Annotated in this window: 96 protein-coding genes and 3 pseudogenes (1 of these 99 cut by a window edge); 41 read left to right on the top strand and 58 right to left on the bottom strand. The window is 60.1% G+C overall.

What is annotated here, in order from left to right:
• Positions 1-1,393: the 5' portion of an arginine-ornithine antiporter gene (arcD, locus tag ABX75_RS11905; protein WP_034100127.1), read on the bottom strand. It extends 35 nt beyond the left edge of the window; 1,393 of the gene's 1,428 nt are visible here — the first part of the coding sequence; it begins with the start codon at positions 1,391-1,393; its stop codon lies off the left edge, out of view.
• 445 nt (positions 1,394-1,838) lie between these two features.
• Here arcD (ABX75_RS11905) and arcD (ABX75_RS11910) point away from each other — a divergent pair, with 445 nt between their 5' ends.
• The gene (arcD, locus tag ABX75_RS11910) at positions 1,839-3,266 is read left to right on the top strand and encodes an arginine-ornithine antiporter (protein ID WP_047881991.1); all 1,428 of its coding nucleotides are present in this window, start codon (positions 1,839-1,841) and stop codon (positions 3,264-3,266) included.
• 50 nt (positions 3,267-3,316) lie between these two features.
• On the opposite strand, the gene ABX75_RS11915 is transcribed toward arcD (ABX75_RS11910), so the two are convergent.
• The 7 genes from ABX75_RS11915 to ABX75_RS11945 all read right to left on the bottom strand — a co-directional run bounded on the left by ABX75_RS11915 (position 3,317) and on the right by ABX75_RS11945 (position 8,816).
• Positions 3,317-4,666 (bottom strand): CoA transferase, encoded by a 1,350-nt coding sequence (locus ABX75_RS11915; protein WP_034100124.1) that lies wholly within the window; start codon positions 4,664-4,666, stop codon positions 3,317-3,319.
• A gap of 38 nt (positions 4,667-4,704) precedes the next feature.
• The gene (locus ABX75_RS11920) at positions 4,705-6,051 is read right to left on the bottom strand and encodes a HAMP domain-containing sensor histidine kinase (RefSeq protein ID WP_040269293.1); all 1,347 of its coding nucleotides are present in this window, start codon (positions 6,049-6,051) and stop codon (positions 4,705-4,707) included.
• 67 nt (positions 6,052-6,118) lie between these two features.
• Positions 6,119-6,583 carry an LTXXQ domain protein gene (locus tag ABX75_RS11925; RefSeq protein WP_034100120.1) on the bottom strand — a complete coding sequence of 155 codons (465 nt, stop codon included), beginning with the start codon at positions 6,581-6,583 and terminating at the stop codon, positions 6,119-6,121.
• A gap of 135 nt (positions 6,584-6,718) precedes the next feature.
• Entirely contained in the window at positions 6,719-7,396 is a 678-nt protein-coding gene (locus ABX75_RS11930) for a response regulator transcription factor (protein ID WP_034100118.1), read from the bottom strand.
• 7 nt (positions 7,397-7,403) lie between these two features.
• Positions 7,404-7,811: a translation initiation factor 2 gene (locus ABX75_RS11935; protein WP_034100116.1), complete on the bottom strand. Its 408-nt coding sequence runs from the start codon at positions 7,809-7,811 to the stop codon at positions 7,404-7,406.
• Positions 7,812-7,918: 107 nt separating this feature from the next.
• Positions 7,919-8,218 (bottom strand): YciI family protein, encoded by a 300-nt coding sequence (locus tag ABX75_RS11940; RefSeq protein ID WP_034100114.1) that lies wholly within the window; start codon positions 8,216-8,218, stop codon positions 7,919-7,921.
• Position 8,219: 1 nt separating this feature from the next.
• Positions 8,220-8,816 carry a septation protein A gene (locus ABX75_RS11945; protein WP_047881992.1) on the bottom strand — a complete coding sequence of 199 codons (597 nt, stop codon included), beginning with the start codon at positions 8,814-8,816 and terminating at the stop codon, positions 8,220-8,222.
• Positions 8,817-8,903: 87 nt separating this feature from the next.
• Between ABX75_RS11945 and ABX75_RS11950 the strand changes: the two genes are divergently transcribed.
• From ABX75_RS11950 to rluB, 5 genes are all read left to right on the top strand, one after another.
• Positions 8,904-9,767, top strand: coding sequence for a PHP domain-containing protein (locus tag ABX75_RS11950; protein WP_034114972.1), 864 nt, complete (start codon positions 8,904-8,906; stop codon positions 9,765-9,767).
• A 13-nt stretch (positions 9,768-9,780) separates the two neighbouring features.
• On the top strand, positions 9,781-10,410 hold the full coding sequence (locus ABX75_RS11955; RefSeq protein ID WP_034100108.1) for an L-threonylcarbamoyladenylate synthase: 630 nt from the start codon (positions 9,781-9,783) through the stop codon (positions 10,408-10,410).
• Positions 10,411-10,530: 120 nt separating this feature from the next.
• Entirely contained in the window at positions 10,531-11,229 is a 699-nt protein-coding gene (locus ABX75_RS11960; protein WP_164365898.1) for a ScpA family protein, read from the top strand.
• 12 nt (positions 11,230-11,241) lie between these two features.
• Positions 11,242-12,156 (top strand): SMC-Scp complex subunit ScpB, encoded by a 915-nt coding sequence (gene scpB / locus ABX75_RS11965; RefSeq protein WP_034114971.1) that lies wholly within the window; start codon positions 11,242-11,244, stop codon positions 12,154-12,156.
• 231 nt (positions 12,157-12,387) lie between these two features.
• Positions 12,388-13,596, top strand: coding sequence for a 23S rRNA pseudouridine(2605) synthase RluB (gene rluB / locus ABX75_RS11970; RefSeq protein WP_034100103.1), 1,209 nt, complete (start codon positions 12,388-12,390; stop codon positions 13,594-13,596).
• 99 nt (positions 13,597-13,695) lie between these two features.
• Here rluB and ABX75_RS11975 read toward each other — a convergent pair whose 3' ends face one another.
• Together ABX75_RS11975 and ABX75_RS29385 are read right to left on the bottom strand one after the other, a co-directional pair.
• Positions 13,696-14,655, bottom strand: coding sequence for a hypothetical protein (locus tag ABX75_RS11975; RefSeq protein ID WP_034100101.1), 960 nt, complete (start codon positions 14,653-14,655; stop codon positions 13,696-13,698).
• Positions 14,656-14,728: 73 nt separating this feature from the next.
• Positions 14,729-14,866, bottom strand: a complete 138-nt coding sequence (locus ABX75_RS29385; RefSeq protein WP_034100099.1) for a hypothetical protein — start codon at positions 14,864-14,866, stop codon at positions 14,729-14,731.
• A gap of 634 nt (positions 14,867-15,500) precedes the next feature.
• Between ABX75_RS29385 and ABX75_RS11985 the strand changes: the two genes are divergently transcribed.
• Positions 15,501-16,922, top strand: coding sequence for an amino acid permease (locus ABX75_RS11985; protein WP_034100097.1), 1,422 nt, complete (start codon positions 15,501-15,503; stop codon positions 16,920-16,922).
• Positions 16,923-17,031: 109 nt separating this feature from the next.
• Positions 17,032-17,445: an alternative ribosome rescue aminoacyl-tRNA hydrolase ArfB gene (arfB, locus tag ABX75_RS11990; protein ID WP_034114970.1), complete on the top strand. Its 414-nt coding sequence runs from the start codon at positions 17,032-17,034 to the stop codon at positions 17,443-17,445.
• Here the strand turns inward: arfB and ABX75_RS11995 are convergent.
• The 4 genes from ABX75_RS11995 to ABX75_RS12005 form a co-directional block, all read right to left on the bottom strand.
• A complete protein-coding gene (locus tag ABX75_RS11995; RefSeq protein WP_034114969.1) occupies positions 17,442-18,638 on the bottom strand; it encodes an MFS transporter in 1,197 nt (398 codons plus the stop codon). The genes arfB and ABX75_RS11995 overlap by 4 nt on opposite strands.
• A 102-nt stretch (positions 18,639-18,740) precedes the next feature.
• Entirely contained in the window at positions 18,741-18,923 is a 183-nt protein-coding gene (locus ABX75_RS12000; RefSeq protein WP_034100091.1) for a hypothetical protein, read from the bottom strand.
• A gap of 72 nt (positions 18,924-18,995) precedes the next feature.
• Positions 18,996-19,124, bottom strand: a complete 129-nt coding sequence (locus ABX75_RS29660; protein WP_256203855.1) for a hypothetical protein — start codon at positions 19,122-19,124, stop codon at positions 18,996-18,998.
• A 116-nt stretch (positions 19,125-19,240) separates the two neighbouring features.
• Complete coding sequence (locus tag ABX75_RS12005; protein WP_034100605.1) at positions 19,241-19,552, bottom strand: DUF962 domain-containing protein; 312 nt, start codon at positions 19,550-19,552, stop codon at positions 19,241-19,243.
• 159 nt (positions 19,553-19,711) lie between these two features.
• Between ABX75_RS12005 and ABX75_RS12010 the strand changes: the two genes are divergently transcribed.
• On the top strand, positions 19,712-20,770 hold the full coding sequence (locus tag ABX75_RS12010) for an AraC family transcriptional regulator (RefSeq protein ID WP_034100089.1): 1,059 nt from the start codon (positions 19,712-19,714) through the stop codon (positions 20,768-20,770).
• On the opposite strand, the gene ABX75_RS12015 is transcribed toward ABX75_RS12010, so the two are convergent.
• The 7 genes from ABX75_RS12015 to ABX75_RS12045 all read right to left on the bottom strand — a co-directional run bounded on the left by ABX75_RS12015 (position 20,727) and on the right by ABX75_RS12045 (position 28,287).
• Positions 20,727-22,181: a TrkH family potassium uptake protein gene (locus ABX75_RS12015; protein ID WP_034100087.1), complete on the bottom strand. Its 1,455-nt coding sequence runs from the start codon at positions 22,179-22,181 to the stop codon at positions 20,727-20,729. The genes ABX75_RS12010 and ABX75_RS12015 overlap by 44 nt on opposite strands.
• A gap of 238 nt (positions 22,182-22,419) precedes the next feature.
• Positions 22,420-23,763 carry an imelysin family protein gene (locus ABX75_RS12020; protein WP_034100086.1) on the bottom strand — a complete coding sequence of 448 codons (1,344 nt, stop codon included), beginning with the start codon at positions 23,761-23,763 and terminating at the stop codon, positions 22,420-22,422.
• 127 nt (positions 23,764-23,890) lie between these two features.
• Positions 23,891-25,942, bottom strand: coding sequence for a bifunctional diguanylate cyclase/phosphodiesterase (locus tag ABX75_RS12025; RefSeq protein ID WP_034100084.1), 2,052 nt, complete (start codon positions 25,940-25,942; stop codon positions 23,891-23,893).
• Positions 25,943-26,177: 235 nt separating this feature from the next.
• The gene (locus ABX75_RS29390; RefSeq protein WP_158248577.1) at positions 26,178-26,354 is read right to left on the bottom strand and encodes a hypothetical protein; all 177 of its coding nucleotides are present in this window, start codon (positions 26,352-26,354) and stop codon (positions 26,178-26,180) included.
• A 151-nt stretch (positions 26,355-26,505) separates the two neighbouring features.
• Positions 26,506-27,102, bottom strand: coding sequence for a superoxide dismutase (locus tag ABX75_RS12035; RefSeq protein ID WP_003212997.1), 597 nt, complete (start codon positions 27,100-27,102; stop codon positions 26,506-26,508).
• Positions 27,103-27,280: 178 nt separating this feature from the next.
• The gene (locus ABX75_RS12040; protein WP_034100080.1) at positions 27,281-27,880 is read right to left on the bottom strand and encodes a LysE/ArgO family amino acid transporter; all 600 of its coding nucleotides are present in this window, start codon (positions 27,878-27,880) and stop codon (positions 27,281-27,283) included.
• Between the two features lie 5 nt (positions 27,881-27,885).
• Positions 27,886-28,287, bottom strand: coding sequence for an ACT domain-containing protein (locus ABX75_RS12045; protein ID WP_034114966.1), 402 nt, complete (start codon positions 28,285-28,287; stop codon positions 27,886-27,888).
• 98 nt (positions 28,288-28,385) lie between these two features.
• Here ABX75_RS12045 and ABX75_RS12050 point away from each other — a divergent pair, with 98 nt between their 5' ends.
• The 10 genes from ABX75_RS12050 to ABX75_RS12095 all read left to right on the top strand — a co-directional run bounded on the left by ABX75_RS12050 (position 28,386) and on the right by ABX75_RS12095 (position 39,430).
• The gene (locus tag ABX75_RS12050) at positions 28,386-29,279 is read left to right on the top strand and encodes a LysR family transcriptional regulator ArgP (protein ID WP_047881993.1); all 894 of its coding nucleotides are present in this window, start codon (positions 28,386-28,388) and stop codon (positions 29,277-29,279) included.
• Between the two features lie 52 nt (positions 29,280-29,331).
• A complete protein-coding gene (locus ABX75_RS12055; RefSeq protein ID WP_034139103.1) occupies positions 29,332-30,330 on the top strand; it encodes an NAD(P)-dependent oxidoreductase in 999 nt (332 codons plus the stop codon).
• A gap of 127 nt (positions 30,331-30,457) precedes the next feature.
• On the top strand, positions 30,458-31,285 hold the full coding sequence (locus ABX75_RS12060; RefSeq protein ID WP_034114963.1) for an ATPase: 828 nt from the start codon (positions 30,458-30,460) through the stop codon (positions 31,283-31,285).
• A 115-nt stretch (positions 31,286-31,400) separates the two neighbouring features.
• Positions 31,401-32,660 (top strand): AGE family epimerase/isomerase, encoded by a 1,260-nt coding sequence (locus ABX75_RS12065; protein WP_047881994.1) that lies wholly within the window; start codon positions 31,401-31,403, stop codon positions 32,658-32,660.
• A 104-nt stretch (positions 32,661-32,764) separates the two neighbouring features.
• Positions 32,765-34,051 (top strand): ABC transporter substrate-binding protein, encoded by a 1,287-nt coding sequence (locus ABX75_RS12070; protein ID WP_034100070.1) that lies wholly within the window; start codon positions 32,765-32,767, stop codon positions 34,049-34,051.
• A 93-nt stretch (positions 34,052-34,144) separates the two neighbouring features.
• Positions 34,145-35,053 (top strand): carbohydrate ABC transporter permease, encoded by a 909-nt coding sequence (locus ABX75_RS12075; RefSeq protein WP_034100069.1) that lies wholly within the window; start codon positions 34,145-34,147, stop codon positions 35,051-35,053.
• Complete coding sequence (locus tag ABX75_RS12080) at positions 35,046-35,891, top strand: carbohydrate ABC transporter permease (RefSeq protein ID WP_034100067.1); 846 nt, start codon at positions 35,046-35,048, stop codon at positions 35,889-35,891. The genes ABX75_RS12075 and ABX75_RS12080 overlap by 8 nt, the downstream gene beginning before the upstream one ends.
• A 2-nt stretch (positions 35,892-35,893) precedes the next feature.
• Positions 35,894-37,054: an ABC transporter ATP-binding protein gene (locus ABX75_RS12085; RefSeq protein WP_034100065.1), complete on the top strand. Its 1,161-nt coding sequence runs from the start codon at positions 35,894-35,896 to the stop codon at positions 37,052-37,054.
• An 86-nt stretch (positions 37,055-37,140) separates the two neighbouring features.
• Positions 37,141-38,487, top strand: coding sequence for a carbohydrate porin (locus tag ABX75_RS12090; RefSeq protein WP_040269278.1), 1,347 nt, complete (start codon positions 37,141-37,143; stop codon positions 38,485-38,487).
• A 97-nt stretch (positions 38,488-38,584) separates the two neighbouring features.
• Positions 38,585-39,430, top strand: coding sequence for a D-hexose-6-phosphate mutarotase (locus tag ABX75_RS12095; protein WP_034100061.1), 846 nt, complete (start codon positions 38,585-38,587; stop codon positions 39,428-39,430).
• Positions 39,431-39,544: 114 nt separating this feature from the next.
• On the opposite strand, the gene ABX75_RS12100 is transcribed toward ABX75_RS12095, so the two are convergent.
• Positions 39,545-40,405, bottom strand: a complete 861-nt coding sequence (locus tag ABX75_RS12100) for a MurR/RpiR family transcriptional regulator (RefSeq protein ID WP_169868275.1) — start codon at positions 40,403-40,405, stop codon at positions 39,545-39,547.
• A gap of 219 nt (positions 40,406-40,624) precedes the next feature.
• Between ABX75_RS12100 and zwf the strand changes: the two genes are divergently transcribed.
• The 3 genes from zwf to ABX75_RS12115 are packed head-to-tail and all read left to right on the top strand — an operon-like array spanning position 40,625 to position 43,474.
• Complete coding sequence (gene zwf, locus ABX75_RS12105; RefSeq protein ID WP_034100057.1) at positions 40,625-42,091, top strand: glucose-6-phosphate dehydrogenase; 1,467 nt, start codon at positions 40,625-40,627, stop codon at positions 42,089-42,091.
• The gene (gene pgl / locus ABX75_RS12110; protein WP_034100055.1) at positions 42,078-42,791 is read left to right on the top strand and encodes a 6-phosphogluconolactonase; all 714 of its coding nucleotides are present in this window, start codon (positions 42,078-42,080) and stop codon (positions 42,789-42,791) included. The genes zwf and pgl overlap by 14 nt, the downstream gene beginning before the upstream one ends.
• A gap of 17 nt (positions 42,792-42,808) precedes the next feature.
• Entirely contained in the window at positions 42,809-43,474 is a 666-nt protein-coding gene (locus ABX75_RS12115; RefSeq protein ID WP_026067364.1) for a bifunctional 4-hydroxy-2-oxoglutarate aldolase/2-dehydro-3-deoxy-phosphogluconate aldolase, read from the top strand.
• A 101-nt stretch (positions 43,475-43,575) separates the two neighbouring features.
• On the opposite strand, the gene ABX75_RS12120 is transcribed toward ABX75_RS12115, so the two are convergent.
• Both ABX75_RS12120 and ABX75_RS12125 read right to left on the bottom strand, forming a co-directional pair.
• On the bottom strand, positions 43,576-44,757 hold the full coding sequence (locus tag ABX75_RS12120; protein WP_034114959.1) for an aminotransferase class V-fold PLP-dependent enzyme: 1,182 nt from the start codon (positions 44,755-44,757) through the stop codon (positions 43,576-43,578).
• 10 nt (positions 44,758-44,767) lie between these two features.
• On the bottom strand, positions 44,768-45,004 hold the full coding sequence (locus ABX75_RS12125) for a DUF3820 family protein (protein WP_003213031.1): 237 nt from the start codon (positions 45,002-45,004) through the stop codon (positions 44,768-44,770).
• A 206-nt stretch (positions 45,005-45,210) separates the two neighbouring features.
• Here ABX75_RS12125 and ABX75_RS12130 point away from each other — a divergent pair, with 206 nt between their 5' ends.
• Positions 45,211-45,678 carry a PA2169 family four-helix-bundle protein gene (locus ABX75_RS12130; protein WP_003175720.1) on the top strand — a complete coding sequence of 156 codons (468 nt, stop codon included), beginning with the start codon at positions 45,211-45,213 and terminating at the stop codon, positions 45,676-45,678.
• A gap of 112 nt (positions 45,679-45,790) precedes the next feature.
• Here ABX75_RS12130 and ABX75_RS12135 read toward each other — a convergent pair whose 3' ends face one another.
• Positions 45,791-46,261 carry a MaoC family dehydratase gene (locus ABX75_RS12135; protein WP_003175719.1) on the bottom strand — a complete coding sequence of 157 codons (471 nt, stop codon included), beginning with the start codon at positions 46,259-46,261 and terminating at the stop codon, positions 45,791-45,793.
• Between the two features lie 57 nt (positions 46,262-46,318).
• On the bottom strand, positions 46,319-47,263 hold the full coding sequence (locus ABX75_RS12140; protein ID WP_034114958.1) for an alpha/beta hydrolase: 945 nt from the start codon (positions 47,261-47,263) through the stop codon (positions 46,319-46,321).
• 211 nt (positions 47,264-47,474) lie between these two features.
• On the opposite strand from ABX75_RS12140, the gene fadD2 reads away from it, so the two are divergent.
• Together fadD2 and fadD1 are read left to right on the top strand one after the other, a co-directional pair.
• Complete coding sequence (gene fadD2, locus ABX75_RS12145) at positions 47,475-49,163, top strand: long-chain-fatty-acid--CoA ligase FadD2 (RefSeq protein ID WP_034100047.1); 1,689 nt, start codon at positions 47,475-47,477, stop codon at positions 49,161-49,163.
• A 397-nt stretch (positions 49,164-49,560) separates the two neighbouring features.
• Positions 49,561-51,252 (top strand): long-chain-fatty-acid--CoA ligase FadD1, encoded by a 1,692-nt coding sequence (gene fadD1 / locus ABX75_RS12150; RefSeq protein WP_034100045.1) that lies wholly within the window; start codon positions 49,561-49,563, stop codon positions 51,250-51,252.
• 57 nt (positions 51,253-51,309) lie between these two features.
• On the opposite strand, the gene ABX75_RS12155 is transcribed toward fadD1, so the two are convergent.
• Positions 51,310-51,687 (bottom strand): hypothetical protein, encoded by a 378-nt coding sequence (locus tag ABX75_RS12155; protein ID WP_024077075.1) that lies wholly within the window; start codon positions 51,685-51,687, stop codon positions 51,310-51,312.
• Positions 51,688-51,887: 200 nt separating this feature from the next.
• Between ABX75_RS12155 and ABX75_RS12160 the strand changes: the two genes are divergently transcribed.
• From ABX75_RS12160 to def, 3 genes are all read left to right on the top strand, one after another.
• Positions 51,888-52,073 (top strand): CsbD family protein, encoded by a 186-nt coding sequence (locus tag ABX75_RS12160; protein WP_034100043.1) that lies wholly within the window; start codon positions 51,888-51,890, stop codon positions 52,071-52,073.
• A gap of 182 nt (positions 52,074-52,255) precedes the next feature.
• Positions 52,256-53,206, top strand: coding sequence for a YihY/virulence factor BrkB family protein (locus ABX75_RS12165; RefSeq protein WP_034100041.1), 951 nt, complete (start codon positions 52,256-52,258; stop codon positions 53,204-53,206).
• Between the two features lie 3 nt (positions 53,207-53,209).
• Entirely contained in the window at positions 53,210-53,749 is a 540-nt protein-coding gene (def, locus tag ABX75_RS12170) for a peptide deformylase (protein WP_034100039.1), read from the top strand.
• 205 nt (positions 53,750-53,954) lie between these two features.
• Here the strand turns inward: def and ABX75_RS12175 are convergent, their stop codons facing one another.
• From ABX75_RS12175 to ABX75_RS12200, 6 genes are all read right to left on the bottom strand, one after another.
• Entirely contained in the window at positions 53,955-54,392 is a 438-nt protein-coding gene (locus tag ABX75_RS12175; RefSeq protein ID WP_034100038.1) for a GNAT family N-acetyltransferase, read from the bottom strand.
• Positions 54,393-54,736: 344 nt separating this feature from the next.
• Positions 54,737-55,234 carry a hypothetical protein gene (locus tag ABX75_RS12180; RefSeq protein WP_047881995.1) on the bottom strand — a complete coding sequence of 166 codons (498 nt, stop codon included), beginning with the start codon at positions 55,232-55,234 and terminating at the stop codon, positions 54,737-54,739.
• Positions 55,235-55,365: 131 nt separating this feature from the next.
• Complete coding sequence (locus ABX75_RS12185) at positions 55,366-56,781, bottom strand: MFS transporter (protein ID WP_047881996.1); 1,416 nt, start codon at positions 56,779-56,781, stop codon at positions 55,366-55,368.
• A 140-nt stretch (positions 56,782-56,921) separates the two neighbouring features.
• A complete protein-coding gene (locus tag ABX75_RS12190) occupies positions 56,922-57,554 on the bottom strand; it encodes a glutathione S-transferase family protein (RefSeq protein WP_047881997.1) in 633 nt (210 codons plus the stop codon).
• Positions 57,555-57,682: 128 nt separating this feature from the next.
• On the bottom strand, positions 57,683-57,916 hold the full coding sequence (locus ABX75_RS12195; protein WP_034100032.1) for a DUF6124 family protein: 234 nt from the start codon (positions 57,914-57,916) through the stop codon (positions 57,683-57,685).
• A 314-nt stretch (positions 57,917-58,230) separates the two neighbouring features.
• Positions 58,231-59,262, bottom strand: coding sequence for a LacI family DNA-binding transcriptional regulator (locus ABX75_RS12200; RefSeq protein WP_169868277.1), 1,032 nt, complete (start codon positions 59,260-59,262; stop codon positions 58,231-58,233).
• A 213-nt stretch (positions 59,263-59,475) separates the two neighbouring features.
• On the opposite strand from ABX75_RS12200, the gene ABX75_RS12205 reads away from it, so the two are divergent.
• Both ABX75_RS12205 and ABX75_RS12210 read left to right on the top strand, forming a co-directional pair.
• Positions 59,476-60,009 (top strand): gluconokinase, encoded by a 534-nt coding sequence (locus tag ABX75_RS12205; RefSeq protein ID WP_034100028.1) that lies wholly within the window; start codon positions 59,476-59,478, stop codon positions 60,007-60,009.
• 83 nt (positions 60,010-60,092) lie between these two features.
• Positions 60,093-61,445, top strand: a complete 1,353-nt coding sequence (locus ABX75_RS12210) for a GntP family permease (protein WP_034100026.1) — start codon at positions 60,093-60,095, stop codon at positions 61,443-61,445.
• 157 nt (positions 61,446-61,602) lie between these two features.
• Here ABX75_RS12210 and alaC read toward each other — a convergent pair whose 3' ends face one another.
• On the bottom strand, positions 61,603-62,814 hold the full coding sequence (gene alaC, locus ABX75_RS12215; RefSeq protein ID WP_047881998.1) for an alanine transaminase: 1,212 nt from the start codon (positions 62,812-62,814) through the stop codon (positions 61,603-61,605).
• A gap of 196 nt (positions 62,815-63,010) precedes the next feature.
• On the opposite strand from alaC, the gene ABX75_RS12220 reads away from it, so the two are divergent.
• Positions 63,011-63,493 (top strand): GyrI-like domain-containing protein, encoded by a 483-nt coding sequence (locus ABX75_RS12220; protein WP_047881999.1) that lies wholly within the window; start codon positions 63,011-63,013, stop codon positions 63,491-63,493.
• Between the two features lie 74 nt (positions 63,494-63,567).
• Here ABX75_RS12220 and ABX75_RS12225 read toward each other — a convergent pair whose 3' ends face one another.
• Positions 63,568-64,053 carry a GNAT family N-acetyltransferase gene (locus ABX75_RS12225; RefSeq protein WP_040269256.1) on the bottom strand — a complete coding sequence of 162 codons (486 nt, stop codon included), beginning with the start codon at positions 64,051-64,053 and terminating at the stop codon, positions 63,568-63,570.
• Positions 64,054-64,198: 145 nt separating this feature from the next.
• Here ABX75_RS12225 and ABX75_RS12230 point away from each other — a divergent pair, with 145 nt between their 5' ends.
• Genes ABX75_RS12230 through ABX75_RS12240 form a run of 3 tightly spaced genes read left to right on the top strand, consistent with a single transcriptional unit; the run spans position 64,199 to position 66,231 of the window.
• Positions 64,199-64,618 carry a nuclear transport factor 2 family protein gene (locus tag ABX75_RS12230; RefSeq protein ID WP_047882000.1) on the top strand — a complete coding sequence of 140 codons (420 nt, stop codon included), beginning with the start codon at positions 64,199-64,201 and terminating at the stop codon, positions 64,616-64,618.
• Between the two features lie 42 nt (positions 64,619-64,660).
• Positions 64,661-65,005, top strand: a complete 345-nt coding sequence (locus ABX75_RS12235; protein WP_034100016.1) for a YciI family protein — start codon at positions 64,661-64,663, stop codon at positions 65,003-65,005.
• Entirely contained in the window at positions 65,002-66,231 is a 1,230-nt protein-coding gene (locus ABX75_RS12240; RefSeq protein WP_034114951.1) for an RNA polymerase sigma factor, read from the top strand. The genes ABX75_RS12235 and ABX75_RS12240 overlap by 4 nt, the downstream gene beginning before the upstream one ends.
• Positions 66,232-66,236: 5 nt before the next feature.
• Here ABX75_RS12240 and ABX75_RS12245 read toward each other — a convergent pair whose 3' ends face one another.
• Positions 66,237-67,091 carry a LysR family transcriptional regulator gene (locus tag ABX75_RS12245; RefSeq protein WP_034100013.1) on the bottom strand — a complete coding sequence of 285 codons (855 nt, stop codon included), beginning with the start codon at positions 67,089-67,091 and terminating at the stop codon, positions 66,237-66,239.
• A gap of 88 nt (positions 67,092-67,179) precedes the next feature.
• Between ABX75_RS12245 and ABX75_RS12250 the strand changes: the two genes are divergently transcribed.
• Positions 67,180-67,692 (top strand): multidrug/biocide efflux PACE transporter, encoded by a 513-nt coding sequence (locus tag ABX75_RS12250; protein WP_040269252.1) that lies wholly within the window; start codon positions 67,180-67,182, stop codon positions 67,690-67,692.
• On the opposite strand, the gene ABX75_RS12255 is transcribed toward ABX75_RS12250, so the two are convergent.
• Entirely contained in the window at positions 67,591-68,349 is a 759-nt protein-coding gene (locus ABX75_RS12255; protein ID WP_034100009.1) for an SDR family NAD(P)-dependent oxidoreductase, read from the bottom strand. The two genes, ABX75_RS12250 and ABX75_RS12255, sit on opposite strands and share 102 nt — an antisense overlap.
• Before the next feature lie 105 nt (positions 68,350-68,454).
• On the opposite strand from ABX75_RS12255, the gene ABX75_RS12260 reads away from it, so the two are divergent.
• The gene (locus ABX75_RS12260; protein WP_047882001.1) at positions 68,455-69,351 is read left to right on the top strand and encodes a LysR family transcriptional regulator; all 897 of its coding nucleotides are present in this window, start codon (positions 68,455-68,457) and stop codon (positions 69,349-69,351) included.
• A 304-nt stretch (positions 69,352-69,655) separates the two neighbouring features.
• Here the strand turns inward: ABX75_RS12260 and ABX75_RS12265 are convergent, their stop codons facing one another.
• The 4 genes from ABX75_RS12265 to ABX75_RS12280 all read right to left on the bottom strand — a co-directional run bounded on the left by ABX75_RS12265 (position 69,656) and on the right by ABX75_RS12280 (position 74,082).
• Positions 69,656-71,272 carry an inorganic phosphate transporter gene (locus ABX75_RS12265; RefSeq protein ID WP_047882002.1) on the bottom strand — a complete coding sequence of 539 codons (1,617 nt, stop codon included), beginning with the start codon at positions 71,270-71,272 and terminating at the stop codon, positions 69,656-69,658.
• Between the two features lie 129 nt (positions 71,273-71,401).
• The gene (locus ABX75_RS12270; protein WP_034100005.1) at positions 71,402-72,424 is read right to left on the bottom strand and encodes a transporter; all 1,023 of its coding nucleotides are present in this window, start codon (positions 72,422-72,424) and stop codon (positions 71,402-71,404) included.
• 145 nt (positions 72,425-72,569) lie between these two features.
• Positions 72,570-72,875: a PepSY domain-containing protein gene (locus tag ABX75_RS12275; RefSeq protein ID WP_034100004.1), complete on the bottom strand. Its 306-nt coding sequence runs from the start codon at positions 72,873-72,875 to the stop codon at positions 72,570-72,572.
• 79 nt (positions 72,876-72,954) lie between these two features.
• On the bottom strand, positions 72,955-74,082 hold the full coding sequence (locus tag ABX75_RS12280) for a glycerophosphodiester phosphodiesterase (protein WP_034114948.1): 1,128 nt from the start codon (positions 74,080-74,082) through the stop codon (positions 72,955-72,957).
• A 232-nt stretch (positions 74,083-74,314) separates the two neighbouring features.
• Between ABX75_RS12280 and ABX75_RS12285 the strand changes: the two genes are divergently transcribed.
• Positions 74,315-74,653: a DUF2025 family protein gene (locus ABX75_RS12285; protein WP_034100001.1), complete on the top strand. Its 339-nt coding sequence runs from the start codon at positions 74,315-74,317 to the stop codon at positions 74,651-74,653.
• Here ABX75_RS12285 and ABX75_RS12290 read toward each other — a convergent pair.
• Together ABX75_RS12290 and ABX75_RS12295 are read right to left on the bottom strand one after the other, a co-directional pair.
• Positions 74,650-74,964 (bottom strand): antibiotic biosynthesis monooxygenase, encoded by a 315-nt coding sequence (locus tag ABX75_RS12290; protein WP_034099998.1) that lies wholly within the window; start codon positions 74,962-74,964, stop codon positions 74,650-74,652. The two genes, ABX75_RS12285 and ABX75_RS12290, sit on opposite strands and share 4 nt — an antisense overlap.
• Positions 74,961-75,668: a CTP synthase gene (locus ABX75_RS12295; RefSeq protein WP_047882003.1), complete on the bottom strand. Its 708-nt coding sequence runs from the start codon at positions 75,666-75,668 to the stop codon at positions 74,961-74,963. Before ABX75_RS12295 ends, ABX75_RS12290 begins: the two co-directional genes overlap by 4 nt.
• A gap of 80 nt (positions 75,669-75,748) precedes the next feature.
• On the opposite strand from ABX75_RS12295, the gene ABX75_RS12300 reads away from it, so the two are divergent.
• Positions 75,749-76,633, top strand: a complete 885-nt coding sequence (locus ABX75_RS12300) for a LysR family transcriptional regulator (RefSeq protein WP_047882004.1) — start codon at positions 75,749-75,751, stop codon at positions 76,631-76,633.
• On the opposite strand, the gene ABX75_RS12305 is transcribed toward ABX75_RS12300, so the two are convergent.
• The 5 genes and pseudogenes from ABX75_RS12305 to ABX75_RS12320 form a co-directional block, all read right to left on the bottom strand.
• Complete coding sequence (locus ABX75_RS12305; protein ID WP_047882005.1) at positions 76,630-77,148, bottom strand: DUF1003 domain-containing protein; 519 nt, start codon at positions 77,146-77,148, stop codon at positions 76,630-76,632. The two genes, ABX75_RS12300 and ABX75_RS12305, sit on opposite strands and share 4 nt — an antisense overlap.
• A gap of 85 nt (positions 77,149-77,233) precedes the next feature.
• Positions 77,234-77,728 carry a methyl-accepting chemotaxis protein gene (locus ABX75_RS29985; protein ID WP_256593263.1) on the bottom strand — a complete coding sequence of 165 codons (495 nt, stop codon included), beginning with the start codon at positions 77,726-77,728 and terminating at the stop codon, positions 77,234-77,236.
• Positions 77,729-77,782: 54 nt separating this feature from the next.
• Positions 77,783-78,553 (bottom strand): annotated as a pseudogene (locus tag ABX75_RS29990) (PAS domain-containing protein); the annotation flags it as partial.
• Between the two features lie 264 nt (positions 78,554-78,817).
• A complete protein-coding gene (locus ABX75_RS12315) occupies positions 78,818-79,876 on the bottom strand; it encodes a diguanylate cyclase (RefSeq protein ID WP_034114944.1) in 1,059 nt (352 codons plus the stop codon).
• 192 nt (positions 79,877-80,068) lie between these two features.
• Positions 80,069-80,695 (bottom strand): TetR/AcrR family transcriptional regulator, encoded by a 627-nt coding sequence (locus tag ABX75_RS12320; RefSeq protein ID WP_034099988.1) that lies wholly within the window; start codon positions 80,693-80,695, stop codon positions 80,069-80,071.
• A 124-nt stretch (positions 80,696-80,819) separates the two neighbouring features.
• Between ABX75_RS12320 and ABX75_RS12325 the strand changes: the two genes are divergently transcribed.
• Positions 80,820-81,869, top strand: a complete 1,050-nt coding sequence (locus ABX75_RS12325) for an MBL fold metallo-hydrolase (protein WP_034099986.1) — start codon at positions 80,820-80,822, stop codon at positions 81,867-81,869.
• Between the two features lie 105 nt (positions 81,870-81,974).
• Positions 81,975-82,724: a hypothetical protein gene (locus ABX75_RS12330; protein WP_236238661.1), complete on the top strand. Its 750-nt coding sequence runs from the start codon at positions 81,975-81,977 to the stop codon at positions 82,722-82,724.
• Between the two features lie 29 nt (positions 82,725-82,753).
• Here the strand turns inward: ABX75_RS12330 and ABX75_RS12335 are convergent, their stop codons facing one another.
• The 7 genes from ABX75_RS12335 to argH form a co-directional block, all read right to left on the bottom strand.
• A complete protein-coding gene (locus ABX75_RS12335) occupies positions 82,754-83,134 on the bottom strand; it encodes a helix-turn-helix transcriptional regulator (RefSeq protein WP_047882006.1) in 381 nt (126 codons plus the stop codon).
• Positions 83,135-83,240: 106 nt separating this feature from the next.
• On the bottom strand, positions 83,241-84,188 hold the full coding sequence (locus tag ABX75_RS12340) for a hypothetical protein (RefSeq protein ID WP_034099982.1): 948 nt from the start codon (positions 84,186-84,188) through the stop codon (positions 83,241-83,243).
• A 54-nt stretch (positions 84,189-84,242) separates the two neighbouring features.
• Positions 84,243-85,412: an MFS transporter gene (locus ABX75_RS12345; RefSeq protein WP_047882007.1), complete on the bottom strand. Its 1,170-nt coding sequence runs from the start codon at positions 85,410-85,412 to the stop codon at positions 84,243-84,245.
• Positions 85,413-85,563: 151 nt separating this feature from the next.
• Positions 85,564-86,382: an ABC transporter substrate-binding protein gene (locus ABX75_RS12350; protein ID WP_034099978.1), complete on the bottom strand. Its 819-nt coding sequence runs from the start codon at positions 86,380-86,382 to the stop codon at positions 85,564-85,566.
• Positions 86,383-86,407: 25 nt separating this feature from the next.
• Entirely contained in the window at positions 86,408-87,172 is a 765-nt protein-coding gene (locus tag ABX75_RS12355) for an amino acid ABC transporter ATP-binding protein (RefSeq protein ID WP_034099976.1), read from the bottom strand.
• Between the two features lie 24 nt (positions 87,173-87,196).
• A complete protein-coding gene (locus ABX75_RS12360) occupies positions 87,197-88,075 on the bottom strand; it encodes an amino acid ABC transporter permease (protein WP_034114941.1) in 879 nt (292 codons plus the stop codon).
• A 119-nt stretch (positions 88,076-88,194) separates the two neighbouring features.
• Positions 88,195-89,625 carry an argininosuccinate lyase gene (gene argH / locus ABX75_RS12365; RefSeq protein ID WP_047882008.1) on the bottom strand — a complete coding sequence of 477 codons (1,431 nt, stop codon included), beginning with the start codon at positions 89,623-89,625 and terminating at the stop codon, positions 88,195-88,197.
• Between the two features lie 194 nt (positions 89,626-89,819).
• On the opposite strand from argH, the gene ABX75_RS12370 reads away from it, so the two are divergent.
• Positions 89,820-90,779, top strand: coding sequence for a LysR family transcriptional regulator (locus ABX75_RS12370; protein WP_034139060.1), 960 nt, complete (start codon positions 89,820-89,822; stop codon positions 90,777-90,779).
• A 116-nt stretch (positions 90,780-90,895) separates the two neighbouring features.
• Here the strand turns inward: ABX75_RS12370 and ABX75_RS12375 are convergent, their stop codons facing one another.
• The 3 genes and pseudogenes from ABX75_RS12375 to ABX75_RS29395 all read right to left on the bottom strand — a co-directional run.
• Positions 90,896-91,543 carry an HAD-IB family hydrolase gene (locus tag ABX75_RS12375; RefSeq protein ID WP_034099970.1) on the bottom strand — a complete coding sequence of 216 codons (648 nt, stop codon included), beginning with the start codon at positions 91,541-91,543 and terminating at the stop codon, positions 90,896-90,898.
• Positions 91,544-91,614: 71 nt separating this feature from the next.
• A pseudogene (locus ABX75_RS28385) lies at positions 91,615-91,746 on the bottom strand (HNH endonuclease); the annotation flags it as partial.
• Positions 91,747-91,823: 77 nt separating this feature from the next.
• Positions 91,824-91,949 (bottom strand): annotated as a pseudogene (locus ABX75_RS29395) (ribonucleotide-diphosphate reductase subunit beta); the annotation flags it as partial.

A 91,949-nucleotide genomic window follows, 5' to 3' on the forward strand; every position in this document is an offset into this window, starting at 1 on the left:
CCGCCACCAGGGCGCCAATGACTACCGCGGCGAAAATCAGCTTCTCGACGTTGGTGAAAATCGGTTTGCCCAGTTCATGCTTGGCCTTGGCGAACAGAATCGCGCCGGGTGCATAGAGCAGGGCGGACAGCAGCAGGTATTTGGTACCGCCGGCGTAGAGCAGCCAGATCGCGTAGATCAGCGCGATGGCACCGATAAACAGGTCTTTCTTGCGCTCGGCCAGGGCGTTTTCGTAAGTTTCGCCGCGCACCGCCAGCAGCAGGGCATAAGCGGCCGACCACAGGTAGGGCACCAGAATCATCGAGGTGGCGAGGTAGATCAGCGACAGGTAAGTACTGGCCGAGAACAAGGTGATGATCAAGAACAGTTGCACCATCGCGTTGGTCAGCCACAGGGCGTTGGCCGGTACGTGGTTGGCGTTTTCCTTGCGCAGGAACTCCGGCATGGTGTGGTCCTTGGCGGCGGCGAACATGATCTCCGCACACAACAGTACCCACGACAGCAATGCCCCCAGCAGCGAGATGATCAAGCCGACACTGATCAACACCGCGCCCCAGTGGCCCACCACGTGCTCCAGCACGGCAGCCATCGATGGGTTCTGCAACTTGGCCAGTTCCGGTTGGGTCATGATGCCCAGGGACAACACGTTGACCAGCATCAGGAACAGCAGCACGGTGATAAACCCGATCACTGTGGCCTTGCCCACATCGGTGCGTTTTTCCGCACGGGCCGAGAAGATGCTTGCGCCTTCGATGCCGATGAACACCCATACGGTGACCAGCATCATATTGCGCACTTGGTTCATCACGCTGCCCAGGTCCGGGTTTTTTACGCCCCAGATGTCAGCGGTGAAGATGTCCAGCTTGAACGCGAACAGGGCGATCAACACGAACAGCACCAGCGGCACCACCTTGGCGACGGTGGTCACCAGGTTGATGAACGCCGCTTCCTTGATGCCGCGCAGCACCAGAAAGTGCACGGCCCACAACAGCACCGAGGCGCCGATTACCGCAGCCGGGGTGTTGCCTTCGCCGAAGATCGGAAAGAAGTAACCGAGGGTGCTGAACAGCAGCACGAAGTAACCGACGTTGCCCAGCCACGCACTGATCCAGTAACCCCAGGCTGAGGAGAAACCCATGTAGTCGCCGAAACCGGCCTTGGCGTAGGCGTACACACCGCCGTCGAGGTCGGGCTTGCGGTTGGCCAGGGTCTGGAACACGAACGCGAGGGTCAGCATGCCGATGGCCGTAATGACCCAACCGATCAATACCGCACCGACATCGGCGCTGGCGGCCATGTTTTGCGGTAATGAGAAAATGCCGCCGCCGATCATCGAGCCGACGACAAGTGCAACCAAGGCGCCTAATCGAAGTTTTCCGGGAGATTCAGACATTGCATAACTCCAATGCAGGAGAAGAGAGACCACAGAATAAATCCGTGCGCTAATCAAACAGCTGACTCAGATCACTTCATTGGCACATTCCATTGTGAATTAATGACTTAAAGGCAAACCGATGAACCTTGGCTTGCCCCGCAAAAGCGCTTTCTAGAGCGCTTTGTACGTGTGGTTAATCATTTGTTGCGATATATGAACGTTTGAAGCTAGACCGGATTCCTGAATGTGCAAACTTTTTCAGAGCCGCCTGCGAACTAGCGAGCAATACTTGGTGTGCCCAGTCGTATTTAAATTCTAAATAAGCCTAAACTCTATTAACTGTCATGCCTTTGCGTTATGAGCATGGCGGTTAAATTACGCTCGGTAATAAGCGCTACACTCGAACGATTAAATAAGTTGAGTGCACAGTTGTTGGCTCAAGTGGTTTCAGTCAGGAGTACTCATGTCTCAAACAACCCAGAAACTTCGCCTCAGTGGCCTGATCGCTTTGGTGGTGGGGTCTATGATCGGTGGGGGGATTTTCTCGTTGCCCCAGAACATGGCCGCACGCGCCGAAGTCGGCGCCGTATTGATCGGTTGGGCGATCACTGCCGTAGGCATGCTGACTCTGGCTTTCGTATTCCAGACCCTGGCTAACCGTAAACCCGAGCTTGACTCCGGGGTGTATGCCTACGCCAAGGCCGGGTTTGGCGATTACATGGGTTTCTCATCAGCCTGGGGTTACTGGATCAGTGCCTGGCTGGGCAACGTCGGTTACTTCGTGCTGCTGTTCAGCACCCTCGGTTACTTTTTCCCGGTCTTTGGCCAGGGCAATACCCCGGTGGCCATCGGCTGTGCCTCGTTGTTGCTGTGGGCTGTGCATTTTCTGGTGCTGCGTGGGATCAAGGAGGCGGCGTTTATCAACCAGGTCACCACCGTCGCGAAAATCGTACCGCTGCTGATGTTTATCGTGATTGCCGCCCTGGCATTCAAGGCCGACGTGTTCACCCGGGATATCTGGGGCCTGGGCAACCCGCAGATCGGCGGGGTGGTGGAGCAGGTGCGCAACATGATGCTGGTCACCGTGTTTGTGTTTATCGGCATCGAAGGCGCCAGCGTGTATTCAGCGCGGGCCGAGAAGCGCTCAGACGTCGGCCGGGCCACGGTGATCGGCTTTCTCGGCGTGTTGGCGTTGCTGGTGCTGGTGAATGTGTTGTCCTTGGGGGTCATGAGCCGGCCGGAGTTGGCGGGGCTGCAAAACCCATCGCTGGCCGGCGTACTCGAGCGCATCGTCGGGCCGTGGGGGGCGCTGTTGATCAGCGTCGGGCTGGCGGTGTCGCTGCTCGGTGCGTTGCTGTCGTGGGCCTTGTTGTGCGCGGAAATTCTCTACGCCACCGCCCATGACAAGACCATGCCGGCCTTCCTGAAAAAGGAAAACGCCAACCAGGTGCCGGTCAACGCGCTGTGGCTGACCAATCTGATGATCCAGGCTTTTCTGGTGATCACGCTGTTTTCCCACAGCACCTACACCAAGCTGATCTACTTGGCGTCGTCGATGATTCTGGTGCCTTACCTGTGGTCGGCGGCGTATGCGGTGTTGTTGAGCGGGCGCGGCGAGACCTACGAAGGCGCCCACCGCCAGCGTCTCAAAGACTTGCTTATCGGCCTGGTCGCCCTCGGCTACGCGGTGTGGCTGCTGTACGCCGGCGGGTTGAAGTACTTGCTCTTATCGGCGCTGCTGTATGCGCCGGGTGTGATTCTGTTCGCCCTCGCCAAGCGCGAACAGGGCCTGCCGTTGTTCACCCATGTGGAAAAAGGCATTTTCAGCTGCGTGATTGCCGGCGCGGGGCTGGCGGCCTATGGGTTATACAGCGGGGTACTGTCGTTGTGACAGTGAGCAGCGTGGCGCAGCCCTATCGGCATCTCAACAAGGGCAGACGATCACCACTGTGGCCGATGTGAACCCAGTTCTCCGGCCGGCAGATCCCACTGCAACGGTGTGCCGTTGATGCTGACGGGGGGCAGCAGCCGATGCGCCGGGCCCCAGGCGGTTTGTTCAACCAGCAGCCCTTGATCGTCAGGCTCCTCGGGCCTCAGCGCCGGTTGCTGCGGCGCCTGCCCGGCGTCTACCAACAGTTTCGCCGTGCGCGCCAGGGACAAGCGCGCCGATCCACCCCGGCCGGACTTCAAGCGTTCGCTCAAGGCTTGTAGCGCGCTGGCGGCCATCAGGTAACCGGTGGCATGGTCCAGCGCCTGCAAGGGAAGCGGCACCGGTTTGTCGGCCTGCTGCCAGGCCATGCCCGCCTCGGCGATGCCGCTGCTCATTTGCACCAGGCTGTCGAACCCTCTGCGGTTGCGCCATGGGCCGCTCCAGCCGTAGGCATTGAGGCTGACGTCGATCAGACCGGGGGCGATGCGTTGCAAGCCTTCGGCGTTATAGCCCAAGTGTTCAAGGGCGTCGGCGCGATAACCGTGGAACAGGAGGTCGGCGTCCTTGAGCAAGGCTTCGAACCGCTGCCGGCCTTCGTGGGTTTTCAAATCCAGCCGAGCGCAACGCTTGCCCAGGGTCATTTCCGGCACCACACCCGGCTCGTCCCAGGTCGGCGAGTCGATGCGCAGCACATCCGCGCCCAGCCCGGCCAGAAAACGACTGGCCACGGGGCCAGCCAGCACGCGGGTCAGGTCCAGCACCCTGAGCCCGGCCAGTGGCCGTGCCACCGAGCCAGTCCAGGGTTTATTGATGGTGGTTGTGAAGGTCTGGCGCTGCACGAGGGCCTCGGCATTCACTGCCAGGCCTTGGGGATGTTGCTGCCAGGCCGGCCAAGCACGCATCTGCGCGGCACAACCGCCGGCCTCCACAACCGCCTGTTCCAGATCGGCGGCCTTCCACGCCGCGACTTTGTTGGCCATCTCTGTGCGATCACGGACTTTACCCAGCACCTGCTCGGCGGCGGCGCGGTGATGGGGGGCGTTGGTGTGCAGGCGAATCCAGCCGTCGGCGCTGGCGTAGTCGCCGGCTACCGGGTCCCACAGCGGCGGCACTTGCCAGCCCAGCGGGCGGATCGAGGAGGAGAACCACCAGGACGCCAAACGTCGGTCCACGCTGACGGCGGGCAAGCGTTCGGTCTGTTGCCGGATCAGCTCAGCCACGGCCTGGCCGGCGGCGCCGATGCTGGCGCAGGCCAGATCGGTCACGGCAAAGGCCGAGGGCAGGGCGCCGGCACCCGTCAGGGGCAGCGGTGTTTGCGGCAGATCGAGTGCGGCTTGGATGGGAGTCAGCAGATCAGTCATCAAAGGCCCTCCTTTTTGAGAAGAGCCACTATAGAAGATCAGCCGGCGGGAGTGACAACCCCGGGTTGCAACGGCAGGTCGAGGCTGGCGATGAAACCGCCACTTGGATGGTTGGCCAGGCTTAGGCTGCCGCCGTGGCGTTCCGCTGCGCGCCGGGCAATCGCCAGGCCCAGGCCGTGACCTTGGGCGGTCTGGCCCGGCGCGCGGTAGAACGGCTCGCCCAGTTGGCTCAAGTGTTCGGCATCGACGCCGGGGCCGTGGTCGCGCACGCTGATCACAATGCGTTCACCCTGACGCTGGGCTTGCAACTCGATGGGCTGGTCCGTTGGGTTGAAGCGCTGGGCATTGCGCAGCAGGTTATCCACCGCCCGTTCGATCATGGTCGGCCAGCCCTTGAGGTGCAGGTCGGTGTCGGCGCTCAGGTGCACCACTTGGTCCGGCGCGCTGAGCTGGGCGTCTTTTTGCAAGGTTTTGAGCAAGGGGTTGAGGTCCACCTCCTCAGCGCTGGCGTTGTCGGCGTCAACGCGGGCCAGTACCAAGATCTCGCTGATCAGCGCCTCCAGACGGTCGCATTCGCGGGTCAGGCGTGGCCAGAGTCGTTCCCGTTCATCGGGGCTGGCGCGTTCGGCCAGGGCTAGAGCGATGCGCAGACGCGCCAGAGGCGAGCGCAGTTCGTGGGACACGTCGCGCAGCAACTGGCGCTGGCTGCCGATCAAGCTTTGCAGGCGGGCGCCCATGCGGTTGAAGTCGGTAGCCAGTACGCCGAACTCGTCACGCCGATTGGCCAGGCGCGCCAGACTGTTCTGCTGGTAGGTGGCCTGGCCCAGGTCATGCACTGCGCCGCGCAGGCGGCTGAGCGGGCGGGTGATGGACAAGGTGACGAACAGGCTGAACAGCGTCAGCACCACCAGGGCGATAGCCAGCGCGCTCAAGGGCCAGGCCAGGCTGCTGCGGTGCCAGGCATCGAGTTCCGGGTGGGGGATACGATAGATCAGCAGGTAGGTGTCGCCGGTTTTTTCGCTGGTGTATTCGGCGGTCAGTCGGCGCCAGGGCAGGTGGCTGTCCTTGTTGTCGTTCTGGCGCGCTTCAAACGCGGCCGCACGGCGTGGGAAGGTGCCGCGCACCACAGGTTCACCGCTTTCATTCAGCACTTGGACGTCAATGTGGTACTGACGCTTGCGCTGTTGCAGCAAGTCTTGAGCCGCGTCCTCGCCCTGGGCTTCGTAGAGTTGGGTCCACTCTTGAGCCAGGTTACTCAGGCCGGGATGGCGACTCAGAATCCACGCATCTTGATTGAGCATATGCCCCAGCAGGATCGACAAGCCGGCAACCAGGGCGATGGCTAGCCAGAAACTTGCCAGGATTCGCCAGAACAATGAACGCACAGGACACCCTCAAACAGGAAAAGCCCAGTGGCGTTGGCCACTGGGCTGGGGGATTAACGCGGACGCATTATTGCGCTTTTTGCGGCTGTTGGGCTTTCCACGCCTGGAACTGCTGCCACTCGGCACGACGCTCGGCTTGCTTCTTGACGATCTCGTCGTACTTCTTCTGCTGGTCCGGCTTAAGTACTGCGCGGATATCCGCCTGGGTTTTCTGGCGGCCGGCGGCGATTTCATCCTGCATGGCTTTCTGCTCGGCAGGCGGCAGTTTGTCCAGGTACTTTTTGACCAGATCCTTGCGAGCGTGCCATTGGTCGCCCATCAGTTTGCCGATCTGCTCGCGCTGTTCTTTGCTCAGGTCCAGTTGGCTGAACGGGCCGCCTTTGCCGCGCGGACCGTGTTCGCCGTGACCTGGGCCACCCATCATATGGCCTTCAGGACCGCCCATTGGGCCTGGGGTCGGGCCTTCTGGCATGGCCATGGCGACGGTGGGCAGGGCTGCGGCGAACATCAAAGCGATAAGGGTCTTGCGCATGGTGATTCTCCTGTCTCTATTCCGGTGAGTCCGGATGTGAGTAGGTTACGCAGATCAAGGTCAGCGGCGGTCAGGTGTGAGTAAAGCTTCGGTAAAGAGGGTTTTGTCCGGCGCTGACAAAACCCGGCAGCCAGGTCAGAGGCTGTAGTAATAGCCACGACTACGCAGCGCCACGATCCGGGGCCGGCCATCGGGGTGGGGGCCGATCTTTTTGCGCAGGTTGCTGACGTGCATATCCAAGCTACGGTCGTATAGGGTCAGCTTGCGACCCAGGGCGATTTGCGCCAGTTCCTGTTTGTCCAGTGGCTCGCCGGGCTGACGCAGCAGGGCTTCGAGCAGGCGGCTTTCGGAGACAGTAAGGGCGAATTCCTGTTCATCGATGCTGACCACGCCGCGCACCGGGCTGAAACACAGGTCGCCCAGTTCGAGCTGGGTCGATACGGCCGTCGGGTGACTACGGCGCAGCACGGCGCGCAGGCGTGCGGTCAATTCCCGAGGATCGCAAGGTTTGGCCAGGTAATCGTCAGCGCCCAGCTCCAGGCCGAGGATGCGATCCAGCGGTTCGCCGCGCGCCGAGAGCATCAGCACGGGCAATTCCGGGTGGTCGGTGCGTAACTGCTTGAGTAACTCCAGGCCGCTGCCGTCGGGCAGCATCACGTCCAGCACCACGGCGGCGGGGGCACTGTCGGCCAGGGCCTTGCGCGCACTCAGGCCATCGTGACAGGCACGCACCTGGAAACCTTCCTGGCTTAACCAACTGGTCAGCAGCTCGCAGAGCTCCTGGTCATCATCTATCAGTAACAGCTCGCTCATGACTCACTCAATTTAGCCATTGTCGACGGCGACGGTGCCCCCCGCTGGCGAAGATCCCACACAACAGGGCAATCAAAGCAACGGCGCCACCGGTGACGAACCACTGCTGTTGCTCGGTCAGCCATCGGGTCAAGCCGCCGCCCTGTGCGTCTTTGAGTTGCTGGGCCAGGCGTTGGTTCTCTTGGCGAAGGCGACTCAATTGGGCGCTCTCGCGGGTCGCATCCGCGCTTTGCAGTTGCTTGCTCAGTTCTTCACGTTGCCGTTCGCTGTCTTTCAAGCGTTGCTGCAACTCGGTGATCTGGGCGCCGGCACTCAAGGACAGGGGCGTGGAGCTGCCGGTGTTCGAGGGTTCTTCAGCGTGGGCCGTAGCCCCGATCATTAACACTGCCAACAGACACAACTGACGTAAGCGCATCGGAACTCCTGATTCCACACGAATATTCAGAAGGTTGTCGGCAGGTTACCGGGAATAATGAGCCATTAGGAGTGTGCCGAACGCAATAGGTTCGGCACGCCTGCGGGTTAAGGCAGGACTTGCTTGAACGGTTTGATCACCACGTTGGCGTAGACGCCTGCTGCCACGTACGGATCGGCGTCGGCCCAGGCTTTGGCTTCAGCCAAAGATGGAAATTCGGCGACGATCAGGCTGCCGGTGAAACCAGCCTCGCCCGGGTCATCGCTCTCGACGGCAGGGTGCGGCCCGGCCAGCACGATGCGGCCTTCGGCCTGCAGCTGCTTGAGGCGTTCGACGTGCGCCGGGCGCACGGACATGCGCTTATCCAGGGAGTGGGCAACATCGGTGGCAATGATGGCGTAGAGCATGTCAGTCCTCGGTCTTCGGCGTGGTGGGGTCGGTGTCATGCAGGTGGCGCGACAGGTAGATACCTTGACCGATCAGGAACAACACGGTCATGCCCAGGCTACCGAACACTTTGAAGTCGACCCAGTAGTCTTGAAAGGTAAAGGCCACAAACAGGTTGGCGGCCCCGCAAAAGATAAAAAACGCGACCCACGCCACGTTCAAGCGGGTCCAGACCGGCTCCGGCAAAGTCAGCGCATGGCCCATGATCCGCTTGATCAACAGGCGATCACCGATGAAATGGCTACCGATGAACGCCAGGGCGAACAGCCAGTTCACCACCGGGGCTTTCCATTTAAGGAAGGTTTCGCTGTGGAAGGCCAGGGTCAGGCTGCCGAAGACCAGGCACGCGACCAGGGTCAGCCATTGGCTTTTTTCCAGTTTGCGCTGGGAGATGAAGAGGGCGCCATAGACCAGGATAGAGCTGATGATCAGCACTGCGGTGGCGCTGTAGATGCCTCCGACGGTCAGCTCATGGCCGGCGATATCGATGACCCTGGGGTCGAGTTTGTAAACGATGAAAAACAGCAACAGCGGGATGAAGTCGATGAATTGTTTCACAGTAAGAGCCAGAAGCTGGATGTGTCGGCATAATAACAAACATCCTTGGTAGCGAAAGCGCCAGCTGACTTGAGGTTACAACCCCCCGTGAATGTTGATTTGCACTGCCACAGCACAGCCTCCGACGGCGCCCTGGCGCCCGCGGCACTGGTTGCGCGAGCGTTTGAACACGGCGTGCGAGTCCTGGCGTTGACCGACCACGACACCCTAGAAGGCCTGGACGAAGCCCGCGCGGCGGCCCAGGCCCTGGGCATGCAGCTGGTCAACGGTGTGGAGTTGTCCTGCACCTGGGGCGGCGCCACTATTCATGTGCTTGGCTACGGTTTCGACCAAAATGCCGCGCCGCTGGTCCGGGCCATCGCCGATTTGCACGATGGGCGTTGGCTGCGGTCCGAAGAAATAAGCCGCAAGCTTGGCCTTAAAGGCATGCCCAACGCCCTCGACGGCGCGCGGGCCATCCAGCAGGAGCTGGGCGACAGCGGCAACGCGCCGGCCCGTCCGCATTTTGCCGACTGGATGGTGCGCCAAGGGTTCGTGCGGGACCGTGCCGAAGCCTTTCGCAAATGGCTGGGCGCCGGCAAGCTGGGTGACGTCAAGCAACACTGGCCGAGCCTGGAGGACACCGTCGAGACCCTGCGGGCCTCTGGGGCTTGGGTCAGCCTGGCGCATCCCTGGCATTACGATTTCACCCGCAGCAAACGTCGCAAGCTGATCGGCGACTATATTGGAGCGGGAGGCCACGCTATCGAAGTGGTCAACGGGCATCAACCCGCCGAGCAGGTTGGCAGTCTGGCGATTCTTGCCCGTGAATTTGGTCTGCTGGTCAGTGCCGGCAGTGACTTTCATGGCCCAGGCGGCTGGTCCGAGATCGGTGAGTATCGTCCGGTCCCGGAAGATTTGCCGCTCTTGTGGGGGCGATTCAAGCATGACCCCATTATTGCCACCGTCTGAACAGGTAGAGCACGTGAGTCAATTCTTCCAGATTCATCCGGAAAACCCCCAGCCACGCCTGATTAAACAGGCCGTGGAGATTATTCGCGCCGGCGGCGTGGTGATCTACCCCACCGATTCGTCCTACGCCATCGGTTGTCAGATCGGCGATAAAGGCGCGGTCGAACGGGTCAGACGTTTGCGTCAGTTGGACGACAAACACAACTTTGCGCTGATCTGCAGCGACCTGTCCCAATTGGGGCTGTTCGCCAAGGTCGATACCGGCACCTTCCGCCTGCTCAAGGCCCACACGCCGGGGCCTTACACCTTTATTCTCAACGCCACCCGCGAAGTGCCGCGCCTGCTGCTGCACCCCAAGAAGCGCACCATCGGCCTGCGCGTGCCGGAGCATCCGATTGCCCTGGCGCTGTTGGCCGAGCTGGGTGAGCCCCTGATGAGTGTGTCGCTGATCATGCCCGGCGAGACCGAGCCGCTGGAAGATCCGTACGAGATGCGTCAGCTCTTGGAAAAACAGGTGGACCTGATCATCGACGGCGGTTTCGGCGGCGCCAAGGCGTCCACCGTGATCAATCTGGCCGATGGCGAGCCGGAAGTGATCCGCGTCGGTTGCGGCGACCCCGCGCCCTTTATGGCCGAGGCCTGAATGTCCGCTGTGGAATCCGTCGATCCCCAGGCAGGCGCCCAGCAGGAACTGCCGTTCGCGATGGTGTACGGCCAGGCGGTCATGGAAATGCCGCTGGACCTGTACATCCCGCCGGATGCGCTGGAAGTGTTCCTGGAAGCATTCGAAGGCCCGCTGGACTTGCTGCTGTACCTGATCCGTAAACAGAACATCAATATCCTCGACATCCCCGTGGCGGAAATCACCCGCCAGTACATGGGCTATGTCGAGCTGATGCAGTCGGTGCGTCTGGAGCTGGCCGCCGAGTATCTGGTGATGGCGGCCATGCTCGCCGAGATCAAATCGCGCATGCTGTTGCCGCGCTCGGAGACGGTGGAGGCCGAAGAGGATGACCCGCGCGCCGAACTGATCCGACGCCTGCAGGAGTACGAGCGCTTCAAGGCCGCCGCCGAGGGCATCGACGGCTTGAGCCGCGTCGGTCGTGATGTGGTGGTGCCCAAGCTCGACGCCCCCGAGGCCCGCGCGCGCAAGTTGCTGCCGGACGTGAGCCTGGAAGAACTGCTTATGTCCATGGCCGAGGTGCTGCGCCGGGGCGATATGTTTGAAAGCCACCAGGTCAGCCGCGAAGCGCTGTCCACCCGCGAGCGCATGAGCGATGTGTTGGAGCGCCTCAAGGGCGGCGGGTTTGTGCCGTTTGTCGAGCTGTTTACCGCCGAAGAAGGGCGCCTGGGTGTGGTGGTGACGTTTATGGCGATCCTCGAACTGGTCAAGGAATCCTTAGTCGAGCTGGTCCAGAATGAGCCTTTTGCGGCTATCCACGTGCGGGCGCGAGCCGAATAAAGAGCTGACACCATGAATCTGACTGAACCTCGCGAACTGGCCCCCTTGCTGGAGGCTTTTCTTCTGGCCTCGGGCAAGCCGCAGTCCCTGGAGCGCCTGTTTGAGCTGTTTGAAGAGGCCGAGCGTCCCGAGCCGCCGGTGTTCAAGAAGGCCCTGGAGATCCTGCGTAAATCCTGCGACGGCCGTGCCTTTGAACTGCGCGAAGTAGCGTCGGGTTATCGCTTGCAGATCCGTGAGAAATTTTCCCCTTGGGTGGGGCGTTTGTGGGAAGAACGTCCGCAGCGCTATTCGCGGGCGATGCTGGAGACCATGGCATTGATTGCCTATCGCCAGCCGATCACCCGGGGCGAGATCGAGGATGTGCGTGGCGTGGCGGTCAACAGCCATATCGTCAAGACGCTGCTGGAGCGTGAGTGGATTCGCATCGTCGGCTACCGCGACGTGCCGGGCAAACCGGCGATGTTCGCCACCACCAAAGTGTTCCTCGACCACTTCAACCTGAAAAACCTCGATGACCTGCCGCCACTCGCCGAATTGCGCGAAATGGAGGCCGAACCGGTACTCGATTTCGACGACGCGCCGGTTCCGGCGGGGTTGCAGGAGCTGGCCGACGCCAGCGCCGAGCCGGAGGAGCCGAAGGACGAGACCAGTTTCCACACCCTGTTGCTGGAACTGGACGACATGGAGCAGGGCATCAAGACCGACTTCGATGACTTGCTGCGCGATGGTGAGGCCGAGCCCGAAGCCCCGGTCAGCGTGGAGGTCGAACCTGAACCTGAGGACGATATCCTCGGCGTTGCCGAAGCCCGCGAAAAACTCCTGGCCGCCGTCGCCGCCCTTGAACAACCGCCCTTGAGCGACGAAGAAGACGAAGCCCGGGCCCTGGCCGAAGCCATCGAGAACGAACGCCGCCAGTTCGAAGACTGACGCAGTCCAATGTAGGAGGGGGCTTGCCCCCTTCCACAAGGGTTCAGCGGTGCTTTGGGCATCACCGGTCGGCGGAAAAATCAATGACCTGGCGCTTATCGACTACTCTCTGATGCGCAACGCGCGCCATGCGCGTATGATTCGCGACCCTTTGCCGAGCTATTCGGCCAAAGCCCCGCTTTCAACACTCTTCAGGCCACGCCTGAATCGACCCACCGGGAGGTGCTTAAGATGAACGATAAAGACCAGAACGACAGCCAGGAAATCGGCCCAGCAGGCGAAAAGCTGCAAAAGGTGCTGGCGCGTATCGGCGTGGGCTCGCGCCGCGACGTCGAAGCCTGGATCACCCAGAAGCGCATCAAGGTCAATGGCGTGGAAGCCACCCTTGGCCAGCGCGTCGATCTGCATGATGCAATCACCATCGATGGCAAGGTCATCAAGCGCGAAGAGGCCGCCGAATCGGTGCGCCGCGTGATCATGTACAACAAGCCCGATGGCGAAATTTGCACCCGTGACGACCCGGAAGGCCGTCCGACCGTGTTCGACAAGATGCCTAAGCCGAAAGAAGGCCGCTGGATCAATATCGGTCGTCTCGACATCAACACCACCGGCCTGCTGATGTTCACCACCGACGGCGAGCTGGCCAACCGTCTGATGCACCCGTCCTACGAGATGGACCGCGAATACGCCGTGCGTGTACGTGGCGAAGTCGACGACGAGATGATCGAACGCCTCAAGGCCGGTGTGGTGCTGGAAGACGGCCCCGCCAAGTTCACCGACATCAAGCAGGCACCGGGTGGCGAAGGCTTCAACCACTGGTACCACTGCGTGGTGATGGAAGGCCGTAACCGCGAAGTGCGCCGTCTGTGGGAATCCCAGGGCCTGGTGGTCAGCCGCCTCAAGCGCGTGCGTTTCGGCCCGGTGTTCCTGAATTCCGACCTGCCGATGGGGCGCTGGCGCGAAATGAGCCAGTACGAAGTCGACATCCTCAGTGCCGAAGTGGGTCTGACCCCGGTGGCGATGCCGCAGATGAACGCCAAGAGCAAAGACAAGCTTGAGCGGATGCAGCGTAAATCGTCGCGCCCGGTAGCCCGTACCGAACGCGTTGCTCGCACCCTGCGCCCGGCCCTGAATGCACCGGCGACTGGCGGGCGTATCTCCCGCGAACCGCACATCGAAGGCGAGCGTCGCCCGACCGCGCCGTCGCGTCAGGAAGGCGAACGTGCGCCACGCGCTCCGCGACCTGCACCGACCGGTGGCCGCAGCAACCGGGGTGAAGCCGATCGCCCGGCCGACAGCGCCAGCACCAAGCGCCCAGCCAAGCCGGCGGCGAACAAACGCCCTGGCCCGAAACTGGTCGCGGACGAGCCATCGGGCAAGCGCCGTGGCGCTCCGGGCGGTTCCGGTCAGCGTCCAGGGTTTGGTCGCAAGAAGCCTTAAGAGCAGTGGTAAGTTTTTAGCTGCAAGCTGTAAGAAAAAGCGCTAGCCCTCACGGGTTGGCGCTTTTTTTTGTTTGTGGCTTGCGACTGGTAGCTGGCGCTAGAACGCAAACCTGCCATCGAACACGGGCTTGTCATCCAACGCCAACACCCCACTGGCAAAGATCAAGTCCAGGTGATGACTGCCTTTCTGCCCGCCCCCCAAGCCTAGATGCAAACCGCAATGGCGCTCCTCGAAGCCGGCATTGCGTGCGTATAAATCCTTGACCCCTTCATTGGTGCCGATGCCGAGTTCCTCCACACGGCGGTTGGACGGGTTGGCGTTGAGGTATTTGTTGAAGTCATCGGCCAGCCCCGGCACGTCGCTGGCCACGCTGCAGATGGTCGAATTCTCGATCCACAGCTCCAGCGGTGATTGCAGCACGCCGTATTTACGCGCGAAGGGGATGGTGCTGAGGAATGTGCCGACAAACCGCACCTGACCACTAATCGCTTCACTGTGGGTGGCGATCTCGCCGGGAGCCAGGTCGTGGTTGCCGACGCCGTTGATATTCGTCCACTTCTTGATGCTGCTCAGGGGCGCCTGAAGGCGTGAGCCGTGCTTGTCGGTGAAGCTCAGCACCGTGGCCTGGCCCATGCGTCGGATCAGCGTGGCGTTGAGGTCGGCGATGCGTTGTGGCTCGACGCTGAACGTATCGTAGAAATAGTCGCCGTAATCCTTGAACAGCAGGGACTTCTTCCAGTGTTCGGCCATCACCGCTTGCAGGGCGCGGATAAAGTCCGGGCCTTCGGCGCGTGGGTTGGGCAGCGTGGAGGAATCGTAGAGGAACAGGTACAGGTCGCAGGCTTCGATGGCCTGGGCCATGGCATCGCTGGCGGTCAGGTCCAGGCGCTGCACTTGGAAATTGAAGCGACCGGCGCTGCCTTGGGTAATGGCGCGGGCGATAGCGTCGTAGCGCTCGGTATGGCCCAGTAGCACGGTCGGGCAGCTCAGGCCGTTGAGGGCCGGATGATGAGCCAGGTAGTAGAGGAAATGTTCGACGGCGCGGGCCTTGTCCATGACGGATGTCCTTGTGTGTCTTGGGTAAGGGAGCGGGTGCCGTGCACAGCACCCGCTGGATGCCTGTCGTGGATTAGAAAGGCCACATCGCGGTGCCAAACGGCACAACAGCATCGGCTTGCATCATTTCTACGGCGGCCTCATGGGTCGGCGCTTCAAACCAATCGTCGAGTTGCAGTTCGGTTTCCAGGTCGTTTTCCAGTACTTGCATGGTGTATCTCCTAGAGGACGTTGTTTGAGAACGGCTTGCCAGCGGTCTCGCTGGGCAAGTGGGAAACCTAGGTGAGGGTGTTTCAGAATGCAAAATTTTTATTGACACGGTCTCATTTGGATTTTTTGTTCTGATTTTCCCCGCGAATTTTTTTCCGAGGAAATTCAAGAAACTGGGGATGGCCATCATGAAGGAAATTTCTGAGCGTCAATTTTCCCGTGAGTTACAGCTGTAACGAGGATTTTCCGCGCTGTAACGATTAATTTACGACTTGTTCGCGGCATTATTGAGTTATTCGGCGCTGTAAGGAATGCCTGACAGATCGTCGCACGCCCGCTGCAATGGCCGCCCCAGGCTGTCGAGCGGTGTACAATGCGCGCGTTTTACTGTGACCCCCTTTGCGTACCTGCGCAAAAGGCCAAAACCTGGGGTTAGCCACCCCGATCACTCCGCCCGGCCACGAGCCGGACGGGTTCGATTTCGTCACAGATAAAAACAAACAGGTGACGCATGACCCTTAGAAAGACGCTGTATTCCTGGTGCCTGCGCTGGGGTTTGAGCGGCGCTGCTTGAGCAGAGATTCAAGACAGCAACGTGCATTCAACATCATCAAACCTTGCGTGAGACCCTTTCCATGAGTGGACCCGATTCCTCTTCAGGCGAACTGAAACGTGGCCTGAAAAACCGTCATATCCAGTTGATCGCCCTCGGTGGCGCCATCGGCACCGGCCTGTTCCTGGGCTCGGCCGGCGTGCTCAAGTCCGCCGGCCCGTCGATGATCCTGGGTTATGCTATCTGCGGCTTCATTGCCTTCATGATCATGCGCCAGCTTGGCGAAATGATCGTCGAAGAGCCGGTTGCCGGTTCCTTCAGTCATTTTGCCCACAAGTACTGGGGCGGTTTCGCCGGCTTCCTGTCGGGCTGGAACTGCTGGATTCTGTACATTCTGGTTGGCATGTCGGAGCTGACGGCTGTTGGCAAGTACGTGCACTACTGGTGGCCGGAGATCCCGACCTGGGTCTCTGCGGCGGCCTTCTTCGTGCTGATCAATGTGATCAACCTGGCCAACGTCAAAGTGTTCGGCGAAGCCGAGTTCTGGTTTGCCATCATCAAAGTGGTGGCGATTGTCGGCATGATTGCCCTGGGCAGCTACTTGTTGGTCAGCGGCAGCGGCGGCCCGCAGGCGTCGGTGAGCAACCTGTGGGACCACGGCGGCTTCTTCCCCCACGGTGTCGGCGGCTTGGTGATGGCCATGGCGATCATCATGTTCTCGTTTGGCGGCCTGGAAATGCTCGGTTTTACAGCTGCCGAAGCCGATCAGCCGCGCACCGTGATCCCCAAGGCGATCAATCAGGTGATCTACCGCATCCTGATTTTCTACATCGGCGCCCTGGTGGTGCTGTTGTCGCTGACGCCCTGGGACAGCCTATTGACGACCCTCAACGCGTCCGGCGATGCCTACAGCGGCAGCCCGTTCGTGCAGGTGTTCTCGATGCTGGGCAGCAACACCGCGGCACACATCCTCAACTTCGTGGTGTTGACGGCGGCGCTGTCGGTGTACAACAGCGGCACGTACTGCAACAGCCGCATGCTGCTGGGCATGGCCGAACAGGGCGATGCCCCGCGGGCGCTGGCCAAGATCGACAAGCGCGGCGTGCCGGTACGTTCGATCCTCGCCTCGGCGGCGATCACCCTGGTGGCGGTGCTGATGAACTACCTGATTCCGCAGCACGCGTTGGAACTGTTGATGTCGTTGGTGGTGGCCACGCTGGTGATCAACTGGGCGATGATCAGCTTTTCCCACTTCAAATTCCGCCAACACATGAACCGCACCGGCCAGGTGCCGTTGTTCAAGGCGCTGTGGTACCCGTACGGTAATTACATCTGCCTGGCGTTCGTGGTGTTTATCCTGGTGGTCATGCTGATGATTCCGGGCATCCAGGTGTCGGTGTATGCGATCCCGGTGTGGGTGGCATTTATGGCCGTGTGTTATTGGATCAAGAACAAACGCAGTGCGCAGCAGCGTCTGGACTTGGTCGCGTCTGCGCTGAAGTAAGGATTTTCGGCAGTCGAGCAAACCCGGCCATGCGCCGGGTTTGTCGTTTTAGGGCATAGGCTGAGCGCATTCGCGTATCCTTGGCCGCCCCCAGAGGAACCTATTGCCCATGCTGGTGATTTCCAACAACGTCCACCTGCCCGATGCCGAAATCGAGTTGACTGCCATCCGCGCCCAGGGTGCTGGCGGGCAGAACGTCAATAAGGTGTCGAGCGCGGTGCACCTGCGATTCGATATCCCTGCGTCGTCGCTGCCGGAGTTCTACAAAGAGCGGCTGCTGGCGCTGCGTGACAGTCGCATCACCAGCGACGGTGTGCTGGTGCTCAAGGCTCAGTCGTATCGGACCCAAGAGCAGAATCGCGCCGATGCGCTGGCGCGGCTGGTGGAATTGATCCAGAGCGCCACCAAGGTGGAGAAGAAGCGTCGCCCGACCAAGCCGACCCTGGGTTCGAAGAAGCGTCGCCTGGAATCCAAGACCAAGCGCGGCAGCATCAAGGCCGGGCGCGGCAAGGTCGATTTCTAGGCGTCGCGTGCTTCGCGGGCTTTGGGCGCCTGACGGTACAAGTACAGGCTTAGCAGCAAGCCACCGAGGGCGGCGAGGGCGGCGAACAGAAAGATCGAGGCAAAGCCGAAGCCCGCCGCCACGGCGCCGGCCAGCGGGCCGGTGACGCCCAATGATAAGTCGATGAACAACGAATAAGCCCCCACCGCCGAACCACGGCTGGAGGCCGGCACCAGGTTGACCGCCTCCACCCCCAGCGCCGGAAACACCAGGGAAAACCCGAAGCCGCTCAACGCCGCACCCGCCAGGGCCAGGTTGGCGTCCGGGGCCAGCCACAGCAACAGTAGACCGAGGATCTCCACCGACAGGCAGGCGATTGCTACGCGAAAGCCGCCGATGCGGTTGATCAGGTTGCCAAACAACAGGCGCGCCCCGATAAAGCTGGCACCGAACAGGCTCAAGGCCCACACCGCGTTATCCCAGTGCTGGGTGGTGTAATACAAGGTGATGAACGTGGCGATAGTGCCAAAGCCGATAGAGCCCAGGGCCAGCGCGCAGCCGTGAGGCAGCACGCGCCCCAACACATTCATAAATGGCAGACGCACACCGCTCACAATCGGCGCCGCGACTTTGTTCCACGCCAGCAACAGCCCCACGGCGGCCAGCAGGATGATGCTCACCCCCATGCTCCACAGCCCCAGATGGCTGACCAGCAGCACCCCCAACGGCGCGCCGACGGCCAGCGCGCCATAGCTGGCGATACCGTTCCACGAGATGACTTTGGCGGTGTTGGCCGCGCCTACGCGGCCGATGCCCCAACCGATGGCGCCCGAACCCACCAGGCTCTCAGCGCTGCCCAGCACTAGGCGGCCGATCAGCAGGCTACCCAGGCTCAGCGCCGGCAGGCTGGAAAACCACGCCGCCAGTAGCATGAACACACCGCTCAGGCCGCAGCCCGTCAGGCCGATCAGCACGGCGCGCTTGCTGCCCAGGTTATCGATGATGCGCCCGGCGTACGGGCGGCTCAGCAATGTGGCCAGGTATTGCACGCTGATCACCAGCCCGGCGATCACCGCGCCAAACCCCAGTTCGCTGTGCACATAGCCTGGCAATACGGCCAGGGGAATGCCGATATTCAGGTAACCGATAAAGGTGAATAAGACGATGGAAACAACTTGCAGCGTGACCGCCATGGGGCGCTGGGTATCGGGCATGGGAAGGGTCCACATTCGCAGCAGGTAAAGATAGGCTGCTAATGATACCGGTGGTTTGGCCCGCGCAGGGCGGCAATCCACAAAAAGCTCAGTTCAAAAAGCTCACGCTTGGGCAGGGCTCAGCAATTGCGTGGTCACCAGAGCGGCCAGGGCGTTTTCCTGGGTGCCGAAACGCTTGAGCAGCATGGCTTGCTTATCGGCGCTCAGGCGATTCCACACCTCGACCATCTGCAAGGCCGCATCGAGGATGGCTGTGTCCGGGTTGTCGGGGAGGGTGTCGGTCATAGGAAAATCTCTTGGCTTCAGGCAGTGTGGAAAGCGCTCGATGGTGCGCTTTCCACACGGTCTGGTACGGCGTCAGTCGTGGCGTTCGCTGTCGACTGGTTTGGCTTCTTTGGCCTCAGGCTGCTTGTCGCTGGCCTGTTGCGGGGTTGGCTGCTCAGTTTCGTGCAGGCTTGGGAAGGGGAGATTAGGGATCTCGTGCATTGTCGTCGCTCCTCGCAAAGTCTGTTTTTTTCAATCGCAGGTGATTCCGCGCTTTCAAAAAGCTTTCGCAGGATACAGCACTGTAAATGACAAAAAGATTTTTATATCCACATGACCTAGAACGGCACCTTGCCCAGAATCATGTCGCGGTACATCACAAAATCCCCCAGCAGGCTGTAGAACGGGTGCTGAAACGTCGCCGGACGGTTCTTTTCGAAGAAGAAGTGGCCAACCCAGGCAAACCCGTAGCCGGCGATCGGCACCGCCAGCAGCAAGCCAAGTGAACCTCGGCCAATGGCATACGCCAGGATGGCGATCACCAGCGTGGTGCCGATAAAGTGCAGGCGGCGACAGGTGCTGTTTCCGTGTTCCTGCAAGTAGTACGGGTAGAACTCGGCGAAGCTGCTGAATCGCTTGGTATTTTCCACGGTGACCGGCCCTTTGATTGTTATGCCGCCCAACAGATGTTCGGCGGGGAGCTTATTTGAGTCTAGAGTGATCACTGGTAACAGCCAGTGACAATAGATGCCACTTTAGTATCCTTGCCTTCCTGGCTGGCGTTGAGCCTGCTTAATTAAGAAGACGCCATGAGCGAACGAACAACTTCTGCAAGCTGGGCGATGGGGATAGTCAAGGCATTGGAAATGGACGGCCTCGATTGCCAAGCCCTGTTCAAGCAACTGGGTTTGGACTACGCCGCCTTGAGCGATCCCGACGCGCGCTTCCCACAGGATTCCATGACCCGGCTGTGGCAGCGCGCGGTTGAGCTGTCAGGCAACCCGGCGATTGGATTGAACATGGGCAAAGTGGTGCGCCCGGCGTCGTTCCATGTGGCTGGCTATGCGCTGATGTCCAGCAACACCCTGGCCGAAGGCTTTATGCGGCTGGTGCGCTATCAGCGCATCATTGCCGAAAGTGCCGACTTGAGTTTCCGCCTGTTACCCGAAGGCTATGCGCTGATTCTGACGGTGCATGGCGACCATCTGCCTCCAACCCGACAAAGCGCCGAAGCCTCCCTGGCCTGTGCGCTAGCGCTATGCGGCTGGTTGACCGGGCGAACCCTGCATCCGCGCAAAGTCCTGTTACAAGGCGAACCACCGCTGGACCTGGCGCCCTACAAGCAGGCGTTCCATGCGCCGCTGGAATTCAATGCGCCCTATGACGCGTTGATCTTCGAGCGTGCCGATATGGACACACCGCTGCCCACGGCCAATGAAGCCATGGCGCTGCTGCATGATCGCTTTGCCGGCGAATACCTGGCGCGCTTCTCGGAAAGCCGTGTGACCCACAAGGCGCGTCAAGTGCTCTGCCGCTTGCTGCCGCAGGGTGAGCCCAAGCGCGAGGTCGTGGCCCGGACGCTGCACCTGTCCCAACGCACCTTGCAACGGCGTTTGCAGGAAGAGGGCACTAGTTTCCAAACTTTGCTCGACGACACACGGCGCGAATTGGCTGAGCAATACCTGGCGCAGCCGAGCATGACCCTGCTGGAAATTGCCTACCTGTTGGGGTTCGCCGACCCGAGTAATTTCTTTCGCGCGTTTCGCCGTTGGTTCGATGCCACGCCCGGTGAGTACCGGGCGCGGTTGCAGGACGCGTCGACGGTCAGTGACGCCAGAACGCCGGGATACACAGAACAAAGACTGTGATGATCTCCAGTCGGCCCAGCAGCATGCCCAGGGACAGAATCCACTTGGCCGCGTCCGGCAGGCTGGCGAAGTTGCCGGCCGGGCCAATGGTCTCTCCCAGGCCCGGGCCGACGCCGGACACGGTGCTGGCGGCGCCGGTCAGGGCGGTCATCCAGTCCAGGCCCAGCAGCGACAGGGCCAGGGCGATGGCGCAGATGGTGATGGCGAAGAAAAACGAAAAGGTCAGGATCGAGCGCACGATCTCTTCGTCGAGGCGGTGGCCGTTGTACTTCTGCTTGATCACCGCGCGTGGGTGAATCAATTGGTTCAAGTTGGCCTTGAGCAGGATATAGGCGACCTGAAAGCGAAAAATCTTGATCCCGCCCGCCGTGGAGCCCGAACAGCCGCCGATAAACCCCAGGTAGAAGAACAGCATCAGTGAGAAATTGCCCCACAAGCTGTAGTCCCCCAGCGCAAAACCGGTGGTGGTCACTACCGATGTGACGTTCAGCGCGACGTGGCGCAGCGCCTCCAGCCAGTGCAGATTGGTGGTCCACCAGTACCAGGTGCCGAGCACCAGCCAGGTCACCAGCAGCAAGCCAAGCAGACCTTGCACCTGCTGATCCTTGATCAATGCCCGACGGTTGCCGCGCAATGTGGCGACGTACAGGGTGAACGGCAGGCTGCCGAGGATCATCACCACCACCGCCACCCAGTGCACCGCCGGTTGCTCCCAGTGGGCCAGGGACTGATCGGAGGTGGAGAAACCACCGGTGGAAATCGCCGACATCGCATGGTTGATCGCGTCGAACAGGCCCATACCGGCCCACCAGAACGCCAGGCTGCCGAGGATGGTGATGCCCACATACGCGGCTACGATCAGCCGCGCCACCATGTGCGAGCGCGGCATGACCTTTTCCGAACGGTCCGAGGATTCGGTCTGGAACAGACGCATGCCACCAATGCGCAGCAGCGGCAGGATCGCTACCGCCATGCCGATAAACCCGATGCCCCCCAGCCAGTGCAGCAGCGAGCGCCACATCAGGATGCCCGGCGACATACTGTCCAGACCGCTCAGCACCGTGGACCCGGTGGCGGTGATGCCGGACATGCTTTCGAAAAACGAGTCGGTATAACTGATGTGCTGGGTCAGCAGAAACGGCAACGCGGCGAACACACACACCACCAGCCAACTGCTGACGGTGAGCAGGTACATGTCCCGCGGGCGCAGGTGCACCTGCTCGGGGCGACCGGGGATAACCAGCGCCAGGCCGGCGACAAACGTGATCAGGCTGGCCCATAAAAAGGAGGGCAGGTCGCTGGTGCGTTCGAAAATGACCAGAGTGGCCATGGGCACGACCATGGCGATCGCAAGGGTGATCAGGAAGATGCCGATGATGAATCCGATGATGCGCAGGGTCGGCAACGCCATGAAGTTCGCTCGAGATAGGGCAGAGGCGCCATTCTACCTGGGGTGCAGGGCATGTAAACCTGCGTAGCCGGGAACGCCGTGACTCAAATGTGGGAGCGGGCATGAACCCCGATGGCGGTGGGTCAGCCGATACCGCCCTCACTGAAACACTGCCATCGGGGTCAAGCGCCCTCTCACATGGTTTTGTGTGGCTATAAAAAAGGCGACCCGAAGGTCGCCTCTTTCAACTCGGCACTGATCAGAACTCGTGATCGGCGCTATCCGGGTTCAGGTCGCTGATGCCCAGCTTACCCGCTGCGGCTTCGATCGACCCGGTTTGCTTGACCAGGGCGGCGATGGCGTCGCGCACGATCTGGTTACCGGCGTCGTTACCGGCGGCGATCAATTGGTCATAGTGCTCGCCCTTGTTGGCGTGGTCGACCATGACCTGGATCTTCGCTTCGGTGGTCGCCAGGTCCGCTTTCAACGCGGTATCGGCAGCCGGGTCGGCCTTGGCCACCAGGGAGGACAGGCTGGCGCCGGTCATCTTGGTGCCGTCCACACGGGTGTACTCGCCCAGATAGACGTTACGGATGCCCTTGGCGTCATAGAAGTGCGAGTTGTGGGTGTTGTCGCTGAAGCAGTCCTGCTCGTCTTCCGGCGAGTTGGCTTCCAGGGACACTTTCATCCGCTCGCCAGCCAGTTCGCCCAGGGACAGGCTGCCCATGCCGAACAGCATTTTGCGCAGGCCGTCGGTAGCCGGTTCTGCTTCCAGCGTGGCGCGGTAGTTGTCTTCGACGTTGGGTTTCCAGTTGCCGACCATTTCTTCCAGATCGCTGACCAGCAATTGGGTGACCGCGCTCAGGTAGGCACGGCGACGCTCGTTGTGGCCGCCGGTAGCACCGGCGCCGGTCAGGTAGTCCGAGGCCGGGCGGTTGCCGGCGCCTGGGCCGGTGCCGTTGAGGTCCTGGCCCCACAGCAGGAATTCGATGGCGTGGTAGCCGGTGGCCACGTTGGCCTCGGAACCGCCCAGCTCATTTAGGCTGGCGAGTTTTTCCGGGGTGATGTCTTTCACATCGACCTTGTCTTCGCCAACCTGAACCTGGGTGTTGCCGATGATGTTGGCGGTGGCGCCGGGGTTACCCAAGGCGTGCTCGTAGGACTTGTCGACGTAGTCGATCAGGCCTTCGTCCAGGGGCCATGCGTTCACCTGGCCTTCCCAGTCGTCGATGATGGTGTTGCCGAAACGGAACACTTCGCTCTGCAAGTACGGTACGCGCGCGGCGATCCAGGCGGTGCGCGCGGCTTTCAAGGTTTCATCGTTGGGCTTGGCGAGGAACGCGTCGATGGCGGTTTGCAGGGTTTTTGCGGTGGATTCGGCATCGCTGTACACCGCGAACACCATGTCGGCGTAGTGCGCGACCACGGCCTTGGCGGCGGCTTCGTCGACTTTTCCGGCAGGGGCGGGCGCCGCTGGCGCGGCAGTGCTGGCCGCCGGGGTCGGCGCCTGGGGCGCGGCGGCTTTGTCTTTACCTTCGCCGCAGCCGGCGAGAGAAATGGCAATGGCCAGCAGACTGGCGGTGGCCAGGGGCATACGAATCATGGCGAACATCCTGCTTCGGTTGTTGAGAGGGCGCGCGGGAGCCGCGCAAAACTGCAACATAATGCGAAAGATTTGCATTTTGTGTAAAGGGTTATAAGCGGGAAATATTCAGTATCGTTTCGCCAGGTCAAAGAATGGCCGCGTTATTGCGCTCGACTTGCTTCAAAAAAACCGCCAACTCCCGCGCCGGCAGGGGTTTGCTGTAGTAGTAACCCTGACCCTCGTGGCAGCCCTCGGCGATGATATAAGCCTCCTGCTCTGCGGTTTCCACCCCCTCGGCGATCACCTGCATGCCCAGGCTCTTACCCAGTTGAATGATCGCCCGCACGATGGTGGCATCGTCATCATCGTCCAGCAGGTCCTGGACGAAGCTCTTGTCGATCTTGATCTTGTCCAGCGGCAGGCTTTTGAGATAACTCAAGGAGGAGTAACCGGTGCCGAAGTCATCGATAGCGATCAGGGCGCCAGAACGGCGCAGGCTCAGCAGGTGCTGGGCGGCAGTGCTGATGTCTTCCATCAGGCCGGTTTCGGTGACCTCCAGCTCAAGGCTGCGTGGCGGCAGGCGGTAGATTTGCATCAGATTGTTGACCACCCGTGGCAGCTCGGCGTGGTGCAGCTGCACCGTCGAGAGGTTGACCGCCATGCGCAGTTGGGTGAAGCCCTGGTCATGCCATTCGCGTAATTGCCGGCAGGCATGATCCAGCACCCATTCGCCAATGGGAATAATGGTGCCGTTCTGCTCGGCCAGGGGGATGAACAGGTCCGGCGGTACCAGCCCGTGCTCGGGGTGCTGCCAGCGCAGCAAGGCTTCGACGCCGACCACACGTTGTTCGCGATAGCTGACCTGCGGCTGATACACCAAGTGAAACTGCTCGCGGCTCAGGGCATCGCGCAGGTCTTTTTCCAGCTCGCGGCGCCGGCGCATTTCGCTGTCGACGCTGGCGATATAGAACTGGTAACGGTTGCGTGAACGGCTCTTGGCCAGGGTCATGGTCTGTTCGGCTTTTTGGAGCAACTTCTCCGTGCTGTCGCCATCTTCAGGGAACAGCGTGATACCGATGGTGGCGCGCAGACGGATTTGTTCGTGCTCGAAGGCAAATTCCGCTTCGAGGTCATCCAGGATACTTTGCGCCAGTTCGGCGGCCTCGTAGGGCTGGTCGATATCGGCCTGCACCAGGGCGAACTGATCGCCCCCCAGGCGGGCCAGGGCGCCGAGCCGGCCGCTGTGGGCGCGCAGGCGATCGGCCAGAGCCAGGAGCAATTTGTCGCCGGCCTGGTAAGTGAACTGCTCATTGACGCTTTTAAAATCGTCCAGCCCCACACACAGCACCGCGACACGGCGCTGACGACGGCCGGCGTCGATCAGGATTTTGTCCAACTGCTCCTGCAGTTTCTGGCGGTTCGGCAGGCCGGTGAGAAAGTCATACTGAGCCATGCGCAGCAGGCTGGATTCGGCTTCGTGGCGCAGGTGGGTGTTGCGTTCGATGGATTCGAGCAACTGATTGGCGGTATTGATCCACAACCCCAGTTCGTTGCGTTCGTGGCCCTTGAGCTGTGGGATTTTGTGTTCGCTGGGCCGGTCCGGGTTGACGGATGTCAGGTGCTCGATAATCCGCGACAGCGGTTTGGTCAGCAACCAGTGATAGACCAGATACAGCACCAGCCCCATGGCCAATGCGCGCAGCACCCCGGAAATGAAAATAATCACCGAATTGACGATAAATCCCTCACCGTAGGTGGCGGTGTCGAGGGTAATGCTCAGATCGCCGTAGTACTCGCTGTAAGGCCCCTTGCCCACCAAGGGCGTGGTGAAGGTGCGTTCCTGGCCAAGAATGAGGTCGGTCAGCCAGCGGCTTGGGGCGTGCTGCAACGCGCGGCTTTTTTCCGCCAACATGGTTTCGTTGGGATGGCCGATGGAGGCCATGCGCACCGCGTCGTCCTGAAACAGCCCCTCGATTACCTGCATGCCCATCTCGCGGTCCAGGCTATACACGGCCTGCGTAGAGGGATCGCGAAACATATCGAGGATACGCTGGGCATCGCTGGCCACGGCCTGGCGCGTCTTGTAGGCGTCATACACGATCTGCGCCACGCTCAGCGCCACGCCCACGACCAACGCCGACAGCAGCACAACCCGTAGCAACTTCACCGACAAGCTGTTCTTGAGTTCCAGCTTCAAAGGGGCATTCCTTGTCTCATGCGGGTGGCCTTCAATATGCCATGAGTATTGGCAATCTGGTGATGGCAGTCAAAGGGACATTAGGGGCTGAGATAAATTGAGGGTTTTGCTGGATGAAAGAGCAGCGGCGACAACTTATGTCGGGACTTTCAGAAGCGGGCAAAGGGGCAGCACATGCGCCGCAGACCGGGCGGGAGAAGGCGGAGGAGATCCGCCTTCCAGTTCGACGATTTTCTTAATAATTAATCTTGCTCTCTGGCTGGGGGGCTTCCCCGCCGATCTTGGCGCCCTGAGAGGCCATGTCTGCGAGTTTGTTCGCCAAGTCCATACCGCTATTTGCAAGGTCCAGGCCCTTGTCGAGCAGGCCCATTCCGATGGGAAGTGCGCCCAAGATCGCTGAAATAGGGTCCATCGTCATTCTCCACATTGATTGAGGAGGTTCATTCCTCCTGATGTCTATGTGGTTAATTATTACCGTTGGGTTCCTGTATTTCTGGCATGGCAATCATAGCGGCCAAGAAAAAGCCCGGCGATTGCCGGGCTCTTCATACTGCAAGCGATGCTCAGGCAGTAAACGTCTTGCCTTCGAACTGCTCGGCAACGAACTTCCAGTTGACCAGGTTCCAGAACGCTTCCACATACTTTGGACGTACGTTGCGGTAGTCGATGTAGTAAGCGTGTTCCCACACGTCGCAGGTCAGCAACGGAGTATCGCCGCTGGTCAGCGGGTTGCCGGCGCCGATGGTGCTGGCCAGAGCCAGGGAACCGTCAGCCTTTTTCACCAGCCAGCCCCAACCGGAACCGAAGGTGCCGACGGAGGTTTTGGTGAACTCTTCCTTGAACTTGTCGAACGAACCGAACGCCGCGTTGATGGCTTCAGCCAGTGCGCCGGTAGGTTGGCCGCCGGCGTTTGGCGCCAGGCAGTTCCAGTAGAAGGTGTGGTTCCAGACCTGAGCGGCGTTGTTGAAGATGCCGCCCGAAGAGGATTTGACGATCTCTTCCAGGGTCTTGCCTTCGAACTCGGTGCCAGGCACCAGGTTGTTCAGGTTCACGACATAGGTGTTGTGGTGCTTGTCGTGGTGGTACTCCAAGGTTTCCTTGGAGATGTGCGGCTGCAGGGCATCGTGTGCGTAGGGCAGCGGCGGCAATTCGAAAGCCATGATGATTCTCCTAATCAGGTCAGTTGCGGTGAGCGCAAGGCCGATCACGGGCGGCCAAACATGCGCCGGGGAGTTTGTACTCTTTGCGGCGCAGGGGCAGGATCATAGCACCGGGGGTGTGGCAAAACCACGCAACAACTGTGTGGGATAGAGGTTCCAGAGCGTTTTGGAATATTGCTCACGCGCTGATCAATTGATAGGCCACGCTGAACATCATGATCGCCACCAGCAGGTCCAGCAGGCGCCAGGTCGATGGACGCGCCAGCCACGGAGCCAACCAGGCCGCGCCGAGTGCTAGAGTGGCGAACCACAGGAACGACGCGCTGGCGGCGCCGGCGACATAGGCGCCAGGCTCGGTTTGCTGAGCGCCCAACGAGCCGATCAGCAACACGGTATCCAGATACACATGGGGATTGAGCAATGTCACCGCCAGTGCGCTCAGCAGCACCGCGCGCAATGAGCGGACCTTGAGACTGCCGCCTTGCTCCAGGCTCTGCTTGGAAAACGCCCGGCGCAGCGCCAAAGTGCCGTACCACAGCAAGAACGCGGCACCGCCCCAGCGTGCAATTGCCAGCAGCAGCGGGTTTTGCGCCAGCACTGTCGCCAGGCCAAACACCCCGGCGGCCACTAGAATTGCATCGCAGACCACGCACAGTGCCGCCACGGGCAAGTGATGTTCACGGCGCAGGCTCTGCGCCAATACAAAGGCGTTTTGCGAGCCGATCGCCATGATCAACCCCAGCGCGACCAACAGACCGTTCAGATAGCTTTGCCACATAAGGTTTACTCCGCGGTCGCCGCCAATTGGCGCAGTACAGCCATGGCGCGCTCGGCATCGGCGCGGCCGACAAACAGGTGATCGTGGTAATAGCCGGCAATCACGTTGCAACTGATGCTGGCCTTGCCCAGGGCGCTGGCGAAGGCGGCGGTCAGGCCTACGGCTTCCAGGGCCGAATGCACATTCAAGGTGATCCATGCGGCGACGTACTCGAACGCCAGCCCGGCCTGTTCTGCCTGCTGACGTTCGACGATGAGGGTCAGGCCCTCCTGCTCACGGAAACTGCCGATGACCTCGCAGGCTGGCGGGATACGGCCGTCGGGCAGGGTACAAAATACGTAGTCACCCTCATTGAGGTGTGGGCTCATGCTGCGCAGCAGCGTTGCCAGTGCGGTTTCGCCGGCCATAGGCGGGGTTCCTTATAAAGAGAAGCAATGCTGGCTATTCTCCCGGCGCAAGCTGTATAAGAAAAACCAATATTGCTGATCGCTCATTAGAGAAACTGATGTTCGACTATAAATTGCTCTCTGCCCTGGCGGCGGTGGTGGAACAGGCTGGCTTCGAACGCGGTGCGCAGGTGCTGGGGGTGTCGCAGTCGGCGATTTCCCAGCGCATCAAACTGCTGGAGGCGCGTATTGGCCAACCGGTGCTGGTGCGGGCTACGCCGCCGGCGCCCACGGAGATCGGCCGTCGCCTGCTTAACCATGTGCAACAGGTGCGTTTGCTGGAACGTGACCTGCAGAGTCAGGTGCCGGCGCTGGACGAAGAGGGCATGCCCGAGCGCCTGCGTATCGCCTTGAATGCCGACAGCTTGGCCACTTGGTGGGCTGAGGCGGTCAGTGGGTTTTGCGCCGAGCAGCACTTGCTGCTGGATCTGGTGGTGGAAGACCAGGCCGTCAGCCTCAAGCGCATGCGCGCCGGTGAGGTAGCGGCCTGCATCTGCGCCAGCGAGCGTCCGGTGGCCGGCGCGCGTAGCCTGTTGCTGGGCGCCATGCGTTATCGCGCACTGGCAAGCCCGGCCTTTATTGCGCGGCACTTTGCCGGCGGTGTGCGTGCCGATCAGTTGGCCCGCACCCCGGCGCTGGTGTTTGGCCCGGATGATTTCCTGCAACACCGTTACCTGGCGTCGCTCGGTGTGGATGGCGGTTTCGAACACCATTTATGCCCCTCGTCCGAAGGCTTTATTCGCCTGACGGAAGCTGGGCTGGGCTGGGGCCTCGTCCCCGAACTACAGGTGCGCGACCAGTTGCAAAAAGGCGTGTTGGTGGAGTTATTGCCAGATAAGCCGATCGATGTGCCGTTGTACTGGCATCATTGGCGCAGTGGCGGGCAATTGCTGAACTTGTTGACTGACCATTTGGTCCACGCGTGCGGCCAATGGTTGGTGCCGTTGGACTGACGGCGTGCGTCAAGGCAACCGCGATGAAAAATGAAAGAACACGGGGTAATACATGAAGATTCTGGTCACCGGCGCAAGCGGCTTCATCGGCGGGCGCTTTGCGCGTTTTGCCTTGGAGCAGGGCCTGGACGTGCGGGTCAACGGGCGACGCGCCGAAGGTGTAGAGCACCTGGTGCGGCGTGGCGCCGAGTTTATCCAAGGTGATCTGAATGACGCCGACCTGGTGCGCGACCTGTGCCGAGACGTGGAGGCCGTGGTGCACTGCGCCGGCGCCGTGGGGCTGTGGGGCAAGTATCAGGACTTCCATCAAGGCAATGTGCTGGTCACCGAAAACGTGGTCGAAGCCTGCCTCAAGGAGCGGGTCCGGCGTCTGGTGCATTTGTCCTCGCCGTCGATCTACTTTGACGGCCGCGACCACTTGGGCCTGACTGAAGAGCAAGTGCCCAAGCGCTTCAAGCATCCCTATGCCGCTACCAAATACCTGGCGGAACAAAAAGTGTTCGGCGCCCAGGAGTTCGGTCTTGAGGTGCTGGCGCTGCGCCCGCGCTTCGTGACGGGGGCCGGCGATATGAGCATCTTCCCGCGCTTGCTGAACATGCAGCGCAAGAACCGCCTGGCGATCGTCGGCGACGGCCTGAACAAGGTCGACTTCACCAGCGTGCACAACCTCAATGAAGCGCTGCTCAGCAGTTTGCTCGCCACCGGATCGGCACTGGGCAAGGCCTACAACATCAGTAATGGCGCGCCGGTGCCGGTGTGGGATGTGGTGAACTACGTGATGCGCCAAATGCAGTTGCCCCAGGTCACACGGTATCGTTCCTACGGTTTGTCCTACAGCGTGGCAGCGTTGAACGAGGCATTTTGTGCGATCTGGCCCGGTCGACCGGAGCCTGCCTTGTCGCGCCTGGGTATGCAGGTCATGAACAAAGATTTCACCCTCGACATCAGTCGGGCCAGGCATTATCTGGACTATGAGCCCAAGGTCAGCCTGTGGACCGCCCTCGACGAGTTCTGCGGCTGGTGGAAGGCTCAGGATCCGGGCACCCGGTAAGGTCACAAGCGGCAACATACCGGGAACCGAATGTGGGGTTCCCGGTCGATCAGTGCGGCGGGGCGGCGGTTTATACTGCCGCCGCTCGGCGTTCCAGCCAGCCATTTCAATGATTCAGGGTTGATCCATGCGTAACGATGCCAACGACGATTTCGACAACGTTCCCAGCCTGCGGGCCGACCTTGGGGACGACGATGATTTCGAACCCACCCCGGCCACCTCGGTGCGTTCGCGCACGACGCCGGTGGTCAAGGTCAAGAGCGCCAATACCGGGCCGTTGTGGGCCTTGATCGGCGCGCTGCTGATCGCCTTCGCCGGCCTGGCCTGGTGGAGCTTCCAGCAGATTTCCCTGATGGGCCAGCAATTGGTTGCCACCCAGGAGAGCTTTGCGCGCATCAGCGAAGAAGCGGCCGGGCGCTTGCAGGACATTTCCGGCAAGGTCGTGGCCAGTGAAGCCAATGTGAACAACGGCAGCGAAGCGTTGAAATTGCAGATCCAGCAGTTGGAAAAGCAATTGCTGGAGCAGGGCAAGCAGCAACTCGGCGTGGCCGGCCAGGCCACCGAGCTGGACAAGCGCCTGGCTCAGATGACGGCCAGCACCACCGACTTGTCCAACGCCAATGCCAAGTTGCAAGGCCAGGTGCAAGCCCTCACCGACGCCGTGGCGACGCTCAAGGCCGCCCAGGGCGATACCGCCAAGCGCGACGCCGAGATCAAGGACCTGGTCGCCGACGTTGCCGCGCTGAAAAAGCAGGGTAACCCAAGCGCCGCCATTGCCCGCCTTGAGCAGGACCTGGTGGTGCTCAAGAGTGCGCAGGAGACTCAGCCACTCAACAGTGATGCGCCCACCAACAAGGAATTCGATGTGTTCCGCATCCAGACCACGCGCAATATCACTACCCTGCAAAGCCAGGTGCAGAACCTGCAGCGCCAGATCGCCGCACCGACGCAATAATCGCTTGAGGAAATGTCACCGTCCGGTGACATTTCCTATCCCCTTCGTTACATGCCCCCGCAAGGCCCTTGTTTAGACTCCGGTCATCCCACAAAAAACAATAAGGGCCGCCCCCATGACCACCCAACCACTGCCCGCCAGCAGTTGGCTGAATGCACCTGCCCATCACGCTTGGCTCGCCGCCGAAGGCCAGCGCCTGCTGACATTCGCCAAAGCCTCGCGGCTGCCCGACGGCTTCGGCAACCTGGACGCCACCGGCCGATTGCCCGCCGACGCTCACGCCGAAACCATGAACACCGCCCGCATGACCCACAGCTTCGCCATGGCCCATGCCATGGGCTTGCCCGGTTACGCCGAGCTGGTGGCTCATGGCGTTGCGGCCCTCAGCGGCCCGTTGCGGGATCCTGAACACGGCGGCTGGTTCGCCACGCCTCGTGCATTGGATGGCAACCGAGGTAAAGCCGCCTACCTGCACGCATTCGTGGCGCTGGCCGCCAGTTCTGCGGTGGTGGTCGGTGCGCCCGGCGCGCAGCAGTTGCTCACCGATGCTATCCATATCATCGACCAGTTTTTCTGGAGCGAAGAGGAGGGCGTGATGCTCGAATCCTTTGCCCAGGACTGGAGCGGGCTGGAGGCCTATCGCGGCGCCAACAGCAATATGCACGCTACCGAAGCCTTCCTCGCCCTGGCCGATGTCACTGGCGATACGCGCTGGCTGGACCGCGCGCTGCGGATCGTCGAGCGATTGATTCACCAGCATGCCGCCGGCAGCCAATTCATGGTGATCGAACACTTCGACGCCCATTGGCAACCCCTGCTGGCCTACAACGAAGACAACCCCGCCGATGGTTTCCGCCCCTATGGCATCACCCCCGGCCATGGTTTCGAATGGGCGCGGCTGATGCTGCACCTTGAGGCCGCGCGCCTGCATGCCGGGTTGCCCACCCCCGCGTGGCTGCTGGGTGACGCCAAGGGCCTGTTCGCCAGTGCCAGCGAATACGCCTGGTCTGTGGACGGTGCGCCGGGAATTGTCTACACCCTGGACTGGAACCATCGCCCGGTGGTGCGCGAGCGCCTGCACTGGACCCACGCTGAAGCCAGCGCCGCCGCCCAGGCCCTGCTCAAGCGCACCGGCGAGCTGCACTACGAAACCTGGTACCGGCGGATCTGGGAATTCTGCGACAGCCACTTTATCGACCGCGTCCAGGGCAGTTGGCACCACGAGCTCAGCCCACATAACCAACCCAGCAGCAAGATTTGGGGCGGCAAGCCAGACCTGTACCATGCCTGGCAAGCGGTGGTGCTGCCTGCGCTGCCGCTGGCGCCCAGCATGACCAGCGCCTTGAACGCCGGGAGCTATGTCACCAAGTGGTGACGTTTGTGCATCCCTTTGTTACCTGCGCCCCAAAAATCCATGTTTAAACTCCGTGCAGCGCAAGCCTAAGACTTGCATGCATAACAACAAAAAAAGGTACTCAGATGAACGCGATTAATCGCCTCGCCGTTGCTATTTCCGTTGCCTCGTTGTTCCCCCTCAGTGCATTTGCCGCCGACTCCAAAGGTACGGTTGAAGTGGTGCATTGGTGGACCTCGGGTGGCGAAAAAGCGGCTGTGGATGTCCTGAAGGCCCAAGTTGAGAAAGACGGTTTCACCTGGAAAGACGGTGCCGTCGCCGGCGGTGGTGGCGCGACTGCCATGACCGTGCTCAAAAGCCGCGCCGTCGCTGGCAACCCACCGGGTGTAGCCCAGATCAAAGGCCCCGACATCCAGGAATGGGCGTCCACCGGCCTGCTCGACACCGACGTGCTCAAAGACGTCGCTAAAGAAGAAAAGTGGGATTCGCTGCTAGACAAAAAAGTCTCCGATACCGTGAAGTACGAAGGTGACTATGTTGCCGTACCGGTCAATATCCACCGTGTGAACTGGCTGTGGATCAACCCGCAAGTCTTCAAGAAAGCCGGCATCACCAAGAACCCGACCACCCTCGAAGAATTCTACGCAGCGGGCGACAAGCTCAAGGCCGCGGGTTTCATTCCGCTCGCCCACGGTGGCCAGCCTTGGCAGGACAGCACCGTGTTCGAAGCCGTAGTCCTGTCGGTGATGGGCGCCGATGGCTACAAGAAAGCCCTGGTCGACCTGGATAACGCCGCGCTGACCGGCCCGGAAATGGTCAAGGCCCTGACTGAGCTGAAGAAAGTCGCGACCTACATGGATGTCGACGGCAAGGGCCAGGACTGGAACCTGGAAGCCGGCAAAGTCATCAACGGCAAGGCCGGTATGCAGATCATGGGTGACTGGGCCAAATCCGAGTGGACCGCCGCCAAGAAAGTCGCCGGCAAGGATTACGAGTGCGTAGCCTTCCCAGGTACCGACAAAGCCTTCACCTACAACATCGACTCCCTGGCGGTGTTCAAGCAGAAAGACAAAGGCACTGCGGCCGGTCAGCAGGACATTGCCAAAGTCGTGCTGGGTGAAAACTTCCAGAAAGTCTTCAGCATCAACAAGGGTTCGATCCCTGTTCGAACTGACATGCTCAATGAAATGGACAAGCTCGGCTTCGATTCCTGCGCCCAGACCGCGGCCAAGGACTTCCTGGCTGATGCCAAGACCGGCGGCCTGCAACCAAGCATGGCCCACAACATGGCCACCACCTTGGCTGTGCAAGGCGCGTTCTTCGATGTCGTGACCAACTACATCAACGACCCGAAAGCCGACCCGGCCGACACCGCCAAGAAACTCGGCGCTGCGATCAAGTCTGCCAAGTAGGAACTAGCTACAAGCTACAAGCTGCAAGCGGGCGCGGTATGTCTTGACGCTTGCCGCTTGTAGCTGCCTTCAGTCTTATTATTGGATTTCCCCATGAGTTCTGTTGCTGTGTTCAGCAAGGCCTCGCCGTTCGATGCATTGCAGCGCTGGCTACCTAAACTGGTGCTGGCGCCCAGCATGTTCATCGTGTTGGTCGGCTTCTATGGCTACATCCTGTGGACGTTTGTGCTGTCGTTCACCACGTCCACGTTCCTGCCCAACTACAAATGGGCCGGCCTTGCCCAGTACCAGCGTCTGTTCGACAACGACCGCTGGTGGGTGGCGAGCAAGAACCTGGCCGTGTTCGGTGGGATGTTCATCGGTATTACCCTGGTGATCGGCGTGCTGCTGGCGGTATTCCTCGACCAGCGTATCCGTCGCGAAGGCTTTATCCGCACCATTTACCTGTACCCGATGGCGCTCTCGATGATCGTCACCGGTACGGCCTGGAAATGGCTGCTCAACCCGGGCATGGGCCTGGACAAACTCCTGCGTGACTGGGGCTGGGAAGGCTTCCGTCTGGATTGGCTGATCGACCCGGACCGCGTGGTCTACTGCCTGGTCATCGCCGCCGTGTGGCAAGCCTCCGGTTTCATCATGGCGATGTTCCTCGCCGGCCTGCGCGGCGTTGATCAGTCGATCATCCGTGCCGCCCAGATCGACGGTGCGAGCATGCCGCGTATTTATTGGAGCGTGGTGCTGCCGAGCCTGCGCCCAGTGTTCTTCAGTGCGGTGATGATCCTGGCGCACATTGCGATCAAGAGCTTCGACCTGGTGGCGGCCATGACCGCCGGCGGCCCCGGCTACTCGTCCGACCTGCCGGCGATGTTCATGTACTCGTTCACGTTCAGCCGTGGCCAGATGGGCATGGGCTCGGCCAGTGCAATCCTGATGCTCGGTGCGATCCTCGCGATCATCGTGCCGTACCTGTACTCCGAGCTGAGGACCAAGCGTCATGACTAGTCTCGCTGCCAAACCTTCCATCAGCCTGAGTCGCATCGCGATCTACGCGGTGCTGATCTTGGCGGTGCTGCTGTACCTGGTACCGCTGGTGGTGATGTTGCTGACCAGTTTCAAAACCCCCGAAGACATCAGCACCGGCAACCTGCTGAGCTGGCCCACCGTGGTCAGCGGTATCGGCTGGGTCAAGGCCTGGGCCACCGTGGATGGTTACTTCTGGAACTCGATCAAGATCACCGTGCCTGCGGTGCTGATTTCCACCGCCATCGGCGCGTTGAACGGTTACGTGCTGTCGATGTGGCGCTTCCGTGGTTCGCAGTTGTTCTTCGGCCTGTTGCTGTTCGGCTGCTTCCTGCCGTTCCAGACCGTGCTGCTGCCGGCGTCGTTCACCCTGGGCAAGATGGGCCTGGCCAGCACCACTACCGGTCTGGTGTTCGTGCATGTGGTCTATGGCCTGGCGTTCACCACACTGTTCTTCCGTAACTACTACGTCAGCATTCCGGATGCACTGGTGAAGGCAGCACGCCTAGACGGTGCGGGGTTCTTCACGATTTTCCGTAGGATCATTCTGCCGATGTCGACGCCGATCATCATGGTCTGCCTGATCTGGCAGTTCACTCAGATCTGGAACGACTTCCTGTTCGGTGTGGTGTTCTCCAGCGGCGACTCCCAGCCCATCACCGTGGCGCTGAACAACCTGGTCAACACCAGCACCGGGGCCAAGGAATATAACGTGGATATGGCGGCGGCGATGATCGCCGGGCTGCCGACCCTGCTGGTCTATGTGATCGCAGGCAAGTATTTCGTGCGCGGCCTCACGGCCGGCGCGGTCAAGGGGTAATCATGGCTACGCTCGAACTTCGCAATGTAAACAAGACCTATGGCCCCGGCCTGCCCGACACCTTGAAGAACATCGAACTGTCGATCAAGGAAGGCGAGTTTCTGATCCTGGTCGGCCCATCGGGTTGCGGTAAATCCACGCTGATGAACTGCATCGCGGGCCTGGAAACCATCACCGGTGGCGCGATCATGATCGGTGATCAGGACGTCAGCGGCATGAGCCCCAAGGATCGCGACATCGCCATGGTGTTCCAGTCCTACGCCCTGTACCCAACCATGAGCGTGCGCGAGAACATCGAGTTCGGCCTGAAAATCCGCAAGATGCCCCAGGCCGATATCGACGCCGAAGTGGCGCGCGTGGCCAAGCTGCTGCAGATCGAACATTTGCTCAACCGCAAGCCGGGCCAGCTTTCCGGCGGCCAGCAACAGCGCGTGGCCATGGGCCGTGCCCTGGCGCGTCGGCCGAAGATCTACTTGTTCGACGAACCGCTGTCCAACCTCGACGCCAAGCTGCGGGTTGAGATGCGCACCGAAATGAAGCTGATGCACCAGCGCCTCAAGACCACCACGGTCTACGTGACTCACGACCAGATCGAAGCGATGACCCTGGGCGACAAAGTGGCGGTGATGAAGGACGGCATCATCCAGCAATTCGGCACGCCGAAGGAAATTTACAACGACCCGGCTAACCTGTTTGTGGCAAGCTTTATCGGTTCACCACCGATGAACTTCGTTCCTATGCGTCTAAAACGCAAAGACGGGAAGTTGGTAGCGCTGCTCGACAGCGGTCAAGCCCGTTGCGAATTGCCACTGGGGATGAACGACGCCGGTCTGGAAGACCGCGATGTGATCCTGGGCCTGCGCCCGGAGCAAATCGTGCTGGCGGCAGGGGAGGGCAATGGCTCGTCGAGTATTCGCGCCGAAGTCCAGGTTACCGAGCCTACCGGCCCGGACACCCTGGTGTTCGTGCAGCTCAATGACACCAAAGTCTGCTGCCGCCTGGCACCGGATGTGGCACCGCAAGTGGGCGAGACCCTGACCCTGCAGTTCGACCCGGCCAAGGTGCTGCTGTTTGACGCCAACACTGGCGAGCGTTTGGGCACTGCCGCCGCGTTGCCTGCTCAGGTGCCTGCCGACAACGTGACCCAGTTCAAGGGCCGTTGATCGAGATAACTTGTTGTTTTGATTAAAAAAATGTAACCCGCGTTAGATAAAAACAGTTTAATAACAATAAAGACGAGGATGTAGGGATGAAAAAGCAACACAACAACACTCGGCTGATCTGCCAACTGTCAGCAGCAGCAGCCCTGGTATTGTCCGCCAATGCGATGGCGGCCGATGCATTCAGCGCCGATTCCAAGTGGATGACCGGCGACTGGGGTGGCGAGCGTACTAAGCTGATCGAGCAAGGTATCGACATCAAGGCCGACTACGTCGGGGAAATGGGCTACAACGCCCACGGTGGTTACAACAACGACAAGACCGGTCGCTACTCCGACCAGTTCGGTCTGGGTGTGGCGCTGGACCTGCAAAAACTGTGGGGCTGGGATAACACCCAGGCCAAGATCCAGTTGACCAATCGTAACGGCCAGAACATCTCCAACGACCGTATTGGCGACCCGCGTGCCGGCACGCTGAGTTCGTCCCAAGAAGTGTATGGCCGTGGCCATATGGTGCGTCTGACCCAGTTCTGGATCCAGCACCAGATGTTCGACAACAAGTTGGACGTGAAACTGGGCTACTTCGGTGAAGGCGAAGACTTCAACACCTTCCCATGCGACTTCCAGAACCTGTCGTTCTGCGGCTCCCAGGTCGGTAACTACGTCAACACCTGGTACAACTGGCCAGTCAGCCAGGCGGCTATCCGCGTCAAGTACAACATCACCCCTGAGCTGTATGCCCAGATCGGTGCCTACAACCAGAACCCGTCGCAGCTTGAACACGGCAACGGCTTCAAACTCAGCGGCAGTGGTACCAAAGGTACTGTGATCCCGGTGGAATTGGTCTGGTCGCCGAAAGTGAATAACCTGCCGGGCGAATACCGTGTGGGTTACTACAAGAGCGCCGCCGATGCTCCGGATGTGCGTAAAGACGTCAACGGTGGCGATGCGGTCCTCAGTGGTGCTGACTTCCGTACCCGCAGCAGCAAAAAAGGCTACTGGTTCGTTGCGCAGCAGCAACTCACCACCCATAACGGCGACGCGTCGCGCGGCCTGAACATCGCAGCCAACGCCACTTTCCACGACAAGGAAACCAACCTGGTCGACAACTATCAGTCGCTCATGCTGGTGTACAAAGGCCCATTCGATGCGCGTCCAAAAGACGACGTCGGTATTGGTGCCGCGCGCCTGCATGTCAACAATGACGTCAAGCGCAACTCGGAACTGCTCAATGCCGCTAACGGCGTCAGCGACTATGACAACCCGCTGTACACGCCGATTCGTGAGACCGAATACAACTTCGAACTCAACTACGGCTTCCACGTTACCAACTGGCTGACCGTACGTCCCAACCTGCAATACGTCGTGCAGCCTGGCGGCGTGGACAAAGTCGATAACGCGCTGGTAGCGGGTCTGAAAATTCAGTCTACGTTCTAACGCTGTTGCGATAAGCTCCTTCTCTCTGTGCGCATTTGCGGATAGCCATGGCTATCCGCTTTTTTTTGCGCAGCACTGTGATACAGGACCGTGGCACATGCATGAGCATCCGCTGCAACGCTTTTTCAAATCCCTGCGCGAACGTCCAGTGTTCGCCTGGGAACGCTTTCAGATGCGCGACGTGTTGGTGATCGATCATCCGCTGTGCCAGGCGGTATTCAGTCGCCAGGGCGCGCAACTGTTGCATTTTCAGCCGCGTGGTCAGAAGCCCTGGCTGTGGTGCGCGACCAAGTGGCCGCAGGTCGGTGCCATTCGTGGTGGCGTGCCGGTGTGCTGGCCATGGTATGGCCGTCACCCAAGCGAAAACGCCTGGCCGTCCCATGGCTGGGCGCGCCTGATCGACTGGAAACTGCTCGATAGCTCCAGCGATGACGAAGGCGTGAACCTGCACTGGCAATTGCAACTGTGCGACTGGCAGGTGGACCTGCACGCGCACTTGGGGGCTACCTTGGATTTGCGCCTGAGCACCGAGCATCAGGACGAACTGCCGTGCCAGTTAAGCCATGCGTTGCACGCTTACTGGCGTATTGGTCACGTTGATGAGGTAGCGCTGTCTGGGCTCGAAGGCGCGCAAGGTTACGATCAGCTCAACCGCCAGATGTGCCAGCAGGAGGGCGAGTTGCGCGTAGAGGGCGGATGCCAGCGGGTGTTCCAGCACGAAGGCGAACTGCACCTCAAGGATCACGCCTGGCAGCGCGAACTGTGCATCGACACGGGCGAGAGTGCCGACACTGTGGTGTGGCATCCGGGCAGCCGACCGCTGTTGGGCGTGAGTTTTAACGAGGCGTCGGGGTTTGTGTGTGTGGAGTCGGCGATGGCCGGGGCCAGTTTGGCGCCGGGGGAGCGGGCGCACCTGAGTTTGCAAGCTCGGGCTGGAGTTTAGCGTTGTTGCTTGTGGCCTCATCGGGGGCATGCCCGCTCCCACATTTGGAACGCATTGCCCTGTGGGAGCGGGCTTGCTCGCGATGGCGGCGGTACTGCTGGTAGAGATTCGAGCTTAGTTAAACTCATCCCCCACCGGATACCGGCTGTCGTTCAGACTCTCTTTGATCTTGCGCAAGTGCGGCTGGAAATCCACCCCGCGACGCAATGTCATGCCGGTGGCCAGCACATCCAGCACGGTCAGTTGGATGATCCGCGACGTCATCGGCATGTAGATATCCGTGTCTTCCGGGAGTGGAATATTCAGGCTCACCGTACTGGCCTTGGCCAACGGTGAGTTCTCGGCGGTCACGCCCAGCACCGAGGCGCCGTTACTGCGTGCGATACGCGCCACTTCCACCAGCTCGCGGGTACGCCCGGTGTAGGAAATGATCACGAACAGCTCACCGGTATGGGCCACCGAGGCGATCATGCGCTGCATCAGTACGTCGGCGTGGGCGGTGACCGCCAGGTTGAAACGGAAGAACTTATGCAGGGCGTCCATGGCCACCGGGGCCGAAGCACCGAGGCCGAAGAAGTGGATCTGCCGAGCCTGGATCAGCAGGTCCACGGCCTTGCTGATCAGGTTCGGGTCCAGGGCCTGGCAGGCGCTGTCCAAGGAGGCGATGGCACTGCCAAAGATCTTCTGCGTGTAGGCCTCCGGGTTATCATCGGCCTCCACGGCGCGGCTGACATAAGCCGCGCCACTGGCCAGGCTTTGCGCCAACTGCAATTTGAGTTCAGGGTAACCGCTCACGCCGAATGAACGGCAGAAACGGTTGACCGTCGGTTCACTGACCGAGGCGGCCTGGGCGAGGGCGGCGATCGAGAAGCGTGTGGCCTGCTGCGGGTTGAGCAGGATGACTTCAGCGACTTTGCGCTCTGCCTTGTTCAAGTCTTCGAGGCGGCTCTGGATCTGCTCCAGAAGATTTCGCACGCGGTCCATTCAGTCTTTCCTTCGGGCGACGATGCAAATTAAGGGCGGCAAGCAATCGACGAGCGGCCTTTTGCGGTGGCCTATCCTACTGAGGGTAGCTGAACACCACCACTCGCAATGCGTATTTCGGGAAAATGTTGTGGTTATTACTACATTTTTCCTTGAGTGATACCTTGAAAAAAGGTATTTGTAGCTTAACTTGATAAAAGAACAAACATCATGCCTTCGATAACCGTGGAACCCTGCACCTTTGCCCTGTTTGGCGCCTTGGGTGATCTGGCGCTACGCAAGTTATTTCCTGCCCTCTATCAGTTGGATGGTGCAGGTCTGTTGCACGAAGACACGCGCATCCTGGCCCTGGCCCGTGAAGCCGGCTCCGAGCAGCAGCACCTGGCCCATATCGAAAAAGAACTGCGTAAATACGTCGGCAAGGAACTGGACGACAGCATCGCCCAGCGTTTCCTGGCGCGTCTGACCTACGTCCATGTCGACTTTATGAAAGCCGACGACTACGTGGCCCTGGCTGAAAAAGCCGGCACCGAACAACGCCTGATTGCCTACTTCGCCACTCCGGCGGCGGTGTATGGCGCGATCTGCGAAAATTTGTCCAAGGTCGGCCTGGCGGACAACACCCGCGTGGTGCTGGAAAAACCCATCGGTTCGGACCTGGAGTCCTCGCGCAAGGTCAACGACGCCGTGGCGCAGTTTTTCCCGGAAAACCGCACCTACCGCATCGACCATTACCTGGGCAAAGAGACCGTTCAAAACCTGATTGCGCTGCGTTTTGCCAACAGCCTGTTCGAGACCCAGTGGAACCAGCACTACATTTCCCACGTAGAAATTACCGTGGCGGAGCAAGTGGGCATTGAAGGTCGTTGGGGTTATTTCGACAAAGCCGGCCAGCTGCGGGACATGATCCAGAATCACCTGTTGCAGCTGCTTTGCCTGATCGCCATGGACCCACCGGCCGACCTGTCCGCCGACAGCATCCGTGACGAGAAGGTCAAGGTGCTCAAGGCCCTGGCGCCGATCAGCCCGGACGGCCTTACCACCCAAGTGGTGCGTGGCCAGTACATCGCCGGCTACAGCGCCGGCAAGCCGGTGCCGGGATACCTGGAAGAAGAAAACTCCAACACCCAGAGCGACACCGAAACCTTCGTCGCCTTGCGTGCCGATATCCGTAACTGGCGTTGGGCCGGTGTGCCGTTCTACCTGCGTACCGGCAAGCGCATGCCGCAAAAGCTGTCGCAGATCGTTATCCACTTCAAGGAACCGTCCCACTATATCTTCGCCCCCGAGCAGCGCCTGCAGATCAGCAACAAACTGATCATCCGCCTGCAACCGGACGAAGGGATTTCCTTGCGGGTAATGACCAAGGAGCAGGGCCTGGACAAAGGCATGCAACTGCGCAGCGGCCCGCTGCAACTGAATTTTTCCGACACCTACCGCAGTACGCGCATTCCTGATGCCTACGAGCGTTTGCTGTTGGAAGTGATGCGCGGCAATCAGAACCTGTTTGTTCGCAAAGATGAAATCGAAGCCGCGTGGAAGTGGTGTGACCAGTTGATCGCCGGTTGGAAAAAATCCGGTGATGCGCCCAAGCCGTATGCGGCGGGCTCCTGGGGGCCGATGAGCTCCATTGCACTGATCACGCGGGATGGGAGGTCATGGTATGGCGATATCTGAATTGAAACTGCCGCAGGGCGTCAGCGCCCATGAGTACCGTACGCCTGCGTTGCTGGCGGACGGTTTGGCTAACGATGTGGCCGAACAATTGCGCACGGCCATCAGCGCCCGTGGCGAAGCGACGCTGGTGGTGTCTGGTGGGCGCAGCCCGGTGGCGTTTTTCCAGAACCTGGCCAAGCAGGGCCTGGACTGGTCCAAGGTCACCATCACCCTCGCCGATGAGCGCTGGGTGCCGGTAGAGCATGCCGACAGCAATGCCGGCCTATTGAAGAAATATCTGCTGCAGGGCCCGGCCGCCAAGGCGCGGTTCCTCAGTTTGTACAGCGCCACCGCGAACCTGGAAGAGGCTGCCGAGCAGGCCGATCGCCTGCTGGCCGAACTGCCCGCCATCGATGTGCTGGTGCTGGGCATGGGCGATGACGGCCACACCGCGTCGCTGTTTCCCAACAGCCCGAACCTGAACGAAGCCCTGCAGCCCGACGGTACCCGCCGTTGCTGGCCCATGCTGGCGCCGACCGTGCCGCACCAGCGCCTGACCATGAGTCGCGCGTTGCTGGCCACGGCCCGCTACACCGTGCTGTCGATATCCGGCAGTTCGAAATTGACCACTTTGAGCGCCGCGCTGGCCAGTGACGACGTCGCCGCCATGCCGATTCGCGCGTTTCTGCAACCTACTTTAGAGATTTACTGGTGCCCATGAGCCAAGGATCAGCCGCTATGAAAAGCCCTCAACCGACCGTGTCCATGGCGGATAAAGTTGCCTTGATCGACAGCCTCTGCGCCAAGGCGCGGATTCTGCCGGTGATCACCATCGCCCGCGAACAGGACATTCTGCCCCTGGCCGATGCCCTGGCGGCCGGCGGCCTGACGGCGCTGGAAGTGACCCTGCGTTCGGAGTTCGGTCTCAAGGCCATTCAGGTGCTGCGCGAGCAGCGTCCTGAACTGTGCACCGGCGCCGGCACCGTGTTGGATCGGCACATGCTGGAGGCCGCGGAAGTGGCCGGCTCGCAGTTTATCGTCACCCCCGGGATTACCCGCGACCTGCTGGAAGCCTCGGTGCACAGCCCGATCCCGCTGTTGCCGGGTATCAGCAATGCGTCCGGCATCATGGAAGGCTATGGCCTGGGCTACCGTCGTTTCAAATTGTTCCCCGCTGAAGTCAGCGGTGGCGTAGCGGCAATCAAGGCCCTGGGCGGCCCGTTCGGCGAAGTGAAATTCTGCCCGACCGGCGGCGTCGGCCCGGCCAATATCAAAAGCTACATGGCGTTGAAAAACGTGATGTGCGTGGGCGGCAGCTGGATGCTCGACCCAGAGTGGGTCAAGAACGGCGACTGGGCACGCATCCAGGAAGTTACCGCCCAGGCCCTGGCGCTGTTGGATTGATCTGATTTACCGAATCGTTGTTGCTGTGCTTAACGGCATTTTTGCGGTGCACTTGGTCGGTGTACCGCTTTTTTTTGCCTGCAATAAAACTGCGCCTGCTTTTATAGAGGGCTGCGGTGCAGTTCGGTGATGGCATTGGCCAGATGATGGATGTCCGCCACCGAGGTGACCAACCCGGGGGTGATCCGGATACACGTCCCGAACGAGGCCCCGACACGGGTCGTGGTGAAGACGTTGTAGTCCTTGAGCAAACGGTCCGCCATCGCCTGCTGGTCCCGACCGCTGAATTTGAAAGCACTAATCCCGCAATACAGCCTCGGGTCATCCGGCGTCAGCACCTCGATCCCCGGCAATGACCGTACCTGGCTCACCCATGTATCCCGCAGGTAATTGACCCGCGCACCTTTGGCAGCCGCGCCACCCAGTGCGCGATGCTCATCCAATACCAGTGGCAAGGTCATCAGCGCCGGAAAATTCGGCGTGCTGTAGGACGTCCGCGCGCGTACATCGGTGATGGGGTAGTGGAACTCGCCCATGTCCGGGTCGATATCGGCCAGGCGCTCGGGGGCGATATACAGGAAGCCCAGGGTCAACGGTGCGCCGATCCATTTGTGCAGGTTGAACCCGGCGAACTGGATGCCCAGATCGGCCAAGTTGAAGTCGATCTGGCCAAGGGCGTGGGCACCGTCGAGGATCACGTCAACACCGTGCGTCCGTGCCGCCTGAGCAATGGCGGCCACTGGCATTACCAGCCCGGTGCGATGGGTAACGTGGGTCATGGCCATCAGCTTGAGACGCGGGTATTGGGCGAAGGCATCACGATAGGTCTGTAGCAGGCTGTCGAAACTGGCCGGATGGGCGTGGGACAGTTCGATAACCTCCACACCGCGATGCGCCGCCAGCCAGCGCATCGCGCCCTTGACCGTGTCGTACTCCAGATCGCTGATCAGCACTTGGTCACCCGGTTGCAGGCGGTTGTAGTTGCGGATCAGCGACTGCAAGGCTTCGGTGGCGTTGCGGGTGAATGCCACCGACTCGGGTTCCACCTCTATCAAGGCGGCGAGCTGGCGCCGGATCTCGATGTTTTCGCCCTGTTCGAAACGCTGGCGCACATACACCGCATTGCTGCGGTTGATAAACGCCACATGCTCCAGGTACTGGGCCTGCACCGCGCGGCTCATGCGGCCGAAGTAACCGTTCTCAAGATTGATAGGGCCTGGCTCGCAGTCATAGCGTTGAGCGATGGCTTGCCAATGCGCTTCGTTTTGGGCGTTGCTGGGCATGGGTGGGCTCTTAATGGCGTGGGGCAGGCTTGCCGTGTTTGGCGCGCAGCGGTTCGAGCAGTTCTGACAGACCGTTGTGGTCAATTTCCTGCATCAGCGCCAGCAGACCACCCAATTCGCCGTGGGGGAAACCTTCGCGAGCGAACCAGTTCAGGTAGGGGCCTGGCAAGTCGGCAATGATCCGCCCTTTGTATTTGCCGAAAGGCATTTCGCGGGTGATCAACAGTTCGAGCTTTTCCGGGTTCATGAACGTCAGACGGTTACGAGAGGAGCTTGGAAAATACAGGCATTCTGCATGAAGGCCAAATGACAGATCATGCAAATAACGTACATACAGATGGTTCAATATTTCGTAAATTATTGAATTTAAACAATAAAGTTATTTTTTAAAACCTGGCACGGGCGCTGCAATCATTAAGACAACCTTTCTCAACCCACATAAGGAATTGGAAAATGACTGACATCAACAAAGAATCGATCTCCGTACTTAACGACCTGATCGAAACCAGCATCGACGGCCAAAAAGGCTTTAAAGAGTGCGCTGAAGATATTAAGCACCCAGAACTCAAGGCGCTGTTTGCTAAGCGTTCTGCCGATTGCGCCACCGCTGCCGCCGAGCTGAAAACCGCCGTGCGTGCCTTGGGTGGCGATCCGGAAGATTCCGGCAGCGTTGCCGGCGCACTGCACCGTGGCTGGGTCGACGTGAAGTCGATGGTTACCGGTAAAGATGAAGAGGCTGTGCTGAACGAAGCCGAGCGCGGTGAAGACCACGCACTGAAGGCTTATCGTGAAGCGATCGAGAAGATCAACAAGCACAACCTGCTGGGCATTCGTGACTTGGTTGAGCGTCAGTACCACGGCGTGCAACGCAATCACGACCAGGTTAAAGCCCTGCGTAACCAGGCTCGCGCTCAGTCGTAAGCTTACCGCCTAGTCAATGTGGGATGGGGCTTGCCCCCGATAGCGGTGAATCAGTCGATGTTTGAATGACTGACTCACCGCAATCGGGGCAAGCCCTCTCCCTCATTTGTATTCAGCCGATGCTGATCGGCGGCAGCTCGGTCAAGGTCACCACCTGCTGTTTACGCGGCGCAAGAATCTCTGCCTCGCCATCCACTACCAACTCGTCGCGCTGGTTGAACACGCGGGTGGCAATCCGCACGCGGAACTTGGGCAGTTTCTCCAGGATTTCCAGGCGCACCGTCAGGGTGTCGCCGATCTTCACCGGCTTCTGAAAGCTCATCTGCTGACCGATATAAATCGTGCCAGGCCCAGGCAGTTCACAGGCTACGGCTGCGCTGATCAAAGCGCCGCTGAACATGCCGTGGGCGATACGCTCCTTGAACATCGTGGCCTTGGCGTATTCGGCGTCCAGGTGCACCGGGTTGTGATCGCCGGACATTGCCGCGAACAGCTGGATGTCGCGCTCTTCGACAGTCTTGCTATAACTGGCGGTCTGGCCGACTTCAAGGGCTTCATACGGGGTGTTGGTTACCTGGGTCATCTAAGAGCGCATCCTGTGGCTAATCGGTAATTTAATTTGCTGATTTTAAAGGAAAATTTATTCGCAGCGGGCAGGCCGTTGCAAACTCAGGGCGTGATCCAGCCATGTCACCACATCCGCCGTGACTTGCGCACGATTGGTCTCATTGAACACTTCATGACGCGCCTGGGGGTAAATAGTCAGTTGCAGGTGCTGGCAGCCGGCCGCTTGCAGGGCTTGAGTCAGGTGGGTGAGACGCTTGCCCTCGCTCACCGGATCACATTCGCCGCCCATCACCAGAATCGGCAGGCCTGGATCGATCTGCGCGAGGTTGGACGCTTTGCTGATCTGCTGCAAGCCGCCTAGCAAATCCACCCACAGTTGGTTGGTGCAACGAAAACCGCAGAGAGGATCGTTGATGTACTTATCCACCTCATCCGGGTCGCGACTGAGCCAGTCGAAGGCCGTGCGGTTAGGTTTGAACGCTTTGTTGAAAGAGCCAAACGACAGGAAGTCGATCACGGCGCTGCGCCCCCGCAGGCCCTGGCGCAGGCGTTCGGCGCGAGCGATCAGGCGCGCGGCGCGGTACAGCGCCACCGGCTGGAAATTCGACCCACTGAGAATCGCCCCATGCAGGCTGGCACTGTGGTGCAGCAGATAAGCCTGGGCGATATAACTGCCCATGCTGTGCCCCAACAGTACGATCGGCAGCCCCGGATGCTGTTGGCCGATGTGTTGGTTGAGGCTGGCCAGGTCGCCTACCACTTTGTTCCAGCCATCGTGCTCGGCGAACAACCCCAGAGTGCCTTCATCGGCGGTCCGTCCATGGCCTCGCTGGTCCAGCGCGTACACACCGTAGCCCGCATCGCACAGGGCCTCGGCCAGGCGGGCGTAGCGCCCACTGTGCTCGGCCATGCCGTGGGACACCATTACCACAGCCTGGAGCGGCCCCTGTGGCAGCCATTGGTTGACGTATAGGCGGGTATGGTCGTTCGCAGTCAGCCAGAAGGTGCTGTGGTTCATGGCGGTTCCTTTGCTCGGTGTCGTTGCAGTGTATCGCTGATCTTCTGGCAAGCGGCTGATCAGTACAGGCCCTTGTAGGAAGATTCACGCAGTTGATGACACTCTTTCCTGTATTTGCCTGATTGGCCATAGCTGCTAACGTCCCCAAAGCTCCGCTTTCCATCGCAGCATAAAAGCGGCCGGACACACTCAGGTACAGAGGACAAGAATAATGCAACCTGATTTCTGGAATGACAAACGCGCGGCGGGCGTTCCCAATGACATCGACCTCACCACCTACAAGTCGGTGATCGAAGTCTTCGAGCGTTCCTGCAAAGCCTTTGCCGACCGTCCGGCATTCAGCAATATGGGGGTGACCCTGACCTACGCCGAGCTTGAGCGCCAGAGCGCGGCGTTCGCCGGTTACCTGCAGCATCACACCGACCTCAAGCCCGGCGAGCGCATCGCAGTGCAGATGCCCAACGTATTGCATTACCCCATCGCGGTGTTCGGGGCGCTGCGCGCCGGGTTGATCGTGGTCAACACCAACCCGTTGTACACCCCGCGGGAAATGCGCCACCAATTCAAGGATGCCGGCGTGCGGGCGCTGGTCTACCTCAACCTGTTCGGATCGCGGGTGCAGGAAGTGTGTGCCGACACCGAGATTGACTACCTGATCGAAGCCAAAATGGGCGATTTCTTGCCCGCCGCCAAAGGCTGGCTGGTCAACACCGTGGTCGACAAGGTCAAGAAGATGGTCCCGGCCTATCACCTGCCACGCGCGGTTTCGTTCAAGCGTGCCCTGCGCATGGGCGCGGGCCTGGGTGTGACCCGCCACCCGGTGACCCTGGATGACATCGCCGTGTTGCAATACACCGGCGGCACCACCGGCCTGGCCAAGGGCGCGATGCTGACCCACGGCAATCTGGTGGCCAATATGCAGCAGGCGCGGGCGTGCATGTCCCAGGTCAGCGATAACGGCCAGCCGCTGGTACGGGAAGGGCAGGAGGTGATGATCGCGCCGCTGCCGCTCTACCACATCTATGCCTTTACGGCGAACTGCATGTGCATGATGGTGACCGGCAACCACAACGTGCTAATCACCAACCCGCGCGACATCGGCGGGTTTATCAAAGAGCTGAAAAAGTGGCGGTTTTCCTGCCTGCTGGGGTTGAACACCCTGTTTGTCGCGCTGATGGACCACCCGGATTTCAAGACCCTGGATTTCTCGCACCTCAAGATCACCAATTCCGGCGGTACCGCGCTGGTCAAGGCCACCGCCGAGCGCTGGAAGGCCCTGACCGGCTGCACCATCGGCGAAGGCTACGGCCTGACCGAAACCTCGCCGGTGGCCAGCACCAACCCCTACGGTAGCCAATCGCGGCTGGGCACCGTGGGTATTCCAGTGCCGGGTACGGCCATGAAGGTGATCGATGACGAAGGCCGCGAATTGCCCCTCGGGGAGCGTGGCGAACTGTGCATCAAAGGCCCACAGGTGATGAAGGGCTACTGGCAGCAACCGGCGGCAACCGCCGACACCCTGGATGCCGAAGGGTGGTTGAAAACCGGTGATATTGCGGTGATCGACACCGATGGCTTTGTGAGCATTGTCGACCGCAAGAAAGACCTGATCATCGTCTCCGGCTTCAACGTGTACCCCAACGAAATCGAAGACGTGGTGATGGCCCACCCAGCAGTGGCCAGCTGCGCGGTGATCGGCGTGCCGGACGAGCGCACGGGGGAGGCGGTGAAGCTGTTCGTGGTGGCGCGGGCTCAGGGGGTCAGCCTTGAAGAGCTGAAGGCGTACTGCAAAAGCAACTTCACCGGCTACAAGGTGCCCAAGCACATCGTGTTGCGTGAGTCGTTGCCGATGACGCCGGTGGGCAAGATCCTGCGCAGGGAGCTGCGCGACATCGCCTGACCCTGAAGTGAAGTGCAATCAAAATGTGGGAGGGGGCTTGCCCCCCGATGGCAGCGCAACAGTCACCATTTGTATCGACTGTTTAATGCCATCGGGGGCAAGCCCCCTCCCACATTTGTCTGTGTTTAATCTGTAAGCCTTGTTCTAGAGCCTTTTTTTGCGGATATAGAATCTTTGCTCTAAAAATGACCATTGGATATTCATGAGTCATGTTTATGACTGTAGGGCCCTCTTTTGGCTCTAGTCGGCCCTCGGCAAAGCTGCTACTCTCGGCGCGCTTTGTGACCTCTCGGCCTGCTTGAACGCGCCAGACTCACCTTAAAACTTAAAAAACATACACCAATAATAATCGCATCAAATGCGATGATGAATTCGCGTCGCTGAGGAGTGGGCTTCCATGAACGAAGACTTTTGGAAGGATAAGTACCCCGCCGGGATTGCTGCAGACATCAATCCAGACGAGTATCCAAATATTCAGGCGGTACTTAAACAGTCCTGCCAGCGCTTCGCTAACAAACCGGCGTTCAGCAACCTGGGCAAGACAATCACCTACGGTGAGTTGTACGAATTGTCCGGCGCCTTCGCCGCCTACCTGCAACAGCATACCGACTTGAAGCCTGGCGATCGAATCGCCGTGCAACTACCCAACGTTCTGCAATACCCAGTCGCTGTGTTCGGTGCCATCCGCGCCGGCCTGATTGTGGTCAACACCAACCCGCTGTACACCGCGCGGGAAATGGAACACCAGTTCAACGATTCCGGCGCCAAGGCGCTGGTCTGCCTGGCCAACATGGCTCACTTGGCGGAAAAGGTCGTGCCCAAGACCGCCGTCAAGCATGTGATCGTCACCGAAGTCGCGGACCTGCTGCCGCCGCTCAAGCGCCTGCTGATCAACAGCGTCATCAAGTACGTGAAGAAAATGGTCCCGGCGTATCACTTGCCACAGGCGATCAAATTCAACGACGTGCTCGCCAAGGGACGCGGTCAACCGGTCAGCGACGCTAACCCGGTCAGTAGCGACGTGGCCGTGCTGCAATACACCGGCGGCACCACCGGCGTCGCCAAGGGCGCAATGCTGACCCACCGCAACCTCGTGGCCAACATGCTGCAGTGCAAGGCGCTGATGGGCTCCAACCTCAATGAAGGTTGCGAGATCCTGATCACACCGCTGCCGCTCTACCACATCTATGCGTTCACCTTTCATTGCATGGCGATGATGCTGATCGGCAACCACAACATCCTGATCAGCAACCCGCGCGACCTGCCGGCGATGGTCAAGGAACTGTCGAAGTGGAAGTTCAGCGGCTTCGTCGGCCTGAACACGCTGTTCGTAGCGTTGTGCAACAACGAAGCCTTCCGCAAGCTGGACTTCTCCGCGCTGAAAGTCACGCTCTCCGGCGGTATGGCCCTGCAACTGGCAGCGGCCGAGCGTTGGAAAGCCGTGACCGGTTGCGGTATCTGCGAAGGTTACGGCATGACCGAGACCAGCCCGGTGGCCACCGTGAACCCGATCCAGCATATCCAGATCGGCACCATCGGCATTCCGGTGCCTTCGACGGTGTGCAAGGTCATCGCCGACGATGGCACCGAGCTGCCGTTGGGTGAAACCGGCGAGCTGTGCGTCAAGGGCCCACAAGTGATGAAGGGCTACTGGCAGCGCCAGGATGCCACCGACGAGATGCTCGACAGCGACGGTTGGCTCAAGACCGGCGACATCGCGATCATCCAGCCCGATGGCTATATGCGCATCGTTGATCGCAAGAAAGACATGATCCTGGTCTCCGGCTTCAACGTGTACCCCAACGAGCTGGAAGACGTACTGGCGGGCCTGCCGGGCGTGTTGCAGTGTGCAGCCATCGGCGTGCCGGACGAGAAGTCCGGGGAACACATCAAGCTGTTTATTGTGGTCAAGCCGGGTGCGACCCTGACCAAGGAGCAGGTGATGGAGCACATGCGCGCCAACGTCACTGGCTACAAGGTGCCCAAGGCGGTGGAGTTCCGCGATGCCTTGCCGACGACCAACGTCGGCAAGATCCTGCGTCGCGAGTTGCGCGACGAAGAGCTGAAGAAGCTCGGTCTTAAAAAGTAACGCAATTCAAATGTGGGGGGGGCCAAGCCACCTCCCACATTTTTTCTGACCGCGCTCTTACAGGGCAAACTGCGCGAAGTTCACACCCGCACCCGCCGGACGCACATCTTTCAAGAACGAGTCCTTATCCGCGCTCAGCTCCAGAGTGATCTCCGGCTTGCGCTTGCCCGCATTACGCACCACCAGCCCTTCGAGTTTCTCGCGCAGAAACACCGTCGGCACCTTCAGATGCAACAACTGGTCGGTCTCGGCGTTGTGCATCAGCAGGTGAATCCACTCGTACTGGCCCACCGCAATCCGTGCCACCGGCAGATCGAACCACCAGATGTTGCGTTTGCGGTCCAGGTCGGTGAAATGGCAGTTGTTGACGCCGAGTACGGCTCCGCCCAGTTCCTGGTTTCTGCGAGCAATGGCCTGTGCTTTATTGAGTTTCATAACCTTCCTACGGGATCTGTTATTCAGCCTTATAACCTGAATGTGCCGCGCATTCTCATGGGTTGGCCGCAAAACATAAAGCCCAACCTGTGCGCACCGATCAAATGCACCCTGAAAATAATTGAAACTCTGCCGAATCCGCTCCGGTCAATCTTCATGTAACGACCAATAACCCTTGATTGTTCTTTCGGAGAAATACCATGGGCAGCACAGCGGATAAGGCAAAAGGCTTGGCCAACGAAGCGGTCGGCAACATTAAGCAAGGTGTCGGCAAAGCCACCGATAACGACAAAATGCGCGCCGAAGGCGTCGTCCAAGAGAAGAAGGGCGAAGCTCAGCAGGCGGTCGGCAAAACCAAAGATGCCGTTAAAAAAGCCACCAAGTAACGCTGGCTTTGGCGGGTGTGAACTCGCCGTCCTGCGGCCATCCACGGATGGCCGTTTTTGTGTCGCCTGCTGCAACTAAAGTTTGGAAATTGTTTCAAAGTCGCCAGATGGGCTACTTTGATGTAGAAAACGGCCCTTGAGTCGCCCATGACCTTATCCTCTTTGCGGCGAAAGGAGACGCTATGATTTTTCCAGTACTTGATGGTCTCAAGCTGCACAAAGTGCTGTTGCGCACCGTCAAGGAATTCGTCGACGACGAAATGCCCACCTATGCCTCGGCGCTGGCTTACCAGATGCTGTTCTCGCTGTTTCCGTTCCTACTGTTTTTGATTGCGCTGATTGGTTTTCTGCACCTGCCGGACTTCTTCAGTTGGCTACGCCTGCAATCGGAGCTGGTGCTGCCGCCCCAGGCGTTGGAGCAGGTCAATCCGGTGATCGACCAGTTGCAGCAATCCAAGGGTGGCCTGCTGTCGGTGGGTATCGTGATCGCGCTGTGGACGGCCTCGGCCGGCGTGCGCCTGATGATGAGCGCCATGAACGCCGCCTACGATGTGGTCGAAGGTCGGCCGATCTGGAAGCGTTTTCCGCTGTCGATCTTCTACACCGTAGGCATCGCCGGGATGTTACTCGCCGCCGCCGCGCTGATGGTGCTCGGCCCACAGGTGATGGAGTGGCTGGCCGGGCAGATCGGCATGCAGGAATTCGTGGTCACCCTGTGGACCATCGTGCGTTGGCCGCTGATCGTGATTCTGCTGATGTTCGCCGTGGCGCTGATGTACTACGTGATGCCCGATGTCGAACAGAAATTTCGCTTTATCACCCCCGGTTCCGTACTGGCGGTGGTGGTGTGGATCATTGCCTCGCTGGGGTTTGGCTACTACGTCAAGACCTTCGCCGATTACAACGCCATGTACGGCAGCATCGGTGCGATCATCGTGCTGCTCCTATACTTTTACATATCATCCGCCGTGCTGTTGCTGGGCGCGGAGATGAATGCGGTGATTGAACACATGTCAGCCGAAGGCAAGGAACCGGGGGCCAAGGATTTCGATGAGCCGCCGGTCCATGAGAAACAACATGTTTCCGGCCTTGGCCGTGACCATTCCATTAAGCCCACTACTGACGAAGCCTGATTAATGATCCGTGAAATCCTGAAAATGGGCGATGAACGCTTGCTACGCATCGCCCCTCCGGTTCCGCCGGAAATGTTCGACAGCCCCGAACTGTGGCAACTGATTGATGACATGTTCCAGACCATGGAGCATGTGGGCGGTGTAGGCCTTGCCGCGCCGCAGATCGGCGTGGATCTGCAATTGGTGATCTTCGGTTTTGAGAGCAGCGAGCGCTACCCGGACGCACCGGCCGTGCCCCAGACCATCCTGATCAACCCACTGATCACGCCACTCAGCCCGGTGCTGGAAGAGGGCTTCGAAGGTTGCCTGTCGGTGCCTGGCCTGCGCGGTGCGGTGAACCGCTACCAGCAGATCCGTTATGAAGGTTTCGATCCCAAGGGCGAGCCTATCGTGCGCTTTGCCGATGGCTTCCATGCGCGGGTGGTGCAACACGAATGCGACCATCTGATCGGCCGGTTATACCCATCGCGCATCACCGACTTCAGCAAGTTCGGCTTCATCGACGTGATGTTCCCGGAGTTGGATCCCGCCACGGCGGATTAACCAAAGAAATGCCGATCAGCATGTGGAAAAAGGGGCTTTCCCAATAGCCTTAGTTAGCTACACAAAATCCAAGCCTGCGCACCACACGGGATCGGCCATTAAGTGGTTGTGGTGAGCGGGCTTGCCCCGCGCCGGGCCGCGAAGCGGCCCTCTCTCCAGACACCGCGGTGTGCCAGACAAAAAGCATGGGCCCATTCCCTCTCGGTCACCTGCTATCCGAGGGCGGCCTCACTCCCGATTCCAAGCCCATCGCGATCATCGGTTTGTTGCGCTTGTAACGCACCAGCCGCTCGCCGAGGGACTGCGGCAATCGCGTGTCCTGGGTAAAGCCTATCCGCTGATACAACCGCTCCAAGTCAGGATGGCACAACAACCATACCGTGCCCTCGGCTGACGCCACTGCCTCAAGGATCAACCGCGTCGCCAAACCCTGGCTGCGATAATCCGGCGCCACAAACACGCCGGTCAGCCACTGCCCGCCCACCACGGGTGTCAGGCACAACCCGGCGACAATGTCGCCATCGCGCGCCACCCATAAACGCCCGCCCTTGAGCGCCTTCATCGATGAATCGTGGCGGCGGTAAAACTTGTTCAGCAGCGGCCATAGGGGCTCTGGCAGTGGATCAATGGGCAACTCGGGCATGGTATTCAAGCAGGCGTCGTGATGGGGGCCAAGATTATAAGCGCCTTCTGCCGGGCAATAGGTGGTATACGCAATGCTGCATCCCTTCACAGTGGAGTACGCAGCATGGCTAAAGGCATGGATTCAAAGAAAGCCGCGAAGAAAAAACCGGCAAAGACCGCCGATGAAAAACGCGCAGACAAGAAAGCCAAGAAATCCGAAACAGGTCTGTTCGGGCACTAATCAGCAAACGCCTGCTCGCTCAGGTGCGAGCAGGCTCGCGAAGCCATTCGACGACACGATCATGCTGGATGAACGCAGCGTTCTTGGAGGCTTCGCGAGCAAAAAACTCGCGGCCAGTGACGTCAGATGGCCGCCAGGGTTTCTTTCAACGTTCGCGCCTGAGGCTCAGCTGTCTTTGCCGCTACTTGTTGTTCCTGTTGCTGCTTCAAGCGTTCAGCCACTTGCTTGGAAATCGCGTCCTGCTTTTCCTGGGACATATTCTGCACATCCGCCTCGGTCAGCCCTTGTTCCTTGAGCAATTGCTCGCGGATGCGTTCGGCAGGGGATTTGCTCATATAGTCAGTGAATTCCGCGCGAGCCCCGGAAGCCGAGTTGGTTGCCGGTACTTCACTGGCGGTACTGGCTGTCTGTAATTGCACGCGGGTCTTGGCGAAAGCTTCATCGATACGGTCGGCGGCCTTGTCCAATTCCTTCTGCGCGGCCGGTACGGTCACGCTTTGCTGCGCCGCTTGCAGGGCGCCGCTGTACAGCGCGCTGGCGGCGGCGTTGGCGGGGTCCATGTCGGGTCGCTTGATCTGTTGAACGGTCGACACGGCTTGGGTGTTGTTGTTTACCAGCATGATCGGTCACCTGTGTAATGTTCGGTGCCACAGCTGGAGCAAATAACATGCCGAGTGCCAGACCCCCGGTTTTGCTGGGTCGGCGCGCCATCGGCGGCAACACTTATCCCGCCAACGGCCAATCGTTGCCGTCAATGGGCGATATGTTCCAGGGCCAGGTTGCGCGTGCGTGGTCCGAACCAACTGATGGTGATCATCACAATCAGCATGCTGCTGGCGATAAATGCCAGCACCCCCGGTGTGCCCAGGTGTTCGAGGATGAACCCGATCAGCAGGCTGCTGAACACCGTCGACAAGCGGCTGAACGAGTAACAGAACCCCACCGCCCGCGCACGGATATTGGTGGGGAACAGTTCGCTCTGGTACGAGTGATAACTGAAGCTCAGCCAGGCATTGCAGAAGGTGATCATCACGCCGCAGAACACCAGCCCTACCGCCGTGGTCTGTAGTGCGAACAGGCTGCCGAAGATCACTGCGCCCATGGCCGAGCCGACGATCTGCCACTTGTTTTCAAAGCGGTTGGCCACCTTCACGAACAGCAATGGCCCCAGCGGGTAGGCGAGGGTGATGATAAAGGCGTACAGCAGGCTGTGGGTCACACTCACGCCCTGACCCGACAAGAGCGCCGGCAACCAATTGCCAAAGCCGAAAAAGCCGATGGCCTGGAACACATGGAACACGATCAGCATCAACGCCCGGCGCCGATACGGCGGTTGCCAGATATCGGCAAAGCGCCCGCTGCCCTGCACGCTGACGGCCTCTGGCTCGGGCTCGTCCAGCGGTTTACCGTGATCCTTGCGGCAGCGCGCCTCCAGGCTGTCCATGATCTGTCCGGCCTCGTCGAAGCGGCCTTGTTGCGCGAGCCAGCGCGGTGACTCCGGCAAGCGCTTGCGCAGTTGCCAGATAAATAACGCAAACACCGCGCTGCTCAGCACCACCCAGCGCCAACCGGCGATGCCGAACGGCGCCTGGGGCACCAGCCACCACGACATCAACGCCACCGCCGGGACCGACAGAAACTGGATAAAAAATGCGAAGGCAAACGCCGAACTGCGCATGCGCTTGGGCACCAGTTCCGAAAGATAAGCGTCGATGGTCACCAGTTCGATGCCCAGGCCGATCCCCACCAGAAAACGCATGCCGACAATGCCCAGGGCGGATGTTTGGATACCCATCAACACCGTGGCCACCGTGTACCAGATCAGCGCAAAGGTGAAGATCGCACGACGCCCGAAGCGGTCGGCAATCGGGCTGAGCAGGCTGGCGCCAAGGAACAGGCCCAGAAAGGTCGCCGAGGCGAATGCGGCCTGGTCGGAGAAACCGAACACGCCTTCACTGCCGGTGTGAAAAATCCCATCGCTGATTAGGCCGGGGCTGATATAGGCGGTCTGGAACAGGTCATACAGCTCAAAAAAACCACCGATGGACAGCAGCGCCACCAAGCGCCAGACGGTAGCGACGGCGGGCAGGCGGTCGATGCGTGCGCTGATATGGGCGGCACGCAGCGGGTTGATGCCGTCTGTGGTTGAAGCGGCGAGTGTGGACATGGTGAGCGATTCCAGGTGCAGGACCTGGAATCTTAGCTGGCTAACGGAAATCGCTGCTTGTTAAATGGCAGGGCACGCCGGGCATATTTGGCGATTTATTGCGTTTACCGCTTATGGCTCAAGATTTTATGGCGCAACAATCAATTATGCCCGTCCAGGGCGAACGCCTTGAAGCCCGCATGCTGGCTGAGCCTTTCGTAATAGGCCGCCACCGCCGAAAAATGCGGATGCTCCATCGGCGTCATGCGCCAGCGGTGCACCGACAGGCCGATAAGGATGTCGGCCAGGGTGAACTCATCGCCGGCGACGTAGGCCTGCGTCGTGGCCAGCTGCTGTTCGAGGATGGCCATCTTGTCGTTCCAGCCCTGCACGCCGGCCTGGATACGTTGCGGGTCCTGATAGTCCGGGTTTTTGCGCACCAAGGCGTGGAACGCGTAGCCCCATGACGGGTTCAGCTCGGTGGCCTGCCAGTCCATCCACTGCTCCACCCGGGCCCGGGGCGCGGGCTCGGCGGGCAGCAGATCATGCCGTTGGTAAAGGCCGACCAGGTAACGGCAAATGGTGTTGGATTCCCACAACACGCCGTGGTCATCGATCAGCACCGGCACCTGGGCGTTGGGGTTCAGGGCCATGAACTCAGCGGATTGGGTGGGTGTGTAGCCGATGCCCCAGTCTTCACGCACGTAGTCGATGCCCAGTTCCTGGCAGGTCCAGAGCACTTTGCGCACGTTGATGGACGACGTGCGGCCCAAGATTTTCAGTGAGTGTCCCATGGTGCTTTCCTGGCGATGGAGAGAAGGACAATCTAGCAGGGGCGGCAGGTTACGGCGATATTTCCACGCGGCACGGTTGAAAAGGTGAGAGGAGCGAGCCCCTTCCCACCGGCTGAACGGTTAAGCGCTCAACAGCGCGGGGTATGCTGATCCATGGCTTTGCCGACCAGCAATACGCTCAGCTCACTCAATTGATAAATGGCCAAGGCGATATCGCGGTGTTTGCCGGTGAGGTCATCGGACAGGTTGAGCAGCAAGGTGCTGACGGAACAGACGGTTTCGTAACTGTTGATCAGCAGGGTTTCGGTGGGGGCATCGGGGGTGACGGTGAAAAGCGTATGCGCGGGATGTGGGCTTGGCATGTTGAAGAACCTGATATGGGCTGATACCTCATCGCTACTAAACGAGGGTGGCAGCTGTACGCAGGTTAGTAGACCGGTATCCCACACAACCCGGCGCACCCGAAGGCGCCCTGCGCACAGCCACCATCAAGCATCGATTGGCTCATGCATCTTGTGTTGGGAAGCGCGGGCTACTAAACCCGATCACCGAGAAATTCAGCGACCGGCAAACCTTAAAGACCGCCCTCCAGGCGCACAAGCCGGCGGATTCTGGCGTAAGCGTAGGCAACCGGGCAAGACGCTTAACGCAATGTCAGCCGCTTCCTACACCCGTCCTACGTACTCTCCCGCACCCGCAACTCAAACCCCATATCCACCACCGGCTTGGCGATCTTGTTGCCCGCCATGATCGTCAATAAATGCTCCGCCGCACGCCGGCCAATCGCTTCGCGCGGGGTGCTGATGCTGCTCAGGCGCGGCACCATGAAGGACGAGGAGGGCAAGTCGTTGAAGCCCAGCACTGCCACGCGTTCCGGCACTTTGATGTTATGGCGCAGGGCTTCGAGCAAGGCGCCCTGGGCCAGGTCGTCGTTGCCGAAGAAAATCGCGTCCACCTCCGGATGGCTGGCCAGCAACTGCAGGAACAATTCGCCGCCCAGGCCCACAGAGGAGGGGCGCGGAGTCAGCAGTTCCAAGGCGGGGTCGTACAGGCCGGCCTGTTGCAGCGCACGGCGAAAGCCTTCGCCGCGCAGCAGGGTGCGTTGGTCCAGCTGCGCGCCGATGTAGGCCAGGCGCTTGCGCCCACGGGCGATCAAGTGCGCCGCCGCCGTTTCGCCGGCGGCCAGTTGCGAGAAACCCACGCAGTTCACGCCGGCATTCGGGTCCAGGTCCATCATGTAGACGCAGGGCACGTTGCTGGCCTCGACCATCCGTCGGGCGCTTTCGGTGCGGTCGAAGCCGGTCAGCAGCAAGCCACGGGGCTGGTAAGCCATGTAATTGCGCAGCAGGTTTTCTTCTTCGTCGCGCGAGTAGTGGGAGTTGCCGATCAACACTTCGAAGCCTTTGGGCCGCAGCACCTGGTGGATGGCTTCGAGGGTTTCGATAAACAGCAGGTTGGACAGCGAGGGCACCAGCACCACCACCGAATGGCTCTGGGCCGAGGCCAGTGCGCGGGCAGCGGGGTTGACCACGTAGTTCAATTCAGCAGCGGCCTGTTGGACTTTCTCCACCAACTCCGTCGCTACGGTGCTGATGCCGCGCAAGGCGCGTGAGGCGGTAATGGGGCTGACGCCGGCCAGGCGGGCGACTTCGTTGAGGGTGGGGCGCCCTGTGGTGCGTAGTTTTTTATCGTTCTTAGAGGTCATCAGGCGGCTTGCCAAACAAAAATCGAGGCACTAAGGTAGCGCTGTCTCCAAAAGGCTGCAAATACTTGAACGTTGGGTTGCCTGATCCTGTTCAAACCGTTGGAGCGGATGCACGCGTCACTCCATAAAAAAAGACAAGACGGCGCGGGAAAAGCCTGTTTTTGCACTAGCCTTACAGCGTGCAAAGGTAGCGCTATCTGCGTCCTGAGGTGTTTCATGAGTCAACCTGTTACCGCCCTGGTCATCATGGGTGTTGCCGGCTGCGGCAAGACCAGTGTCAGCGAGGCCGTGTGCCGCCTCAACGGCGCCACCGCCATTGAAGGCGACAGCTTTCACCCTGCCGCGAACATCGAAAAGATGAGTGCCGGCCACCCCCTCAACGACGACGACCGCGCCGGCTGGCTCGATATCCTCTGCGATGAGCTGCGCCGCTCGCTCAAGGCCGGTCAACACCCGGTACTGACCTGCTCGGCCCTTAAGAAAAAATACCGGGACCACCTGCGCGAAGCCGCGCCGGGCCTGGGTTTCGTGTTTCTGGAGCTGACCCGTGAAGTGGCCGCCGACCGCGTGTCCCACCGCCCCGGCCATTTCATGCCCGCCAGCCTGATCGACAGCCAGTTCGCCACCCTCGAATCGCCCATAGGCGAGCCACTGACCCTGGCCCTCAACGCCAGCGACGACAGCGTCGAGCAACTGGCCGAGCAGACCGATGCCTGGTGGCGTCAGCACGGTTTTGAACCATCCAAATAATTTTTTGCCGGACAAGATAGCGCTATCCCCGGCAGTGAATTCAACACCCGCTTTAATAACAACAACAAACAGGAGAGACCCCCATGTTTGGCATGTCCCACGAGTCCTACCTACTGCTTGATGCAGTAGTCACTATTATCGGGTTGATCGTATTGATCACCCGGTTCAAGGTTCACCCCTTTATTGCGTTGATCATCGCGGCGGGCTTTCTTGGCCTGACCTCGGGCATGCCCGTGGACAAGATCATCAAGGCGTTCCAAGACGGTTTCGGCGGTGTGCTCGGCTTTGTCGGCATCATCCTCGCCTTGGGCACGATGCTCGGCAAAATGATGGCCGAGTCCGGCGGTGCCGATCAGATCGCCCAGACCTTGATCCGCGCCTTCGGCAAGGAAAAAGTCCAGTGGGCCATGATGTTCGCCGCGTTCCTGGTGGGCATTCCGTTGTTCTTCGAGATCGGCTTTGTACTGCTGATCCCGCTGGTGTTTATCGTCGCGCGCCGCACCGGTGTGTCGCTGATTAAAATCGGCATCCCGCTGCTCGCCGGCCTATCGGCGGTGCACGGCCTGGTGCCGCCGCACCCGGGCCCGCTGCTGGCCATCGGCGTGTTTGGCGCGGACATCGGCAAGACCATCCTGTACGGCCTGATCGTCGCACTGCCGACCGCCATCATCGCCGGCCCGATCTTCGGTACGTTTATCGCCAAGTACATCCCGGGCAACCCGTCCCAGGAACTGGTGGATCAACTGGCCCGCGAGCCGGAAAGCAAAGACCTGCCGAGCTTTGGCATCACGCTGGTTACCGTGCTGCTGCCGGTGTTCCTGATGCTGCTCAAAACTTTTGCCGACATCGCCTTCGCCGAAGGCCACGTCGTGCGTAACTGGATGGACATGATCGGTCACCCGATCACCGCGTTGCTGCTGGCACTGTTGCTGTCGTTGTATACCTTCGGTGCGCGTCAGGGCATCCACTCCAAGCAGATCCTCAAACTGCTCGACGCCAGCCTTGCGCCGACCGCCGCGATCATCCTGATCATCGGTGCCGGTGGTGGCTTCAAGCAGATGCTGGTGACCAGCGGCGTGGGCGATGTTATCGGGCATATGGCCGTCACCGCGCAGATCAACCCGATCCTGCTGGCGTGGCTGGTGGCGGCGGTGATTCGCGTGGCAACCGGTTCGGCCACCGTGGCCACCATTACTGGCGCCGGCATTGTGGTGCCGGTGGTGGGCATGATTCCGGGGGTTAACCGCGAGTTGCTGGTGCTGGCGACGGGGGCGGGTTCGTTGATCCTGTCTCACGTCAACGATGCGGGGTTCTGGCTGGTCAAGCAGTACTTCAACATGACCGTGGCCGAGACGTTCAAGACCTGGACCGCGATGGAAACCATCCTGTCCGTAGTGGCGTTGATCTTCATTATGTTGCTGTCGTTGGTGGTCTAACAGGCACACCACAAGGCAAGGGTGAAAACCCAATCAAATGTGGGAGGGGGCTTGCCCCCGATAGCGGTGGATCGGTCACTTGATGCAGTGACTGACACTCAGCTATCGGGAGCAAGCCCCCTCCCACATGTTTAACTCATTTCTGCAACAGAATGGCTCAGGCTTTCTGGATCAACCCATCCGCCCGGAACATCCCGCGAATCCCACGCACCGCTTGGCGAATGCGGTCCTGGTTCTCGATCAGCGCGAAGCGCACATGATCATCCCCATACTCGCCAAAGCCGATCCCCGGTGACACGCACACCTTGGCTTCCAGCAGCAGCTTCTTGGCAAATTCCAACGAGCCCATGGCGGCATACTGCTCGGGAATTTTGGCCCACACGTACATCGACGCCTTCGGATTCTCTACCATCCAGCCCAACTCATGCAGGCCCTTGACCAATACGTTGCGGCGCTGTCGGTATTGCTCGGCGATGTCTTTCACACACTGTTGGTCGCCTTCCAATGCCGCAATCGCCGCCACTTGCAGCGGGGTGAAGGTGCCGTAGTCGTGGTAACTCTTGATCCGCGCCAGGGCGTTGACCAGTTCCGGGTTGCCCACCATAAAGCCGATGCGCCAGCCGGCCATGTTGTAGCTCTTGGACAGGGTGAAAAACTCCACCGCAATGTCCTTGGCGCCCGGTACCTGCATGATCGACGGAGCTTTCCAGCCGTCATAGACGATATCGGCGTAGGCCAGGTCATGGATCACCAGCACGTCATACTGCTTGGCCAGGGCGATGACCCGCTCGAAAAAATCCAGCTCCACGCACTGCGCGGTGGGGTTGGACGGGAAACCGAGGATCATCATTTTCGGCTTGGGGATCGAACCGCGGATCGCCCGTTCCAGCTCGGCGAAGAAATCCACGCCAGGCACCAGCGGCACCGAGCGCACCTGGGCGCCGGCAATCACGGCACCGTAGATGTGAATCGGGTAGCTGGGGTTGGGCACCAGCACGGTGTCGCCTTGATCCAGGGTGGCCAGCATCAAGTGCGCCAGGCCTTCCTTGGAACCAATGGTGACGATGGCTTCGGACTCGGGGTCGATGTCCACTTCATAACGGTCTTTGTACCAGTGCGAAATCGCTCGACGCAGGCGCGGAATGCCTTTGGAGGTGGAGTAACCATGGGTGTCTTCACGCTGGGCCACTTGCACGAGTTTTTCAACGATGTGCGGCGGCGTGGCGCCGTCGGGGTTACCCATGCTCAAGTCGATGATGTCTTCGCCGCGCCGACGCGCAGCCATCTTCAGCTCGGCAGTGATATTGAACACGTAAGGGGGGAGTCGATCGATGCGCGCAAAGCGGCGCGGCGAACCTTGTTCGGCCATTGTTGCCTCGAGAGTACGTAAGCGCCCGGAACCGTCCGAGCGACGTTGGCCACTGCGGTGGCCTGCGGGGCAGACAATACGGTCGGTGATGGCAAGTTGTCCAGATCCGTAGGAAAATTTTCTGCATGGAGTACAGTCCGGGTATGCCCCTATACTCGATGCGGGTTTGTTCCCTCATAAGAAGGAGACTGTTCGTATGGATCAGCAGACAAAACAACCGTTGGAACCGCGCATGGAAGAAGGCAATGCCATGGTGATCGCAGGGGTGCAAGGGCGGTATTCCAAGGCGACCGTGGGCGATATTCCACGCTTGTGGGAGTTATTCGACAGCTGCATCAAAGAGATCAAGCGACGTACCGGCGGCGTGACCTATGGGGTGTGTCACAACCCTCACCACGATGAGTTCGATTACCTGGCCGGGGTGCAAGTGCCGAGCAAGGATGACGTGCCGAGCAACTTCAAGTACGTCGAAATTCCGGCCCGCCGCTACGCGGTGTTCCCGCATTACGGCGCGGTTCAGGCGCTGGCGCAAACCTACGAACGCATCATGTTCGAATGGCTGCCACATTCCGGGTTCAAAGTGGCCGGCGCGGATTTCGAGCGCTACAGCGCCGATTTCGATGTGAAAAAAGGTACGGGCACGGTGGAGGTCTGGGTGCCGGTCGAAAAGCGCGGCTGAGTTGAGCGCCCCTGTCGCGTAAACATGACACACGCGTCTGAACGGCATGTTTACGTGACATCCATTACTGCGGATTAAAGTGCAAGGCTCAATCTGCGCTCATAGCCAACCCGCCCCTTGTACGCCTCACCGCTGTCTACCCAGCCGAGCCCCAGATACAAGCCCATCGCCGCCACGTTGTCCGTGTCCACCGACAACTCCAACCCCTTGATCTGCGGCCATGCTTCAAGCGCCGCCGCCGGCAGTGCCAGCAGGCACGCCTTGCCGAACCCACGGCCCTGTTGCCGACGGTCCACCTGCAAGGCATGCAGAGTGGCGCTGTGTGCGTCGGCCCAGTGGGGCAGACAGGGAGGGCGTTTAAGCAACAGGAAGGCCACCGGGACGTCGTCGGCCAACAGCGCAAAGCCTTTCACGCCGGGGCTGGGTTTAGCCAACAGGCTATTGAGTGCGCAATACATATCGCCGCAAAACGGCAGTTGCTCAGGATGAACTTCGATGGCATTGAGCTGCTGTTGTTGCAGGTCAGTCAGTGCCCCATAGGCGACCAGGCGGGTATGCATCGAGGGTATCCGAAGGGCTGCAAGTAGGGCCGCAGTCTATCGGGTTTGATGGGGGCGAAATTATTTTTCAGCAGGCTGTCGATTTGCCTAATACGCGTTCGACTAAGGGTGACTTTCGGATTTTCCACCCCAAGGAGTTATCGCCATGAGCACCGCAGTCAACCGCCTGATCGAAGAATGGAAAAATGCCGTCCTAAGCCGCGATATCGACAAAATTGTCAGCTATTACGCCGACGATATCGTCTCATTCGACGCCGTTAATGCTCTGCAATTCAAGGGTAAAGCCGCCTACCGCGCCCATTGGGAAGAATGCATGAAGCACTGCCCAGGCCCGGGGATTTTCGAGTTTCATCAATTGCGCATCGTCGAGGCGGCCGACAGCGCGTTTGCCCACTGGCTGGCGCACTGCGGCGGGACCGGCCCGGACGGTGAGTTGAAGGCCTGCTGGATGCGCGTCACCGCCGGTTATCAGCGCATCGCGGGCCAGTGGAAAGTGGTGCATGAGCATTGGTCGGCCCCCTTCGATATGGAGAAAGGCACCGCACTGTTCGACCTGAAACCTTGAGCTGCGCGAACTATAGTCAGCATTCCGACAACGGAGATATCCATGAAATACCTCTGCCTGATCTACAGCGACGAAACGTTGCTGCATAGCTCACCCGACAGCCCAAAAGATCCGGAGTGCCTTGCCTACGCCCAGGCCATTCAGGCCAGTGGTCGCATGCTGGCCGCCGAGCCGCTGCAACCTGTGGCCAGCGCCACCACCGTGCGTAAGCGCAATGGCCACTTATCGATCACCGACGGGCCATTCGCCGAAACCAAGGAGCAGCTAGCCGGTTTCTACCTGATCGAAGCGCGGGATTTGAACGAAGCGCTGCAGGTGGCCGGTGGCATTCCGGCGGCACGGGTCGGTAGCGTCGAGGTGCGGCCCGTACGCGAGTTGGCGCTCTGAACAGCCACTCTATCGAGGCCCTCTATCGCAGCGAATCGCGACGCGTCCTGGCGACGTTGATTCGCCTGCTGGGGGATTTCGACCTTGCCGAAGAAGCCCTGCACGAGGCGTTTTCCGTCGCGCTCGAACGTTGGCCCCAGGACGGTCTGCCCGACAACCCACGGGCCTGGCTGATCTCCACCGGCCGTTTCAAAGCAATCGATCGCTTACGCCGCCAGGCGCGTTTTACGCCGTTATCGCAGGCGCAGGCCGACGCGCTGGAAGCGGCTGAGTGGAGTGTCGAAGACGTGGAAGACGACCGCCTGCGCCTGATCTTCACCTGCTGCCACCCGGCGCTGGCGCCGGATGCCCAGGCTGCGTTGACCTTGCGCGAGATCTGCGACCTCACCACCGAAGAAATCGCCCGAGCCTTCCTGAGCACACCCACCACCATCGCCCAGCGCATCGTGCGGGCCAAGGCCAAGATCCGCGAGGCGAACATTCCTTATCAGGTGCCATCCCTGGCGGAACTGCCGGAGCGCCTCGACAGCGTGCTGCGCGTGGTTTACCTGGTGTTCAACGAGGGCTATTCGGCGTCCATCGGCGCAAACCTCACCCGCGACGAATTGAGCGGCGAAGCCATTCGCCTCGGGCGGCTGTTACTGGCGTTGCTGCCGGAGCCGGAAGTAATGGGCTTACTGGCGTTGATGCTGCTGCACGAATCCCGCCGTGCGGCGCGCACCTCGGCGAGTGGCGAGCTGGTGTTGCTGGATGAGCAGGACCGCACGCTTTGGGACGCGTCGTTAATCACCGAAGGCTGCGCGCTGGTGCAGCGAGCGCTGAGCACCCGAGGGTTTGGCCCGTATTGCCTGCAAGCAGCGATCGCTGCCGTACATGCCGAAGCGCCTCACGCGGCTCAGACGGATTGGCCGCAGATCGTCGGGCTGTACGACGTGTTGCTGGGCCTGCTGCCGTCGCCGGTGATTGCGCTGAATCGGGCGGTGGCGGTGGCCATGCGCGACGGGCCGCTGGCGGGGTTGCAGCAGGTCGATGGGATCCTGGCGCGCGGGGAGTTGCAGGATTATCACTTGGCGCACGCGACCCGGGGCGAGTTCTGCCGGCAACTGGGAAGGTTGAAAGAAGCGCGGTCTGCGTATGAAAAAGCCCTGTCACTGACCCAACAGGCCCCCGAAAAGGCCTTCCTCGAACAACGCCTGGCTCAACTTGTCAGCGCTTCAATGCCCTAGAAATATCATTCGAGCATCTTGCCCAACAACCAACTCCCCGCCGGCCCTGGCGGATGGTGCCGCGACCACAACGCATCTACCGCCACTGAGCGCGGCCAGCCGCGTGCCTTAAGTTCCACCAATTGCCCGCCGCCAAACCGCTCCACCAACCAGCGCGGAATCGGTGCCCAGCCGAAACCCAACTGAGCCATTTCCAGCAGCATCAGGTAGCTGGGGGCCGACCAGACACGTCCGCTGGCGCGGGTTTCATTCGGATTGATGATGCTTGCCAGGCGCAGTTCGCGATGCTGTTGCAGGGCGTGCGCGGTGAGGGTGTCGAGGCTGGCCAACGGATGCTTGGGGGATACGAACAGGGCGATTTCCGTGCGTTCCTCCACGGGCGCGCAGGTCAGGTCCGGCGGGTACAGGTCCTGGTGTTCAATAAATGCGATCTGCGCACGGCCGCTCTGCACCAAGGCGATCAGGTCTTCGCATTCGGCGATCAGGCATTCCAGCTCAAGGTCGGGGTAGCGTCGTTCGAACGCGCTGAGGGCGGCCTCGAAACGGTCGGACTGGTAGGTGTCCGACATGGCGATACTCAGCTTCGGCTCCAGCCCCTGGGCCAACTGACTCGCCGTCAGGGCCAGCCGGCTATTGGCTTCCAACACCTGCTCGGCGCGTTGCAGCAACACATGGCCCGCCGGGGTCAGTGTGGGTTTGCGACTGCTGCGGTCGAACAGCTCCACATCCAGGTCGATCTCCAAGCTCGCCACCGCTGCGCTGACGGTGGACTGGCTCTTGCCGAGCTTGCGCGCCGCTGCCGAAAACGAGCCTTGGGTCGCCGCCTGGACAAATGCCTGCAGCACTTCATGTGAAGCCATGACTATCGCCTTGATCGATGGTTATTGGTTATGAAGTATCGATCCGCTGAGTAACCATGGCAACTCTCGTTACGCACGGAGCCGGGTTATGCACCCCACCAAATCGATGACTGAACGTGTTGGCCAAGCCTTGGGCTTTGAAGGGTTGGCCTTGTTGATCTGCACGCCGCTGCTGGTCTGGATCACTGGGCGACCGGCCTTGGAAATGGGCACGGTGACCTTGGGCCTCAGCCTGCTGGCGCTGAGCTGGAACATTGTGTTCAACAGCCTGTTCGACCGCCTCAAAGCGCGCCTGCAACTGTCGGGCGGCGCTTGGACGCGGGTGCTGCATGCGCTGCTGTTCGAAGGCGGGCTGATTATCGTCGCGGTGCCGTTGATTGCGGCGTGGCTGAATATCAGCCTGATGCAGGCGTTGATGCTGGACATAGGTGTACTGCTGTTTTTCCTGCCGTACACCTATGTGTATCACTGGGGCTATGACGTGCTGCGCGAGCGTTTCTTACAGAAACATGCCGCCCGACGCCTCGATCCGCTGACCGGTGATCCAATGACTACCGTCGGCAAGCAGGCTGGCAATGGCCCCGCCGATATCGTCCGGTAAGCCCGCGCGGCCCAGGGCGGTGTTGCTGGCGACCATTGCGTTGAGGTCAGCGTTATCGCGCACGGCACCGCCGCCGAAGTCGGTTTCAATGGCGCCAGGGGCGAGGATGTTGACGCTGATGCCACGGCTGCCCAACTCCTTGGCCTGGTAGCGGGTCAGCACTTCCATGGCGCCTTTCATGGCCGCGTAAGCCGCATAACCGGGCAGGCTGAAGCGCGCCAGGCCGCTGGACACGTTGAGGATGCGACCGCCGTCGCGGATCAATGGCAGTAGCTTCTGAGTCAGGAAAAACGGGCCCTTGAATTGGATCGCCAGCAGTTGGTCGAACTGTGCTTCGGTGGTTTCGGCGAAGCTGGCGTGGATGCCGATGCCGGCGTTATTGATCAGAAAATCAAAGCGATCCTGTGCGAAAACCTCTTTCAGCACGCCAGCCACATCGCCGACAAAATCACCGAACGTGGCACTCTGGCTCACATCCAGCTTCAGCATCGCCGCGCGCCCGCCCAATTGTTCGATCTGCGCCACCAGTGCCTGGGCTTCGTCGGCCTTGCTGTGGTAAGTGCCGATGATGTCGACGCCCTGGGCGGCCAGGTGCAATGCTGCGTTTTTACCCAGACCTCGGCTGGCGCCGGTGATCAATGCGATTTTACGGGTCATGGTGCAGTCCTCTGATGTGATCGTGGGAAGAAGTGTATTTGTCCGGTAATAACGTGATAAACAGCGCTATATCGGAAACACTGGCCGGATAAGGCGAACAATCCCATGAACAAACTTGAGCTGCTGCGCACCTTTGTGCGCGTCACCGAACTGTCGAGTTTCACCGGCGCCGGCGAGAGCCTGGGCCTGCCGCGTTCCACGGTGTCCGAGCATGTGCAGGCGCTGGAGGAGCTGCTCGGCGCGCGCTTGTTGCAACGCACCACGCGCAAGGTCCAAGCGACGCAGGACGGTCGCGTGCTCTACGAACGCAGCAAGGATTTACTGGCGCATATGGAGGAACTCGAAGGCTTGTTTCGCCAGGACGAAGCCCAACTGGCCGGGCGTATCCGCGTGGACATGCCCAACGCCCTGGCACGGGAAGTGATCCTGCCGCGGCTGCCCTCGTTCATGGACGCCCACCCGCTGATCGAGCTGGAAATCAGCGCCACCGACCGTCAGGTCGACCTGCTCGCCGAAGGGTTCGATTGCGTATTGCGCATCGGCGCGCAGCCGGATCAAACCGTGGTGGCCCGCGCGCTGTGCAGCCTGCCGATGATCAACTGCGCCAGCGCCACCTACCTGCAACGCTTCGGCGTGCCGCAGACCTTGGCCGATTTGGCCGACCATCACCTGGTGCATTACGTACGCCCGCTGGGGTCACGTTCGGCGGGTTTCGAGTACCTGCAAGGCAACAAGGTGCAACGGATTCCCATGGCGGGGCGGGGGACGGTCAACAGCACCGATGCGTACAAGTCGGCCTGCCTGGGTGGTTTCGGGATTATTCAGGTGCCGACCCTGGGCATGCTCGACGAATTGGCGCGCGGTGAATTGGTAGCGATCTTGCCGGACTACTCGCCACCGCCGTTGGAGGTGGCCCTGCTGTACGCCGGGCAACGGCATTTGCCGTTGCGTGTTCGGGTGTTTATGGACTGGTTGGCCGCCATGGTGCAGACCCACGTTTAATCCCGGCTCCACCCTGGTGGGAAGGGGGTTGCTGTGGTGAGCAAGCCTGTTTGGGTGAGGGGGGCTTTGTGGTGAGCGGGCTTGCCCCGCGCTGGGCTGCGAAGCGGCCCCATTCCAGACGATATGGTTTAGCTGAGACACCGAGGTGCCTGGATTTGGGGCTGCTTCGCAGCCCAGCGCGGGGCAAGCCCGCTCACCACAGCAAGCCCGCTCACCACAGCAAGCCCACCACCACAGAAAGCCCACTCATCACCACGAGCCTGTTTCCCACAGCAGTACCACCCACAGGTTTGCTCAAGGTACGTCAGAACAGGTTGGTAAACAGCCAGTACAGGCTGCCGGACAACACAATCGCCGCCGGCAATGTCAGTACCCAGGCCATCAGCAAATTGCGGATGGTCTTCATCTGCAAGCCGCCGCCATTGGCCACCATGGTGCCCGCCACGCCGGAGGACAACACATGGGTGGTCGACACCGGCAAGCCATACATGTCTGCCGCGCCGATGGTCAGCATTGCCACGGTTTCCGCCGCGGCGCCCTGGGCGTAGGTCATATGGGTCTTGCCGATCTTTTCACCCACCGTCACCACGATGCGCTTCCAGCCGACCATGGTGCCGAGGCCCAGGGCAATGGCCACGGCGATCTTCACCCACAGCGGAATGAAACGCGTGGAATTGTCGATCTGCTGTTTGAACAGTTGCAGCTTGTCTTGGGTGTCGGCATCGAAGTGACCGACTTTGCCCTTGTCCATCAAGCGGATGGTTTCGCTCGCCAAATACATGTCATTGCGTACGTTGCCGACCGCTTCGGCGGGGACTTTGGCCAGGGAGCCATAGCCTTTGACTTCATCGCCGATATGACCGGTCAGGGCGGCGAGGGCGGGCACCAGTTCCGGGGTGGCTTCCTTGGTGCGCACGTACACAGAGAGCACTCCACGCGGGTCGCCGGTCAGCGGCTGTGACGCGGATTTGACCAGTGCGGCCTGGGTCACTTCGGCCACCGCCGCAAACTGCAACGATTGCTCGGCGGGCATGGCGCGGTTCAGGGCATAGGCCATCGGCAGGGTGCCGACCAGAATCAGCATGATCAGGCCCATACCTTTCTGGCCATCGTTGGAGCCGTGGGCGAACGACACCCCGGTGCAGGTGGCGATCAGCATGCCGCGGATCCACCACGGCGGCGGAGTGTCGCCTTTGGGCGCCTTGTACAGTGCGCGGTTCTTCACGAAGGCGCGCAGGGCCAGCAACAGCAACGCGGCAAACACAAAGCCGATCAGCGGCGAGAGCAGCAAGGCGTAACCGATCTTGATCGCCTGGCTCCAGTCCACCCCGCTGGTGCCGTCACGCCCGTGCATCAAGGCGTTTGCCACGCCCACGCCGATGATCGAACCGATCAGGGTATGGGACGACGACGCCGGTAAGCCCAGCCACCAGGTGCCCAGGTTCCACAGGATCGCCGCGATCAGCAGGGCGAAGATCATGGCGAAACCGGCCTTGGAGCCCACCTGCAGGATCAGCTCCACCGGTAGCAGGGCGATGATGCCGAACGCCACCGCGCCGCTGGAAAGCAACACGCCGAGAAAGTTGAAAAAGCCTGACCACACCACCGCGAAATGCGGCGGCAGCGAATTGGTGTAGATCACCGTGGCCACGGCGTTGGCGGTGTCGTGGAAACCGTTGACGAATTCGAAACCCAGGGCAATCAGCAGTGCCACGCCCAGCAGGAGGAAAGGCGTCCAGGTGGTGAGCTGTGCGCCCATTTCATGCATGTCGTGCATCAGGCTATAGGCGGTGAACAGCAAGCCCATGGCGAGCACGGCGAAAAAGATGATCACGGTCAACAGGCTGGGTTTCTTGTCCAGCCGAGGTTTGGGGTCTGCCGTTGCGGTGGACAGCGAGGCAGTCAGGGAAGGGGTGGCCATGCCGGAGCATCCAGATTAAGGAGGATGTCGCCCATGATCATTGCAGAATGTTACAGAGATGCTGCGTCAAGTCATGGTTTAAGCAATTGAGGCCACCGTCGGTCTGTTCCTACGGCGGGATTACTCGTCTCAGTAGTCTTTACGCTTGCGGAATGCCCAGCGCCCGGCAATCAGGGTGAACGTCGCCACCAGCGCCACCAGGATCCAGAAGCCCTCCGGGTCTTGGGAAAGCGGCACGCCGCCCACGTTCATGCCGAAGAAGCCGGCGATGATATTGATCGGCAGCGCCAGCACCGTCACCACGGTGAGGGTGAACAACGTGCGGTTGCTCTGCTCGTTGAGGTTGGCGGCGATTTCTTCCTGTAGCAACTTGATGCGCTCACCCAGGGCCGTCAGGTCGTTGATGATCAGCGCGAACTCCTCGGTGGATTTACGCAGCTCTTTCACGTCTTCCTTCTGCAACCACTGTGGCGGGCGATTAAGCAGGCGCAGCAGCGAGCCCGGCTCCAGCGCCAGCAGGCGTTGCAGGCGCACCAGCACCCGGCGCATGGCGCCCAGTTCGGCGCGGTTGGTAGACAGGCGCGAGGAGAGCAACTGGTCTTCGATATGGTCGACGCTGATGCTGGTTTTGCGCACGATCTGCGTCAGCACCTCGCCTTGATCGCGCAGCAGATGCACCAGCAATTCCAGGGGCGAACGAAAGCGCTCGCCGCCTTTGACCGACGAACGCAACTTGTCCACCGAGTGCAGCGGTTGCAGGCGCGCACTGATCAACAGGCGGCTGCGCGCGCATACCCACAGCGTGGAAATATCCGACGACACCATGCTGCTGAAGTTGAACACCACGTCGTTGACCACGGCCAGCAACGCCGAGTCGACATGTTCGATCCGTGTGGAACGGGAGCCTTCGTGCAGCGCCTCAAAAAACTCCTCGGGCAATTGCAGATGCGCTTTCATCCAGCGCTCGCAGGCGGCGTGCGCCAGGTTCAGGTGCAGCCATAGGAACTCATCCGGATCGGCCGGTTGCTGCAACGCTTGCAAGGCCGTGGCTGAATCAATCTGTTCGCCTTTTTCACCTGGGCGAAAACGAAAACCGTAGAGCAAGCCAAACAGATCGGAATCCTGGTGGCTGTGGTCGATGCTGTGGTTCATGGGGGCTCGCAGAGAAAGCGCCTGTAGGACGTTTCACAGGTTCGCGTGGGCGAATCATTGCAAGGCTGTATGACGCGGACATTACGGTTTGAAGGCGCCCATAAAAAAGCGCCACCCGAAGGTAGCGCGTTTTTAAAGGGGTAGATCAATTGTCTTGCTTGTCTTCCAGCACCGCGCCGGTTTTGGCGTTGAGGGTCACGTCCCACTTTTTACCGGCGGTGTCGGTCATTTCGACCTCGTAGACCAGTACGCCGTTTTTGTGGTCCAGCTCGGTATCGGTGATGCTGGCGCCGGCATGTTTGGCCACGGCGGCGGCGTTGAGTTTTTCGAATGGCATCACTTCGCCGGACTTGAGCAGGCCTTCAATCTGGTCCGGGCGAACGTCCGCCTGGGCCAGGCCGGCGGTCAACGTCAGGGCAGTGGCAGCGAACAGGGCAGTCAGGGTTTTCATGGTGGGCTTCCTTCTCGGTTGAGCTGTTTAAGTGGCGCCAGATTAACCGGCGCAACTTAACTCATCCTTAAAGGCGCACTCAGTACTTATAGTCGTTGAGCAGATCCTGCACGCTCGACGACGGCCAGCGCTTGTAGAACTTCAGCAGTTCGGCGGCGCGGTTGGTGAAGATACCGTCGACGCCGGCCTTCATCACTTTGTCGAAGTCCACGGGCTCATCCACCGTGTAGACGTGGACCAGCAGGCCCTTATCGTGGGTCAGCTTGTTCATTTCCGGCTTGACCAGATCGGTGTAGCTCTGGTCGCCCAGGTTGGTCAGCTGAGCCGATGGGCCGGTGCCGATAGCGCCGAGGCTCTTGGCCTGATCCACCCACTTTTCAAATTCGGCGGCGTCCTTGGGTTCTTGCTTGGCGTAATACGCGGCCTTGGTTGGCTCGCCGGATTCGGCGAAGGTCTGCTTGGACTTCGGCTCGATACTGCCTTCGCCTACCCACAGCAGCAGGATCTTCGGCGTGTTCGGCATTTCCTTTTGCAGCTCTTTGAGGCTGGCGGTTTCGAAGGTTTGCAGCACTACGCGGCCCTTGCCCTGACCCACACCGGTGTTGCTCTTGCCCAGCTTGGAACCGGCGGAACTCAACCAGCCTTTATCCAGCAGCTTGTTTTTCAGGTCGGCTTCGATGCCAGGGAATTGCTGGGGCTCTTTGGTTTCGATGTACAGCCCGGGTTTGTGCTGCGGGTTGCCCTCGGCGATCTTGATGATGTCGTCCAGGCTGAGGATTTTCAGGCCGACGAACCCCGGCCGCGCGCGGTCCGGGTAGGCAGCGTTGAACCAACTGCCGGCATCGAGGGTTTGCAGTTCTTTCCAGGTGAATTCATTGGCCGGCGCGTCTTTGCGCTCGGGGAACTTGGTGGCCACATCGGTGGTGCGTTGCAGGTTGTTGTCGTGCAGGGCGAACAGTACGCCGTCCTTGCTGCGTTGCAGGTCCAGTTCCAGGTAATCGGCGCCCAGGTCGCGTGCGACTTTGTAAGCGGCGGCAGTGGATTCGGGAGCATCGTAGGACGCGCCACGGTGCGCGATCACGGCGGGGTATGGAATGCCTTCGTTGGTTGCCAATTCAGCCGGGCTGATCGGTTCGGCGGCCTGTGCGTGGCCCAGGCCGAGCATCAGGGCGAGCAGCAAGGCGCTCTTGGTGAACGTGGCAGGCATAGGCGAAGTCCTTTCTTGGAGGTAGCTTTGAGAAGGGCTCCTTTTTAACAATTGATTGCGAACGGCGCTATCACCAAACCGACATTAACGTGCGCTCGCGCCAATTTTCTGCGCATTTTTACCCTGCATTGCAGTACTCTTGCCCGCAGCTGCCCCGTCAGAGGACAGCAACTTCTGCCACGCGTGTAAACCATCTTTCCAGTCCCTGTGGGACTTTTCAGTGAGGTTTAGCATGCGCATCACTTCCGAGCTTATCTGCCAGGCCGCCGACCAACTCAACGGTTTCGTCGGCCTTAACCGCAAAACCGGCCAGTACATCGTGCGTTTCAGCGAAGACTCGTTCGGCATGGACGTGGCCGATGACGGCATTATCCCCTGCGCCGAATTTGTCTGGCTGCCGGCTCCGGGGCAAACCATGACCCTGTCCCGCGAGCGCATTCAGTTGCTGCTCGATCAGAACATCGACGATCGCATCAACATCACCGAACCGCTGCGGGTGTATATGCGCCGGGTGGAAATTCCGCAGATCAGCGCCATGCGCAGTCTGGTGCAGGCCCAGGCTCGCGCCTAAAAGGTGTAGTCCCGTTCTACCTTGCACACCCGCGTGTGAAACGCCGAGTACCAGGTGCTACGCCCTTGCTCACGCACCGCCCGGTGTTCGGCGTGATGTTTCCAGGCCAGGATCGCTGCTTCGCTGGCCCAATACGACACGGTGATCCCCAGGCCGTCCTCTCGCGCTGACTCCACCCCGAGAAACCCCGGTTGTTCACGAGCCAGTTCGAGCATGCGCATGGCGGCCTGGCTGTAGCCTTGATCGCCTTCGGTGCGCAGCGAGGTGAAAATCACCGCGTAGTAGGGCGCCGCCGGTGTGTCAGCGATCATGCCGACACCGCCTGGCAGGCCTTGAGCAGTGCTAGCGCCAGCGGCGGTGGGGTGCCTTTGAGCGCTGCACGTTCGGGCTGGAACAGGGTGGCGACAAAGAACGGATGATCCAGTAGCTCCACCGCGCGCAGGTCCCCGGCCGAATCGTGCCCGGTAGGGATCAGGTCGCCTTCGAATAGGGCCTGGGCGAAGTCCGGGTTCACGCCGTAGCGGCAGCGATAGCCTTCTTCGATCTCCAATTGGCCGTAGGCGTCGGCGATACGGGTGTAGGACGCTAACCGCACGGTATCGCTGGCCTCCACCAGCGAGCAACTTAACGGTGTGATCACCACGCGGGCGGCGTGGGGCGCCAGCTCGCCGTGTTCGGCATCGGCCCAGCCCAGTACATTGCGGGCATATTCGAGCACGGCATGTTGAAAGCCGCCGCAGGTGCCGAGGAAAGGACGCCGCTGTTCGCGGGCAAAGCGGATGGCATGCAAGGCGCCTTCGGTATCACGGTAGGGGCTGGCGGGCACGCACCAGAAACCGTCGAAGCGGTGCAACTGCGAACCGGCGGTGAGGGTGTCGGTGTCGAGCCACTGCGGATGGACCTGCACGCCGAGGCGGTCGGCAGCCTGTTGCAGCGCGACGGGAATCGCCTGGTGCGCAATCACATCGGGGTTGTAGTCGCCGATCAAGGCGAGGTGCAAGTGCTTGGCTTTCATCGTGGGCGTCCCATGGCTTGTGGTGTCCTGGCGTGCACTATAGATTGGCGCCCACGCAATCAATATTGGCGTTTGAACACATGCTCAATGCAGCGATGCACTATCAGCTCGACTATGCCGATCTCTCTCTGATCCTCGCGCTGGTGCGCGGCGGCAGCCTGGCGCGGGCGGCGGCGCTGCTGCGGGTGGATGTGTCCACGGTATTCCGCGCCGTGCGGCGACTGGAGGCGGCGCTGGGCCAGACGCTGTTTGAAAAGAGCCGCGCCGGCTACCTGCCCACCGGCCTGGCCAGCAACTTGGCGCAACAGGCCGAACGGGCGGAGCAAGCGTTGGAAGCGGCGCGAATCGGCGTGGAGCAGGGCGGTGAAGTGATCAGCGGCACGGTGCGCCTGACGTGCACCGACTCCGTGCTGCAAGGTTTGCTGCTACCGGCGCTGGCGCAGTTCATGCCGGACTACCCGGCGCTGAGCCTGGAACTGACTACCTCCAATGACTTCGCCAACCTCAGCCGCCGCGATGCCGACATTGCCCTGCGCCTGACGCGCACGCCGCCGGAGCATCTTGTCGGCCGTTGTCTGGGGCGTGTGTCCTACCAAGTCTGCGCCAGCACCGACTATGCAGCCCGCCACGCAGGCTGTGAGTTGGCGGAACTGGCCTGGGTCGCACCGGATGATTTTCTGCCCGATCACCCCACCGTCGTCTGGCGCCGCCAGCACTTGCCGGGTGTACGCCCCAGCTATCGTTGCAACAGCATGTTGTCGGTCACCGAACTGGTGCGGGCGGGGCTTGGGGTGGCGGCACTGCCGGACTTTCTGCTGGGTAGCGGCCTGCAAGCGCTTGGCCCGGTGCTGACCGGGCATGACACCGCTCTGTGGCTGCTCACGCGCCCCGATTGCAGGGCCTTGCGCTCAGTGGTGACGCTGTTCGATGAGTTGGGAAAACAGGTGCGCTTGCCGCAAGCCTAAGTCTTGCGCACAAAGTGCTCATGCATTTCGCACGTCAGGCTGTCGATGTGCTCCGAGAGCTGTTTGGTGATTTCCGTCAGCCGGGTGTTCTGCTCCAGCAATTCCAGTAGCTGCTTGGTGATTTGCTCGGCTTGGGCCTGGCGCTCGCTGTTGGCAATGGCCAAGGCTTCGCGGTGTTGGGCGTCGGCATCGGACTGGGCCTTGTCCCGTGCGGCCTGGCGCGTCTGGGCCAGCAGGATCAACGGTGCGGCATAAGCTGACTGCAGGCTGAAAGCCAGGTTGAGCAGGATAAATGGGTAGACGTCGAAGTGGGTGATACCACTTACGTTGAGGGCCACCCACAGGATCACGATCAGGGTTTGTGCACCGAGAAACGCGGGGGTGCCGAAGAACCGCGCAAACGCTTCGGCTTTGAGTGCGAAGGCGTCGTTACCGAACGTCGGCGCCAGGTGGGCGTGGCCTCGGTGGAAACGCAGGTGGTCGACAGGTTTTTTTTGAGGGGCATCTGGGGTCATGGCAGGCTCGGATCATCAACGGTGAGACAGTGGTTCACTATAGCTCTGGCCGACTGTCTACTGCATGAATGATCCGAGCCCCGGCTCAGTGAGCCCCCCGCACGTTGGCAAACGCACTCACTGCCTGCACCGCCTCGCTGGTGCCCTCACGGATCTGCACGATCACCGCGCCGGCGCGGTTGGCCAGGTCTACCCCCAGCGCCGCACGGTCACGGGTGCCGTCCATGCTGGTGATGGCCTGGCGGGTTTCGTTCTGGATCATCGCGATCATGCTGGATATCTCGGATGTCGAGCCACTGGTGCGCGCCGCCAATTGCCGAACTTCATCGGCGACCACAGCGAACCCGCGTCCTTGCTCACCGGCCCGGGCCGCCTCGATGGCGGCATTGAGCGCGAGCAAGTTGGTCTGGTCGGCGATCGCGCGAATGGTGTTGACGATGGCGGTGATCTGTTCGGAGCGCTCGCCCAATTTGGCGATCAAGTGCGAAGAACCGTCGATATCGACGGCAATGTCGCGCATCCCGCTGGCACTTTGCTGAATCACCTCGGCGCCTTTTTCGGCAATGTCCCGTGTGGTCATGGAGATGTGATAGGCCTGGGCCGCGCTGGCGGCATCGGCGGCGTGCTGCTGCACTCTGGCCGTTACGTCCGAGGCGAATTTGACGATTTTGCACAGGCGCCCGCCTGCGTCGTAGACCGGGTTGTAACTGGCTTCGAGCCATACGGTGTTGCCGTGTTTATCCACGCGTTCGAACTGCCCGCTGAACAGTTCGCCCTGGTTCAGGCGCCGCCAGAAATCGCTGTAAGCCTGGGTGCCGGCGGTGTTCGGGGCGCAGAAAATACGGTGATGCTGGCCCTGGATCTGCGCCAGGCTATAACCCATGCGTTGCAGGAAGTTTGTATTGGCTGTGATTACCGTGCCGTCCAGGTTGAACTCGATCACTGCCATGGCCCGACCGATGGCTTCGAGTTTGCCGTTGGATTCGCTTTCGCTTTGCAGGCGCGGGGTGACGTCCATGGCGTACTTGACCACTTTGATCAGGCGGCCGGTGTCATCGCATACTGGGTTGTAGCTGGCCTCCAGCCACACCGACTGGCCGTCGCCAGCCACCCGTTCGAACGTGCCGGACTGGAACTGGCCGCTGCGTAGGTTCGTCCACAACTGGGCGTATTCGGCGCTGCGGGCGAATGCGGTGGTGCAAAACATTCGATGGGGTTGGCCCAGCACTTGGTCGGCTCGGTAGCGCAAGGTTTTGAGAAAGTTGTCGTTGGCCCGCAGCACTTGGCCTTGCGGGTCGAACTCGATCACTGCCATGGAGCGTTCCATGGCGTTCAGCAGGCTGTTCTGTTGATTGAGGGTGTGTTGCAGGGTGTCGATCGTTTTCTTATGAGTGTTGAAAAACATGATGGTGTGCTCGAGCAAGCAAGCGTCTTAGGTTATCCGTGGTTATGCGCCTGCCCCCGTAAGGCATAGGCCCTACGGCTGACGTGCTCATTGCCAGCCTCCGTGTGCTGGCAGTGTGGGTGGAACAACCGGTTCAGAGTGATCAGCCCGATCAGAAGTTCGTTCCAAGGACAGGACCTTTGTTAGGCGGCCGACCAGTAATGGCATTATGGTATCTCTGCGGGAAAGCGCGGATATTTCGGACGAGATGTCATTGCGCCACTATCAGGCCGAGCGCGCTAGCCTGTCGGTGTTGGTGCAGACCCGGTTGCGGCCGGTGTGTTTGGCGGCATACAGGGCACGGTCTGCCGCATTCAGCCAACTGGCTGCATCGTCGTAGACCGGCTGGAAATCCGCCAGGCCGATGCTCAGGCTGACCTTAAGCTCCGGAAGGTGAGGGATGCGATAGTTGCAGAAGGTTTCCCGCAGGCGTTCCATGCGCTGCGCTGCCTTTTCCAGTGACATTTGCGGAAGGATCACACAGAACTCATCGCCTCCATATCGCCCGGCCAGGTCGTTATCCCGCAGGTTGCGCCGTAGCTCCAGGCTCAATTGCCGCAGCACCGTGTCGCCGACGATATGGCCGTGGGTGTCGTTGATTTGCTTGAAGTGATCGATATCGATCAGCGCGATGGTGGCGTGGCTTTTCTGATGCTGGCACTTGTGGAACTTGAGGTTCAGCAAGTCTTTCCAGGAACCGTGATTGAGCAGCTCCGTGAGGCTGTCGATACGGCTCAGGGCGCTGAGCGTGCGTTTGTGGTCCGACAGTTTTATCGCCAACTGATAGCAGACCATGCCGATAGCCATGGGGTAGAGCGTCAGCATCGGCAGGCAGGCATACACCTCTATCAGCCTGACATTGAGGTTCAGTTGCACGCCAAACAACACCCAGGCCAATCCTGCTCCGAACAATTGGGCCAGCAGCCCGCCTAGCAACAAACGCTGGCCGCCGGCGGCCACGTTGTTCATGGCTACCATCGACAGCAGGGTGACGCTGGTCAACGGCGTAAATTGCAGCGTTGCGGTCCAAAACCCGCTGAACAGGGCATCAAACAGCAGGTTGCGCCGTTCAGCGTTGTAGGGAAACTTGGCCCGGATAGCCAGTTGATACGCCACATGAGGCCAGACAAAACCATTGACCAGCAGCACCGCCCAGACCCACGCAGGCATCCCCAGCGGGTAGAGCGCGGCGGTGACGCTGAGGCAGCACATGGCCGCGCCGATGATTCTTGGCTTGTAGATACGCCTGGCAAACGAGATCCCTTTGCCTTGTCGGTTTTCCATAGATACCTGGGTTAGCTGATTTTTTTGTAGATATAAAGGCACGCATTCTGGGGAATTACCGTTGATCGGATAACTCCCGTGAATATTGTCAATTATTCAGGTAGGAATAATCAGTGTCCTTCCAGGCCATTTGCGCAAAAAGGATGGCAGATGCGTCAAAAGCGACCAGGAATGTCGCTGTTGCAACAGTCGTTATGGCTGTGTGCTGGGCTTGATTTCGTAGCCGGCCAGAAACAGGTCGATGGCGGACTCAATCACGCGGGCCTGGGTGGCCGCGTCGAGGGTGGGTTGGCCCAGCGTAATCTGCGGCCAGAATGCAAACGCCTTGAGCAGGCTCTGGATCTGGTGAGCGGCAAAGGCCGGGTCGTTGCCGGATAGCCGCCCGTCTTCTTGAGCCGCGCGGACCCATTGGGTAAAGCCTTCTTCCCGTTGGCTCAAACGCGTGACCATATTCTGCGCGCGTTCTGGCGAATGGATCGTGGCGGCAATGGCAACTCGGGCCAGGTCGAGAAAGTTGTTATCTGACATCATCTTCATCTTCGCCTCCAACAACCCGCGCAACTGTTCGCGCAACGGGCGGTCGCTGCTGTAGCAGACGTCTAACTGCGCGACCGTGCTGGCCCAGAGTTGATGAAGTATCTCGGCGAACAATTCTTCTTTGCTCGGGAAATGGTTGTAGACCGTGCGTTTAGAGACCCCGGCAGTGGCGGCGATCTTGTCCATGCTGGTGACCTCGAAACCGTTTTCGCGAAATTCGCTGATCGCCGCGCTCACGATGGCTTCGCGTTTGCGGTCGGTAAGACGTTGAGGGGCAGTCATGGTTGGCGGTCGGCTCTCAGGAGGGAAATTACACTCGGTAGTTTACTTGCTACGGGTTTTGTTGCAATCTTGAAACTACACTGTGCAGTGTAGTTTATGAGCGGACTGTAGGAGTCACTCTGTCATGGCCATGATTTCATCCCGTGTCGTCCCTTCAGCCAAACCCGCCGAGCAGGGTAAAGGCGCTTTCAGCAACGAAGCCCCCGTGCAGCATGGCGGTTTCGGCAAAACGTTGCGTATTTTCTGGAACATGCTGTTTAACAAACCCCGCACAACGCGGCCGGTAGGGGCTATACCCGTCGAACCGCTGACCCGCGACCAGTTATGGAATGCGCCGGACCACAGTGTGTTTCGCCTGGGACATTCCACCGTGCTGTTGAAAATGCGCGGCAAGTTCTGGGTGACCGACCCGGTCTTCGCCGAACGCGCTTCCCCATTCAGTTGGGCCGGCCCCCAGCGTTTCCACCAACCGCCGATTAGTCTGGATGAACTGCCTGACCTTGAAGCGGTGATTCTTTCCCACAACCACTACGACCATCTGGACCGCAATGCTGTCATCCAACTGGCCGACAAAACCCGGCATTTCCTCGCGCCGCTGGGCGTGGGCGACATCTTGGTCAAGTGGGGGGTAGATGCCAGCAAAGTGCGTCAATTGGACTGGTGGCAGGGCACCGAGGTGGATGGCATTCGTTTTGTCGCCACCCCCGCCCAACATTTTTCCGGGCGCGGCCTGTTCGATGCCAACCACACCCTGTGGTGTTCATGGGTCATGATCGACGGCTCACGGCGAATTTTTTTCAGCGGCGACACAGGCTACTTCGACGGCTTCAAACGTATCGGTGAACACTACGGCCCCTTCGATCTGACACTGATGGAAACCGGTGCGTACAACGTCGACTGGCCCCATGTTCACATGCAGCCCGAGCAAACCCTGCAGGCCCACATCGACCTTAAAGGCCGTTGGCTGCTGCCGATCCACAACGGCACCTTCGATCTGGCGTTCCATGCCTGGCACGAACCCTTTGATCGCATCATGGCATTAGCGTGGGAGCGAAATGTGTCGATTGCAACGCCACCAATGGGACGGGCATTCAGTTTGAATCAGCCAGAGCGTGGGCATGCCTGGTGGCTGGACGTGGAAACCCATGGTGCTCGGGAACATCTGGCGAGCTGACGAAAGCGCCGTCGAAAAAGGAGTTTTCAAGCTGTTTCAAGGCTGCGACAGGTGCCAGTCAAGGGTGCGATCATCCCCCGGAAAATCATCGCAGGGGGCCATCCGATGGAAAAGGATTACAGGAAACCGTGTTCAAAAACAGTCGTTTGCCCAGTGTCGTCACTGGGGCTGGTGCAGGGCGAATCGACAAAACCCGCCTGCGGTCCGCCTCAGGTCTCCACTGACGCTGGAGGCGCAAAAAAGGGTATTGCTTTCGATACAGCCCCCCAAGCTCGTATTCACCTGGAAAGTCATATTCCGATTCCCGGTTTCAGCGCGCCCAGCCTGCCTGCAAAACCCATGCGGGATCCGTCGCTGTCACTCATCGCGTTAAGCGGCGTGGACCCTACCGAGCCGGTGATGGTGGAAGTGCCATTGGTGCAAAACGACACCACCCGCACGGTTACCTCATTTTTGGCTGGCAAGCGTGTAGGGTTTGCCGACCGCTACCAGCAGGGCGATGCCCACGCCTCCATCGAGCACTCCGCATCCTTCATGCGCGCACTGGAGAGGCTGCGCCGGGGAGGGGCGTTGCTGTTTCCAGTGTCTGCGCAGCGGTTGGACGCCAGCCTGCAATTCGACCTGCATACCCGCAATGAAATCGATGATCTGATAAACCAATACCGTCTGGATGCCCTGGTGTCGGACAGCCGCAGCGGGGCATTCCATGCGGCTTGCTGGACTGGCTACCCCAAGGTGGGCGAACCCCTCGAAGATGGCGCCACGTTATGGTTTTACGGCGCGCGATGGTCCAGGGACTCTCTGGCGGCGCTGGCACAGGCCTATCGCAACGCCGCTCGGCTGACATCTTCATAACCGACGTAGGCACGGAATAGGCTGAGTGGCTAAGCTCCATTGGCGTGAGGCGTGGTCGAGTCCATGGCTGCTGCGGTGGTGCCCATCAGCCGTGCAATCATGCTCTGGGGGGCGGGTTCGGTGGGGCTGGCGGCCCACTTGCGAGCGGTCATACCCCATCCCGGTGCGAAGCCCGGGAAGAATACCAACCCTTCAGCCTCCAGCCGAAACGCCAACGCCAGGCGGGTTTCGTCATCGGCCTCGACGTGCTGCTCAAAGCGTTGCACGGCGTCGACCGTCACACCTGCCTGGCGTGCCAGCTCTTCCCGGCTCCAGCCCAACATGGCGCGGGCCTGCACGCAGTGCTTGGCGGTGAATTGGTGCAGCAGGATCTGTTGGTCTACGAAAGAACTGATTGCCAGAGAGGACATGGAATTTCTCCAGGGTTCGACGAGTGAAGGCAAACTATACTGTGTTTTTGTACAGTTGTTTTGACCGCTCATCAACTTGTGCCGTCTCTTGGCGTTGAGCCACCTGCTATTGCACCCCTGGCGCCTCGCGAATGATCAGATGGTCCAGGTTCTCGATATCCGCGCTGAATACCCCGAACGTCTGTTCCGGGTTTTTCTTGCTCGGCACCTGTTTCAACTCCGGGGTCACGCCGTAAAAGAAGCAATATAGCGTGCGTTCACTGTCGACAGCCGCTTTGATCTGCTCCAGGAATGCCTTGCGTTTGCGATAGTTCTCGATGAGTTTTTTGCTCAGATAGACATTCACCGAATAGGGTTTCTTGTCCAGCCATACCTTCTTTTCGAAGTCGATGCGAAAGCTGTTGGTGTAGTCCTTGATCTCTTTGATCTTGCCCCAGTAAATCAGGCCCTTGTTGTCTTGCAGGTATTCGATTTTCTTGAAAAACGTCCAGTAGGTCGCGGTGTGATCGCCGATCTTCAACGGCATGCTTTTCAGCTTGTCCTTGTTGTCGATGTTCGACACATAGCACTCCACCGGATGGGCGAACACGCTGGTTTTGTCCGGTGCGCTTTCGTGGGAGCTGGCGGGGGAGCCTACGCGTGTTGAAGGCGACTTCGTCGGATCTTGTGGGATCTTCTCTTCGTGACCGGGCAGTGCGGGGTTGCGTGGGTAAGTACGTCGCGTCAGTACAAATTCCGATGGGAAATTGTCCTCTCGCTCGTCGTCGCTTTCGCCGGCAGCGCCCTTGTGCGTGCTGGCGTAACGGCAGCCGTCGATATGCTGGGTGGCCGGGGTGTTCTTGAAGTGTGGCGTGCGCAGGTAATTGACGTTTTTCGCGTTGAAGGTGGTCAGCACGTTGCTCGCTTGGAACGCAGCGCGGCACACGTCGTTGGGGCACAGAAAGCTGTCCTTGTCAGAATCGAAGGCGACGGTTTCGTCGAAATTCAGCTCGCGCACATCATAGATCGATAGCTTTTCGTCGAGACTCAGGCAGTAGGCCGTGTCGAATTTCATGGGGCTCGGGTCCGTGAGAAAGTTCGCTATTAATAGCCGGATCCTAGGTAAATATCAGCAAGAACCTGCAACCCGCCGTCCACTCAGAAAACACAAGGTGCCGCCCAGCACGGTCAACGCACCCAGGGCGTAGAACATGCTGGTGGGCGCTGCGTTGATCAACAGATAGCCGCAGATCACCGGGCTCATCGCGCCGCCGAACGCCGCCAGGTTCTGTGCGCCGTAGTAACTGCCACGCAGCGCTTGCGGGGCGATGGTGTCGATAAACAGGAACTCCGATGGGTAGATGATCATCTCGCCCAAGGTGAACACGAACATTGCCACGCACCAGCTCAGCAGACCGTCCGCGAGGCTGAAGCCAACCAACCCGGCGATGAACAGCGTGGTGCCCAGCACGATCCAGTAGCGTAATTGCTCACGCTTGAGGAAGCGGCCGATCTGGTATTGCATGGCGATCACGGTAACGGCATTGCATGCCAGCACCGCTGACAGAATTTTCAGCGCCTGCTCCGGCTTGTAGGCCACCAGCAGAAACTGTGACAGATAAAGCGTATAGCGCCCGTGGACAATGGTGCTGAACAAGCTGCCGCTGGTGAACAGGATCAACGTGCGATCATTGCGCAAGGTACGCAGCGTGCTGAGAAAACTCAGTGGCTTGACGCTTTCGTCGCGTTGAGTGGGCGGGATGCCGATCATCAGGAACACACTGCCCAAGGCAATCGCGCTGGCGATCAAAAACGGCGCCAACGGCATATGCCCGGCGATCACTACGCCCACCATGGGGCCGGTGGCGTAGCCGACGTTGGTCAGGGTGTAACGCAGGGAAAACACCTTGGCCCGTTCCCCCACCGGCAGGTTTTCGCTGATGATTGCCTTGGAGCCGATCAAAAACAGTGCCGAGGCGGCTTCGGTGATCACCAGGGTCAAGGTGGTGAGGTAGAGGTTGCTGGCAAAGGTCAGCAACAGAAAACCGATGGAGCTGGAGAGCATCGCCAGGATCAACAGCTTGCGTTTTTCCAAACGATCGATGATGTAGCCGCCATACAAGCCCAGCAGCGTGGCGATAAACACCGCGACGCCCATCAACAGGCCGATGTCCTGCTGGTTGAGGCCCAGGCGGGTGCTCAATAGCAGCGCCAGCAACGGGCTGGTCATGGCGCGGCTTACCACGATGGTGACCGAGCAGATCATCAAGCGGCGGATTACCAGGGAGTAGGTGGCCACGGTGAAGGCGAGCTTCCTAAAGAGTACTTAACGACAACATAGATCAAAGGTGGGAGGGGGCTTGCCCCCGATAGCGGTGTATCAGACAAGCATCAGTTAACTGAACCACTGCTATCGGGGCAAGCCCCTCGCACATTTTCAGACCGTGTTGTTACTGGCCGGCATTGATGGTGATTTTCTCGACCGCCCCTTGCTCCAGGTCCCACTTCTTCAGAATCTTGCCGTAGGTGCCGTCATCGATCATGGCCTGCAACGTCTCACTGATCGCCGTGACCAGCTCGGTGTTGCTCTTCTCGATGCCCAGCCCGGTGAATTGTTTGGAAATCGCCAAGCCCACCGGCTTGTACTTGCCCTTGTCCAACGACATCAGATACGGAATGGTTTCGCTGCCCTGCATCGCTGCATCCAGGCGGTTCTGCTGCAACTGCGCTCGCGCGTCCGCCGAACCTTCGGTACCGATCACTACGATGCCTGGCTTACCCGCCGCTTCGCAGTGTTCCTTGCTCCATGCGGTAATTTCCGACGGCCAAGTGGTGCGGCGGCTGGTGCCGACTTTTTTACCGCACAAGTCAGTCAATTCCTTGATCTCTTCACGCTTGGCCAGGGTGTACAGCTGTGGGCCGCTGGTGAAGTAGTCGATAAAGGTTACCGATTTCTGCCGTTCGGCGGTGTCGGTCATGCCTGACAGCACGATGTCCACGCGCTTGGTGGTCAGGCCGCTGAGCATCTGCTCGAAGCCGGTTTCCTGCCATTTGATCTTTACACCCAGGCGCTCGGCCAACGCATTGCCCAGGTCAAAGTCAAAACCGGTGAGTTTGTTGGTGGCCGGGTCTTTGAAATCCATCGGCGGGTAGTTCGGCACGATGGCCGCGCTGATTTCGCCTTTGTCCTTGATGGCCGCCGGCAAGGCGAACACAGCAGTGGAGGCCATCAGGCCGGCGAGCAGGGTAGGGATAAACAGGTTTTTCATGGGGACGTTCTCGTTAGTTATTTAGTTAAGTGCGAACGGCAGAAATAAAGCTTTGGGTACGCGGGTTTTGTGGGCTTATTAGAATTTCTTCGGGGCTGCCGGCTTCCACAATCTGGCCGGCGTCCATAAACACCATGCGGTTGGACACTTCACGGGCGAAGCCCAACTCATGGGTGACCACGATCATGGTCATGCCGGTGGTGGCTAAATCGCGCATCACCGACAGCACTTCTCCTACCAGCTCCGGGTCGAGGGCCGACGTGGGTTCGTCAAACAGCATCAACTTGGGACGCATCGCCAGGGCGCGGGCAATCGCCACACGCTGCTGCTGACCGCCGGACAATTCCACCGGATAGGCATTGCGCTTGTCCGCCAGGCCGACGCGGGCCAGCAGCTCCATGGCATCTTCGATGGCCTCTTTGGGCGAGCGTTTGAGCACCTGGCACGGGCCTTCGATGATGTTCTGCAGCACGGTCATATGCGGGAACAAATTGAAGCGCTGGAACACCATGCCAGTGGCCAGGCGCTGGCGGGCGATCTGCACTTCGTTCATCTCGTGCAGCTTGTTGCCGACCACCCGGTAACCCACCAGCTCGCCGTCGACCCATAGGCCGCCCTTGTCGATTTTTTCCAGTTGATTGACGCAGCGCAGCAGGGTGCTTTTACCCGAGCCGGACGGGCCGATGATGCACATCACCTCGCCTTGCTCGACCTCGATATTGATGTCGCGCAGCGCGTGATACTGGTCGTAATACTTGTTCAGGTTGACGGCCTTGACGATGCTTCTCATGGGGCAAATCTCCTCAACCCAGACTTACGAACGCTTGCCGGCGCCGCGGGCAAAGCGACGCTCCAGGCGGCTTTGGCCAAATGAAAGAACGGTCACCACCGCCAGGTACCAGATGCCCGCGACGATCAGCAGCTCCATGACCCGCGCGTTGGCGTAGTAGATGTTTTGAGCGTTGTGCAGCAGCTCCGAGTACTGGATCACACTGGCCAGGCTGGTCATTTTCACCATGCTGATGAACTCGTTGCCTACGGGCGGAATAATCACGCGCATGGCCTGCGGCAGAATGATCCTACGCAGCGCTTGCAGACTCGGCATGCCGATGGATTTGGCCGCTTCGTACTGGCCGGTATCCACCGACAGCAAACCGGCGCGCACCACCTCCGCGGTGTAGGCACCCTGGTTGATGCTCAGGCCGAGCAGGGCGGCCACGAATGGCGTCATCAGGTCGACGGTGTCGATGCTGAACAGGCCGGGAATCGCGATCACCGGGAAGATCAACGCCAGGTTGAACCACAGCAGCAGTTGCAGAATCAGTGGCGTACCACGGAACAGCCAGGTGTAAGTGATGGCCACGTAGCGCAGGATCGGGTTGGCCGACATGCGCATGATCGCGGTGATCACGCCGATCACCACGCCCAGCGCCATGGCCAGAATCGACATGACGATGGTGTTCACCAGGCCCCACAGAATGGCCTCAGACGTGAGGAACTGACCGATGTAGGACCATTCGATCTGGCCATTGGCGAATGCGCGCAACAGCGCGGCCAGGACGATCACAATCAACGTGGCGAAGAACATGCGCCCGTAATAGCGCCGCGGCACATGTTCGTACTGGGTGATATCGAACTGGTTCTCGGACTGCTTGCGCTCGGCTTGCAAGCGCTCGGCAGGGGTTGGGTTCATGGTGATTCTCCAAAAAAGCGATTACCGCTGTACTCGGTGCAACTGTTGAAATGCGGTCAAAATGTGGGAACTGGCTTGGCTGCGAAAGCGTCAATGCAGGCACCACCTATTCCAGTGGCTCAAAGCCGAAACCCCAGGTAACTCTCAGCCCATTTCTGCTGCTCAGCCAACGCCACCTTCAACCGCCCAATCTGCTCGCGCACTCGCTCCGGCGCCGTCCCACCCCAGCCACTGCGCGCAGCAATCGCCGCTTCCAGGGTCAGGCAATCGCGCACTTCAGGGGGGGTCAACCGCGCATCCACCTCGGCCAGCATCGCCAGCGAGGCTTCCCACAATTCGATCTCATGCTTCTCACAGGCCTGCACCAAAGCGCCGGTAATCTCGTGGGCCTCCTTGAACGGCACGCCACGGGTGGCCAACCAATCGGCCACTTCGGTCGCCAAGGTAAAACCCATGGGGGCCTGGCGCCGCAGCTCTTCCACCTGCACCTTCATGGTCGCGACCATCCCGGCCATGGCCGGCAGCACCAGCAGCAGAGTGTCGACGCTGTCCAGCACGCTGTGCTTGTCTTCACTCAAATCGCGGTTGTAGGAGAGTGGCAACGACTTGAGCGTCGACATCAACCCGGTCAGGTTGCCGATCAAGCGCCCGGCCTTGCCCCGTGCCAATTCGGCAATGTCCGGGTTCTTTTTCTGCGGCATGATCGAGCTACCGGTGGCGTAGGCATCGTCCAGCACGACCCAGCGAAATTGGCGCGACGACCACAGGCAAAACTCTTCGGACAGCCGCGAAATATTCACCCCGAGCATGCCCGCCACAAACAAAAATTCCGCTACATGATCGCGGCTGGCCACGGCATCGATGGAGTTTTCGCAGGGTGCGCTGTAGCCCATTTCCTCAGCCGACTGCTGCGGTTGACGCGCAATCGCGGAACCTGCCATCGCCGCCGCGCCCAACGGCGACAATGCCGTGCGCGCATCCCAATCCACCAGGCGCTGTACGTCACGCAACATCGACTGGGCGTGAGCCAGCAAGTGGTGGGCGAACACAATCGGCTGGGCCTGCTGCAAGTGGGTAAAGCCCGGGCAGATACTCTCGATATGCTGTTCGGCTTGGGTCACCAATGCCTGCTGCAACCCCAGCACCTCGGTGGCGATGGTGCGCGCATGGTCCCGTAGGAAAAGGCGTAGATCATTGGCCGTCTGATCGTTGCGCGAACGCCCGGCGCGCAGCTTGCCGCCCAGGGCGCCGAGGCGCTCGGTCAGGACGCGTTCGATAAAGGTGTGGACGTCTTCGTCATCCAGGGTCGGATGCAGGCGGCCGGCGGCGAAGTCCTCGCCGATAGTGTCCAGTGCCTGCAGCGTGCGCTGGGTCTCCGATTCGTCCAGCAGCCCGGCGCGCTGCAACTCACGGGCATGGGCGCGGGAGCCAGCCAGGTCGTAGGGCGTCAGGCGGAAATAACGCTCAGGGCAACGGGACAGCGCCGCCAATGCCGCGGACGGGCCACTCTTGAAACGCGCGCCCCAGAGGCGGTCGGTAGGCTGAGACATAGGTGTTCCTCACGCTTGTTTTTAGAAGAGTCGGAGGCAGTAAAAGTAAGTTTTCAATCGGGTTGAACCGGCGTCTGACGCACCGTATTCAAGGTTGCCAAGGGCGGTTGTTTATGTTCATTATCGCCGCCTGGCTGTATTCAAGGATTGGGTCAAAGCCTGTTTGAATATGGCACTAGAGGTCAACGCGTATTATGGAAACCCCACTTTCCAATTCTGGAAACATAGCGCCGAAACCCGGCACTCGACCGCCTTTGCAACTGAGCGGCCTGGACTTCAAATTGCTCCGGGTATTTATGGCCGTGGTCGAGGCGGGAGGCTTCAGCGCCGCTCAAAACGAGCTGAACGTGGGCCTGGCGGCCATCAGCAAACAGATTTCCGACCTGGAAATCCGCATCGGCATGCGCCTGTGTACGCGGGGCCGCGAAGGCTTCGGGCTGACCGAAGAAGGCAAGTTGGTATATCAGGCCAGCATTGAGTTATTTGCCTCGGTGGACAGTTTCAGAGACAAGCTTAGTTCGGCGCAAAACGAGCTTATTGGTGACCTTAGTGTCGGAGTTATTGATAACACCGTCTCCGATGTTAATTCACCATTGATTAAAGCCCTGGGCGCCTTACATAGCCAGTCGCCAAAAATAAGATTGCGCCTACATGCCTCGCAATTGGATGAGGTTGAGCGCGGCGTAGTGGAAGGGCGTTTGATCGTCGGTATTGTTCCCGTATACCAGCGCCGCGAAGAATTCGACTACTTCCCGCTCTACGAAGAAAGGGCCCACGCCTACTGCGCCGTAGGACATCCGCTGTTCACTGCGAACGACATCACGCCTGAGGTGCTGCGCCAATATGAAGTGGTCAACCATCGGTATGCGATCCATCGCGATAAGAGCCATTTCGTCAACTACGACAGCCAATCGGCCTCAGCCTCCCAGGTCGAAGCCGTCGCCATCCTGATCCTTACCGGCCGCTTTATCGGTTTCCTGCCCGAACACTACGCCACACCGTTGGTAAGGGAAGGGCGCCTGCGCGCACTGTGTCCGGAGCAGGTTCACCTGAGCACGGCGTTTAACCTGATCCTGCGCCACAACGCGCCGAGAAGTCCGCTGGTAAAAGCCTTTGCCACCGCCCTGGGCGTAAATCTCAAAGCCACCCCATAAACCCTTCGCCGAACACAGATCAACGGGCTGAAAAAGGTCAAATGTGGGAGGTGCCGAGGTTTAGCGAGGCTGCGATGGGACCGACTCGGTTTACCTGTCGAACGTCTCCACCCGCATCACCGCTGCAACCGAGCGCGCTTTTTCTTCTTCGCATGAAAATGCCGAAAATGCGCATCCTGCGCCGCCGCCAACAACTCCCGATCCCCACGCGTATCGCCCCAGGCCCGCAGTCGATACTCCCCCAGATCCCCGTACACCGCCTCAAGCCGCAGCACTTTATTCTCACAGCGGCAGTTATTGCCGGTGAGCTTGCCGGTCAACACCCCGTCGACCACCTCCAGCTCCGTGCCGATCAACTTGATCCCAAGCCGATCGGCAAATGGCTGCAGCACCAACGCCGGCGATGCCGAGCACAGCGTCACCTCCGCCCCTGAGCCCAACTCCTGCTCCACCGACAGCACCCCCGCCGGGCGCATCAGCCGCGCCCAATTGCGCTGGCAGTACTCTTCGGCTTTCTGCTGCACCCACGTCTTCTCCACCCCGGTCATAAAGGTGCGGATCAACTGTGCTTTCAACTCATCCCGGCTGATCTGCCGCACCAAAAAGCGCAGCCCCGGCACGGCCAGCTTGACCATCCGGCCATAGAACTCGCCGCTGCCGAAGGCAAACTTGAGGAAGGGCACGAAACTGTCGTGGTGGGTGAGGGTGCCGTCGAAGTCAAAGACGGAGAGTACTTTGGCATCAACGGGACCGGCTTCGAGCATGTCTGGGTTCACGGGTTGGCCTCGGTCCTATTTAGTATTTTTAAGCGTGCATCAGGTGTGACAGCAGGAGTCTACTCCCGTGCCAATCTTCCGACCTTGGTGTAAAGCGTTTCGGTGAAAGCATCCCGGTCGCTTGATCGGTGACAACGCTGATGGCAATTGGGGCACAAGGCTACAGCATTGGTGATGCGATCCGAACCCTTAGCATGCTGTAGGTCCGATCCTGAATTTTTGTCAAAAAAAAGAGCTGCGATTAGCAGCTCTTTTTTTTACTTGTAAATCAATCCCAGCTCAGCGCACCGCCGGTCTGGTACTCGATCACGCGGGTTTCGAAGAAGTTTTTCTCTTTCTTCAAGTCCATGATCTCGCTCATCCATGGGAACGGGTTGGTGGTCCCCGGATACTC

Source organism: Pseudomonas sp. ARP3 (assembly GCF_001029595.1).
Classification (GTDB): Bacteria; Pseudomonadota; Gammaproteobacteria; order Pseudomonadales; family Pseudomonadaceae; genus Aquipseudomonas; species Aquipseudomonas rhodesiae.

Excerpts from the sequence above, each read along its gene's own strand:
- arcD (WP_047881991.1), top strand. The coding sequence starts at position 1,839 with ATGTCTCAAACAACCCAGAAACTTCGCCTCAGTGGCCTGATCGCTTTG.
- ABX75_RS11915 (WP_034100124.1), bottom strand. The coding sequence starts at position 4,666 with ATGACTGATCTGCTGACTCCCATCCAAGCCGCACTCGATCTGCCGCAA.
- ABX75_RS11925 (WP_034100120.1), bottom strand. The coding sequence starts at position 6,583 with ATGCGCAAGACCCTTATCGCTTTGATGTTCGCCGCAGCCCTGCCCACC.
- ABX75_RS11930 (WP_034100118.1), bottom strand. The coding sequence starts at position 7,396 with ATGAGCGAGCTGTTACTGATAGATGATGACCAGGAGCTCTGCGAGCTG.
- ABX75_RS11935 (WP_034100116.1), bottom strand. The coding sequence starts at position 7,811 with ATGCGCTTACGTCAGTTGTGTCTGTTGGCAGTGTTAATGATCGGGGCT.
- ABX75_RS11940 (WP_034100114.1), bottom strand. The coding sequence starts at position 8,218 with ATGCTCTACGCCATCATTGCCACCGATGTTGCCCACTCCCTGGATAAG.
- scpB (WP_034114971.1), top strand. The coding sequence starts at position 11,242 with ATGAATCTGACTGAACCTCGCGAACTGGCCCCCTTGCTGGAGGCTTTT.
- rluB (WP_034100103.1), top strand. The coding sequence starts at position 12,388 with ATGAACGATAAAGACCAGAACGACAGCCAGGAAATCGGCCCAGCAGGC.
- ABX75_RS11975 (WP_034100101.1), bottom strand. The coding sequence starts at position 14,655 with ATGGACAAGGCCCGCGCCGTCGAACATTTCCTCTACTACCTGGCTCAT.
- ABX75_RS29385 (WP_034100099.1), bottom strand. The coding sequence starts at position 14,866 with ATGCAAGTACTGGAAAACGACCTGGAAACCGAACTGCAACTCGACGAT.
- ABX75_RS11985 (WP_034100097.1), top strand. The coding sequence starts at position 15,501 with ATGAGTGGACCCGATTCCTCTTCAGGCGAACTGAAACGTGGCCTGAAA.
- arfB (WP_034114970.1), top strand. The coding sequence starts at position 17,032 with ATGCTGGTGATTTCCAACAACGTCCACCTGCCCGATGCCGAAATCGAG.
- ABX75_RS11995 (WP_034114969.1), bottom strand. The coding sequence starts at position 18,638 with ATGCCCGATACCCAGCGCCCCATGGCGGTCACGCTGCAAGTTGTTTCC.
- ABX75_RS12000 (WP_034100091.1), bottom strand. The coding sequence starts at position 18,923 with ATGACCGACACCCTCCCCGACAACCCGGACACAGCCATCCTCGATGCG.
- ABX75_RS29660 (WP_256203855.1), bottom strand. The coding sequence starts at position 19,124 with ATGCACGAGATCCCTAATCTCCCCTTCCCAAGCCTGCACGAAACTGAG.
- ABX75_RS12010 (WP_034100089.1), top strand. The coding sequence starts at position 19,712 with ATGAGCGAACGAACAACTTCTGCAAGCTGGGCGATGGGGATAGTCAAG.
- ABX75_RS12015 (WP_034100087.1), bottom strand. The coding sequence starts at position 22,181 with ATGGCGTTGCCGACCCTGCGCATCATCGGATTCATCATCGGCATCTTC.
- ABX75_RS12020 (WP_034100086.1), bottom strand. The coding sequence starts at position 23,763 with ATGATTCGTATGCCCCTGGCCACCGCCAGTCTGCTGGCCATTGCCATT.
- ABX75_RS29390 (WP_158248577.1), bottom strand. The coding sequence starts at position 26,354 with ATGGACCCTATTTCAGCGATCTTGGGCGCACTTCCCATCGGAATGGGC.
- ABX75_RS12035 (WP_003212997.1), bottom strand. The coding sequence starts at position 27,102 with ATGGCTTTCGAATTGCCGCCGCTGCCCTACGCACACGATGCCCTGCAG.
- ABX75_RS12040 (WP_034100080.1), bottom strand. The coding sequence starts at position 27,880 with ATGTGGCAAAGCTATCTGAACGGTCTGTTGGTCGCGCTGGGGTTGATC.
- ABX75_RS12045 (WP_034114966.1), bottom strand. The coding sequence starts at position 28,287 with ATGGCCGGCGAAACCGCACTGGCAACGCTGCTGCGCAGCATGAGCCCA.
- ABX75_RS12050 (WP_047881993.1), top strand. The coding sequence starts at position 28,386 with ATGTTCGACTATAAATTGCTCTCTGCCCTGGCGGCGGTGGTGGAACAG.
- ABX75_RS12055 (WP_034139103.1), top strand. The coding sequence starts at position 29,332 with ATGAAGATTCTGGTCACCGGCGCAAGCGGCTTCATCGGCGGGCGCTTT.
- ABX75_RS12060 (WP_034114963.1), top strand. The coding sequence starts at position 30,458 with ATGCGTAACGATGCCAACGACGATTTCGACAACGTTCCCAGCCTGCGG.
- ABX75_RS12065 (WP_047881994.1), top strand. The coding sequence starts at position 31,401 with ATGACCACCCAACCACTGCCCGCCAGCAGTTGGCTGAATGCACCTGCC.
- ABX75_RS12070 (WP_034100070.1), top strand. The coding sequence starts at position 32,765 with ATGAACGCGATTAATCGCCTCGCCGTTGCTATTTCCGTTGCCTCGTTG.
- ABX75_RS12075 (WP_034100069.1), top strand. The coding sequence starts at position 34,145 with ATGAGTTCTGTTGCTGTGTTCAGCAAGGCCTCGCCGTTCGATGCATTG.
- ABX75_RS12080 (WP_034100067.1), top strand. The coding sequence starts at position 35,046 with ATGACTAGTCTCGCTGCCAAACCTTCCATCAGCCTGAGTCGCATCGCG.
- ABX75_RS12085 (WP_034100065.1), top strand. The coding sequence starts at position 35,894 with ATGGCTACGCTCGAACTTCGCAATGTAAACAAGACCTATGGCCCCGGC.
- ABX75_RS12090 (WP_040269278.1), top strand. The coding sequence starts at position 37,141 with ATGAAAAAGCAACACAACAACACTCGGCTGATCTGCCAACTGTCAGCA.
- ABX75_RS12095 (WP_034100061.1), top strand. The coding sequence starts at position 38,585 with ATGCATGAGCATCCGCTGCAACGCTTTTTCAAATCCCTGCGCGAACGT.
- zwf (WP_034100057.1), top strand. The coding sequence starts at position 40,625 with ATGCCTTCGATAACCGTGGAACCCTGCACCTTTGCCCTGTTTGGCGCC.
- pgl (WP_034100055.1), top strand. The coding sequence starts at position 42,078 with ATGGCGATATCTGAATTGAAACTGCCGCAGGGCGTCAGCGCCCATGAG.
- ABX75_RS12115 (WP_026067364.1), top strand. The coding sequence starts at position 42,809 with ATGAAAAGCCCTCAACCGACCGTGTCCATGGCGGATAAAGTTGCCTTG.
- ABX75_RS12120 (WP_034114959.1), bottom strand. The coding sequence starts at position 44,757 with ATGCCCAGCAACGCCCAAAACGAAGCGCATTGGCAAGCCATCGCTCAA.
- ABX75_RS12125 (WP_003213031.1), bottom strand. The coding sequence starts at position 45,004 with ATGAACCCGGAAAAGCTCGAACTGTTGATCACCCGCGAAATGCCTTTC.
- ABX75_RS12130 (WP_003175720.1), top strand. The coding sequence starts at position 45,211 with ATGACTGACATCAACAAAGAATCGATCTCCGTACTTAACGACCTGATC.
- ABX75_RS12135 (WP_003175719.1), bottom strand. The coding sequence starts at position 46,261 with ATGACCCAGGTAACCAACACCCCGTATGAAGCCCTTGAAGTCGGCCAG.
- ABX75_RS12140 (WP_034114958.1), bottom strand. The coding sequence starts at position 47,263 with ATGAACCACAGCACCTTCTGGCTGACTGCGAACGACCATACCCGCCTA.
- fadD2 (WP_034100047.1), top strand. The coding sequence starts at position 47,475 with ATGCAACCTGATTTCTGGAATGACAAACGCGCGGCGGGCGTTCCCAAT.
- fadD1 (WP_034100045.1), top strand. The coding sequence starts at position 49,561 with ATGAACGAAGACTTTTGGAAGGATAAGTACCCCGCCGGGATTGCTGCA.
- ABX75_RS12155 (WP_024077075.1), bottom strand. The coding sequence starts at position 51,687 with ATGAAACTCAATAAAGCACAGGCCATTGCTCGCAGAAACCAGGAACTG.
- ABX75_RS12160 (WP_034100043.1), top strand. The coding sequence starts at position 51,888 with ATGGGCAGCACAGCGGATAAGGCAAAAGGCTTGGCCAACGAAGCGGTC.
- ABX75_RS12165 (WP_034100041.1), top strand. The coding sequence starts at position 52,256 with ATGATTTTTCCAGTACTTGATGGTCTCAAGCTGCACAAAGTGCTGTTG.
- def (WP_034100039.1), top strand. The coding sequence starts at position 53,210 with ATGATCCGTGAAATCCTGAAAATGGGCGATGAACGCTTGCTACGCATC.
- ABX75_RS12175 (WP_034100038.1), bottom strand. The coding sequence starts at position 54,392 with ATGCCCGAGTTGCCCATTGATCCACTGCCAGAGCCCCTATGGCCGCTG.
- ABX75_RS12180 (WP_047881995.1), bottom strand. The coding sequence starts at position 55,234 with ATGCTGGTAAACAACAACACCCAAGCCGTGTCGACCGTTCAACAGATC.
- ABX75_RS12185 (WP_047881996.1), bottom strand. The coding sequence starts at position 56,781 with ATGTCCACACTCGCCGCTTCAACCACAGACGGCATCAACCCGCTGCGT.
- ABX75_RS12190 (WP_047881997.1), bottom strand. The coding sequence starts at position 57,554 with ATGGGACACTCACTGAAAATCTTGGGCCGCACGTCGTCCATCAACGTG.
- ABX75_RS12195 (WP_034100032.1), bottom strand. The coding sequence starts at position 57,916 with ATGCCAAGCCCACATCCCGCGCATACGCTTTTCACCGTCACCCCCGAT.
- ABX75_RS12205 (WP_034100028.1), top strand. The coding sequence starts at position 59,476 with ATGAGTCAACCTGTTACCGCCCTGGTCATCATGGGTGTTGCCGGCTGC.
- ABX75_RS12210 (WP_034100026.1), top strand. The coding sequence starts at position 60,093 with ATGTTTGGCATGTCCCACGAGTCCTACCTACTGCTTGATGCAGTAGTC.
- alaC (WP_047881998.1), bottom strand. The coding sequence starts at position 62,814 with ATGGCCGAACAAGGTTCGCCGCGCCGCTTTGCGCGCATCGATCGACTC.
- ABX75_RS12220 (WP_047881999.1), top strand. The coding sequence starts at position 63,011 with ATGGATCAGCAGACAAAACAACCGTTGGAACCGCGCATGGAAGAAGGC.
- ABX75_RS12225 (WP_040269256.1), bottom strand. The coding sequence starts at position 64,053 with ATGCATACCCGCCTGGTCGCCTATGGGGCACTGACTGACCTGCAACAA.
- ABX75_RS12230 (WP_047882000.1), top strand. The coding sequence starts at position 64,199 with ATGAGCACCGCAGTCAACCGCCTGATCGAAGAATGGAAAAATGCCGTC.
- ABX75_RS12235 (WP_034100016.1), top strand. The coding sequence starts at position 64,661 with ATGAAATACCTCTGCCTGATCTACAGCGACGAAACGTTGCTGCATAGC.
- ABX75_RS12245 (WP_034100013.1), bottom strand. The coding sequence starts at position 67,091 with ATGGCTTCACATGAAGTGCTGCAGGCATTTGTCCAGGCGGCGACCCAA.
- ABX75_RS12250 (WP_040269252.1), top strand. The coding sequence starts at position 67,180 with ATGCACCCCACCAAATCGATGACTGAACGTGTTGGCCAAGCCTTGGGC.
- ABX75_RS12255 (WP_034100009.1), bottom strand. The coding sequence starts at position 68,349 with ATGACCCGTAAAATCGCATTGATCACCGGCGCCAGCCGAGGTCTGGGT.
- ABX75_RS12260 (WP_047882001.1), top strand. The coding sequence starts at position 68,455 with ATGAACAAACTTGAGCTGCTGCGCACCTTTGTGCGCGTCACCGAACTG.
- ABX75_RS12265 (WP_047882002.1), bottom strand. The coding sequence starts at position 71,272 with ATGGCCACCCCTTCCCTGACTGCCTCGCTGTCCACCGCAACGGCAGAC.
- ABX75_RS12270 (WP_034100005.1), bottom strand. The coding sequence starts at position 72,424 with ATGAACCACAGCATCGACCACAGCCACCAGGATTCCGATCTGTTTGGC.
- ABX75_RS12275 (WP_034100004.1), bottom strand. The coding sequence starts at position 72,875 with ATGAAAACCCTGACTGCCCTGTTCGCTGCCACTGCCCTGACGTTGACC.
- ABX75_RS12280 (WP_034114948.1), bottom strand. The coding sequence starts at position 74,082 with ATGCCTGCCACGTTCACCAAGAGCGCCTTGCTGCTCGCCCTGATGCTC.
- ABX75_RS12285 (WP_034100001.1), top strand. The coding sequence starts at position 74,315 with ATGCGCATCACTTCCGAGCTTATCTGCCAGGCCGCCGACCAACTCAAC.
- ABX75_RS12290 (WP_034099998.1), bottom strand. The coding sequence starts at position 74,964 with ATGATCGCTGACACACCGGCGGCGCCCTACTACGCGGTGATTTTCACC.
- ABX75_RS12295 (WP_047882003.1), bottom strand. The coding sequence starts at position 75,668 with ATGAAAGCCAAGCACTTGCACCTCGCCTTGATCGGCGACTACAACCCC.
- ABX75_RS12300 (WP_047882004.1), top strand. The coding sequence starts at position 75,749 with ATGCTCAATGCAGCGATGCACTATCAGCTCGACTATGCCGATCTCTCT.
- ABX75_RS12305 (WP_047882005.1), bottom strand. The coding sequence starts at position 77,148 with ATGACCCCAGATGCCCCTCAAAAAAAACCTGTCGACCACCTGCGTTTC.
- ABX75_RS29985 (WP_256593263.1), bottom strand. The coding sequence starts at position 77,728 with ATGACCACACGGGACATTGCCGAAAAAGGCGCCGAGGTGATTCAGCAA.
- ABX75_RS12315 (WP_034114944.1), bottom strand. The coding sequence starts at position 79,876 with ATGGAAAACCGACAAGGCAAAGGGATCTCGTTTGCCAGGCGTATCTAC.
- ABX75_RS12320 (WP_034099988.1), bottom strand. The coding sequence starts at position 80,695 with ATGACTGCCCCTCAACGTCTTACCGACCGCAAACGCGAAGCCATCGTG.
- ABX75_RS12325 (WP_034099986.1), top strand. The coding sequence starts at position 80,820 with ATGGCCATGATTTCATCCCGTGTCGTCCCTTCAGCCAAACCCGCCGAG.
- ABX75_RS12330 (WP_236238661.1), top strand. The coding sequence starts at position 81,975 with ATGGAAAAGGATTACAGGAAACCGTGTTCAAAAACAGTCGTTTGCCCA.
- ABX75_RS12335 (WP_047882006.1), bottom strand. The coding sequence starts at position 83,134 with ATGTCCTCTCTGGCAATCAGTTCTTTCGTAGACCAACAGATCCTGCTG.
- ABX75_RS12340 (WP_034099982.1), bottom strand. The coding sequence starts at position 84,188 with ATGAAATTCGACACGGCCTACTGCCTGAGTCTCGACGAAAAGCTATCG.
- ABX75_RS12350 (WP_034099978.1), bottom strand. The coding sequence starts at position 86,382 with ATGAAAAACCTGTTTATCCCTACCCTGCTCGCCGGCCTGATGGCCTCC.
- ABX75_RS12355 (WP_034099976.1), bottom strand. The coding sequence starts at position 87,172 with ATGAGAAGCATCGTCAAGGCCGTCAACCTGAACAAGTATTACGACCAG.
- ABX75_RS12360 (WP_034114941.1), bottom strand. The coding sequence starts at position 88,075 with ATGAACCCAACCCCTGCCGAGCGCTTGCAAGCCGAGCGCAAGCAGTCC.
- argH (WP_047882008.1), bottom strand. The coding sequence starts at position 89,625 with ATGTCTCAGCCTACCGACCGCCTCTGGGGCGCGCGTTTCAAGAGTGGC.
- ABX75_RS12370 (WP_034139060.1), top strand. The coding sequence starts at position 89,820 with ATGGAAACCCCACTTTCCAATTCTGGAAACATAGCGCCGAAACCCGGC.
- ABX75_RS12375 (WP_034099970.1), bottom strand. The coding sequence starts at position 91,543 with ATGCTCGAAGCCGGTCCCGTTGATGCCAAAGTACTCTCCGTCTTTGAC.